Raw genomic sequence first — 115,343 nt, forward strand, 5'->3', positions numbered from 1 at the left:
CGGAACGTGCCGTGCGGCTGCTCGGCGGTGCCCTCGGAGCGGGGGAAGAACTCGTACCACGAGCCGTACAGGGCCCTCTCCCGCTCCACCAGCAACGGCATCGCCTCCGAGGCCGTGACCAGCTCCCGCAGCGGATACCGGCCCAGCAACGCCTCCACCTCCGGCGACAGCGCCGCCGCGAGCCGCCAGGCGGCCGGACGGTCCTCGTCCCGCAGGGCGCGCGCGGCGTCCAGCACGGCCTGCCGCCGGTCCTCGGGCATCCCGGCCGCCGCCCGCTCGTACAGCTCGGCGCCCTCGGCCAGGACCAGGCCCGTGTCGATACCGGCCGGGATCTTGATCCGGGCGGTGTGCCGCCAGGTGGCGAGCGGGTCCGACCAGGCCTCCACCGTGTAGGTCCAGTGGCCCGGTTCGCCGGCGGTGACGGTGGCACCCCAGCGGTCGGTGCCCGGCACGAGTTCCCGCATCGGCGTCCAGGGCCCGGCCCGGCCCGCCGGGTCCCGCAGCACCACGTTCGCCGAGACGGCGTCGTGGCCCTCGCGGAACACGGTGGCCGACACCTCGAACGACTCCCCGGTCACGGCCTTCGCGGGCCTGCGGCCGTGCTGGACCACGGGGCGCACGTCGAGGACGGGGATGCGGCCCAGGGTGGTGGCCGCGGCGGGGGAGGGCCGCTCCCCGGCGGACGCGCCGGCGCCCGCGACGCCGGTGGGCGCCGCGCTCTTCTTGCCCGTCGTCTTCCTTGCTGCTCCCGGGGACTTGCTGGTGGACGGAGGTGCTGACGAGTGGTGCCTGGCGGGCATGACCGCTCCTGTCCGCGTCAACGTGGGTATGGGCGGATGGGTGTGGGGAGGTGGGTCCTGCGGGTGGTGCCGCACGACGCCTGTGGGACGTGTACCGGGTGGAGCCTGCCCACCCTGTTCGGGCGGTCAATCCGGCACTCTGTTAACTACTCACGCGTACGTCCACACACAAGACCGCCCCCCTTTTCTCCGAGTGCCCGGTGACCGGCTCTTGACGCCCCCCGACACCGAGCCGGTACGTCCCCACCGACCGCGCGGTAACCACTACCGTCGAAGGCGACGACGAGACGCACAGCGCCGTGCGTCTCACCCCGCAACGCGCCCGAGGTGAATGTGAAGGCGATCCGTCGGTTCACCGTCCGTCCCGTTCTCCCCGACCCCCTGCGGCCACTGAGTGACCTGGCGCGCAATCTGCGCTGGTCCTGGCACGCGGAAACGCGCGACCTGTTCCAGTCGGTCGACTCCGCGGCGTGGTCCGCCGCCGGAGGCGACCCGGTACGGCTGCTGGGCAGCGTGCGCCCGGCCCGGCTGGCCGAACTGGCCGGTGACCGGCGGTTCCTGCGCCGTCTCACCGCGGTCGCGGACGACCTCGACGACTACCTGACCGGCGACCGCTGGTACCAGGCCCAGTCGGACGGCCTGCCCGCGGCCGTCGCCTACTTCTCCCCGGAGTTCGGCATCACGGCCGCGCTCCCGCAGTACTCCGGCGGCCTCGGCATCCTCGCCGGCGACCATCTCAAGGCGGCCAGCGACCTCGGCGTACCACTGATCGGGGTCGGACTGCTGTACCGGCACGGGTACTTCCGGCAGACCCTCTCCCGGGACGGCTGGCAGCAGGAGCACTATCCGGTCCTCGACCCGAACGAACTGCCCCTCACCCAGCTGGAAGGGCCGGACGGCACCCCGGCGCAGATCTCCCTCGCCCTGCCCGGCGGCACCGCGCTGCACGCCCGCGTCTGGGTCGCGCAGGTCGGCCGGGTGCCGCTGCTGCTGCTCGACTCCGACGTGGAGGAGAACGACCTCGGCGAACGCGGGGTCACCGACCGGCTCTACGGCGGCGGCAGCGAACACCGGCTGCTCCAGGAGATGCTGCTCGGCATAGGAGGTGTGCGGGCCGTACGCATGTACTGCCGGCTGACCGGGCACCCGGAGCCGGAGGTGTTCCACACCAACGAGGGCCACGCTGGCTTCCTCGGACTGGAACGGATCGCCGAACTGTGCGCCGCCGGACTCGACTTCGACGCGGCGCTGGAAGCCGTGCGCGGCGGCACGGTGTTCACCACGCACACCCCGGTCCCGGCCGGCATCGACCGCTTCGACCGGGACCTGCTCGCCCGGCACTTCGGCCCGGACGCCGAACTCCCCGGCATCGACGTCCAGCGGATCCTGGCGCTGGGCATGGAGACCTACCCGGGCGGCGAGCCCAACCTGTTCAACATGGCCGTGATGGGGCTCCGGCTGGCCCAGCGGGCCAACGGGGTCTCGCTGCTGCACGGGCAGGTCAGCCGGAACATGTTCGCCGGACTGTGGCCGGGATTCGACGCCGAGGAGGTGCCGATCACCTCCGTGACCAACGGGGTGCACGCGCCGACCTGGGTGGCCCCCGAGGTGCTGCGGCTGGGCGCCCGGCAGATCGGCGCCCAGCGGACCGAGGACGCGCTGAGCGTCGGCGGCTCCGAACGCTGGGACTCGGTCGCGGACATCCCCGACCAGGAGGTCTGGGAGCTGCGCCGCACCCTGCGCGAGCAGCTGGTGCAGGAGGTACGGGAGCGGCTGCGGGCGTCCTGGCGGCAGCGCGGCGCCGGGAACGCCGAGCTGGGCTGGATCGACGGGGTCCTGGACCCGGACGTCCTCACGATCGGCTTCGCGCGCCGGGTGCCGTCGTACAAGCGGCTGACGCTGATGCTGCGCGACCCCGACCGCCTGGCGGAGCTGCTGCTGCACCCCGAGCGGCCGGTGCAGATCGTGGTCGCGGGCAAGGCGCACCCGGCGGACGACGGCGGCAAGCGCCTGGTGCAGGAGCTGGTGCGGTTCGCGGACGACCCGCGCTTCCGCCACCGTCTCGTCTTCCTCCCCGACTACGGCATGGCGATGGCCCAGAAGCTCTACCCGGGCTGTGACGTCTGGCTGAACAACCCCCTGCGGCCCCTGGAGGCCTGCGGCACCTCCGGCATGAAGGCGGCGCTGAACGGCTGCCTCAACCTCTCCGTGCTGGACGGCTGGTGGGACGAGTGGTTCCAGCCGGACTTCGGCTGGGCCATCCCCACCGCGGACGGCGCCTGCACCGACCCCGACCGCCGTGACGACATCGAGGCGGCGGCCCTGTACGACCTGCTCGAACAGCGGGTCGCGCCGCGCTTCTACGAGCGCGGGCGGGGCGGCCTGCCCGACCGCTGGATCGAGATGGTCCGCCGGACCCTCTCCCGGCTCGGCCCGAAGGTGCTGGCCGGCCGCATGGTCCGCGAGTACGTCGACCGGCTCTACACCCCCGCCGCGCAGTCGCACCGCGCGCTGACCCCGGACACCGCCCGGGATCTCGCCGCGTGGAAGACCCGGGTGCGGGCGGCGTGGCCGGGGGTGACCGTGGATCACGTCGAGACGACCGTGACGACGGCCACCGCGGAGCTGGGCACGGCCGTCGGGCTGCGGGTCCGGGTGCAGCTCGGCGAGCTGGGCCCGGACGACGTGGAGGTGCAGGCGGTGTCCGGCCGGGTGGACGCGGAGGACCGCATCACCGACGCCACGGTCGTCCCGCTGAAGCCGGCCGGCGCCCCCGACCTGGAGGGCCGGCTCCTGTACGAGGGTCCGCTCTCCCTGGACCGCACCGGCCCCTACGGCTACACGGTCCGCATCCTCCCCGCCCACCGCCTCCTCGCCTCCGCCGCGGAACCGGGCCTGGTGGCGGTGCCGTCGCAGGAGGTGGTGGAGGGAGCGGGGGTGCTGCTGCGGTGACCGTCAGTCCTCGGTGCCCCGGCCGGCCAGGTTCCTGAGCACGGTGCCGCACCGGCGGGCGTACGCGTGCTGGAGGCTCCGGGTCGCCGGGCCACCCGCGCGGGCGTACCACTTGGCGGCCCGGCTGAACGCGGCGACGGTGAGCCACACCGTGCCGTCGCCGGTGCGGTCGACCACGAATGCCTCCTCGCCGCACTCGGGGTGGCCTTCGAGGGTGCCGTAGGCCCAGCCGGCCCGGCGGGGTTCCTCGGCCGTCCAGACGATGCGGCAGGGGGCCCGGACGAGGCCGGCCAGGGTGACCGTGACGTCGACGCCGGGGGCCGCGCGGGCGGCCGTGGCGTCGATGCCGACGCCGAGCGCGCGGTGCATCTCCCAGGTCAGGACCGCCTCGGCGGCCCGGTCGAACACCTCCTGGCCCTCGCCGAGCCGGGTGCGGACGAACAGGGGGTGGAAGCCGGGCGGGCAGACGGCCAGGTCGTCGCGCGTCGCGCCGACCGGCTCGTAGGTGAAGGGCGCCGAGGACATGGGTCACAAGGGTAGGGCGGCACCCGGGACGCTCGCGTCCCGGGTGCCGCCCTGGCGTGGCGCGGGGGTGACTAGCTGACGTTCACGCCGGTCCAGGCCGCGGCGACGGCCTTGTACTCGGCGCTGGTGGAGCCGTACAGCGCGGACGCCGCGTTCAGGGTCGCCGTGCGGGCGGCCTTGTAGTTGGTCGTCGACGTCATGTACGTCGTCAGCGCCTTGTACCAGATCTGGAGCGCCTTGGCGCGGCCGATGCCGGTGACCGCGGTGCCGTTGTACGTCGGCGAGTTGTAGCTGACGCCGTTGATCGTCTTCGCGCCGCTGCCCTCGGACAGCAGGTAGAAGAAGTGGTTGGCGACACCGGACGAGTAGTGGACGTCCAGGTTGCCGACGGAGGAGGACCAGTAGTCCGCCGAGCCGCCGTCCTTGCTGGGCTTGTCCATGTAGCGCAGCGGCGAGCCGTCGCCGTTGATGTCGATCTTCTCGCCGATGAGGTAGTCACCGGGGTCGGAGGCGTTGTTCGCGTAGAACTCCACACCCGTGCCGAAGATGTCCGAGGTGGCCTCGTTCAGACCGCCGGACTCACCGGAGTAGTTCAGGCCGGCGGTGTTCGCGGTGACACCGTGGCTCATCTCGTGACCGGCGACGTCCAGCGAGGTCAGCGGGTCGACGTTGCCGGAGCCGTCGCCGTAGGTCATGCAGAAGCAGCTGTCGTCCCAGAACGCGTTGACGTACGCGTTGCCGTAGTGGACGCGGGAGTAGGCGCCGACACCGTTGTTCTTGATGCCGTTGCGGCCGAAGGTGTTCTTGTAGAAGTCCCAGGTCTCCGCCGCACCGTAGGCGGCGTCGGCGGCCGCGGTCTGGTCCGAGGAGGAGCTGGAGGCGGTGCCGGTGCCGAAGATGTTGGTCGAGCTGGCCACCAGGGTGCCCGTGCCGGACGTCTTGCGGGCCAGGTTGTAGGTCTTGTGACCGCCCCGGGCGCCGTCGGTGAGCTGGTACGTCGAGCCCGACTGCGTGCTGTTGAGGCTGACCGTGCCGGAGTACAGCGTCTTGCCGGTCGCGTTCTCGATGCCCTGGTACTCGAAGAGCTTCTTGCCCGTGGCCGCGTCGGTGATGACGTGCAGCTGGTTCGGGGTGCCGTCGTCCTGGAGGCCGCCGACGACCGTCTCGTAGGCGAGGACGGGCTTGCCGGAGCCGGCCCAGATCACCTTGCGGGCGCCGTCCGCGGTGGTCTTGGCGGAGCCGAGGGTTCTGGCGGCGGACACCGCCTGCTTCTCGGCCTTGGCGGCGGTGATCTGCGGCTTGAGCGAAGCCGGCTTGAGGGCCGACTTGTTCGCCTTGGTGACGCCCTCGGTCCTGCCCGACTTGGCGGTGTGGACGATGAGGTCGCCGCCGAGCACCGGGAGGCCCGCGTAGGTGCGCTCGTAGCGGGTGTGGACGGTGCCGTCGGCGTCCTTGACGACGTCCTTGGCGACCAGCTTCTCCTTGGCGCCGAGGCCTATGTGCCGCGCGGTCTCGGCGGCGCCGGCCTGCGCCTTCTGGAGCAGGGAGGTGCGGGCCGCGGTGGACAGCGCGGTCGGGGCGGCTGCCAGGGGCTTGGCGGCGGCGGATCCGGCCGGGGCGGCGCTGGCACCGGTGGTCAGACCGGTGGTGAGGAGGGCTCCGGCGGCGACGGCGGTGGCGATGGCCAGAGTGGTGCGCTTGTGACGCGCGTAGAGGGGGCTCACAGAAGCTCCTTCGTGGGGGAGTCCGGTCAGCGTGGGGTTACTGCCCGGAGAGTGTGGCGTTGTGAAGTTGCTGTGCTACTGCGGCGGGTGGAGAGAGAGTGACATCAGGGCCGCGTACATGTCATGACCCTGAAGTGATGTTGGCCGAAAATCGACTGCCGGGTGAATATTGCAGCGATGTGAAGCGGTGCCGTCCGGGGGCGTCGCGCCCCCGAACGGCCTTGTGCTGCCGGGCTCGTGGGCTGCGATTTACGAGAAGGTCAGCTTCCAGCTGTTGATCGTTCCCGTGTCGTACGTGGCTTGATCCTGTACCCGCAATTTCCACGTGCCGTTGGCCGGTTCCGCCGAGGCGTTGACCGTGTAGGTCTCGGTCACGTTGTCCGCCGAGTCCGAGGAGCTGAAGTTCTTCAGCCGGTAGGCGGTGCCGGACGGGCCGACGAGGTCGATCACCAGGTCACCCCGCCAGGTGTGCGAGATGTCCACGCCCACCTGGAGGTTGCTCGGCGCGTTCCCGGTCCGGCCGGAGACGGTGATGTCCGAGGTGACGGCCGGCCCGTTGTCCGGGACCGCCACCGGGGAGGTGTTCTCGTACGACGTACCGCCGCCGCCCCCGCCGCCGGAGCGTGAGCCGACCGCGACGCCCGCCCAGGCGTCCTGCACCGCCTTGTACTCGGCGCTGGTGGTGCCGTACAGCTCGCCGGCCGCCGCGAGGGTGCCGGTGCGGGCGCCCGCGTAGTTGGTGGTCGAGGTGAACTTCGTGGTCAGCGCCCGGTACCAGATCTGGAGCGCCTTGTCCCGGCCGATGCCGGTGACCGGGAGGCCGTCCGCCGTCGGCGAGTTGTAGCTGACGCCGTTGATGACCTTGGCGCCGCTGCCCTCGCTGAGCAGGTAGAAGAAGTGGTTCGCGGGGCCCGACGAGTAGTGCACGTCGACGCCGCCGATGCCGGAGTACCAGCTGTCCTTGGACGAGCCGTCCTTGCTGGGCTTGTCCATGTAGCGCAGCGGGCTGCCGTTGCCGTTGATGTCGATCTTCTCGCCGATGAGGTAGTCACCGGGGTCGGAGGCGTTGTTCGCGTAGAACTCCACGCCGGTGCCGAAGATGTCCGAGGTGGCCTCGTTCAGACCGCCGGACTCCCCGCTGTAGTTGAGGCCCGCGGTGTTGGAGGTGACGCCGTGGCTCATCTCGTGGCCGGCCACGTCGATCGCCGTCAGCGGCTTGGCGTTGCCGGACCCGTCGCCGTAGGTCATGCAGAAGCAGCCGTCGTCCCAGAACGCGTTGACGTACGAGTTGCCGTAGTGCACCCGCGAGTAGGCGCCGACGCCGTTGTTCTTGATGCCGCTGCGGCCGAAGGTGTTCTTGTAGAAGTCCCAGGTCTCCTGCGCGCCGTAGTGGGCGTCCGCGCCCGCGGTGGCGGCGTTGGAGTTGGTCCCGTTGCCCCAGGTGTCGCTGGTCTGCGAGAACAGGGTACCGGTGCCGGAGGTGCCGTGGTTCAGGTTGTAGGTCTTGTGGCCGCCGCGCGCGCCGTCGGTGAGCGTGTACGTCGAGCCCGACTGGGTCGTGGTCAGCGCGACCTGCCCGCTGTACTGCGTGTTGCCGACGCCGGTCTCGATGCCCTGGTACTCGTACAGCTTCTTGCCGGTGGCGGCGTCGGTGACGACGTGCAGCCGGTTCGGGGTGCCGTCGTCCTGGAGTCCGCCGACGACCGTCTCGTACGCCAGCACGGGCTTGCCGGAGGCCGCCCAGATCACCGTGCGGACGCTGTCCGCGGCCGTCCTCGTCCCGCCGAGCGCCCTGGCCCGCCGCACCGCCTGCCGCTCGGCGGCGGCCTTCGGTACGGCCGGGGTGAGACCGGCGACCTTCAGCGAGGCGCTGCCGGCCCGGATGACCTCCATGGTCTTGCCGGACCGGGCGGACTCCACGACGAGGTCGCCGCCGAGCACGGGCAGGCCCGCGTAGGTGCGCTCGTAGCGGGTGTGGAGCGTGCCGTCGGCGTCCTTGACGACGTCCCGCACTACCAGCTTCTCCTTGCCGCCCAGCCCTATCTGCCGGGCGGTGGCGGCCTTGGAGGTGTCCGCGTGCCGGATCAGCTCGGCGCGCTGGGAGGGGGTGAGCCTGAGGGCCGTGTGCGCGGGGTTCGCCCTGCCGGCCTGCGGCCTCGCCGGAGCGGCGCCGGCCGCGCCCGACTGGACGGCGGCGGCGATCAGGGCGGTGACGCCGACGAGGGCGACGGTGGCGGCGCGGCGGGGCGCCGAGGCGCGCGGTGCTGTGTGGGAGGTGCGTCCGCGAGAGGAATTGCTTCTCAACACTGACTCCTTCTGCATGGCCGCGGGTCGCGCGGCCAGGGGAGACCGGACGCTGCGTTCTGACGTCCGGGCAGAACAGGCGTTACGCGGAACCAGGTGCAGGTGCTGAGCCGGCTCACGCCGGAGCGCAGGAGCTGTGGGGCGGCTGTGAGTCGGTCTGGGAAGAGTGGCAGGAATGCCGCGACATGTCAGGAGCGCGTCACAAAGTTGGCCGGAAACAGTTCGTTGAACGGAGGGTCATGTTCGATATGCGGACCGCGGAGTGGTGGGTCAGCGCCCGGGCGGTGTCCCGTGCCAGGTCCGCCACAGGGCCGCGTACGCCCCGTCCGCCGCCACCAGCTCCTCGTGCGTGCCCAGTTCGCTCAGCCGGCCGTCCTCCATGACCGCCACGCGGTCCGCGTCGTGGGCCGTGTGCAGACGGTGGGCGATGGCGATGACGGTACGGCCCTCAAGGACCGCGGCGAGGGCGCGCTCGGTGTGCCGGGCCGTGGCCGGGTCCAGCAGGGCCGTCGCCTCGTCGAGGATCAGCGTGTGCGGGTCGGCCAGCACCACGCGGGCCAGGGCCAGTTGCTGGGCCTGCGAGCCGTCCGTCGGCCGGCCGCCCGCGCCCAGCCGGGTGCCGAGGCCGTCCGGCAGGCCGCGCACCCAGTCGTCGGCGCCCACCGCCTCCAGCGCCGCCCACAACTCGGTGTCCCCGGCGCGCGGTTCGGCGATCAAGAGGTTGTCCCGGACCGTCCCCAGGAAGACATGGTGTTCCTGTGTGACCAGAACCACCTGCCGGCGCAGCAGTTCCGGCGCCAGTTCGGCCACCGGCACCCCGCCCACCGTCACGCTGCCGGACCCCGGCCGGTCGATGCCCGCGAGCAGCCGGCTGAGCGTCGTCTTCCCGGCGCCGGACGGCCCCACCACCGCGAGCCGTTCCCCGGGCCGTACCGTCAGGTCCACCCCGCGCAGCACCTCGCCCCCGCGCTCGTAGGCGTACCGGACCCCGCGCACGTCGATCCGGTCGTTCGCCGGCACCCCGGCAGTGTCCCCGCCCGGGCCGCGGGGCGCCCGCGCCAGCCCCTCCACGCGCGCGAACGAGGCACCGCTGCTCTGGAGCTGCTCCACCCGCATCAGGACCTGGTCCAGCGGCTCGGTGAACTGCCGCAGATACAGCGCCGCCGCCACCACCTCGCCCACCCCCGCCGCGCCCCGCGCGTGCAGCCACCCGCCGAGCAGCAGCACCCCGGCCACGGGCACGGTGTACGTCACGTCGACCGCCGGGAAGAACACCGAGCGCAGGCGGAGTGTGTACAGGCGGGTACGGCGGGACGCCTCCAGCGCGTCCCGGCTCGCCGCCGTCCGCCGCTCCCGGAGCCGGAACGCCTCCACGGTCCGTGCCCCGGCCGCCGTCGACGCGACGATCTCCGCGACCGCCGAGGTGGCCGCGCCCTCGGCGAGGTAGGCGTCCCTCGCCCGCCGCAGATACCAGCGCAGGGCCAGCCATACCGGGGTCAGGCCCAGCGCCCCGAACACGCCCAGCAGCGGGTTCAGCGCGCACACCGCGCCCAGCACGAACACCGCCTGCACGGAGTTGACCAGCAGGTCCGGGCCGACGTCCCGCAGCGTGGTGCCGACGGTCGCCACGTCCGCGGTGCCCCGCGCGGTCAGGTCGCCGGTGCCGGCCCGCTCCACCACGGACGCGGGCAGCGCCAGCACCCGGTCGACGTACTCCTCGCGCACCCGGGCCAGCGTCCGCTCCCCGACCCGGTGCCCCGCGTACCGCGCCCAGCGCGCCAGCAGCAGCTGCGCCGGCGCGCACAGCACGATCCACAGCGCCAGCCGGTCCACCGCGCCGACGCCGTGCCCGGCGCGCACTCGTCGACGATCCGGCCGACCAGCCAGGGCCCGGCGGCTCCCGCTGCCGCCGCCAGCAGGTTCAGCGCCAGCACGGCGGCGAACGCCCGCCCGTCGGCCCGCACCAGCCGCGCCACGGCCCGGCGCACGGCGGCCGGGTCCGCGACGGGCAGCAGCGTCTCTCCCGCCGTCACCGCGTCACCCCCTCGCGCACCCCGGGCACCGAACCGCCCCCGGTCTCCCTTGTGTTCACGCCGTCCCCGTCGTCCCCGTCGTCCCCGTCGTCCCCGGTGTCCCGGGCGACCAGGGCCCGGTAACCCGGTTCCGCCGCCAGCAGCCGGCGGTGCGGGCCGCTCGCCGCGACCTTGCCGTCGACCAGGAACACGACCGTGTCCGCGTGGTCCAGCACCAGCGGGGAGGTCGTCGTCACCACCGTCGTACGGCCCTCCCGCGCCTCCCGCAGCCGTGCGGCGACCGTCGCCTCGGTGTGCGCGTCCAGCGCCGAGGCCGGCTCCACGGCGAGCAGCACCTCCGGATCGGCCAGCAGCGCCCGCACCAGCCGCAGCCGCTGCCGCTGCCCGCCGGACAGGCTGCGGCCCTGCCCGGAGACCACCGAGTCCAGACCGTCCGGCAGGCCGCGGACGATGTCCTCGGCCGCCGCCGCGTGCACCGCCCGGCGCAGCGCCGCCTCGTCCACCGGGTGCGCGGCGGCCACGACCTCCCGCAGCGGCCCGGCGAACAGGTCCGCCTCGTTGTCCGCGACGAGGATGCGCCGCCGTACGTCCGTCAGCGGGACCGCGTCGAGCCGTACCCCGCCCCAGGTGACGTCGGTCGGCCCGTACCGGCCCAGCCGGTCGGCCACCGCGGCGGCCTCGGCGGGCCGGGCGGCGGCCAGCGCCGTCAGCCGGCCCGGCACCACCCGCACCCCCGACACCGGATCGTGCAGCACGGCCGGACCGGCGGGCGCCGGCAGCGTGCCGGTGTCCGGCTCCGGCGCCAGCCGCAGCAGTCCGACGACCCGGCGCGCGGCCACCACGCCCCGGTTGAGGTCGTAGGCCATCTGCACGAAGAACGCCACCGGGCCGACCAGGACGGCCACATAGCCGTACACCGACACCAACTCACCGACGCTCAGCGTCCCCTGGGCGGTGAGCCGGGCCGCGAACCAGGTCACCACGGCCAGGAACAGGGTGGGCAGGCCGATTCCGAGCGCCTGCACCCAGCCCGCCACCGCGCCGACCCGGTACCCCTGGGCCCGCAGCCGGTCCGAGTCCCGGCGGAACGCGTCCGCGAACAGTCCCTTGCCGCCCAGCCCGTTCAGGACCCGCAGCCCGCCCGCGAGGTCACCGATGCGCGCCGCGAGCACGCCCTGCCGCTCCCGGTACTCGCTCTCCGCGCCCTGGAGCCGCAGCGTCAGCGGCCCGGTGAGCAGCGCGATCACCGGCGCCCCGAGCAGCACCACCGCGGCGATCGGCACGGAGACCGACAGCAGCAGCCCGGCCACCACCGCGTACACCACGATCGCACCGACGCCCGGCCCGACCACGGTCAGCGCCTGCGCGAGGGTCTGCACGTCCGCGACCCCGATGGTGACGACCTCCCCGGCCCCCGCCCGGCGCGGCAGCGCCGCCCCCAGCCGCACCACCTGTCCCACGACCACCTTCACGGTACGGAAGTTGGCGTCCATCCGGAGCCGGGTCAGCGTGCGGTGCCGCAGCGTGCCCACCCAGGCGTTCACCGATCCGGCCACGAACATCACCGCGGTCCAGCCGGCCAGCACCCCGAGCCGCCCCGGCACCAGCCCCTCGTCCACGGCCCGCGCCAGCAGATACGGCTGCGCGGCCAGCAGCACCATCCAGATACTGCCCAGCAGCGCCCCGGCCGCCGACCGGCCCGGCTGACACCGCACCAGCCACCACAGATACCACCAGCCGCCCCGGACGTCGGCCGTGCCCGGATCCTCGTACGCGTCGATCATGCATCCCCCGGTCTCCCCGGCCTGCCTGCGCGCACGGTCCGGACGGCGAACCCGGAACGTACCGGCTCCGGCGAGACCCGTTCCAGCGAATAACGGACGGCGCCCCGCCGGTGTCCGCCCCGCGCCCGCCGGAAACCCGGTGGGCGATGTCGGTGGCGATCCGTAGGCTCGCACGTGATGCCCACGACACCCGCAACCACCGAGGACCGGTCCGCCGTCCGCACCCTCCTGCGCCTGTGGCCGTACGTCCGCCCCGTGCGCGCCCGGCTGTTCACCGCCGCGTTCGTCGCCGTCGTCGCCTCCTGTACGGGGCTGGTGATCCCGCTCGTCCTGAAGTGGCTGGTCGACGGGCCGGTTTCCGGCCGGGACCCGGCGGGTGTCTGGCTCGGCGCGCTGTACCTGCTGCTGCTCGGCACCGCCGAGGCCGTCCTGTTCGGCATCAGACGGTGGCTGGTGGCCCGCCCGCTGTCGCACGTCGAGGCGGAGATGCGCGCGGACCTCTACCGCCGGCTGCAACGCCTGCCCGTCGCCTTCCACGACCGCTGGGCGTCCGGCCAGATGCTCTCCCGGGGCACGACCGACCTGATGCTGGTCCGTCAGTTCCTCGCTTTCCCGCTGACGTTCCTGCTGGTCAACGGCGTGACCATCGCCGTCGGTCTGGTCATCATGCTGATGCAGGACTGGCAGCTGGGCCTGGTCATCCTCGGACCCACCCTCCCCGTGATGTGGACCTGCGCCGTCTTCGAACGGCGGTACGCGCAGGTGGCGCGGCGCGCCCAGGACCAGGTCGGGGACCTGACCACGGTGGTCGAGGAGAGCGTGCTCGGTATCCGCGTCATCAAGGGCTTCGGCCGGCACCGCAGCCAGGCCCGGGCGTTCCGCGTCCTCTCGGGCACCCTGCGCGGCACCGAGCTGCGCAAGGCGCGGCTGCTGGCCATGATCTGGGGTGTCATCGTCACGCTGCCCGAGCTGGCGATCGGGGCGGCGCTGGTGCTGGGGGCCGTGCGGGTCGCGGAGGGCGGGCTCAGCACGGGCACGCTGGTCGCCTTCCTGAGCACCGCACTCGCGCTGCGCTGGCCCGTGGACTCGATCGGGTTCCTGCTGGCGATGAGCCAGGAGGCCGCCTCCGCCACGGAGCGGTACTTCGAGGTGATGGACCAGGCGCCGGAGGACCCCTCCGACGGGGCCGGGGACGCCACCGCGTCCGTCCGCCCCCGGGTCCGCGAGGCGCCGGGCGGGACACGCGCGGCCGTGCGCGGACTGCGGTTCGAGAACGTTTCGTTCCGCTACCCCGACGCGCCCCCCGGCTCCCCGCCCCTCCTCACCCGTGTCGATCTCCACGTGCCGCCCGGCGAGTCCATGGCCCTCGTCGGAGCCACCGGCAGCGGGAAGACCACCCTGACCGCGCTGGTGCCCCGGCTGCACGAGGTCACCTCCGGGCGGATCACCCTCGACGGCGTGGACATCACCGCGATGTCCCGCGAGGAACTGCGCACCAGGGTCGCCGTCGCCTTCGAGGAACCCACCCTGTTCTCCGCCACGGTGGGCGAGAACGTCCTGATGGGGGCCCCGGACGGGGCGGGGGACGCGGACCTCGGCCGGGCGCTCGCCATCGCCCGGGCCGACTTCGCGCACGCGCTCCCGCACGGCACCGCGACCCGCGTCGGCGAGCAGGGACTCAGCCTGTCCGGCGGCCAGCGGCAGCGCCTCGCGCTGGCCCGCGCGGTGGTCGGCCGGCCGGAGTTCCTGGTGCTGGACGACCCGCTGTCCGCCCTGGACGTGCACACGGAGGCCGCCGTGGAGGCCGCGCTGCGGCGGGTCCTCGCCGACACCACCGCCCTGATCGTGGCCCACCGCCCGTCCACCGTGCTGCTCGCCGACCGGGTCGCCCTGCTCTCGGGCGGCCGGATCGCGGCCGTCGGCACCCATCACGAACTGCTGCGCGGCAACGCCGAGTACGCCCGCCTGATGTCCGCGGAACCGGAGGACAAGCGATGACGACGACCGCCTCCGCCCCCGCCACGGGCAGCGACGACCACAGCGCCCCGGACCCCGGCGACCCCTTCGACCAGGACGTCCTGTCCGCCCCGCCCGGCGCGACGGGCGCTCTGCTGCGCTCGCTGCTCGCACCCCTGAAGGGCCGGGCCGTGTTCACCGGGCTCCTGCTGCTGCTCCAGCAGGCGGCGACGCAGGTGGGCCCGCTGCTGGTGGCGTACGCCATCGACACCGCCGTACCCGCGTTCCGGGACGACCGGCACGGCCCGCTGATCGCGGTGGCCGTCGGCGCCGGGCTGAGCGCCCTCGCCTCGGGCGTGTTGCAGTTCGGCTTCATCGAGTACAGCGCGCGGGTCAGCCAGGACGTGCTGCTGGACCTCCGGGGCCGGATCTTCCGGCACGCGCAGGCGCTGAGCCTGGACTTCCACGAGCGGTACACCTCGGGCCGGCTGATCTCCCGTGCCACCACGGACGTCGAGTCGCTGCGCGAACTCCTCAACGACGGCATCCAGGAACTGGTGACCGTCGTGCTGTCCTTCGTGTACATCGCGGCGATGCTGCTCTGGCTGGACCTCGGCCTGGGCGCGGTCGCGGTGGCCTCCTTCCTGCCGCTGTACCTGCTCGTCCGGCTCTACCAGCGGCGGGTGGGCCGGGTGTACCGGGCGCGGTCCACGGCGATCGCCTCGGTGATCGTGCGGTTCGTGGAGACGATGAACGGCATCCGGCCGGTGCGCGCGTTCCGCCGGGAGGCCGCGAACGACGCCGAGTTCGCCGTGCTGAACCGGCGGCACGAGCGGACCAACGGGGACGCGCTGCTGGAGATGGCCCGCTACGTGGTCGGCTCCCGTCTGGTGGCCGGCACCTCGGTCGCGGCGATCGTGCTGTGGGGCGCCTACCGGGTGGCGTCCGGCTCGCTGGACCTGGGGGTGCTGGCGGCGGCGGTGCTGTATCTGCGCCGGCTGTACGACCCGATCGACCGGCTCGGCATGTTCCTGAACTCCTACCAGTCGGCCGCCGCCTCCCTGGAGAAGATCGCCGGGCTGCTGGCGCAGACGCCGTCCGTGCCGGAGCCCGCGGAGCCCCGCGCACTCCCGCCGCTGACGGGCGGCCTCCCGGGCCGCGAGGTCGTCTTCGACGGCGTGCGGTTCGCCTACCGCACCGGCGGCGAGGTGCTGCCCCGTTTCGGCCTGACCCTGCCGGCCGGACAGACCGTCGCGGTCGTCGGCTCGACCGGCGCGGGCAAGTCCACCCTGGCCAAGCTGCTCGCCCGCTTCTACGACCCCTCCGACGGGCGGGTCCTGCTGGACGGGGTGGACCTGCGGGAACTGGCCGCGCCGGAACTGCGGCGCGGGGTGGTCATGGTGACGCAGGAGGCGTTCCTGTTCTCCGGCACGGTCGCCGACAACATCGCGATCGGCCGGCCCGACGCCGGCCGGGACGAGATCGAGCGGGCCGCGAAGGCGATCGGCGCGCACGAGTTCATCAGCGCGCTGCCCGACGGCTACGACACGGACGTCCGCAAGCGCGGCGGACGCATCTCCGCCGGGCAGCGCCAGCTGGTCGCCTTCGCCCGGGCGCTGCTCGCCGACCCGGCGGTGCTCATCCTGGACGAGGCGACCAGCTCGCTCGACATCCCGGGGGAGCGGGCGGTGCAGCGGGCGATGTCGACGGTGCTGCGGGGCCGTACCGCCGTGGTGATCGCGCACCGGCTGTCCACCGTGGAGATCGCGGACCGGGTGCTGGTGATGGAGCACGGCCGGATCGTCGAGGACGGCAGCCCGCAGGACCTCATCGCCGGCACCGGCCGGTTCGCGGACCTGCACAAGGCGTGGCGGGACAGCCTGGCCTAGGGCGTTGCCTTCGGATCGTCTCGCTGACCCGGTGAGGAGGGCGGCGAGGTGGGAGGCCGCCGACCGCAGGCGGGGCGGCCGCCCCGGTGCCGCCCTCCCGTGGCGCGCGACACACCGGAGCCGACCCGTTGACGACCGGGCCGCACGGGTCAGCGGCGCCGCCCGCGTTGCGTCGGGGGTTCGCCGGTCGCCCGTGACCCCTCGTTCGGCAGGGCGGTGTCATCCTTCGGCCCTGGCGCCCAGGGCGTCGTGGTAGAGCCGGAACAGGCGCAGGTCCCCGTGTTCCGCGGCCCCGGCGGGCCCGGCCTCGCGCAGGCGCTGCCAGCACTCGGCGGCGAGGCGGCGGGCGGCCGCACCGGGCCAGGGCCGGGGAAGCAGTTCCGGCGGCAGGAACGGGTCGGGTTCCATGGCCCGGGTGAACTCGGCGGCGAGTTCCACGGCCATGGTCAGCCGCCCCTCGGGTGAGCCGTGCACGGCGTTCTCCCCATCGGCCCCCAGTTCGTCGAGGCACCGTCGCGTGAAGGCGGCGAGCCGTTCGTGGCCGGCGGCGATGTCCTCCAGCGGCCACAGCGCGGCGGCCAGGGCCGGCGGGTCGGTGAGCGTTCCGACACGCAGATCGGTGCTCGTGAGGAAGGTGACGCAGGAGAGCACGCCGAGGTGCCGGGCGTGTGTTTCGACGAGGTCGGTGACGGGGTTGGCGGTGACGTACAGACCGCCCTGGAGCGGTGCGGCGCCGAGATGGAGCAGACTGTCGCGCAGGGCGTCACGGGCGCTTCGGCGGGATTCCGGGATGGCGAACGCGAACAGGTGCCAGGTGCCGTCCCAGGGAGCGAGTCCGGCGTCCTGGCGGTAGGCGTGACGTACGTGGTCCGCGTCCGGCGCCAGGGTTCCGGAACGGTCGCGGACGGCGCGCAACAGGGCCTTGCGGCCGCGGCCGTCCTGGGTGAACCGGCCTTCTTCGACCAGGCGCCGGACGCAGAGCCGCACCTGCTGGTCGCTCATGCCCAAGGTGCCCGCGACGGCGTAGAGCTGCCCGGCGTCGACGGTGCCGTCCTCGCGGACGAGCGCGTGCACCAGCAGGCGGGTGGGAATCTCCGGCCGGGCAGCCGGTGCGCCCTCCCCGCTCATGGGGGTCGTGGGGGCCATCAGGCCGTGCCCCCGTCCATCCGGTCCGCCGCGGTGAGCGGGCGGTGCATGGTGGTCACGGCGCCGAACCCCAGCAGACTGCGCAGCCAGGGCGTCTGCTCGGTGTGTCGGGCGACGAAGCCGTGCCGCTCGTACAGCGCGCGGGCACGGGGGTTGGTGTCGATGACGTCCAGGCGGATGCGCCGGCAGCCGTTCTCGGCTCCTATGGCGGCGATCTCCCTCAGCAGCAGGCCGCCGATGCCGCAGCCCCGGTGGCGCGCGTCGACGGCGATGCCGTCCATGACGAGGTCGCCCTCGCCCGGGGTGCGCTCGAACAGAGCCAGGACCGCCAGGCGGGGCAGCCCCCTCAGGAACCCGTAGGCGGACAGCATGTCGGCCGCGCTGCCGCCGGTCAGCCCGCGGCCACCGACCTGGTAGCCCGCCACCCCGACCACCTCTCCGTCGAGGAGCGCCGTGACGCCCCGGTCGCGGTTCAGGTGCCCGGCGAGGAAAGCCCGCCCGGCGTCCGGCGGGTTGAGCGCCGGGCCGAGTTTGCGGCCGAAGGCCTCCCAGTAGAGCGCGGCCACCTGCCGCTCGCTGCCTTCGGGCACGCCGCGCCGACACACCACCATGGGGCTTCTCCTCCGAAAGGGTTGACTCTTGTGTGATCGAATCTAGTACGTTCGTTCTCGGAACGAGCGTTTTTTATTCGATTGATGGGGGAAGTTCATGCCGGGAGGACGCGAGAGGACCACCGGGCCGCGCCGCAGGCGGTGGGTGCGAAGGGCCGTGTGGTCGGTGGTCGGCGTCCTCGTGGCGGCCGCCGGTCTCGGCGGGGTGGTGGTGTGGCAGAACACGTACGCCCTGCGCGAGGAGCGGGTGGTGCTGCGGCACGACGGGCACCGGCTGGAAGGGGTGCTCGCCCGCCCCGAGACGGGGCACGGGCCGTACGGGCTGGTCGTCTTCGTCCACGGTGACGGGCCGACAGACGCCACGCACGACACGTTCTACCGGCCGTTGTGGGAGTCCTTCGCCCGCGCGGGCTACGCGTCGCTGTCGTTCAGCAAACCGGGCGTGGCGGGCTCCGGGGGCGACTGGCTGGAGCAGAGCATGGCCGATCGCGCGCGGGAGACCCTGGCCGCGGTCGCCTGGGCCCGCGGCCGCACCGACATCGACGGCCGCCGCATCGGGTTGTGGGGGGCGAGCCAGGCGGGATGGGTGCTGCCCAAGGTCGCCGCCGCGGACCGCGGGATCCGGTTCGTCATCGCCGTCGCCCCGGCCGTCAACTGGCTCCGGCAGGGCCGTTACGACCTCCTCACCCAGCTCCGGCGGGACGGCGCCGGCCCCCGGGAGACCGTGCGGGCGCTGCGGCGCAGTGAGACGACCCTCGCCCTGTTGCGCCGGGGCGCGTCGTACGACGAGTACCGCGCCACGCTCGGGCGCGACGCCGACATGACCCGCAGACGGTGGCGGTTCGTGACGCGGAACTACACCGCCGACGCGGTCGCCGATCTGCGCGCCATGCGGGGCACTCCCGTCCTGCTGGTCCTGGCCGGTCACGACGTGCATGTGGACGCCGCCGAGACCGAGACCGTCTACCGCGGCGTCCTGCCCTCCTCCACGCTGGAGGTCGCGCACTATCCCGGCGCCGCGCACTCACTCGTCGACCACGACCTCGAGAGCCGCGAGCCGCTGCTCACGGCCACCGCGATCCTCCTGCCGAGAAGGCTGTACACGGACGGCTTCCTCGCCGACCAGGCCCGTTACGTCAGGCGGTTCGACTCGGGCAGCGGGACGCGATGACCGAGGACTCGGCTCATGACCCGCTCGGAGGCGGGTGCGTCCCCGGCCGGTCCCGGCGTGAGGCGGAAGGCGAGCGGCCGGCACCAGTGGTCGGCGGCGGACAGCACACCCAGCCCCTACGGCACCCCCAGCTCGAAGAGCGCGTACCCCGCGTACGAGCCGGAGGCCAGTGCCGCGATGCCCAGCAGCGTGCACTGCACGGGCAGGCTCAGCCGGCGCATCGCCACCGCGAGCGGCAGGAACAGCGGGAAGCAGGGCAGCAGATAGCGGGAGATGTTGGCGACGATCTGCTGGCTGCCGAGCACCAGGGCCAGCGTCAGGACGGTGTACACGACCAGCACCGGCGGCGGGCGCAGCCGTAGCAGCAGCGGCAGCAGCGCGCAGGCGAGCAGGATCACGCCGACGGAGATGACGTCCGCGAAGGGGTAGGCGAAGAGGTAGGTGAACTTGCCCACGGGCACGGACGTCAGCACGTCCAGGGTCTGCTTGCCGTAGTCGAAGCGGTGCGCCCAGGCGCCCGACTGGAGCTTGAAGTAGCCGCCCAGGTCGCCCATCCGGTTGCCGACCCAGAGCAGATAGCCGAGCAGTCCGAGCGGGGCCAGGGCCGTGGCGAGCAGCGGGCGCAGGGGGCTCTCCTCGCGGCGGCGCAGCGCGAGCAGCGCGGCGACGCCTAGCGCGGCGATCAGCGCGGCGGCCGTGGGCCGGTTGAGGCCGGCCGCGAAGGTGAGCGTCCCGGCGGTGAGCCAGCGGCGGGTGATGGCGGCGTGACAGGCCCACACGGCGAGGGCCACGTAGAGCGAGTCGGAGTAGACCGCCCACTCCACGCCCGAGCCCGGCCACACCGCCCACAGTCCCGCCGCCGCGAACCCGGCCCGCCGGCCGCCGAACCGCTCGGCGACGGCGTACACGCCGAGGGCGGCGGCGAAGGAGGCGGCGATCGAGACCAGCAGCCCGGCACCGTACGAGCCGAGCCCGGTGACCGTCGAGGTCAGCCGGATCAAAGCCGGGTACAACGGGAAGAACGCCGCCGAGTTGCCCTCCAGCGTGATCAGACCGGTGGCCCCCGGGACCGGGACGAGTCTCGGGTCGTAGCCGTGCAGCGCGATCTGCTGGTACCACCAGCCGTCCCAGGTGGCCAGCACGTCCCAGGCGTGCGCGCCGCCGCCGAACCGGGGGTGCCTGGTGCGGTAGTCCCCGGTGGCCGACAGCAGGTACATGAACGAGCAGAAACCGGCCAGCTTCAGCGCGCCGAACACGGCGAGGACCGGTCCGTGACGGCGGCCGGCGGCCCGGAGCCGGGCGCCGGGCGCGGTCCGGGACGCCGGCGCCGCCGTCCCGGCCAGGGTCGCGGTCACCGGGCCACCGGCCCGGGACGGCGGCGGGCCAGGGTCCGCCGCATCCGGACGATCCCCCGCAGATCGGCCAGCGCGGTGGCGAGGAGGTCGACGCTGCTGTCGGGGTCGTCCACCCAGTCCACCGGGACCTCGTGGATCCTCAGGCCCGCCCGCTCCGCGAGCACCAGCAGTTCGGTGTCGAAGAACCACTCCCCGTCCCGCACCAGCGGCAGCAGCCGCTCGGCGGTCTCCCGCCGGACCGCCTTGAACCCGCACTGGGCGTCGGAGAACCCGACGGCGAGTGTGCAGCGCAGCAACGCGTTGTAGCAGCGGGATATGACCTCGCGTTTGGCACCGCGCACCACCTGGGCGCCCGGGGCGAGCCGGGTGCCGATGGCCACGTCGGAGTGGCCCGAGATCAGCGGGGCGACCAGCGGCAGCAGCGCGGCGAGCCCGGTGGACAGGTCCACGTCGAGATACGCCAGCACGGGCGCCCGGGAACCCGACCAGGCCGCCCGCAGCGCCCGGCCGCGGCCCTTCTCCGGCAGCCGCAGCGAGGTCACCTCCGGGAGTTCGCCGGCGAGCAGGGTGGCGATGGCCGGGGTGCGGTCGGTGCTCGCGTTGTCGGCGATGGTGATCCGGAACGCGTAGGGGAAGGTGTCCCGCAGGTGTGTGTGCAGCCGCCGGACGTTCGGCTCCAGGTCCTTCTCCTCGTTGAACACCGGTACGGCCACGTCCAGGACGGGCTCGTCGGGGTCCGTCGGCAGGGGCGCGCGCCGGGGCGCCGGGGACACCGCCGGTGGCCGGCTCGGTCGTATGTGTGTCACGTCATTCCCTGGGGTCAGGTGTGCCGGGCGTGCCGGGGCACGCGGGGGCGGAGGGCGGAGCGGGACTAGCCGGCCGGGCCGGCCGTGGCGGAGGGCCGGTCCGACGGCACGGCGGGTGCGCGCGCCGGTGCCGTGGCCGGCGCCGTGGTGCTGCCGCCGGCCCGGGAGCCGGCCGTGGCCGACGGCGGCCTGGGTGTGGCGGTGGCCGTGCTCCCGTCGGGGTCCGGCCCGGCCGCGGCGGTGGCCGTGGCGGTGGCCGTTGCGGTGGCCGTGGCGGTCGCGGTGCTCGGCGGCGTGGGCGGGACCGTCGCGGGGAACGACGTGGACGGCGGCGCGCCCGGTGACCGTGACGACGACTGCGACGGGGACGACCACGGCGACGGCGACGGTGACGGCGACGTGCTGGGGCCGGGTGCCGGGCTGGTCAGGGGCCGGGGGCGCGGTGCGCTGGGCCGGTCGTCGGTGTGGCCGTGCGGCCACAGCAGCAGCCCCAGGCCGAGGCCGGCCACGGCCAGCGCGGAGCCGGCGGCCCGGCGCGCCGTGCGCGCCCGGTGCCGGGCGCGCACGCCGGCGCGGAGCGCCTCCCGGTGCCGGGCCTCGAACGGCGCCGGCTGCCGGGTCTGGTGCATGAGCTGTGTCAGCTGCCGCTCGAAGTGATCCGCGCGGTCCGTGCCGTCCATGCGGTCCGTCCCGTCCATACCGTCGAAGCCGTCGAAGCCGTCGAAGCCGTCGAAGCCGTCGAAGCCGTCCATGCCCTTCCTGCGGTCCATGGGTCCTCCCTCACCCCACCGGCTCGATGACGTCTGCCAGGAGCCGGCGCAGCCGGGCCACCCCGCGTGCGGCATGGGACCGGGCCGTGCCCACCGGGCAGCCCAGGGCCTCCGCCACCTGCCGGTCGGGCAGGTCCTGGTAGTAGCGCAGCACCACCGCGGCCCGTTGCCGCGGGGTCAGCCGGGCGAGCGCCGCCTCCAGCCGGGAGCGCTCGGCCACGGTCGCCGACACGTCGCCGGCCGCCGCCACCTCGGGCAGCTCCTCCACGGGCCGCTCGCCCCACCAGCGGCGGCGCGCCGACCGGGCCGCGGCCCGCGCCAGCACCTTGCGCACATACGCCTCCGGCGCCTCGTCGGCGACCTTCGGCCAGACGAACCACAACTTGACCAAGGACTCCTGCAACAGGTCCTCGGCGCGGTACCGGTCCCCTCCGGTGAGCAGACGGGCGAGATGGAACAACACCGGCCAGCGGGCCGCCACGAACGCGTCGTACTCACCGGCCCTGGTCTGCTCCATCCCCACGGTCCCCGTTCTCGCCGGCTGTTCACACCAGGAGAAAGGCCCTGGACCCCCGCCCGCGCTGCATCCGGCGAGCGTGATCCGCGTCACGCACAGCCGGGGCACAGGCTCCGGGGAGTCTCTCGCACCGCCGTCCGGGCCGGTTCAGGCGACCCGCAGCAGCAGCACCGCCCGCGCCGGCACGGTGATCTCCGCCCCCGCCGGGTGGACCGTGTCCGGCGCCCCGGCCTGTTCCTCCCGCGAGGTGTCCACCACGACCTCGTACCGCTCGGCCCACGGCGGCCCGGGCAGCACGAAGCCCGTCGGCCGGTCCCCGGCGTGCAGCACCGCGAGGAAGCTGTCGTCCACCACCGGCGCGCCCCGCTCGTCCCGGCCCGGGATGTCCCGCCCGGAGAGGTACATGCCGAGCGTGGCCGCGGGGGCGTACCAGTCGCCCTCGGTCATCTCCGCGCCCCGCGCGGTGAACCAGGCCAGATCGCGCAGCCCGTCCGCGGTCTGGGCCCGGCCGGAGAAGAAGGCGCGCCGGCGCAGCACCGGGTGGCGGTGGCGCAGCGCGATCAGACGGGACGTCAGGTCGTACAGCGCCCGCCAGCCGGGATCCTCCAGCAGCGACCAGTCCAGCCAGCTGATCTCGTTGTCCTGGCAGTAGGCGTTGTTGTTGCCGCGCTGGGTACGGCCCAGCTCGTCACCGGCCACCAGCATGGGCACGCCGGTGGACAGCAGCAGGGTGGTGAGGAGGTTGCGCAGCTGCCGGCGCCGCAGCGCCCGCACCCGCTCGTCGTCCGTCTCGCCCTCGGTCCCGCAGTTCCAGGAGCGGTTGTCGTCCGTGCCGTCCCGGTTGTTCTCCCCGTTGGCCTCGTTGTGCTTGGTCCCGTACGACACCAGGTCGCGCAGGGTGAAGCCGTCGTGCGCGGTGACGAAGTTGACCGAGGCGTACGGGCGCCGGCCGCCCCAGGCGTACAGGTCGCTGGAGCCGGACAGGCGGTAGCCCATCTCGCGCACGTCCGGCAGGGCGTGCCGCCAGAAGTCCCGGACCGCGTTGCGGTAGCGGTCGTTCCACTCGGTCCACAGGGGCGGGAAGGCACCCACCTGGTAGCCGCCGGAGCCGATGTCCCACGGCTCGGCGATCAGCTTCACCCGGCGCAGCACCGGGTCCTGGGCGATGACCGCCAGGAACGGCGAGAGCATGTCGACGTCGTGCATCGAGCGGGCCAGCGCCGCCGCGAGGTCGAAGCGGAAGCCGTCCACGCCCATCTCGGTCACCCAGTAGCGCAGCGAGTCGGTGATCAGGCGCAGCACCTGCGGCTGGACGACGTGCAGGGTGTTGCCGCAGCCGGTGTAGTCGGCGTACCGGCGGGCGTCGTCCTGGAGCCGGTAGTAGCCGCGGTTGTCGATGCCCTTCAGGGACAGCGTCGGCCCCAGCTCGCCCGCCTCCGCCGTGTGGTTGTAGACCACGTCGAGGATGACCTCGATGCCGGCCGCGTGCAGCGCGCGCACCATCCGCTTGAACTCGCCGACCTGCGCTCCCGTCGTACCGGAGGCCGCGTAGGCCGCGTGCGGGGCGAAGTAGCCGATCGAGTTGTAGCCCCAGTAGTTCTTGAGGCCCCGGCGCAGCAGGTGGTCCTCGTGCGCGAACTGGTGGACCGGGAGCAGCTCGACGGCCGTGACGCCGAGGCGCACCAGGTGCTCGACCGCGGCCGGGTGCGCCAGCCCGGCGTACGTGCCGCGCAGTTCCTCGGGGATACCCGGGTGCAACTGGGTGAAACCGCGCACGTGCAGCTCGTAGATGACCGAGTCCGCCCACGGTGTCTTCGGGCGGTGGTCGTCGGACCAGTCGTCGTCGTCGTGGACGACGACGCCCTTCGGGACGTACGGCGCCGAGTCCCGCTCGTCGCGCACGGTGTCCGCGACATGCTGCTCCGGCCAGTCCCGGACGTGCCCGTACACCTGCGGCGGCAGGCCGAACTCGCCGTCCACCGCCCGCGCGTACGGGTCCAGCAGCAGTTTCGCCGGGTTCCAGCGGGCGCCGGTCCACGGGTCCCAGCGGCCGTCCACCCGGTAGCCGTACCGCTGTCCGGGCAGCACGCCGGGCACGAAGCCGTGCCATATCTCGTGCGTCAGCTCGGTCAGCGGGATCCGCGTCTCCCGGCCGCCCTCGTCGAAGAGGCACAACCGCACCGCCTCGGCCCCGGCCGCCCACAGGGCGAAGTTGGTGCCGGCGACCCCGTCCGGACCGACCCGGAACCGGGCCCCCAGCGGCGTCGGCGCACCCGGCCACACGGCCGGGACGGGCGGTACGGCGCGCCGGGCGCCCCTCACCGCCGCCGTCTGCCCGCTCCCGGCCGGCTCCCCGGCGGGTGCCCGCTGCTCGGCTGCGCTCGTCACAGTCGGCCCCTCTTCCCAGTGGCTCCGGCCGGGCTGGGGGCGCCCCCCCTTCTCTCCGGGGAGGCACCCCCACGTGTCGTCCTTCCCTCTGTTCTGCCCAGTGCGTGGCTCGCACTCACGTTTCCCCGGGGCGGCCCCGTCGTTGGGAGTCGTGTGAGGCACGTACAACGACGCGCACGGCGCGTGGGGGCCGCGCTGGCCACCGTACTGACATGGGCGGGGCTGCTGTCGGGCTGCTCCTCGGACGGCTCCGGGCCGCTGGGCATGGGCGGGGGCCCGGGCAGACCCCCGGCCGTCGAGGACGTCATCAAGGTCACCCCCGGCGACGGCGGCAAGGCCGTGCGCCCCGGTGAGCGGCTGCGGGTGCGGGTGCCCGGCGGACGCCTGGAGAAGGTGACGGTGGTCAGGGAGCAGGACGCGCAGAGTTCGCCGGTCCCGGGGCGCGTCAGCGACGACGGGCTGACCTGGCGGCCCGACGAGGACCGGCTGGCGCTCGCCGCCCGGTACACCGTGGACGCGGTCGCGCTGGACTCCCACGGCCGCCGCGCCGCCCGGCACACCACCTTCACCACCTACGTCCCCGACGAGCGGTTCATCGCCTACGTCACCCCCGAGAACCGCGCCACCGTGGGCACCGGCATGATCGTCTCCCTCTCCTTCAGCCGGGACATCGCCGACCGGGCCGCCGTCGAACGCGCCGTCCGCGTCAGCGCCCGGCCCCCGGCCGAGATCCGGCCGCACTGGTTCGGCGGGAACCGCCTGGACTTCCGTCCCGAGCGCTACTGGAAACCCGGCACCGAGGTCACCGTCGACCTGCACCTGCGGGACGTGCAGGGTGCGCCCGGCGTCTACGGGCTCCAGGACCGGACGTTCGCGTTCACCGTCGGCCGCAGCCAGGTCTCCCTGGTCGACGCCGCGAAGCACACCATGGACGTACGGCGCGACGGACAGCTCCTGGCCACCGTCCCCATCACCGCGGGCGCCCCGAAACACCCGACGTACAACGGGAAGATGGTGGTGATGGACATGCTGGAGGTGACCCGCATGAACAGCCGCACGGTCGGCTTCGGCGGCGAGTACGACATCCCGGACGTCCCGCACGCCATGAAGCTCACCGACTCCGGCACCTTCCTGCACGGCAACTACTGGGCCACGGACGCCCCGGGAGAGGCCAACGTCAGCCATGGCTGTGTGGGGCTGGTGGACGTCAAGGGCGGCAGCTCGGACACCCCGGCCGGCTGGTTCTTCGACCGCAGTCTCGTCGGGGACGTCATCGAGGTCGTGCACAGCAAGGACAGGACGGTCGCGCCCGACAACGGCCTCGGCGGGTGGAACATGGGCTGGAAGGAGTGGAAAGCGGGCAGCGCGGTGAAGTAACCGGTGGGGGTCGGGGTTGCGGCGGGGTGCCGGGTGCGAGTTGCGACGGAACGGTGACATCTGCCTGACACCGCGCTGAAAACCAGGCGGTTAATATGCGCGCACCGATGTGGTGGGGAGCGGGCCTGAGCAGGTCCGGCGAGGGGAGAACAAGGTGGACGTGCGGCCTGTGACGGGGGCGTCGGCTCGGGGGCGGCGGGGTCGTGGGGGGCTGGCACTCATAGCCGGCGCCCTGGTGCTGTCGCTCGCCGCGTGCGGCGGAGGAGGGGACTCCGGTTCCGGGAACGGAAAGGGCAAGGACCGGGGCAGCGGACGGGGCGCGCAGTCCACGGCCGCCGTCAGCATCGCCCCCAGGTCCGGTGCCACCGGTGTCGACACCAGCGGCGCGCTGAAGGTCGGCGTCGCCAAGGGCACACTGACCCGGGTCACCGTCAAGGACGCCAAGGGCGGCGAGATAGCCGGGGCCATCACCGGGGGCGGCGCCTCATGGACCCCGTCCACCCATCTGGCCGCGGCCACCAAGTACACCGTGCACGCGGTCGCCAAGGACTCCGAGGGCCGCGAGGCCGCCGAGGACGCCACCTTCACCACCCTCACCCCGAAGAACACCTTCGTCGGCTACTTCACCCCCGAGGACGGCTCCACCGTCGGCGTCGGAATGCCGTTCTCCATACGCTTCACCCGGGGCATCACCCGGCCCGCCGCGGTCGAGAAGGCCGTCCGGATCAGGACCGAGCCGGCCGTCGACGTCGAGGGCCACTGGTTCGGCAACGACCGCCTGGACTTCCGCCCCGAGACGTACTGGAAGAGCGGCACCAAGGTCACCGTCGACCTCGACCTGGACGGCGTCGAGGGCCGCGCCGGTGTCTACGGCAAGCAGCACAGGACCGTGAAGTTCACCATCGGCCGCAACCAGGTCTCCGTCGTGGACGCCAAGAAGCACACGATGCGGGTCACCCAGGACGGCAGGACCCTCAGGACACTCCCCGTCACGACCGGCAAGGCCGGGTACGAGACCTGGAACGGCCGGATGGTGATGAGCGAGAAGCTCTCCGTGACCCGGATGAACGGGGAGACCGTCGGCTACGGCGGCGAGTACGACATCAAGGACGTCCCGCACGCCATCCGCCTCACCACCTCCGGCACCTTCATCCACGGCAACTACTGGGGCGGCGGCGCCTTCGGCCACTACAACGCCAGCCACGGCTGCGTGGGCCTGCGCGACGTGCGCGGCGGCTCCGACGGCTCCGTCCCGGCGGCCTGGTTCTTCAGCCACTCGATGATCGGTGACGTGGTGGTCGTGAAGAACTCCCACGACCGCACGGTGGACCCGGCCAACGGCCTGAACGGCTGGAACATGTCCTGGGCCGACTGGAAGAAGTGAGCCCACCCGCCCCACCGGCCCGGTGCTGTGACCTACGGCACCGGGCCGTCCGGCGTTAGTGGCCGTTAACCTGCCTGCATGACCGTCTCTCTCGAAGTCGCCGAAGGCGTCGGCACGCTGCGTCTGGACCGGCCGCCGATGAACGCGCTGGACATCGCCACCCAGGACCGGCTGAAGGAACTCGCCGAGGAGGCCACGCGCCGCGACGACGTGCGCGCCGTGGTGATCTACGGCGGCGAGCGGGTGTTCGCGGCGGGCGCGGACATCAAGGAGATGCAGAACATGGACCACGCGGGGATGGTCCTGCGGGCCCGCGCCCTCCAGGACTCCTTCACCGCAGTGGCCCGCATCCCCAAGCCCGTCGTCGCCGCCGTCACCGGTTACGCGCTCGGCGGCGGCTGCGAACTGGCGCTGTGCGCCGACTACCGCGTCGCCGCCGACAACGCCAAGCTCGGCCAGCCCGAGATCCTGCTCGGCCTGATCCCGGGCGCGGGCGGCACCCAGCGGCTGGCCCGGCTGGTCGGCCCCTCCCGGGCCAAGGACCTGATCTTCACGGGCCGTCAGGTGCGGGCCGAGGAGGCCCTCGCGATCGGCCTGGTGGACCGGGTCGTGCCGGCCGCCGAGGTGTACGAGCAGGCGCACGCCTGGGCCGCCGGGCTCGCCAAGGGACCGGCGATCGCGCTGCGCGCGGCCAAGGAGTCCGTCGACACCGGCCTGGAGACCGACATCGACACCGGGCTGGCCGTGGAACGGAACTGGTTCGCGGGGCTGTTCGCCACCGAGGACCGCGAGCGCGGCATGCGCAGCTTCGTGGAGGAGGGGCCGGGCAAGGCCAAGTTCCGCTAGGCGTCAGCGGCCCGATCCGCTGCGTAACTCCCGCGGGGGACGGCGCAGTTGACGTACAGTCCGGTTGGGGTCCCTCGATGGGGCGGTTTATGGGAGCCTTAAGGCAACCTTAAGTCTGTCGCGTCGAGGGAGCCCGACGATTGCCCGGTTGCGAGCCGTCGCCGCAGGTCGGACAGGTTGTTCCGGAGGCTGCCGTGCCGAAGGCATATGCCGGTCGCACGGGTTGGAACGGGGGCGTGCGGGGGGCGTATTCCTCCGGAACGGCCCCCAAGGGCACGCCGGACGGCCATCATGGGGGCATGGCGGGGCTGGAGGGCATCGAGCAGCCGCGGGGACAAGGCCGCACAGCCGCGGCACGCTGGTCGCCCGCGGTCGAGGACGAACAGGCGCTCAAGGCGCTCGAACTGTTCGGAAACCCCACGGAGGCGGAAGTGCCGCTGCCGTCCCGCCCCGAATCCGCGGCCACCGCCCGCCGCCTCGCCCAGGTCGTCGTCCTGCGCACCTGGCGGCTCACCCCGAAGCTGGCCGAGGACGCCGTCCTGCTCGTCTCCGAACTCGTCGGCAACGCCGTACGGCACACCGGCGCCCGCGTCTTCGGCCTGCGGATGCGCCGCCGCCCCGGCTGGGTCCGGGTGGAGGTCCGCGATCCCTCGCGCGGGCTGCCCTGTCTGATGCCGGTCCAGGAACTGGACGTCAGCGGACGCGGGCTGTTCCTCGTGGACAAACTCTCCGACCGCTGGGGTGTCGACCTGCTGCCGCGCGGCAAGACGACCTGGTTCGAGATGCGGGTCACCGACCGCTGACACCGCTCCCGGCGCCGCGACCCGAAATCGCCCCCCGATCGGGCTAATCGGCCGTTTTTCCAGCGATCACGCCTTAAATGGTGCGAGTGACCTCCACCAACCGACGCGGAGTGCTGCGCGCGAGCGCGGGGCTCGTCGCCGGCGGCGCGTTCGCCGCCGGTTGCGGCACCGGCCGGACCGCCCCGCCCCCCGCCCCGGCCTCCGCCTCCCCGACGACCGCCGCCCCGGCCGCGCGCCCCGCGACGGCCCCCGCCCCCCGCGCCTACCCCGGCCTGCCCGCCCAGATCACCCACGGCCCGCGCACCCGCCCCCAGGTGGCCCTCACCTTCCACGGCCAGGGCGACCCCGCCCTCGCCCACTCCCTGTTCACCGAGGCCGAGCGGCGCGGCGCCCGGCTCACCGTGCTCGCCGTCGGCACCTGGCTGGACGAGCACCCGGACCTCGCCCACCGCATCCTCGACGGGGGCCACGACCTCGGCAACCACACCCAGCGGCACATCTCCGTCAACGCGATGCCCGAGGCCGACGCCCGCCGGGAGATCACCGACTGCGCCGAACGGCTGCGGCGGCTCACCGGCTCCATCGGCACCTGGTTCCGCCCCTCCCGCGCCCCCACCGCCACCCCGCTCGTCACCCGGCTGGCCCACGCCGCGGGCTACCCGCACGTGCTGTCGTACGACGTCGACTCGCTCGACTACACCCGCCCCGGCGCCGCCGCCGTCACCCGCACCGTCCTCGACACCGTGCGCAACGGCTCGGTGGTGAGCCTGCACCTCGGATATCCGGACACGGTCGCCGCCCTCCCCGACCTCCTGACCGAACTCGGCCGCCGCGGACTGCGCGCGGTCACCACCACGGAGCTGCTGAGCTGATGCGAACCACGAAAGCCGCCCGCCTGCTGGCCGCCGGTGCCGCCGTCACCGCCCTGACCCTGCTCTCCGCGTGCGACGGCGGGACCGGGTCCCACGCGGCCCCCGTCAGCAAGGCCCCGGTCCAGCCGGAGGCGCGCAGGCAGCCCCGGGTGAACGTGCTGCCCGGAATGCCGCCGGTGGAGGACCCGGCCGACCTGTACGCCGCCGACCGGCCCGGCCGGCTCTCACCCGTGGTCCGGGGCTTCCCGTCCCGCGTGTACGTCCCCAACACCAACTCCGACACCGTCAGCGTCATCGACCCCGCGACCTACCGGGTCATCCGCACCATCCCGGTCGGCCGCCAGCCCCAGCACGTCGTACCGTCCTGGGACCTGAAGACCCTCTGGGTCAACAACGACCTCGGCAACAGCCTCACCCCCATCGACCCCAGGACCGGCAAGGCCGGCGAACCGGTCGACGTGCACGACCCTTACAACCTGTACTTCACGCCCGACGGGAAGTACGCCGTGGTCATGGCCTCCATGGACCGCCGGCTGGTCTTCCGCGACGCGCACACCATGAAGGTCGTCAAGTCCGTCCCGGTCAGCTGCCACGGCGTCAACCACGCCGACTTCTCCGCCGACGGCCGCTACTTCATCGTCTCCTGCGAGTTCAGCGGCGAACTGCTGAAGGTCGACACCGCCCGGATGAAGGTCGTGGCCCAGGAGAAACTGCCGTTCCACGGCGCCATGCCGCAGGACGTGAAGATCTCCCCGGACGGCAAGCTGTTCTACATCGCCGACATGATGGCCAACGGCCTGTGGATCCTCGACGGCGACAAGTTCACCCGGCCCCGCTTCCTCGCCACCGGCAAGGGCGCCCACGGCCTCTACATCAGCCGGGACTCGCGGGAGATGTACATCTCCAACCGCGGCGAGGGCACCATCTCGATCTTCGACTTCACCCGCGACCGCCTCACCAAGAAATGGGACCTGCCCGGCGGCGGCAGCCCCGACATGGGCGGCGTCTCCGCCGACGGCAAGGTCCTGTGGCTGTCCGGCCGCTACAACGCCGAGGTCTACGCCATCGACACCCGCACCGGCACCGAACGGGCCCGCATCAAGGTCGGCAGCGGCCCCCACGGCCTCGCCGTCTACCCCCAGCCGGGCCGCTACTCCCTCGGTCACACCGGCATCTTCCGCTGACCCCCGCTCAGCCCTCCGGGGCGAGCAGCAGCGCCTCCGCGCCCACCGGGCGGTAACCGGCCGCCAGGAACGCCCGCAGGCTGCGGGCGTTGCCCGGGGTCACCTGCGCCCACAGCGGCTCCGTGACCAGGTGCCGGGCGGCGGTCACCAGCAGCCGGCCCAGCCCCCGGTGGCGTACGTCCCCGGCCACCTCGACCGACACCTCGAGGCGGCCGGCGACCCCGCGCCCCATGACCAGCACCCCACCCTCGGCGGTCCAGGCGCGCACCCCGTCCCGGCGCCCCCGGGCGTACCGGATCCGGGGATGGCCGGCGTCCCGGATCTCCCGCAGCGCGAGCGGCGCTCCCCCCGGCAGCGGGGAGCCCACCAGCAGCGCGTCGACCGTCTCGGCCCGCCGCCCCGTCCGGTCCATGAGGGCGGCCAGGAAGCGGGGGTGCATCGGCGCCGCCAGGGGATCGCAGTCCAGTGCGCCCAGTGTCCGCGCCACCCACGCCGGGTCCTCGTCCGTGAAGACGACCGCGTGCGCGGTGAACGACAGCACCCCCGCGTCCCGCGGTGACGCCTGCGGCAGGACCGTCGTACCGCCGTCGGGCGGCGGGAAGACACCGGCCGCCGCCGCGCCGAGAACGTCCCGCAAGGTCTCCAAGGCCACCCCTTTCGGTCTCCGCCCACCGTACGACCTGACTCGCGGACGCCGTCGGCGGCGACGGCGCCCGGGTGGGCGCCGCACTCCGCGTTCCGGGGGGCCGTTAATCTGACCAGCGACAGAACGCCGGTACGGCATGTGACACACGAGCAAAAAGGGGCGGATCGGTGGCGGACATCGAGGAAGCACGCAAGCAGTTCCAGCGGATCGACGGGGACGGCGACGGATTCATCACCGCCGCGGAGTTCAAGTCCGCCCTGGCCCAGCAGGGTGACTGGAACGTCACCGAGACGGTGGCGGAGGCCATCATCCGCACCCGTGACCTCAACGGCGACAAGGTGCTGTCGTTCGACGAGTTCTGGGCCTACCTGAGCAAGTGACGCCGGCAGGGGGTGCCCGTCCCACGGGAACCGGGCACCCCGCTTCCGGGATCTGGGCGGGGAAGACCGTCGTACGGCCGTGAGCGTTCACCCGGTCGCCGCGGCGGTGGAATAGCCCGCGGCCCCGCACGGTTGTCGATCGACACAACGCATGCACATGCATCGACTCCCCCGGAAGGGCACGTCATGAAGATCGGCATCATCGGCGCGGGCAACATCGGCGGCAACCTCACCCGGCGGCTCACCGCCCTCGGCCACGACGTCTCCGTGGCCAACTCCCGCGGCCCCGAGACACTCGAGGACCTGGCGCGGGAGACCGGCGCGACCCCGGTCCGGGCCGAGGAGGCCGCCAGGGGCGCTCAGGTGGTCGTCGTCACCGTCCCCCTGAAGGCGGTCCCGGACCTGCCCGCCGGCCTGCTGGACGGCGCGGCCGAGGGCGTCGCGGTCATCGACACCAACAACTACTACCCGCAGCAGCGCGACGGCCGGATCGCCGCCATCGAGGACGAGGGCCTGACCGAGAGCCGCTGGACCGAGCGGCACCTCGGCCACCCGGTGATCAAGGCCTTCAACGGCACCTACGCGCAGGACATCCTGGACCGCGGCCGTCCCGCCGGCGACCCCGAGCGCATGGCACTCCCGGTCGCCGGCGACGACGAGGACGCCAAGCGGACCGTGCGTGACCTGATCGGCGAGCTGGGCTTCGACACGGTCGACGCGGGCGGCATCGACGACTCCTGGCGCCAGCAGCCCGGCACCCCGGTCTACACCCTGCGCGCCGGCACCGAGGCCGTGCTCAAGGCCCTGGCCGAGGCGTCCCCGGAGCGCCCGGCGGACTTCCGGGGCTGACGCCTGCGCACGGTCCCTACGGCGTGGCCCAGGCGCGCAGGTCGCCCTTGTGCGCGAACCGGGCCACGTCCTTGTCGTGCGGCTCGCTGGTGTACTGGTGGAACAGCCAGTCGGCCTTCACGCGGGGCTTGCCGGCCGTGACGTAGTCGGCGATCCAGAGCCCGTCGCCCGCGTACGAGGTGGTGTCGACCGTCAGCCAGAAGTGGCGGTTGCAGTACAGGACGACCCGGTTGTCCGGCCGCAGTTCCTTGAGCCTGCGCAGGAAGCGGTCCTTCTCCGCGTTGCTCGCGTGCGTGCCGTCGCCGGTGGTCTCCCAGTCGACGGCGAGGATGTCGCCGGGCCGGTCGGGGGCGTGCCGGAGGAAGTGGTCGGCCTGGGCGGTGAGGTCGCCGGGCCACAGGAAGTGGTAGAAACCGACGACCAGTCCGGCGTCACGGGCCCGCTTCGTCTGCGCGGCGAGCCGGGGACTGGCGTACGAACGGCCCTCCGTCGCCTTGACGAAGACGAAGGAGAGGCCGTCCGTGGCATAGGAGGAGGACTGGTAGGCGCTGACATCGATGCCATGGAGCATGGGGGAGTTGTGCCCCCTGCGGCCGTGGCCGGAACCTCAGCCCCGGGTCGTCACCGAACTCAGTACGGCCGGCGACTTCGCCGACCAGTCCGAGGTGATCAGACTCGCGTGGTGCTGGGCCAGCAGCGCGAGCCGGGCGGTGACTTCGGCGTCCGTCGGGGTGGTGGAGGAGATGGCGGGGGAGACGTTGTGGGCGTCCGTCGTGATCAGGATGTAGTGGTTCGCGGAGTAGAACGAGGTGTCGTAGCCGTTGTTGACATAGGTGGCCGCGTCACCGTCGAAGAACACGAACCAGGGCCGGATCGAGGCGTCGTAGCGGCTGGTGCGCGGGTCGCCGCCCGCGGCACCGAGCACGGCGGGGAAGGCCTGGGCCGCGGAGATGTTCCCGGCCGCGGACAGGTCGCGCAGGTGGTCGCCGTACTCCTCGTCCGTCCAGTAGGTGTCGAACGGGTTGGACTGCTCCACCGTGCCCGGGATCAGTTCGAAGAGGAACTTGCCCCGGAGGGCGTCACGGGTGGGCCAGGCGTCGGCCTTCGCGGCGGCGTCCAGCGTGCCGTACGTCCCGCCCAGCAGGGTGGCCGGCTTGTACACGCTGCTGCCGAGCTTCTGCGCGACGAGCGTGTCGAACTCGTCCGGCCCGAGGCCCGACTTGTCGTTGAAGCCGGCCTTCATCTCGACCTTGACGACGATCGGCGGGTGGTCGGGGTGCAGCTGGTTCCAGGCGGCCATGTTGTCCAGGCAGCTGCCGAGGTCCTGGTTGCGGCTCTTGCCGTACAGCTCGGCCGGGGTCTTCGCGGCCTCGCAGTTGTTGTCGTCGCCCAGCGGATTGCTGTGGCTGACCCGCCAGCGGTGGCTGATGGTGTCCGCGTACACGTCCAGCTCCAGCAGCGAGGCGCCCGAGTCCAACGCCTGTGCGAAGTACGTGTACTTGGCCTTGTCGTACGCGTTGTGCGTGCCGACGGCCGTCGTCGCGGAGAACGTGGGCGACGCCGCGTGCGCGTTGCCCGGCGCCACCACCAGCGCAGCGACGGCTCCCAGCAGTGCCGCCGCCCGTCTCAGTCTGAGCATGTGTCAATTCCCCTTCGCGGTCGCCGAGTCGGCGGCATCGTAGGGGAATGCGGTTACTTCGGGGTAGCCCTTGGGGGAACAGCCCGGTTCACGCTTGGAGGGCGTCGCGCAGCCGGCATGGCACGGACGCCTGGTTGCCTCTCACCCTGTGGCTGAACGGGGGGCACACGGATGCCAGGGCCGCACAGCGTCAGGAGGTCCTCCGGGTCCGACGTCAGCACCGTGACGGGGGACGGGGAGGCCGTCGCGGTGGCGGCCACGATCGCATCGAGGGCGTACTTGCGGCCGTGCAGTCCTGCTGCGGCGAGGAGTTCGCTGGCGTGGCGGGCGACGGCTTCGGTGGGCGGAGTGCGCGTAGTACGAGTTTCGACAAGCCCTCGCAGTCCAGGACGAGAGTTCCGCTCACGCGGCGTCCGCCGAGTTGGCGTTGTCACCGCGCAGGACGGCCCGCTTCGCCTCGACCGCTGCCTGGTCCACAGGACCGTGTTCGGTTTCCGCGTCCTTGATGAGTTCGCGCAGCCGGTCGCGCTCCAGCTGGCGCTGGATGAGGGCTTCGGCATAGGCGGACATGCCTCGTTCGCCCGTGCGCGCTCTGAGGGCTGCGACGGTGCCTTCGTGGAGCGAGACGGAGACCGGGCGGACGGGCCCTTCGCCGGGAGCCGGGGAGGTAGCCATGCGGCAAGTGCAACAAGACTCTTGTTAGTGGGCGCAAGGCGGGAACACGCCGGTCAGGGCCCGCCCGGTCAGCACTCGATGATGTTCACGGCCAGTCCGCCCCGGGCCGTCTCCTTGTACTTGACGCTCATGTCCGCGCCGGTTTCCTTCATGGTCTTGATGACCTTGTCCAGGGACACCTTGTGGGAGCCGTCGCCGCGCATCGCCATCTTCGCGGCCGTGACCGCCTTCACCGCGGCCATGCCGTTGCGCTCGATGCACGGGATCTGCACCAGGCCGCCGACCGGGTCGCAGGTCAGGCCCAGGTTGTGCTCCATGCCGATCTCGGCCGCGTTCTCGACCTGCTCGGGGGAGCCGCCGAGCACCTCGGCGAGGGCACCGGCCGCCATGGAGCAGGCGGAGCCGACCTCGCCCTGGCAGCCGACCTCGGCGCCGGAGATGGAGGCGTTCTCCTTGAAGAGCATGCCGATCGCGCCGGCCGCCAGCAGGAACCGCACGACTCCGTCCTCGTCGGCCCCGGGGACGAAGTTGATGTAGTAGTGCAGGACCGCGGGGATGATGCCGGCCGCGCCGTTGGTCGGGGCGGTGACGACCCGGCCGCCGGCGGCGTTCTCCTCGTTCACGGCCATCGCGTAGAGCGTGATCCACTCCATGGCGTGCGCCAGCGGGTCGCCCTCGGCGCGCAGCTGCCGGGCCGAGACGGCCGCGCGGCGGCGGACCTTGAGACCGCCGGGCAGGATGCCCTCGCGGGACATGCCGCGCTGCACGCACGCGCGCATCACGCCCCAGATCTCCAGCAGGCCCTCGCGGATCTCCTCCTCGGTGCGCCAGGCCCGCTCGTTCTCCAGCATCAGCGAGGAGATGGACAGGCCCGTCTCGCTCGTGCGGCGCAGCAGCTCGTCACCGGTGCGGAAGGGGTACTTCAGGACCGTGTCGTCCAGCTTGATGCGGTCCGCGCCCACCGCGTCCTCGTCGACCACGAAGCCGCCGCCGACGGAGTAGTACGTCTTGGAGAGCACCTCGGCGCCGTCGGCGTCGTAGGCCCAGATGGTCATGCCGTTGGCGTGGTAGGGCAGCGCCTTGCGGCGGTGCAGGACCAGGTCGTCGTCGAAGGAGAACGGGATCTCGTGCTCGCCGAGGAGGTTCAGCCGTCCCGCCCGTTTGATCGACTCCACCTGCTCGTCGGCCGTCTCCACGTCCACCGTGCGCGGTGAGGCGCCCTCCAGGCCGAGCAGCACCGCCTTCGGGGTGCCGTGGCCGTGCCCGGTCGCGCCGAGCGAGCCGTACAGCTCGCAGCGCAGGGCCGCGACGGAGCCGAGCAGCTCCTCGTTGCGCAGCCGGCGGGCGAACAGGCCGGCCGCGCGCATCGGGCCGACCGTGTGGGAGCTGGACGGGCCGATGCCGATCGAGAACAGGTCGAAGACCGAGATGGCCACGGATGACTCCTCAATGCGGGGGGTGGTGCAAAAGGTGGTACAGGGTGCGGGCACCGCGCACCTCCGGTTCCTCCAGTGTGCGCGGTGCCCGGCGAAAGGTGACTTACTTGTTCAGCCCCGGGTACAGCGGGTGCTTGTCGGCCAGGGCCTTCACCCGGGCCTTGAGCGCCTCGGCGTCGTAGGACGCCTTCAGCGTCTCGGCGATCACGTCCGCGACCTCGGCGAAGTCCTCGGCCGTGAAGCCGCGGGTCGCGAGGGCGGGCGTACCGATCCGCAGGCCGGAGGTGACCATCGGCGGGCGCGGGTCGTCCGGGACGGCGTTGCGGTTGACCGTGATGCCGACCTCGTGGAGCCGGTCCTCGGCCTGCTGCCCGTCCAGCTCCGAGGCACGCAGGTCCACCAGGATCAGGTGCACGTCGGTGCCGCCGGACAGGACGTTCACGCCGGCCTCGCGGGCGTCCGCCGCCGTCAGCCGCTCGGCGAGGATGCGCGCACCCTCCACCGTACGCCGCTGGCGCTCCGCGAACTCCTCCGAGGCGGCGACCTTGAAGGAGACCGCCTTCGCCGCGATCACGTGCTCCAGGGGGCCGCCCTGGAAGCCGGGGAAGACGGAGGAGTTCAGCTTCTTCGCGAAGTCCTTCTTCGCGAGGATGATGCCGCCGCGCGGGCCGCCGAGGGTCTTGTGGGTCGTGGAGGTGACCACGTCCGCGTACGGCACCGGGTTCGGGTGGAGACCGGCGGCGACCAGGCCCGCGAAGTGCGCCATGTCGACCCACAGGTACGCCTCGACCTCGTCGGCGATCCGGCGGAACTCGGCGAAGTCCAGCTGACGCGGGTACGCCGACCAGCCGGCGATGATCACCTTGGGGCGGTGCTCCTTGGCCAGCCGCTCGACCTCGGCCATGTCGACCAGGCCGGTCTCCACGTCCACGTGGTACGCGACCACGTCGAACTGCTTGCCGGAGAAGTTCAGCCGCATCCCGTGGGTCAGGTGGCCGCCGTGCGCCAGGTCCAGGCCGAGGATGGTGTCCCCGGGCCGGGCGAGGGCGAACAGGGCCGCCTGGTTCGCGGAGGCACCGGAGTGGGGCTGCACGTTGGCGTACTCGGCGCCGAACAGCTCCTTGACCCGGTCGATGGCGATCTGCTCGGCGACGTCGACGTGCTCGCAGCCGCCGTAGTAGCGGCGGCCCGGGTAGCCCTCGGCGTACTTGTTGGTCAGGACCGAGCCCTGGGCCTCCATCACCGCGAGCGGCGCGAAGTTCTCGGACGCGATCATCTCCAGCGTGGACTGCTGGCGGTTCAGCTCCGCGTCGACCGCGGCGGCGATCTCCGGGTCCAGCTCGTGGAGGGACGTGTTCAGGACAGTCATGGGGCTACGACTCCTCAGCCGGCGGTGTGGGCGGCGTACTCGTCGGCGGAGAGCAGGTCGGCCGGCTCCCCGGTGACACGTACCTTGAACAGCCAGCCGCCCTCGAAGGGCGCGGAGTTCACCAGCGAGGGGTCGTTGACGACGTCCTCGTTGATCTCGGTGACCTCACCGCTGACCGGCGAGTACAGGTCGGAGACCGACTTCGTCGACTCCAGCTCACCGCAGGTCTCGCCCGCCTCGACGGTGGAGCCGACCTCGGGGAGCTGGGCGTAGACCACATCGCCGAGCGCGTTGGCCGCGAACTCGGTGATGCCGACCGTCGCGACGCCGTCCTCGGCGGTCGACAGCCACTCGTGCTCCTTGCTGAAGCGCAGCTGCTGGGGGTTGCTCATGGCCTGAATTCTCCTGTACGCGCGGGAGTGCTGATGAAGGGGGGACGGCAGGACCTGCTGGTGAGCAGGGGGAATGTGCGCAGGGTCACGTCCGGCGGCGCGGGGCGGACGCCGGGAGCGCCGCAGCGCCCAGTGTCTACTTCTGGCGCTTGTAGAACGGCAGCGCCACGACCTCGTACGGCTCGTGGGTGCCCCGGATGTCCACGCCGACGCCCTCGGTGCCCGGCGCCGCGTACGCCGCGTCGACGTACGCCATGGCGATCGGCTTGCCCAGGGTGGGGGAGGGGGCGCCGGAGGTGACCTCGCCGATCACCTGGCCGCCGGCGACGACGGCGAACCCGGCGCGCGGCACCCGGCGGCCCTCGGCGACCAGGCCGACGAGCACCCGGGGCGCGCTCGCCTCGGCGCGGGAGGCGGCCGCGGCGAGCGCCTCACGCCCGACGAAGTCCCCCTCCTTCTCGAACTTGACCACCCGGCCGAGCCCGGCGTCGAAGGGGGTGAGCGCGGTGGTCAGCTCGTGCCCGTACAGCGGCATGCCCGCCTCCAGGCGCAGGGTGTCCCGGCAGGACAGCCCGCACGGCACCAGGCCGACGCCCTCGCCGGCCTCGGTCAGCGCCTGCCACAGCCGCACGGCGTGCTCCGGTCGAACGAACAGCTCGAAGCCGTCCTCGCCGGTGTAGCCGGTGCGGGCGATCAGCGCCGGGACGCCGGCGACGGTGCCGGGCAGGCCGGCGTAGTACTTCAGCCCGTCCAGGTCGGCGTCGGTGAGCGACTTCAGGATGCCGGGGGACTGCGGGCCCTGCACGGCGAGCAGCGCGTAGGCGTCCCGGTCGTCGCGGACCTCGGCGTCGAAGCCGGCGGCCCGCTCGGTCAGCGCGTCCAGCACCACCTGGGCGTTGGAGGCGTTGGCCACGACCATGTACTCGGTCTCGGCCAGCCGGTAGACGATGAGGTCGTCCAGGATGCCGCCGTCGGCCCGGCAGATCATGGTGTAGCGGGCGCGGCCGACGCCGACGGAGGCGATGTTGCCGACCAGGGCGAAGTTCAGGAGGGCGGCCGCCCCGGCGCCGGTCACGGTGATCTCGCCCATGTGGGAGAGGTCGAACAGGCCGGCCCGGGTGCGCACCGCGAGGTGCTCGTCGCGCTCGGAGCCGTAGCGCAGGGGCATGTCCCAGCCGGCGAAGTCGGTCATGGTCGCGCCGAGCGCGCGATGCACGGCATCCAGCGCGGTGTGGCGGAGTTCGGTGCTGCTCATCGGTCGGTCGTCTCCCAGGGCATACGGACGGGGCGAGGAACGTTCCTCCCCATCTGTCATCGGAACCTGAGAGGTTCGCCGCGACCGCCACGGGGACGATCACGGCTTGCACCTTGGGTGGGACCACTGGACACAGCGGCCCGCTTTTCAGATGTGCCTCGCCCGCGCGGTAACGGGGCCTGAGAGATTCAAGGGAGGGACTTGCTCCTTCGGCGCCCCAGACGGTCCGAAGGGACCTGGGGACTCTCCCGCGCGGATTCAAGCGGCCGGTATGCAGTTGGCGGGCACATCATCGCATGCGAGCCCGGCTTCTGTAACCGACCTGTGGCACGACCCGCACCGAACCACCGGCCCGCGGGCATTACCTTCTCTTTAACTTCAAAGGGCAGGACATGACCGAGCCCACAGGGGAGGACATCACGGTGAACAGGACCACGGCGTACGTCACCGCCGCCGCCACCGGCCTCGCGGTGCCGGAGCAGCGCTCCGCCCCCGCCCCCGCCCCCGCCCCCGCCCGCGAACGCCGCCCCGCGCGCCCGGCCCCGGCCGTCCGTGACCTGCGCGACCGCGCCGGCCGCAGCCCGCGCGCCCTCGTCTTCGGGCCGCGGGACGTGGTGGTGATCACCGGCCTGCCCGGCAGCGGCAAGTCCACGCTGATGCGGCGCGCGGTCGCCGGCCACCGCGTCGACTCCCAGGACGCCCGCGACCGCTTCGCGGCCCGCCTGCCCCGCTGCCTGCCGTACGCGCTCTACCGCCCCCTGGTCCGCCTCGCGCACTACGCGGGACTGCGCCGCGCGCTGCGCACCGGCGACGGCGTCGTCGTCCACGACTGCGGCACCCAGCCCTGGGTGCGCGGCTGGCTCGCCCGCGAGGCCCGCCGCCGCGGCGGCACCCTGCACCTGCTGGTGCTCGACGTCGCCCCCGAGACCGCCCGCGAGGGCCAGCGGGAGCGCGGCCGGGGCGTCTCCCGCTACGCCTTCCGCCGGCACCGCCGTACCGCGGCCCGGCTGCTGCGCGCGGTCGAGCGGGGCGAACCGCCCACGGGCTGCGGCTCGGCGCTGCTGCTGGACCGGCCCGCCGCGGACACCCTGCACCGCGTGGACTTCGCCGCCCCGGACCCCCGCTGACGCGGCGCACGGATCCCCGGCGGACCCGCGATGTCACAGCCACCCGATAGCCTTCGGTCTCACAGCAGTGGTTCCCAGCAGGCGGTAGGCAGATGGACTTCCCGGCGGACCTTCCCGCGGACTTCCCGGCACAGACACACCCCCACCCGCACGGCGGTTGGCCCGGCAACGAGCTGGAGGAGGTGCTCTCGGCCTCCCTCGGCGTCCCCACGGCGGGCGGCCGGATCATCGAGGTCCTCGGCCGCAGCTTCCTGTGGATCCCGCTGCCGGCCGGCGGCGGCCCGGACAGCGGCCCGCTGGACCTGCCCACACTCGACATCGAGGGCCAGGTGTACGTGCCGGTGTTCAGCTCCGAGGAGCAGTTCCGCCAGGCGGCCGGCTCCCACATGCCGTACACCGTCGCCCCCGCCGTGGAGTTCGCCCGGGGCCTGCCGCCGCAGGCGGGCCTGGCCGTGAACCCGGGCGGTGTGGTCGGCATCCCGCTGCCGCCCGAGGCCGTGGCCGAACTGTGCCGGGTGGGCCGCACCCCGCTCGACGGCCCCGGCAGCGGCGGCCGGGTCCGCCTCTTCGAGCCCGACTGGCAGGACGATCCGGTCGACTTCCTCTCCGCCGCCTCCGCCGAGTTCGCGGACACCGGCGTCGTGGTGACCGCCCGCCGCTGCCTGGCCGCCGTCGAGACGGCCGAACCGGTGATGTTCGTCGGCGTGGAACTCTCCCGGTGCGAGGGCGACCTGCGCACCGTGCCCCTGGAGGCCCTGGGCCGGGCCCTGGGCAGGGTCCCGGTGAAGTGGCCGGTCAATCTGGTCCTCATGGACGTCACCGACGACCCGGTGGCCGACTGGCTGAAGACGAACGTCCGCCCCTTCTACCGGTTCGGCCACTAGCGGCCGGGCCGCCGGGGCGCGGAGCCGGGTCCGGCACGCCGGGACGAGGGGCCGGGTCCGGCACGCGGTGGTGGTGCCGGGCGCGGCGCGCCACCGCGCGCCCGCCCCCGCGTACGGCCACGAGGCCCCGGGCCACCGGGCGCTTAAGCTGTCCCCCGATGCGGGGTCACTCCACGAGAAGGGGCGGTAAGACAGGTGAGCGCGAGCCCGAGCGGCAGCGTCGAGCACATGCTGCGCCAGGTCACGCCTGGACGTTACGACGCCTACGAGGCCCTGCTGGGCGCCCTCGCCGCCCCCTCCTCCGGCCAGGTCTGGATGTTCCTGTGGCACGGCCAGGCCGGCTCCCCGGACGCCCAGTACGGCGACATGGAGGTCGACGGCTTCCACTACGCCCCCTGCGTCACCTCCGCCCAGGAACTGTCGGCCAGTGGCTGGAACCGCTCCTACGAGGTGGTGGACGGCCTCGACGTGGCCCGCACCCTCTACCCCGACCACTACGGTCTGTGGCTCAATCCGCACGCCCCGGGCGGCGGCGTCGGCATCCCCTGGCTCGACCTGCGCCGCATGGCCACCGGCCTGGACCGCCAGCCCGCCGGCCCCCTGCGCCTGTCGGAACCCGGCATCGAGATCCCGCAGTTCTACGCCCTGCTCGCGCAGAACGCGCACCGCACCCCCGCGCTGCGCTCGCTGCGCCGGGCCTGGGTGCAGCCCACGCTCGGGGCGCCGTACCTCGCCCTCGGCCTGGACGTGTACGACACGTCCCCGGCGGCGGTCGACTCGGTGCGCGCGATGATGCAGCAGTCGGTCGGCGCGGTCCCGGAGGGGCTGCCGGTCTCGACGGTCGTGATGACCGACGGCTACGACCCGGTGGTCATGTGGATGCGGGCCAACGCGCGTCCCTTCTACGACCGCGAGGCGCACGCCACCGCCCCGCCGCCCCCGCTCCAGGTTCCGCCGGCGACCGGCTACGGCTACCCGCCCGCGCACGGCGGCTACTGACCAACGGGCGACAATGTCAAGGGCTTTGAGCGGGGCCACGGTGTCCGCGTCAGCGGGCTTCTTCTGCGCGCGTAGACATCGCCGGTACGTCCCGTTCCGGGCGAATAGGCCGTTCTGCCCCAACTGGACCTTGTCCGGGAGCCGTTACCCACTGTTCGGATAACGGAATCCCCTGCACTGCATCACGGTTGCGCATACTTTCGCCGCCAACTCTGGCGGGTGATCACAACGACGCTGAAGACTCGCGACTCAGACGTGAGGCCAAGGCCTCACGCTCGATGGCAAGTCGACAAAGCCGCAATCCGCGGCAGGCGCAGGCCGGTCACCACCGGCGAGAGGGGTCGCTCACCGTGACCGCACCGATCGAGACCACCGGAGCGGCAGCCGAGGCACAGCCGGAGGCTGTGCTGGAGGGTGCCGGAAAGGGGCAGATCGAGGGTCGTTCCCTGGGCCAGATCGCCTGGACCCGGTTCAAGAAGGACAAGGTCGCCGTCGCGGGCGGCGTCATCGTGGTCCTGCTGATCCTCGTCGCGATTCTCTCGCGCCCCCTCCAGGCCGTGTTCGGGCTCGACCCCAACGCCTTCCACCAGGACCTGATCACCCCCGACACCTCGCTGCCCAAGGGCAGTTGGGGCGGCATGAGCCTGGATCACCCGCTCGGTGTGGACCCGAAGTTCGGCCGTGACATCGCCACCCGCGTCCTGGAGGGCTCCTGGGTGTCGCTGGTGGTCGCCTTCGGCGCCACCGTCCTGTCGAACGTGATCGGCGCGGTCCTCGGTGTCGTGGCGGGCTACTACGGCGGGCGGGTCGACTCGATCATCAGCCGGCTGATGGACACCTTCCTCGCCTTCCCCCTCCTGCTCTTCGCGATCGCCATCTCCGCCACCCTCCAGGGCGGCGCCTTCGGCCTCAACGGACTGCCGCTCCACCTGAGCGTGCTCATCTTCGTCATCGGCTTCTTCAACTGGCCCTATCTGGGCCGGATCGTGCGCGGCCAGACACTGGCCCTGCGGGAGCGCGAGTTCGTGGACGCCTCCCGCGGCATGGGCGCCAAGGCCCCGTACATCCTGTTCCGCGAGCTGATGCCCAACCTGGTCGGCCCGATCATCGTCTACTCGACGCTGCTGATCCCGACCAACATCCTCTTCGAGGCGTCCCTGAGCTTCCTCGGCGTCGGCATCCAGCCCCCGCAGGCGTCCTGGGGCGGCATGCTCCGTGAGGCGGTCACCTACTACCAGGTCGACCCCCAGTTCATGATCGTCCCCGGACTCGCCATCTTCGTCACCGTCCTCGCGTTCAACCTGCTCGGCGACGGTCTCCGCGATGCTCTCGATCCGCGCAGCCGCTGACGCCTGCCGCGAAGAGCCCGAAAGTTTTGTCAACAATGGAGGGGAAAGCGCCCATCATGCGAAGGTCAGCGCTGGCCGCGATCGCGGCCATCGGCTCCGCCAGCCTGCTTCTTGCGGGTTGCAGCAAGGCCGATGACAACAAGAACGACAACGGCACCAAGTCGGCCGGGGCCAATGCCGCGACCAAGGGCGTCGTCAACGCGTCCGACAAGAAGGGCGGCACGCTCACCTACGAGCTGTCCGACGTGCCGGACTCCTTCGACCCCGGCAACACGTACTACGCGTACATGTACAACCTCAGCCGGCTGTACGCCCGTCCGCTGATGACCTTCCAGCCGGGTGCCGGCCAGAAGGGCAACACGCTCGTCCCGGACCTCGCGGCGAGCAAGGGCGTGCCGAGCGACGGCGGCAAGACCTGGACGTACAAGCTGCGCGCGGGCCTGAAGTACGAGGACGGCTCGCCGATCACCTCGAAGGACGTCAAGTACGCCGTCGAGCGCTCCAACTTCGCGCGTGACGTGCTCTCCCTCGGCCCGAACTACTTCCAGCAGTTCATGGCCGGCGGCGACAAGTACAAGGGCCCGTACAAGGACAAGAGCGCCAAGGGCCTGTCCTCCATCCAGACGCCGGACGACACCACCATCGTCTTCCACCTGAAGCAGGCCTTCCAGGAGTTCGACTACCTGGTCGCCGCCCCGCAGACGGCCCCGGTGCCGCAGGCGAAGGACACGGGCGTCGACTACATCAAGCACATCGTCTCCTCGGGCTCGTACAAGTTCCAGAGCTACCAGGACGGCCGGCAGGCCGTGCTGGTGCGCAACCCGAACTGGGACCCGAAGACGGACCCGCTGCGCAAGCAGCTGCCGGACAAGATCGTCGTCAAGCTGAAGGTCAACGCGGAGACGATCGACCAGGACGTCCTCGCCGGCGACGCGATCGACCTGGCCGGCACCGGTGTCCAGGCCTCCACCCAGGCCAAGGTCCTCACCGACGCCGGCAAGAAGGCCAACACGGACAACACCTACGGTGGCCGTCTCGTGTACCTGGCGATCAACACCAAGGTCGCGCCGTTCGACAAGCCCGAGTGCCGCAAGGCCGTGCAGTACGCGATCGACAAGGTCTCGGTGCAGACCGCCGAGGGCGGCCCGGTCCGCGGCGACGTCGCCTCCACCGTGCTGCCGCCGGACATCCCGGGCTACGAGAAGTCGGACGTCTACGCCAGCAACGGCAACAAGGGTGACGCCGCCAAGGCCAAGCAGCAGCTGAAGGCCTGCGGCAAGTCGTCGATCACGACGAACATCGCCGCGCGTTCCGACCGCCAGCCGGAGATCGACGCCGCCACGGCGATCATCGCCTCGCTGAAGAAGGTCGGCATCAACGCCTCCCTGAAGCAGTACCCGTCGGGCAAGTACTTCACCGACTACGTGGGTGTGCCGAAGTTCTCGGAGAAGCAGAACCTCGGTCTGATCATGATGCAGTGGGGTGCGGACTGGCCCTCCGGCTACGGCTTCCTCCAGCAGATCCTGAACGGCAAGGCGATCAGCCAGTCGGGCAACACGAACCTGTCGCAGTACGACGACAAGTCCGTCAACCAGATGCTGGGCAAGGCGATCGGCACCCAGGACCTCAACAAGCGCAACAGCATCTACACGCAGATCGACAAGAAGACCATGGACGACGCCGTCCTGGTCCCGCTGACCTACTTCAAGGTCCTGCTGGGCCGCCCGCAGAACTACACCAACCTGGTTTCCACGGCGGCCTTCAGCGGTCAGTACGACTACCTCAACATCGGCGTCGCGTCGAAGTAGCAGCCCCGGAAGGCAGGTGAAGGCATTGGTGCCCGCGGGCTTCGCGGCCCGCGGGCACCAGCGCCGGTCCCCGTGATCTCGTACATCCTCCGCCGGACGTTCGCGGCAGTGATCCTGCTGCTGGTCGTCTCCGCGGTCACCTTCGCCATCTTCTTCCTGCTGCCACGGCTCGTCGGCCAGACAGCGGACCAGCTGGCGCAGCAGTACATCGGCAAGAGCCCGTCGCCGGCGGACGTCGCCGCCGTCAAGCACAACCTCGGTCTGGACCAGCCTGTCTACGTCCAGTACTGGCACTTCATCAAGGGGATCGTGGCCGGCGCCACCTACGACCTCGGCCCCACCACGGTGCACTGCGACGCGCCCTGCTTCGGCTACTCCTTCAAGAACCACCAGGCGGTCTGGCCGGAGCTCACCTCACGCCTTCCGATCACCCTCTCGCTGGCCGCGGGTGCCGCCGTACTGTGGCTGGTCTCCGGCGTGGTGGCCGGTGTCGTCTCCGCGCTGAAGCCGCGCTCGGTACTCGACCGGGGCTTCATGGGCATCGCGCTCACCGGCGTCTCGCTGCCCATGTTCTTCACCGGCAACCTGGCGATCCTGCTCTTCGAGTACCAGTGGCCGATCTTCGGCAAGAGCTACGTCCCGTTCACCGACAACCCCTCGCAGTGGGCCAACACCCTCTTCCCCGCGTGGTGTTCGCTCGCCCTGCTGTACTCCGCCATCTACGCGCGGCTCACCCGCTCGGGCATGCTGGAGACGATGAACGAGGACTTCATCCGCACGGCCCGCGCCAAGGGCCTGCGCGAGCGCAACGTCGTCGTCCGGCACGGACTGCGCGCCGCTCTCACCCCGATCATCACGGTCTTCGGCATGGACATCGGTCTGCTGCTCGGCGGCGCCGTGATCACCGAGAGCGTCTTCTCGCTGCCCGGCATCGGCCAGTACGCGGTGCAGGGCATCACCGACAACGACCTGCCCAAGATCCTCGGCGTGACCCTGCTCGCCGCCTTCTTCGTCGTGATCGCAAATCTCCTGGTGGACGTGCTGTACGCCGCCGCCGACCCGCGGGTGAGGCTCTCGTGACCGAACTCTCCAAGACCGGCGCCGCCGTGGGCGAGCCCACGACCGCCGGCAAGGCACCCGAAGCCTTCCTCGAGGTCCGCGACCTCAAGGTGCACTTCCCGACCGACGACGGCCTGGTCAAGTCCGTCGACGGGCTCAGCTTCTCGCTGGAGAAGGGCCGGACCCTCGCCATCGTGGGCGAGTCCGGCTCCGGCAAGTCCGTCACCTCGCTCGCCGTCATGGGCCTGCACCGGCTCGGCGCGCGCGGCAAGAACGTGCAGATGTCCGGCGAGATCTGGCTTGACGGCAAGGAACTGGTCTCCGCCGCCCCGGACGAGGTGCGCAAGCTCCGCGGCCGGGAGATGGCGATGATCTTCCAGGACCCGCTGTCCGCGATGCACCCGTACTACAAGGTCGGCGACCAGATCGTCGAGGCCTACCGGGTGCACCACGACGTCAGCAGGAAGGTCGCCCGCAAACGCGCGATCGAGATGCTCGACCGCGTCGGCATCCCCGAGCCCGCCAAGCGCGTCGACGGCTACCCGCACGAGTTCTCCGGCGGTATGCGCCAGCGCGCCATGATCGCCATGGCGCTGGTGAACAACCCCGAGCTGCTCATCGCGGACGAGCCGACCACCGCCCTCGACGTGACCGTCCAGGCGCAGATCCTCGACCTGATCCGCGACCTCCAGAAGGAGTTCGGCTCCGCGGTCATCATGATCACCCACGACCTGGGTGTGGTCGCCGAGATCGCCGACGACGTCCTCGTGATGTACGGCGGCCGGTGCATCGAGCGCGGTCCCGCCGACGAGGTCTTCGAGCAGCCGCAGCACCCCTACACCTGGGGCCTGCTCGGCTCGATGCCCCGCATCGACCGCGAGACCTCCGAACGGCTCATCCCGGTCAAGGGCCAGCCGCCGAGCCTCATCAACATCCCCTCGGGCTGCGCCTTCCACCCGCGCTGCCCGTACGCGGACATCCCCAAGGGGAACGTCACCCGCACGGTGCGCCCCGAGCTGGCACAGGTGGACGCCGGGCACTGGTCCGCCTGCCACCTGTCGGCCGAGGACCGCCAGCGGATCTGGACCGAAGAGATTGCGCCGAAGCTGTGAGTGAGACCAAGAAGACGGACGAGGCCGAGGCCGTGATCCCGCAGCAGGCGACGGCCCCCGAGGACCGTGACGTGCTGCTCAGGGTCGAGGGGCTGATCAAGCACTTCCCGATCAAGAAGGGCATCCTCCAGCGTCAGGTCGGCGCCGTGAAGGCCGTCGACGGCATCGACTTCGAGGTGCGCAAGGGCGAGACCCTCGGCGTGGTCGGCGAGTCGGGCTGCGGCAAGTCGACCATGGGCCGGGTCATCACCCGGCTCCAGGACCCGACCGGCGGAAAGATCACCTTCGAGGGCCGGGACATCACGCGGCTGGGCACCGGGCAGATGCGCCCGCTGCGCCGCGACATCCAGATGATCTTCCAGGACCCGTACGGCTCCCTGAACCCGCGGCACACCATCGGCTCCATCGTCTCCGCGCCCTTCCGGTTGCAGGGCGTGGAGCCCGAGGGCGGGGTGAAGAAGGAGGTCCAGCGGCTCCTCGAACTGGTCGGTCTCAGCCCCGAGCACTACAACCGCTACCCGCACGAGTTCTCCGGCGGTCAGCGCCAGCGCATCGGCATCGCCCGCGCGCTCGCCCTGAAGCCGAAGCTGGTGGTGGCCGACGAGCCGGTCTCCGCGCTGGACGTGTCGATCCAGGCGCAGGTCGTCAACCTCATGGACGACCTCCAGCAGGAACTCGGCCTCACCTATGTGATCATCGCCCACGACCTCTCCGTGGTCCGGCACGTCTCGGACCGCATCGCGGTGATGTACCTCGGCAAGATCGTCGAACTCGCCGACCGCAACTCGCTGTACGAGGCGCCGATGCACCCGTACACCAAGGCGCTGATGTCGGCGGTGCCGGTCCCGGACCCCAAGCGCCGGGGCCAGAAGACCGAGCGCATCCTGCTCCGCGGTGACGTCCCGTCGCCGATCGCCCCGCCCTCCGGCTGCCGGTTCCACACCCGCTGCTGGAAGGCGACGCAGATCTGCCAGACGACCGAGCCGCAGCTCGTGGAGCTGAGGCCGGGTCAGCGGGTCGCCTGCCACCACCCGGAGAACTTCGCCGACCAGGCACCGCAGGACACGGTCCTGCTGTCGTCGGCGGTGGCCTCCGCCGGTGCGGCGGGCAAGGAGCCGGTGTCCGAGGTGGCTGCCGGGAAGACGGCGGCGCCGGAGACGGCCGAGGCGACGGAGACGGCGGAGACCTCGGCGGCACCGGAAGCGGTGGCCGCGTCCGAGGCGGCCGGAACCGCCGGCGCGCACACCGGACCGGGCGCGAAGACGTCGGCCACGAAGGTGCCGGCGACCGAAGAGGCCGCGGCGGAGAAGGCTTCGTCGGAGGCGCCCGTGGCGGAGAAGGCTCCGGCCGAGGAGCCGGCGGCCGAGGTGCCCCCGGCGGAGGTGCCTACCGTCGGGGAGCCCTCGGCGGAGAAGGCTTCGTCCGGGGAGCCGGTGACTGAGGAGCCCTCGGCGGAGGTGCCTACCGCCGGGGAGCCCTCGGCGGAGAAGCCCGCGGCCACGGAGCCGGTGGCCGAGAAGGCTTCGGCCGAGGAGCCCCCGGCCGAGGTGCCCACCGTCGCGGAACCCACAGCGGAGAAGCCCGCGGCCGCGAAGCCCGTGGCGAAGAAGCCCGCGGCCGCGAAGCCCGTGGCGAAGAAGCCGGCGGCCCCAAAGACCGCGGCGACCAAGCCCGCGGCCGACAAGCCTCTGGCGGACAAGCCCGCAGCCACGGAGCCCGTGGCGAAGAAGCCCGCGGTCGAGAAGCCCCTGGCGGACAAGCCCGCGGCGGACAAGCCCGCGGCCGAGCCCGCGGCGGACAAGCCCGCGGCCGACAAGCCCCTGGCTGAGAAGCCCTCGGCCACGGAGGCCTCGGCCGGCGGTGGTGCCGAAGTCGGTGGGGCCCGTGCCGGTGACGAGGCCGCGGAGGTTTCCGACGAGTAGCACATGACGACTGGGCAAAGTCATGTACATGCCCGAACGGGAGAGCGCAGAGTCGTCCGTGTCAGGCCACTGACCGGCACATGCTCGAAAGGGACGACTCATGGCACTCTCCCGTTCGGCACGTCTGGGGGCCCTCGCCACCGCGGCGGCCTCCTTCCTCGTCATCGCCGCCTCGGCCGCCCCCACCCAGGGCGCCCCCGGCATCGGCGACTCCTACTTCCCCCGGCTCGGCAACGGCGGCTTCGACGCCCGCCACTACGACCTGGACGTCGCCTACACCCCCGGTACCGGCCGCCTCGACGGCCGTACGACCCTCACCGCCCGCGCCACCCGCACCCTCTCCTCCTTCGACCTCGATCTCCAGCAGCTGGAGATCACGCGGATCGAGGTCGACGGCAGACGGGCCGAGTTCACGCGCGACGGCGACGAGGTCACCGTCACCCCGCGGCACAGCCTGCGCGAGGGAAGGGACTTCCGGGTCACCGTCACCTACGGCGGCGTACCGCAGTCCCTCGGCGGGCCCATCGTCTTCGGCTCCCGGTACGGCTGGATGAAGACGGACGACGGCGTCTTCGTCGCCTGTGAGCCCAACGCCGCCTCCACCTGGTTCCCGTCCAGCGACCACCCTTCCGACAAGGCCACCTACGACATCCGGATCAAGGCGCCCGAGGGGCTGACGGCCGTCTCCAACGGCCGGCTGGTGTCGACGTACGTCAGGGGCGGCTCGACGTACACCCACTGGCGCGAGTCGAGGCCCATGGCGACCTACCTCGCCACCGCCACCATCGGGAAGTTCGACGTGCGCACCGGGCGGACCCCCGGCGGCATCCCGGTCTACGTCGCCGTCGACCCCGTGCTGAAGAACGGCAACAGCGTCGACGTGTACGCGGTCACGTCCGCCGTCACCGACTACTGGTCGCAGCTCTTCGGGCCGTACCCCTTCGAGGAGACCGGCGCGATCGTGGACGACATGCCCGAGGCGGGGTTCTCGCTGGAGGTGCAGAGCAAGCCCGCCTACTCGGCGGTGCGCAGCGAGACGACCATCGTGCACGAGTTGGCCCACCAGTGGTTCGGCGACTCGGTGAGCGTGGCACGGTGGAAGGACATCTGGCTCAACGAGGGGTTCGCCACCTACGCCCAGTGGCTGTGGGCGGAGCACCAGGGCACCCGCGCCGCCCACGACTCCTTCCTCGCCGCCTACAACGCCCGCCCCGCCGACTCCGCCTTCTGGCAGATCGAGGTGGCCGACCCGCAGCGGGACACGATGTTCGCCTCCGCCGTCTACCAGCGCGGCGCGATGGCGCTCCAGGCACTGCGCGAGCGGATCGGCGACACCGCCTTCTTCCGGCTGCTGCCCGCCTGGACGGCGCTGCACCGGTACGGCAACGCGGACACCGCCGATTTCGTCCGCCTCGCCGAGCGGATCAGCGGACAGCAGCTGGACGACCTGTTCGACACCTGGCTGTTCACCACAGGGAAACCCGCCCTGTGAGCCTGGCTTTGTAAGGTTCCGTCTCGCCGGCAGGTGAGAATGGCAGGGTGCAGCTCCAGCAACTCTTCAGTCCCTCCGTCCAGCACACGCTCGATGTGATCGGCATCTTCGTGTTCGCGATCTCCGGCGCCCTGCTGGCCGTCCGGAAGAACTTCGACGTCTTCGGCATCGCCGTCCTCGCCGAGGTCACCGCGCTGGGCGGGGGGATGATCCGTGACCTGGTCATCGGGGCCGTGCCCCCGACCGCCTTCACGGACCTCGGGTACTTCCTGACGCCCCTGCTCGCCACGCTCGTCGTCTTCTTCCTGCACCCGCACGTCGAGCGCATCCAGTCCGCGGTGCTCGTCTTCGACGCGGCCGGCCTCGGCCTGTTCTGCGTCAGCGGTACGACGAAGGCGTACAGCTACGGCCTCGGCCTGACCGCGTCGGCCACGCTGGGCCTGGCCACCGCCGTCGGCGGCGGCGTGCTGCGGGACGTGCTGGCCAACGAGGTGCCCTCGCTGCTGCGCTGGGACCGCGACCTGTACGCGGTCCCGGCGATCGTCGGCGCCACCATGGTCGTGCTGTGCATCCGCTACGGCGCCCTCACCCCGTTCACCAGCGGACTCGCGGTCGTCACCGCCTTCGTGCTGCGTCTGCTCGCGATGCGCTTCCACTGGCGAGCGCCGCGTGCGTGGAACCGGCGTTCGACGGTGACCGAGGAGTAGAGCCGGCGAGGGACCCGTCCTGCCCGCCGGCGCGGTTCTGGCCCATCTGGAGGGTCAGCCAGCGGAAGGCCGCGGGGACCTGCGGCCGCCACAGCGCCATCGTGTGGCCGCCCGCGCTGCGCGGCAGGAACACCACGTGCACGGTGGTCGGCGCCTTGGCGGCGGACGCCAGGGCCTCGCCCGCCTGGTAGCCGTCGCCGGACTCGCCGGAGAGGTACAGCGCGACGGGGGGCGGTACGGCCGCCCGCCTGAGCAGCAGGTAGGGGTTGTTCGCGGCGCGCAGGGCGGGGGTCTGGGCGGCGAGGGAACTGCGTTCGCCGATCGGGTCGTTGTAGCCGGACATGCTCACCGCGGCCCGGTACCGGCCGGGGTGGGCCACCGCCAGCTTGACCGCGCAGTGCGCGCCCGCCGAGTACCCGGCCACCGCCCAGCCCCGGGGCGCGGGCTGGGCCCGGAAGTTGTCCGTGACCATCTTCGGCACGTCGACGCTGAGCCAGCTGTCGGCGTTGACCTGGCCCGGGACGTTGGCGCAGCCGGTGTCGACGCCGGCCAGCAGGTTGGTGCGCGGGGCGACGAGGATGAACGGCGCCACCTGGCCGCTCCGCATCAGCGGCAGCAGCTGCTCATGGGTGCGCATCGACCCGAACCAGGCCTTGGCGGACCCGGGGTAGCCCGGCAGCAGTTCGACCACCGGGAACCGTTTGTGGCGGTAGGCGGGATCGTCGTACTGCGGCGGCAGCCAGACGTACACCTCGGCGTTCACACCGGAGACCCGGCCCCGGAGCTGGGTGACCCGTACTCCGCCGGCCGCGCGCATGCCGGGTCCGTCGGCCGCCCGGAAGGTCTGCCTGACCCGGGGCAGGCGTTTCACGGCGATGCCGCCGGTGCCGTCCCGGCCGAGGTCGGCGGCCTCCTGTACGTGGTTGCCGGTGCCGAGCAGGTCCGCCCAGTTGTCGTACAGGTTGTTCTGGTTGTTGACCAGTACGAAGACCAGGGTGACGGCCGTACCCTGGGCGAACAGCAGCATGAGGATCCGGGCCACGGCCCGCAGAGGCCGGGGCCCGCGCATCCGCGACCACAGGACGAGCGGCAGTACGAGGGCGACCACCGACAGCACGAGGGTGGTGTAGAGGAACGGAGTCCCGGTGAGGCTCATGTCCCCATAGAGGGGAATCACCGGCCGGGGGTTGTGGACGTGTCCTGACACTTACCGAGAAATTGCCGGAAGCTCACCCGGAGGCCGGAACTCTTACCCTTGGCCGGGTCGCGCCATCCGCCCGCAACAAAGAAAGCTACCGCTTAGTAGTTTGCTGCTGTACCGTTTCCCCATGCCCGAAGCGACTTCCGCCCCGGCCAGGCGCGCCGTGATCGGCGACAGCGAGTTCGACCGCGACACCGCGGTCGCCCGGCGCGAGCCCGGCGTCTACGACGTCGACCTCTCGGCCGGCTGGACCATCATCAACGCCGTCAACGGCGGCTATCTGCTGGCCGTACTCGGCCGGGCCCTCGCGGACACCCTCCCGCATCCGGACCCGTTCACCATCACCGCGCACTACCTGACCGCCTCGCAGCCCGGTCCGGCGGTCGTCCGCACCGGGACCGTCCGCACCGGCCGCACCCTCTCCACCGGCCAGGCCTCGCTCTTCCAGTACGACGACGAGGGCAACGAGGTCGAACGCATCCGCGTCCTGGCCTCCTACGGCGACCTCGCCACCCTCCCCGACGACGTGCGCACGACGGCCACCCCGCCCGCGATCCCACCGCTGGAGCGGTGTTTCGGCCCGGACGACGCGCCGGCGCCCGTCCCCGGCAGCTCCGCGATCGCCGACCGTCTGATGCTCAAGCTGGACCCCGGCACCCTCGGCTGGGCACTCGGCGCGCCCTCCGGCAGGGGCGAGATGCGCGCCTGGTTCGGCCTCGCCGACGGCCGCGACGCCGACCCGTTGTCGCTGCTCCTCGCGGTGGACGCCCTCCCGCCCACGGCCTTCGAGATCGGCCTGCGGGGCTGGGTCCCCACGGTGGAACTCACCGTCCACGTCCGCCACCGTCCGGCCCCCGGCCCGCTGCGGGTCGCGATCACCACCCGCAATCTGGCCGGCGGCTTCCTGGAGGAGGACGCCGAGGTCTGGGACAGCGAGGACCGTCTGGTCGCCCAGTCCCGTCAGCTGGCCCGCGTCAGGCTCGGCTGAGCGGCGCGGAAGCGGGGTGAGGGGCGGCTCCCGGGCCGCCCCTCACCCGTATGCGGTCAGTCGAGCCAGTGGCCGCGGCCGATGGTGATGAGCCGCAGCTGGCGGGTGGCCAGCTGGGTCACCCGCTCGCGCTCCTCCTCCGGAGCCTCCAGCGCCTCCAGGAACAGGGAGGCGGTGATGAGCATCTGGTCGACGTAGAGGTGCGCGAGCATCAGCAGGTCGTCGTCGCTCCAGCCCGCCGCCTCCGGGTCCCCGGCCAGCTCGGCCTTCACCTCCTCGGCGAACCGCAGCAGCTGGTCCCGGATGGCCTCGCGCACCGGCTGCACGCCGCCGTGCCGTTCCCGGGCGATGAAGCGGACGTGCGCCGGGTACGCCGCGACGTGACGGGCGATCAGCTCGACGGCGCGCGTGATGCGTTCCTCGCTGTCACCCGTCGTCGACACCGTCGTCCGCACCATCGGATGCAGACTTCCCAGCGCCTCGTCGACCAGGGCCACACCGAGGTCGGCGGTCGAGCGGAAGTGCCGGTAGAAGGCGGTCGGCGCGACGCCGACGGCCCGGGTGACCTCGCGCAGGCCCAGGCTGCTCAGGCTCTGCTCCTCCAGCAGCGCGAGCGCCGCGTCGAGGAAGGCCTGCCGGGTCTTCTGCTTCTGGGCCTGCCGGATGCCGAGGGTGTGACTCATGTCATCCAGTTAACAACTGTTCTCCAGAATTGGAAAGCCGTCGGAGGCGCTAGACTCGAAGTCAGTGAACAACTGTTACTACAACTGTTCACCCAAACTTCACACCGGCCGAACACGCCGGCCGCACACGAGGTATTCCTGAGGGGGATCCGATCCCATGCTGTTCCTCGTCGCCGCTCTCATGCTGTTCGGTGTCGTGCTGGGCACCGTGGCCCACGCGCCGCTGACCGTCACCGCCGCCCTGGCCGCCGTCATCGTCGTCTGGCTCGCCGTCTTCGCGCTCCGCGAGCGCCACGGCCGCCGCCGGCCCTCGGCCAACTGACCGGCCGCGGGCACCGGGGCCCCACACGGAACCGGCGGGGCCGCCGGAGCCACGCAGACACCAGGACCACCAGGACCACCAGGACCACCAGGACCATCAGGACCATCAGGAGCTGACACCCATGCACCTCACCGCACCGGCCGTGCCCCGCACCGGCACCCGCCCGCGCATGCGCGACGCCGACGGCATGGCCGTGGCGTCCTTCATCCTCGGCCTCCTCGGCCTGCTCGTCCTCAACCTCTTCCTCGGGCCGGTCGCCGTCGTCCTCGCCGCGGCCGCCCTGTGGCGCGGCACGAGCCGCCCTGGCCGCGCCTGCCTGGGTCTGGCCCTCGGCGTCGCCGACCTCGCCGTCCTGGTGGCGGCCATGGAGATGTCCGGCACGGTGTCCTGGAGCCTGTGAGGCGCCGGACGCCGCCCGGCGCGGCCGGAGCCGGCCGTGGGGGCCACGTAGAATCGGCGTCACCATGGCATACCTCGACCACGCCGCCACGACCCCGATGCTCCCGGAGGCGGCAGAGGCACTGACCGCTCAGCTGAGCATCACCGGCAACGCGTCCGCCCTGCACGCCTCCGGGCGCCGGGCCCGCCGCACGGTCGAGGAATCCCGGGAGGCCCTGGCGGAAGCGCTGGGCGCCCGCCCCAGCGAGGTCGTCCTCACGTCCGGCGGCACCGAGGCCGACAACCTAGCCGTCAAGGGCCTGTACTGGTCGCGCCGCGCCGCCGACCCGGCCCGCACCCGGGTCCTGGCCAGCCCGGTCGAGCACCACGCCGTGCTGGACGCCGTGCACTGGCTCGGCGAGCACGAGGGCGCGACGGTCGAGTACCTTCCCGTCGACTCCCACGGCCGCGTCCACCCCGAGGTCCTGCGCGAGGCCATCGCCCGCAACCCCGACGACGTCGCCCTGGCCACCGTGATGTGGGCCAACAACGAGATCGGCACCCTCATGCCGGTCCGCGAACTCGCGGAGGTCGCCGCCGAGTTCGGCGTTCCGCTGCATGCCGACGCGGTCCAGGCCTTCGGTCAGGTCCCGGTCGGCTTCGAGGCCTCCGGTCTCGCCGCGATGACGGTGTCCGGCCACAAGATCGGCGGCCCGTACGGCATCGGCGCCCTGATCCTCGGCCGCGAGCACACCCCCGTACCCGTCCTGCACGGCGGCGGCCAGGAGCGCCACGTCCGCTCCGGCACGCTCGACGTCCCGGCCGTCGCCTCCTTCGCCGTGGCCGGCCGGCTCGCCGCCGGGCGGCAGGAGCGGTTCGCCCGCGAGATCGGTGCCCTGCGCGACCGGCTGGTCGACGCCGTCCTCACGGCCGTGCCGGACGCGCTCCTCGGCGGCGACCCCGCCCCCGGGGGCCGCCTGCCGGCCAACGCGCACTTCACCTTCCCCGGCTGCGAGGGCGACTCCCTGCTGCTCCTGCTGGACGCCCAGGGCATCGAGTGCTCCACCGGCTCCGCCTGCACCGCCGGCGTCGCCCAGCCCAGTCACGTCCTCCTCGCCACCGGAACCGACCCGGACCTGGCCCGCGGCACCCTGCGCTTCTCCCTCGGCCACACCTCCACCGAGGCCGACGTCGAGGCGGTGGCCAAGGCGATCGGCCCCGCGGTGGAACGGGCCCGCGCGGCGGGGCTCACCTAGCCGCGGAAGCCCACCGGCCGGAAGGCCGGACCGGTCGGGGGCTCACCCGGCCGCCGGGGCTCCCGGGTGTGCGGCGCGGACCAGCCGCAGATAGCGCTCCCAGTCCCAGAACCGGCCCGGGTCCGTGTGGTCGGTGCCCGGCACCTCCGCGTGTCCCACGACGTGCGCACGGTCGGCGGGTATGCCGTAGCGCCGGCATATCGCCGCCGTCAGCCGTGCCGAGGCCGTGTACAGGGCGTCCGTGAAGGACGAGGCGTCCTCTACGAAGCCCTCGTGCTCGATGCCGACGCTGCGCTCGTTGTACTCCCGGTTGCCCGCGTGGAAGGCGACGTCCAGCTCCCGGACCAGTTGGGTGACCCGCCCGTCCCGGCGCACGACGTAGTGCGCCGCCGCTCCGTGCGCCGGGTCCTGGAAGACCTTCACCGCCGACGCGTAGCCGCCCTGGGTGACATGGACGACCACCCGGTCCACCGGATAGTCGTCCGGCCGGTCCGCCCGCCGGTAGTTCGCGGGGGAGGCCGCCACCCAGCGCGCGCCCTGGAAGTCCACCGCGCCCGCCACCCGGGACCGCTCCACCCCGGGCAGCCGCCACCACAGCCGCGCCAGCTCCTCCCGGGCCAGCACGGCCGTGCCCAGAGCCGCGGCGGCCCCGCCGGCCAGCAGGGCCCGCCGCCCCAGCCGCCGGTCCGAGTCGCCCGTCCCCGTCCCCGTCCGCGTCGCCATCGTCACCCCCTCGTCGCCCCTGCCGTCCTCAACGGCTGCCCGGCCCATCCGGTTCCCGCGTCCCCGTACCCTGGAAGGGCTATGACTGACACCCCGCAGCGCACCCGCCCCCTCCGCGTCCTCGCCGCCATGTCCGGCGGGGTCGACTCCGCCGTCGCCGCCGCGCGCGCCGCGGAAGCCGGCCACGACGTCACCGGCGTCCACCTCGCGCTCTCCGCGAACCCGCAGTCCTTCCGTACCGGCGCGCGGGGCTGTTGCACCATCGAGGACTCGCGCGACGCCCGGCGCGCCGCCGACGTCATCGGCATCCCGTTCTACGTCTGGGACCTCGCCGACCGCTTCCGCGAGGACGTCGTCGAGGACTTCGTCGCCGAGTACGAGGCCGGCCGCACCCCCAACCCGTGCCTGCGCTGCAACGAGAAGATCAAGTTCGCCGCGCTCCTGGACAAGGCGCTGGCCCTCGGCTTCGACGCCGTCTGCACCGGCCACTACGCCAAGGTGATCGTGCGCGAGGACGGCTCTCGCGAACTGCACCGCGCCTCCGACATGGCGAAGGACCAGTCGTACGTGCTGGGCGTGCTGGACGAGAAGCAGCTCGCCCACGCGCTGTTCCCGCTCGGCGACACGGTCACCACGAAGGAGGAGATCCGCGCGGAGGCCGAGCGCCGGGGCCTGGCCGTCGCCAAGAAGCCCGACTCGCACGACATCTGCTTCATCGCCGACGGCGACACGCAGGGCTTCCTGGCCGGCCGGCTCGGCAGGGCCGAGGGCGACATCGTGGACGAGTCCGGCACCCGGCTGGGCACGCACGAGGGCGCGTACGGCTTCACCATCGGCCAGCGCAAGGGGCTCAGGATCGGCACCCCGGCCGCCGACGGCAAGCCCCGCTACGTCCTGGACATCTCCCCGGTCACCAACACCGTCACGGTGGGCCCGGCCGAGGCCCTGGACGTCACCGCCCTCACCGCGATCAGGCCCCGCTGGTGCGGCACCGCCCCCACCGCCGCGGGCACCTACACCGCCCAGCTGCGTGCGCACGGCGGCGAGACGCAGGTGACCGCCGAACCGGCCGGCGGCGAGCTGCGGGTCACCTTCGCCGAGCCGGTCCGCGGGGTCGCCCCCGGCCAGGCGATCGTGCTGTACGACGGCACGCGCGTGGTGGGCTCGGCGACGATCGCGGCCACCACGCGCGCGGCGGCGGCGGTCTGAGCCCGCCCACCACGTCCGTTCCCCGGCCGTGCGGGCCGCCCCCGCACGGCCCCGGCACCGGCCGGTCAGGACACCTCGGCGTCGTAGAAGCAGTAGTGGTCCTTGATCTCGGCGACCTCCGGCTTCGGGTCCGGGTACCCCCAGACGAGGTCGGGAGCGTCCGGCAGGGACCAGTACGACGCGGTGCCCTTGAAGGGGCAGACGGTGTGCGTGTCGGAGGGAGCCAGCAGGTCCAGCGCCACGTCCTCGGCGGGGACGTAGTACCGCACCGGACAGCCCGTCTCCCGCAGCTCCAGCGAGCGGTCGGACTCGGCGAGCACCAGGCCGTCGCGCTCCACGCGCACGTGCCGCCCGCTCTTCTCGATCGTGATCGTGTGTCCTCGGGTCATACCGGGTCAGCACCGCGCGGGCCGCGCTTCTTCCCGCCCGGGCCGGTCACCGTACGGTAGGAGCCATGAACATCTGCGTCTTCCTGTCCGCCGCCGACCTCGACGAGCGGTACACCGGCCCCGCGCGCGCGTTCGCCGAACTGATCGGAAGGGCCGGCCACACCCTGGTCTGGGGCGGCTCGGACGTCGGCCTGATGAAGGTGGTCGCCGACGGCGTGCAGGAGGCGGGCGGCAGGCTGCTGGGCGTCTCCGTGGAGTTCCTGGCGAACAAGGCGCGGCCCGGCGCCGACGAGATGGTCATCGCCGCCGACCTCGCCGAGCGCAAGAAACTGCTGCTGGAGAAGGCCGACGCCGTGGTGATCATGGTGGGCGGGACCGGCACGCTCGACGAGGCCACCGAGATCCTGGAACTGAAGAAGCACGGCCGCACCGAGAAGCCGGTCGTGCTGCTGAACACCGCGGGCTTCTACGACGGACTCCAGCAGCAGTTCCTCCGCATGGAGGCCGAGGGCTTCCTGCCCCGCCCGCTGTCCGAGCTGGTCTTCTTCGCCGAGGAGCCCGCCGCGGCGCTCCGGTACCTGGAGTCCGCGACCTGAGCGGCCGCCGCCGTGCCCGGCGCCCGCTGATGCGAGCATGGCGGGCATGGCTACTCATGTGATCACCGGAGCCGGTTCCGGCATCGGCGCGGCCGTGGCCCGCCGGCTGCACGCGCGCGGGGACGACCTCGTGCTGCACGCGCGCGACGCGGGCCGCGCCAGGGAACTGGCCGCCGGGTTCCCCGGCGCCCGCACCCTCGTCGGCGACCTCGCGGACCCCGACCGGCTGTCCTGGGCGTTCTCCCACCAGACACTCCCGGGCAGCGTGGACTCCCTGCTGCACATCGCCGGCGTCGTCGACCTCGGTGACGTCGGCGACCTGACCCCGAAGTCCTGGCACCACCAGCTCAACGTCAACCTGATCGCCCCCGCCGAGCTGACCCGGCACTTCCTGCCGCAGCTGCGGGCGGCCCGCGGCCATGTGATCTTCGTCAACTCCGGCTCCGGCCTCAACGCCCACGCCGGCTGGTCCGCTTACGCCGCCTCCAAGCACGGCCTGAAGGCGCTCGCCGATTCCCTCCGCCAGGAGGAGCACGCGGCCGGTGTCCGGGTCACCTCCGTCTACCCCGGCCGCACCGCCAGCCCCATGCAGGCCAAGGTCCACCAGCAGCAGGGCGAGGAGTACGACCCGGCCCGGTGGATCGACCCCGAGTCGGTCGCCACGACGATCCTGATGGCCCTGGACCTGCCGCGGGACGCGGAGGTCAACGACCTGACGGTACGACCGGGGCGCTGATCCGGGCCGCCGGGTTCCGTAGGCTGCCCCGGTGAGCGAAAACAGCGTGTTCAGGTTCGGTGGCGCCACCGGTGTCGGGTCCCTGCCCGGTGGCGATGCCCGGGAGGCCGCCAGGACCGCCACCGGGTCCTTCGAGGACTTCCCCTTCCTTGCCGAGCTGCCCGCGCGCGGACCCGGCGCCGACATGATCGGCCGTACCGCCGGCATGCTGGTCGAGCTGTACGCGCGCGTGGAGCCCAGCGGCTGGCGGATCGGCGACCGGCCGGGCCGGGACACCCGGCGGGCCCGGTCCTGGCTGGGCGAGGACCTCGACGCCGTCGAGGAGTTCACGCAGGGCTACGAGGGCGATCTGAAGGTGCAGGCCGTCGGGCCCTGGACGCTGGCCGCGGCCCTGGAGCTGAGGAACGGCGAGGCCGCCCTGTCGGACCCCGGTGCGTGCCGGGACCTCGCCGCCTCGCTCGCCGAGGGACTGCGCCTGCACCTGGACGAGGTGCGGCGCCGCGTCCCCGGCGCCCGGATCGTCCTCCAGCTCGACGAGCCCTCCCTGACCGACGTGCTGCGCGGACAGGTGCGGACCGCCAGCGGCTACCGCAGGCACCGCACGGTGGACCGGCAGGTCGTGGAGGCCACGCTCCGGGACGTCGTCGGGGTGAACGGCGGCGGACCCGTAGTCGTGCACTCCTGCGCCCCGGACGTGCCGTTCGCGCTGCTGCGGCGGGCCGGCGCGGCGGCCGTCTCCTTCGATCTCGCGCTCCTCACCGAGCGTGACGACGAGGTGATCGGCGAGGCCGTCGAGAGCGGGACCCGGCTGTTCGCCGGTGTCGTGCCGGGCACGGACGGCCCATTGTCGGACCCTGCCGGTAGCGTCATGGGTGTCAGGACGCTGTGGCGCAGGCTGGGGCTGCATCCGGGGCTGCTCGCGGAGGCGGTCACGGTCACCCCGGCGTGCGGTCTGGCGGGCGCCTCCCCGGGCTACGCACGCCAGGCGCTCGCCCACTGCGCCCAGGCGGCGAGATCCCTCGCGGACAACCCAGAGTAACGGGAGGACAACACGGTGGCCGGCGACAAGCAGGCGGAGACGACGGCGGTGCCCGCCGAGGCCCGCGAGAGGCACGTGCGGCTGGCGGAGCAGATCGAGGAGCACCGCTTCCGGTACTACGTGAAGGACGCTCCCGTCATCAGCGACGCGGAGTTCGACACGCTCCTGAAGACTCTGGAGGCCCTGGAGGAGGAGTATCCGGAGCTGCGCAGCCCGGACTCGCCGACCCAGAAGGTCGCCGGGGCGTACGAGACGGAGTTCACCGCGGTCGAGCACCGCGAGCGGATGCTCTCGCTCGACAACACCTTCAACGACGACGAGCTGGCCGCCTGGGCCGACCGCATCGCCAGGGAACTGGGCGGCCAGGCCTACCACTTCCTGTGCGAACTGAAGGTGGACGGCCTCGCGGTGAACCTCACCTACGAGAACGGCCGGCTCACGCGCGCGGCCACCCGGGGCGACGGCCGCACCGGCGAGGACATCACGCCGAACGTCCGGACGATCGCGGAGATCCCGGACCGCCTCGACGGTGACCGGGTGCCGGACGTGGTGGAGATCCGCGGTGAGGTCTACTTCCCGATGGAGAAGTTCCTCGAACTGAACGAACGCCTCGTCGCGGCCGGCGACAAGCCCTTCGCCAACCCGCGCAACGCCGCCGCCGGTTCGCTGCGCCAGAAGAATCCGCGGGTCACCGCCACCCGCCCGCTGCACATGGTCGTCCACGGCATCGGCGCCCTGGAGGGCTACACCGGCATGACCCGGCTCTCGCAGGCCTACGAGCTGCTGAAGAGCTGGGGTCTGCCCACCTCCCCGCACAACCGGGTCGTCGACGGCCTCGACGGCGTACGGGAGTTCATCGCGTACTACGGCGAGAACCGCCACTCCGTCGCGCACGAGATCGACGGGGTCGTGGTCAAGCTGGACGAGCTGCGCCTCCAGGGGCGGCTCGGCTCCACCGCGCGGGCCCCCCGCTGGGCGATCGCCTACAAGTACGCGCCGGAAGAGGTCAACACCAAGCTCATCGACATCAAGGTGGGCGTCGGACGCACCGGCCGCGTCACGCCGTACGCCCAGGTCGAGCCGGTCACGGTCGCGGGCAGCGAGGTGGAGTTCGCGACCCTGCACAACCAGGAGGTCGTCCGGGCCAAGGGCGTCCGCATCGGCGACACGGTCGTCATCCGCAAGGCCGGTGACGTCATCCCGGAGATCCTCGGCCCGGTGGTCGACCTCCGGGACGGGACCGAGACGGAGTTCGTGATGCCGGGCGAGTGCCCGGAGTGCGGCACGCCGCTGCGGCCCATGAAGGAGGGCGACATCGACCTCCGCTGCCCCAACGCCCGCGCCTGCCCGGCCCAGTTGCGGGGCCGTGTCTCCTATCTCGCCGGCCGTGAGTGCCTGGACATCGAGCACTTCGGCGAGGTGGCCGCCGCCGCGCTCACCCGCCCGCTGGAGCCGGCCGACCCGCCGCTGGTGGACGAGGGCGACCTGTTCGACCTGACGGTCGAGAAGCTGCTGCCCATCAAGGCCCACGTCCTCGATCCCGACAGCGGGCTGCCCAAGCACGACCCGAGAACGGGAGAGGAGAAGGTCGTCACGGTCTTCGCCAACCAGAAGGGCGAGCCGAAGAAGAACACCCTGGCGCTGCTGGCCAACATCGAGGCCGCCAAGTCCCGTCCGCTGGCGCGCTTCCTGAACGGACTGTCCATCCGGCACGTCGGCCCGGTGGCCGCGCAGGCCCTCGCGCGCGAGTTCCGGTCCCTCGAGCGCATCGAGCAGGCGACCGAGGCGGAGCTGGCGGCCACCGACGGCGTCGGCCCGATCATCGCCGCCGCGCTCAAGGAGTGGTTCGCCGAGGACTGGCACCGCGAGATCGTCCGCAAGTGGAAGGCCGCCGGAGTCCCCCTGGAGGATCAGTCGTCCGGCGAGGACGAGGGGCCGCGCCCGCTGGCGGGGCTCACGGTCGTCGTCACCGGCACGCTGGAGAACCACACCCGGGACGGCGCCAAGGAGGCACTCCAGAGCCGGGGTGCGAAAGTGGTCGGTTCGGTATCGAAGAAGACCTCGTTCGTCGTTGTGGGTGACAACCCCGGATCGAAATACGACAAGGCCGTACAGGCGAAGGTTCCGATCCTCAACGAGGACGGTTTCGGCGTCCTTCTGGAGCAGGGGCCCGAAGCGGCGGCCGAAGTCGCGCTTCCGACCGAGGAGTAGCGGTTGAAGGCCACCCGATCGGCGCATACCAGTTGCATACGGGTGGCCCGGGCGCATTCGGGCAACCGTCGAAGACCGCTGCCCGTGGAAGCCTTCCGCGGCCTACTGTTGAGGTGTGCGCCTGCCGTGCCCGGCTGCGGCTGGGGCATCCCCGCGCTCCGAAGAGGCCCGGGGAGGGTTTCTTCGGCGCGGAGCCGCTGATGGTTGTCGGGCATCGGACCGCGTGGCGTGGGCACCGCCGGCTGTGAGAGGGACGGGAATGGAACCGACCGAGAGCGTCGCCCCGGACTCATGGCTGCGCCTGCGCCGCCGCGCGGGCGCGTGGCGGGCAATCCGGTGGAGCGGGCCGGCCGGCGGACGGCCGGGCGGGCAGCCGCGCCCGGCCGGACCGGCCCCCGCCGCCGAGGCGCACGCCCCGCTGTCCCGGGCCATGGAGTCCGCTTCCGGCCTGTCCGGCGCCGACACCGAACGGCACCCGTCCTGGCCGGCGCTGCCCGCGGCCGTCGTCGCCGCCGCCGGCCTCGTCCTGGGCGCCGGCTTCTACCGCGCCTACGCCGGTCACCACGCCCTCTTCCCCTGCGGCACGCTCGGCTGGGCGCTGGCGCTGCTCACCGGCGTCATCGTCGGCCACCTCGTCATGCTGGGCCGCGCCCGCTGGTCGGGCGGCACCGGATCGGGCGCCGCCCTCACCCTCGCCGTCCTGCTGCTGTACGGCTGGGTGCCCGCCGGTCTGGTCAGCCTCACCGTGGTCGTCCTGGTCGGCATCGCCCGCCGGCACCGCTGGCGGCAGGGCGTCCTGCACGGCGCGGTCGACATCCTCGGTATCGGCGCCGGCGCCCTGCTGCTCGGCGCGTTCGGCCGGGTCCCGAGCGTCGAGCAGCCCTGGCGGCCCGGCACCTGGACCCTCGCGACGGCCCCCCAGGTCGTCCTGGTCGCGTGCGCCTATCTCGCCGTCAGCCGCGGCCTGCTGTGGTACCTGCACGCCCCGCGCGGCGGCGGGGTGCCCACCGTCGCCCGCACCGCCCTGGTCAGACACGGTCTGGTCGCCGTCGCCCTGCTCGGCATCGCGCCCCTGCTCTGCGTCGTCGCCGACGCCCAGCCGGTCCTGCTCCCGCTGTTCGCCATCCCCCTCATCGCCCTGGACTCCACGCTGTGGATGGCCCGCGCCCGCGCCGAGGAGCAGCTGCGCGACCCGCTGACCGGGCTGCCCAACCGGCAGTGGCTGCTGGAGCGGATCTGGACCGCCCTCGACGACGCCGAGCGCATCGGCGCCCGCGCCGCCCTCATGCTGATCGACCTCGACCGTTTCCGCTCGGTCAACGACACCCTGGGACATCTCGCCGGGGACCGGCTGCTGCTCCAGATAGCCGACCGGCTGCGCCTCGCCCTCCCGCGCGGCGCCGAGGCCGCCCGCCTCGGCGGTGACGAGTTCGCCGTCTTACTGCCCGTCGCCGACTCCACCACGTCGGCCACGCGCGTCGCCCGCGGCCTCGTCGCCGCCCTCAGCTCCCCGCTCGACCTCGACGGCCTCACCCTCGTCCTGGAGGCCAGCGCGGGTGTCGCCGTCTTCCCCGACCACGCCCTCGACGCCGAAGGACTGCTGCGCCGGGCCGATGTGGCGATGTACCAGGCGAAGCGGGACCGTACGGGCGTCGAGGTGTACGAGTCCAAGCGGGACTCCAACACCCCCGACCGCCTCGGCCTGCTGGGCGACCTGCGCCGCGCCCTGGACGCGCGCGAGGTGCAGCTGCACTACCAGCCCAAGGTCCGCTTCGACGGACAGGTCGCCGGCCTGGAGGCGCTGGTCCGCTGGGTGCATCCCGAGCGCGGCAAGGTCCCGCCGGACGAGTTCATAGCGATAGCCGAGTCCTCCGGCCTGATGCCCCATCTGACGGAGTACGTCCTCGACACCGCTCTCGCGCAGGTCGCCCGGTGGCGTGCGCAGGGGCTGCGGGTCCCGGTCGCCGTCAACGTCTCCCCGCGCGACGTCCACACCCCCGGATTCGCGGGATCGGTCGCCGCGCGACTCGCCCGGCACGGGGTCCCCGCCGGTGCGCTCCAGCTGGAGATCACGGAACACGTCCTGCTGGAGGACCCGCAGCGGGCCGCCGACACCCTCGCCGGCCTCACCGCGCACGGCGTGAAGATGTCCCTCGACGACTTCGGCACCGGCTACTCCTCGCTGGTGCACCTGCGCCGGCTGCCGGTCAGCGAGCTGAAGATCGACCGCTCCTTCGTGGCCCGGCTGGCCGTCGACGCCGAGGACGCGGAGATCGTGCGCTGCACCGTCGACCTCGCCCATTCGCTGGGCCTTCTCGTCGTCGCCGAGGGCGTGGAGGACGACGAGACGTGGGAGCGGCTGCGGGATCTGGGCTGCGACGCGGTGCAGGGATGGCTGGTCGCCGCGGCGATGCCCCCGGACGAGGCCACCGCCTGGCTGCTGGCCCGCGGCACCCGCGGCTGGCAGCGGCCGCGCGCCGCGCTGCCCGCCGCCGAGTAGCCTTCGCCTCCCCGGGAAACGGCCGCACCCGGGAGGGGCGCGGCACCGGTGCGGACGGTGTCACGGCAAACCGTTTCACGGGCACCCGGGCCCGCCCCATAGGATTGGCCCCAAACCACACACTCTCACCCAGAGGATCGCTGCATGCCTGGCATCACGCGCGAGGAGGTCGCCCACCTCGCCCGGCTGGCGCGTCTGGAGCTGAAGCCCGAAGAACTCGACCACTTCGCGGGACAGCTGGACGACATCATCGGCGCGGTCGCCCGCGTCAGCGAGGTCGCCGACCAAGACGTACCGCCGACCTCGCACCCGCTGCCGCTGACGAACGTCATGCGGCCGGACGAGGTCCGTCCCTCGCTCACCCCCGAGCAGGCGCTCTCCGGCGCCCCGGCCCAGGAGCAGCAGCGTTTCAAGGTGCCGCAGATCCTGGGGGAGGACTAAACCGTCATGACGGACAGCAACATCATCAAGCTCACGGCGGCCGAGATCGCCGCGAAGATCGCTTCCGGCGAGCTGACGGCCGTCGAGGTGACCGAGGCCCACCTCGCCCGGATCGACGCGGTGGACGAGAAGGTGCACGCCTTCCTCCACGTCGACCGCGAGGGTGCCCTCGCCCAGGCCCGTGCCGTGGACGACAAGCGCGCCCGCGGCGAGAAGCTCGGCCCGCTGGCCGGCGTACCGCTCGCCCTGAAGGACATCTTCACCACCGAGGGCGTGCCCACGACCGTCGGCTCGAAGATCCTCGAAGGCTGGATCCCGCCGTACGACGCGACGCTCACCAAGCGGCTGAAGGCCGCCGACGTCGTCATCCTCGGCAAGACCAACATGGACGAGTTCGCCATGGGGTCCTCCACGGAGAACAGCGCGTACGGCCCCACCGGCAACCCGTGGGACCTCACCAGGATCCCCGGCGGCTCCGGCGGCGGCTCCAGTGCCGCCCTCGCCGCCTACCAGGCACCCCTGGCCATCGGCACCGACACCGGCGGCTCCATCCGCCAGCCGGCCTCCGTCACCGGCACGGTCGGCGTGAAGCCGACGTACGGCGCGGTCTCCCGGTACGGCATGGTCGCCTTCTCCTCCTCCCTGGACCAGGGCGGCCCCTGCGCCCGTACGGTCCTGGACGCGGCCCTGCTGCACGAGGTGATCGCCGGGCACGACCCGCTCGACTCCACCTCGATCGACGCCCCGGTCCCGCCGGTCGTCGAGGCCGCCCGCAACGGCAGCGTCGCGGGCATGCGGGTCGGTGTGGTCAAGCAGTTCCGCGGCGAGGGCTACCAGGCCGGCGTCATCCAGCGCTTCGACGAGTCGGTCGAGCTGCTCAAGGAGCTGGGCGCCGAGATCGTCGAGCTGGACTGCCCGTCCTTCGACCTCGCCCTGTCGGCGTACTACCTGATCGCGCCCTCCGAGTGCTCCTCCAACCTCGCCCGCTTCGACGGCCTGCGCTACGGCGCCCGGACCGGCGACGACGGCACGCACTCCGCCGAGGAGGTCACCTCCCTCACCCGTGAGGCGGGTTTCGGCCCCGAGGTCAAGCGCCGCATCATGCTCGGCACCTATGCCCTGTCGAGCGGCTACTACGACGCGTACTACGGCTCGGCGCAGAAGGTCCGCACGCTCATCACGCGGGACTTCGAGAAGGCGTTCGAGCAGGTCGACGTGATCGTCTCCCCGACGACCCCGACCACCGCCTTCCCGATCGGCGAGCGCGCCGACGACCCGATGGCGATGTACCTCGCGGACCTGTGCACCATCCCGACCAACCTGGCGGGCAACGCGGCCATGTCCCTGCCGTGCGGTCTCGCCCCGGAGGACAACCTCCCGGTGGGACTCCAGATCATCGCCCCCGCGATGCAGGACGACCGGCTCTACAAGGTCGGCGCCGCCGTCGAGGCGGCCTTCGTGGAAAAGTGGGGGCACCCGCTGCTCGAGGAGGCTCCGTCGCTGTGAGTGCACTGACCAAGGCCAAGGGCTTCAAGAAGTCCAGGTCCGGTACCTACCTGTCCATGGCCGGGACCGCGTTCGGCGCGTTCGGTGTGGCCAAGCGTCTGAAGAAGGCCCGCGCCGAACAGGACACGCTGGTCCTGATCGACGCCACCGTGTCCGCCGTCGCGATCGTCACCGGCCTCGCCATCCTCTACCGCGAGCTGAAGCGGCTGGGCGACGACGACGTCCTGCTGGGCTGAGAGGGAAGTTTTCACCGTGACCACCACGACCGACCTGGTGTCGTACGAGGACGCGCTGGCGTCGTACGACCCCGTCATGGGCCTCGAGGTCCATGTCGAGCTCGGCACCAAGACGAAGATGTTCTGCGGGTGCTCGACCGAGCTGGGCGCCGAGCCCAACTCGCAGACCTGCCCCGTCTGCCTCGGCCTGCCCGGCGCGCTCCCGGTCGTCAACGCGACCGGCGTCGAGTCCGCGATCAGGATCGGTCTCGCGCTGAACTGCGAGATCGCCGAGTGGTGCCGCTTCGCCCGGAAGAACTACTTCTATCCGGACATGCCGAAGAACTTCCAGACCTCCCAGTACGACGAGCCGATCGCCTTCAACGGCTACCTCGACGTGCAGCTGGAGGACGGCGAGACCTTCCGCGTGGAGATCGAGCGCGCCCACATGGAGGAGGACACCGGCAAGTCCACCCACGTGGGCGGCGCGACCGGCCGTATCCACGGCGCCTCGCACTCGCTGCTCGACTACAACCGCGCCGGCATCCCGCTCATCGAGATCGTCACCAAGCCGATCGAGGGCGCGGGCGAGCGCGCCCCCGAGGTGGCGAAGGCGTACGTCCGTGAGCTGCGCGAGGTCATCAGGGCGCTCGGCGTCTCCGAGGCCCGCATGGAGATGGGCCAGATGCGCTGCGACGTGAACCTGTCGCTGCGCCCGCACGGCCGCGAGAAGTTCGGCACGCGCAGCGAGACGAAGAACGTCAACTCGCTGCGGTCCGTCGAGCGCGCGGCCCGCTTCGAGATCCAGCGGCACGCGGCGGTGCTGTCGTCCGGCGGCACGATCGTGCAGGAGACCCGCCACTTCCACGAGGACACCGGGTCCACGACCTCGGGCCGCGTGAAGGAGGAGGCCGAGGACTACCGGTACTTCCCGGAGCCCGACCTCGTCCCGGTGGCGCCCTCGCGCGAGTGGGTCGAGGAGATCCGCGCGGCCCTGCCCGAGCTGCCGCTGGTCCGCCGTACCCGGCTGCTCGCCGAGTGGGGCATCTCCGCCACCGACATGCAGGCGATCCTGAACGCCGGCGCGCTGGACCTGATCGTCGACACGATCGACGCGGGTGCCGACGCGGCCTCCGCCCGCAAGTGGTGGATGGGCGAACTGGCGCGCAGCGCCAACGAGTCCGGCACCGCGCTGGACGAGCTGGCGATCACCCCGCAGCAGGTGGCCCGGGTCACCGAGCTGGTCGCGAAGGGTGACCTGAACGACAAGCTGGCCCGTCAGGTCATCGAGGGCGTCCTCGCGGGCGAGGGCGGTCCGGACGAGGTCGTCGACAAGCGCGGGCTGAAGGTCGTCTCCGACGAGGGCGCGCTGACGACCGCCGTGGAGGAGGCCATCGCCGGCAACCCGGGCGTCGCGGACAAGATCCGCGGCGGCAAGGTGGCCGCGGCCGGCGCCCTGGTCGGCGCGGTCATGAAGGCCACGCGCGGCCAGGCCGACGCGGCCCGGGTCAAGGAGCTGATCCTGGAGAAGCTGGGCGTCGCCGAGGGCTGAGCCCCGTCGTCGCACGGCTGACCGCACGGCCCCGGAGGCATGGCTTCCGGGGCCGTAGCCGTCTTCGCACCCGGGAACGCGACGGTCGCCCGGCTCCGCGTGGGGCCCACGTCCGGCCCCGCGTCCGCTCTCCCGGACGGGAGGCGCTACGCTCGCCCGCCATGAGTGGACGCACCAATTCCGGCCTCGGGCCCGCGATAACCGAGCCGGACGACTTGCGGCGGACCGCGGCGGACGGCGGGCGGGAGACCGCCGACGGCGCGCTGGAGTACGTCGAGGACGCCCGGCGGGCCCGCTGGACGGCCACCGGCGCCGGAGCCCTGCTGACCCTGGCCGGACTGGCCGCCGCGCTCCTGCGGAGCACCGGCACGGCCCCGGCCCTCGTCCCCGCCGCCTACGCCCTCGGCGCCGCGGTGTGCGCCTTCGCCGCGACCCTCGGCGCCCGGGGCCGTACCCGCAGGGCCCTGTGGCTGCTGATCGCCGGGACGATGGTCATGGCGCTCGGGGACCAGTTCGACTGACGGACCGGTGCGCCCGCGCCCGCCCCCGGACGATCATTCTCATCTGCAAGAGCCCCCGACACCGGTCCGTGCCCCCGACACCGGTCCGTGCCCTCGCCGCCCGGGTGCCGCGCCGCCCATGAGAGGCTCTCCGCGGTCCCGACGGAGGAAGTGCGGAAGGAGCAGCGCCGCGATGTACGCGACATCCCTGGGTGACGACGGAGCCGAACTGCGGCCCCTGGAGGTCTGGCACGCCGGGGAACTCCTCGCCCACATCGACCGGGGGCGGGAGTTCATCGGCCGGCACGTCGGCCTGCCGGACGTGGTGTCCGACCTGGACGGGGCCCGGGCGTGGCTGACGTCGTACGCGGACAAGCGCGGCGCGGACGCCGGCAGCGTGCACGGGATCTGGCTGGACGGAACGCTCGTGGGCGGGCTGCTGTTCCGCGTCTGGGACACCCCGAGCGGCGTCTGCGAGGCCGGCTGCTGGCTGGAGCCGGCGGCGGCCGGGCGCGGCCTGGTCACGCGCGGCCTGCGGCTGCTGCTCGACTGGGCCTTCGAGGAGCGCGGCATGCACCGGGTGGAGTGGCACGTGTCCTCCGCCAACGAGCCGAGCATCGGCGTGGCCCGGCGGCTCGGCATGAGCCGTGAGGGCGTGCTCCGCGAGAACTACCCGCACCGGGGTGTGCGCACCAGCACCGAGATCTGGGCGGTGCTGGCACCCGAGTGGCGTGCGGCACGCGCGCGTACCCCGCACAGCGGGCGTTAAGAGACCTCTCAGACAGCGTCCGTACGGTGCCGGGCATGGCAACGAAGACATCGGATGGCGCCGAGGCCGGCCCCGAGGCGCGCACGGACGACGAGACGACCACGGCGGCGGCCGGAACCGCCGGGCAGGCGCCGGCTCCCGGGAACGCGGAGGCCGGGGAGGCGCCGGCTCCCGGGAGGGCGGAGGCAGGAACGCGGGACGCCGAGGAGCGCGACGCGGAGGAGGAGGGTGCGGACGCGGCGCTGTCCGGGGAGGACGGGCACGGGGCGGAGGCCGAGGCCGCCGGTGACCGGGCGCCCTCCGGGGTCGGCCAGGGCGCGGGGGCCGTCGTCTCCGCCGCGCTGGGCCTCGTGTCGCTCAGCGGCGGCTGGATCGGCACCGTCGCCTCCGCCCGCGAGCAGCTCGTCGGCCAGCTGCGGACGTCGTCCACGGCGAGTGTGTCCCGCCAGCTCAAGGAGGTCTACGGCGACGCCTGGCACACCACCGCCCTGTGGGCCGGGCTGTTCGCCCTGGCCGCGCTGTTCACCGGTGTCGTGGTGCTCGCCCGCCCCGCGTTCGGCACCCCAGGCCGCCCGCAGGCCGACTGGATCAGGTCGGTCGCCTGGGCGGGCGTCTCGCTCGGCGTCATCGGGCTGCTCCTGGCCGTCCTGAAGTACTCCGACGCACTGCTCGGCCTGCCCTCGGCCGGCTGAACCCCCGCGGATCCCCGGGGCCTTAGGACGTCCGTGCGCCCGGCACGGACGTCCTAAGGCCCCTTACGTGCGCGTGCGGCCCGCCGGCGGGGCCGAAGATGCGGAACTTCCCCGATGTGGCACGCCCCCTGCGGGGACGAGGGTGGAGTCCGTCGCAGAACGCGACGCACCACACCGCCCGCACCGAAGGATCCGCCATGTACGAGCTGGAACTGCACCGCATCCGGTCCGCCGAACTGCGCCGCGAGGCCCAGCGGGAGCGCCTGGCCCGCGAGGTCGTCCGCGCCCGCCGCGCCGCCCGCCACGGAGCCCCGGCCGCCGAGTCCCATACCGAGCGGCCCCGCCGGACCCGGCTGCCGCGCACCGCGTGACGACGCAGGCGGAGGGCGGCCGCACGGGGGTCGGCCGCCCACGCCCCGCCGGCCCGGGGCGTACGCCGGCCCGGCGCGGCAGCGGACCCCTTCCGGCCACCGGTACGACTCCTCGGGCCACCGGTACGGCTCCTGGGACGGCCGGTACGGCTGCCGCGACCGCTGCCGGGACCACCGGTCCGACTCCCCGGGCTGCCGGTACGCCTCTTTCGGCCACCGGCACGCCGCATCCCTCCGCCGGTACGACCATCGCACCGGGGTTGTGGAAAACCGGTGCCCGGCCGCACCGGCCCCGTGCGATGCTCGGGCCCGTGGAGACCTGGTTCGTCAGTCCCGTGTTCGTCGGCCGCACCGACGAGTTGGGCACGCTGAAAGACGCGCTCGCCCGTGCCGCCGCGGCCGAGCCGCAGGCGCTGCTGCTCGGCGGCGAGGCCGGCGTCGGCAAGACCCGCCTCGTCGAGGAGTTCGCCACGGCCGCCGCCCGCCGCGAAGCCGTCGTAGCCGTCGGCGGTTGCGTGGAGGTCGGCGCCGACGGACTGCCGTTCGCACCCTTCTCCACCGCGCTGCGCGCCCTGAGGGACGCCCTGCCCGAGGAGTTCGCCGCCGCCGCGGCGGGCCAGGAGGAGGAGCTGGCCCGGCTGCTGCCCGACCTCGGCGAGGCCGGTGCCGGCCGCCACGACGAGCAGGGCATGGCCCGCCTGTTCGAGCTGACCGCCCGGCTGCTGGAGCGGGTCGCCGCCGCACACACCGTCGTGCTCGTCCTGGAGGACCTGCACTGGGCCGACGCCTCCACCCGCCACCTCCTCGCCTACCTCTTCCGCACCCTGCGCGCCGGCCGGCTCCTGGTCCTCGCCACCTACCGCTCCGACGACATCCACCGCCGCCACCCGCTGCGCCCCCTGCTCGCCGAACTGGACCGGCTGCGCACCGTCCGCCGCATCGAGCTGGGCCGCTTCACCCGCGACGAGGCCTGCCGTCAGATCGCCGGCATCCTCGCCGCCGAACCCGACCCCGCCCGGGTCGACGAGATCTACGAACGCTCCGACGGCAACGCCTTCTTCATCGAGGAACTCGCCGTCGCAGGCCGTCAGGGCGACTGCGCCGGCCTCACCGACTCCCTGCGCGATCTGCTGCTGGTCCGGGTCGAGGCCCTGCCCGAGAGCGCGCAGCGGGTCACCCGCGTCGTCGCCGAGGGCGGCTCCACGGTGGAGTACCGGCTGATCGCAGCCGTGGTCCAGCTCTCCGAGGACGATCTCATCGAGGCGCTGCGGGCCGCCGTCGGCGCCAACATCCTCACCGTCACCCGGGCCGGCGACGGCTACCGCTTCCGGCACTCCCTGGTCCGCGAGGCCGTCGCCGACGACCTGCTGCCCGGCGAGCGCTCCCGGCTCAACCGCCGTTACGCCGAGGCCCTGGAGGCCGACCCCGGGCTCGTCCCGGCCGACGCCCGGGTGATGCGCCTGGCCAGTTACTGGTACCACGCCCGCGATGCCGCGAAGGCCCTGCCCGCCGTCCTCGCCGCCTCCGTCGTGGCCCGTCGCCGGCACGCCTACACCGAGCAGCTGGGCCTGCTGGAGCGGGCGATGGAGCTGTGGGACGGCGCCCCGCGGGAGGTGCGCTGCGCCCTTCGGCCCGTCGACTGCACGGAGTCGTACCCGCCGTGCGGCTGCGACCCGGCCACCACACCCCTGCGCTACCTCGACCTGATGGCCGAGGCCGCCGTGGCCGGTCGCTTCGGCGGCGAGCGGGAACGCGCCCTGAAGATCACCAAGCGGGCCCTGCGCCTCCTGGACGACGAGCCGGACCCCCTGCGCGCCGCCTGGTTCTGGGTACAGCGCTCCCGGCTCGTGCAGGCCCAGGCCCGCGGCGACGGCCGGCACGAACTGGCCACCGCGCAGGAGCTGGTACGCGGTCTGCCGCCGTCCGAGGTGCACGCCGAGGTGCTGGCGGTCGCCGCCAACTGGTCCATGCAGCACCGGCCCGGCCCCGAGGCGTTCGCCGCCGCCGAGCGGGCCGTGGAGTACGCGCGGATGGTGGGCGCCCGCGAGACCGAACTGCACGCCCGCCTCACCCTGGGCGGCCTGATCGTCGACTCCGGCGACCCCGAGACCGGCCTGGAGCAGATGCGGCAGGTCCTGCGGGAGACCCGGGCGGAGGGCATGCACCCGGTCGCGGGCCGCGCCTACGTCAACCTGCCGTCCGCGTTGCAGAGCATCGGCCGGGACCGGGAGGCCGTACCTCTGCTGCGCGAAGGCGTCGACTTCTGCCGGCGTTACGGGCTGCTGGACTCCGAGGCCTGGGTGTGGGGCAACCTGTCCGACGCGCTGTACTCGCTCGGCCGCTGGACGGAGGCCGCCGAGGCCGCCGCGCACGCGACCCGGGTCGGTCACAGCGCCAAGCCCCGGGGCGCGGGTGCCCTGCGTCTGGCCCACCTCGCCCTGGCCCGCGGCGACCTGGCCGAGACCGCCCGGCAGCACACGGCCGCCCGCACCCGGTACGGCACCCACGACCCGATTCCCCAGCAGTCGCTGCCGCTGGCCCGGATCACCGTCGGTCTCGCCGCCGCGGAGGGCCGTCTCGCCGACGCCCGTGCCGCGCTGCTCCAGGCCCTGGACGCCGGGCTGCCGCCCGGCACCCACCGCTACGGCTGGCCGCTGCTGCTGGCCGCCGCCACCGCCGAGGCCGACGCCCGCTCCCTGCCCGCCGCCCAGCCCGGCCGCGCCGAGTTCCTGGACCGCCTCTCCACGGCCGTGGGCACGCTCACCACCGGCGTCCCCCTCTGGCAGGCCTACGGCCGGTGGACCCGCGCCGAACTGCTGCGCGCGCGGGGCCTGGACACCGCCGGCACCTGGTCGCCGGTCGTCGCCGCCTTCGAGTGCCTGGACCGCCCCTACGACCTCGGCCGGGTCCGCCACCGCCTCGCCGGGGCGCTGCTGGCCGAGGGCGGCGAGGACGAGCGCGACCGCGCGGTGGAGCTGTTGCGGCTGGCCGGGGCGGTCGCCGCCCACCTGGACGCCCGTCCGCTGGCCGACGCCGTCGCCCGGCTCGCCCAGCGCGCCCGCCTCAGCCTGACGCGCGCGCCCCGGCCGGACGCGGTCCCGGCCGACCCGGTGGCGGCGCTCGGGCTCACCAGCCGGGAGCGGGACGTCCTCGGCCTGGTCGCGGCCGGCCGCACCAACCGCCAGATCGCGCAGGAGCTGTTCATCTCCCCGAAGACCGCGAGCGTCCACGTCTCCCACATCCTCGGCAAGCTCGGTGTCTCGGGCCGGGGCGAGGCGGCGGCGGTGGCGCACCGGCTGGGACTGTTCACCGACGAGCCCCTGGCCGCCGAGGCGCGGGGCTGAGACCTGTGCCGGAGAAGACCGGCAGAGAGGGGAGCCGTGTTCGATGCCTTCGACGACCTGTTCGCACCCGGCCGCAAGCACACCCGGGACGAACAGAACCGGCTCGCGCTGACCCGCGAGGAAGCCGGCGACAACGACCCCGGCCGAGGCCCCATAGACCTCACGTCCGGAAAGGCACTCATACGCCTGCCCGAGCCGGGAACGGCGGGGCCGGAGGTGCCCGAATCCGGGCCCGCGGGATCGGAACCGGCGGGGCCGGAACTGCCCGGACCGTAAGCGGCGGGCCTGGAACCGGCCGCACTGGAACCGGCGGGGCCGGGACCGGCTGGCCCGGAATCGGCCGAGCCGTCCGCCTGACCCGCCCGTCGAACTGCGGCCCGGGCGACCCCCGCGCCGCCGAGGGCGGGCACAGCCAAGGACCTGCCGAGCCGTCCGCCACATCTGTGGCTGCGGAGATCGGAAACCTGACGAGCCCTCCGCCCCCAGGATCCCGCTCGCCGAGCCGCAGCCCGGCGACCCGCGACCGGCGATCCATGACCCGCCGCCCGCCGCCCGCCGCCCGCCGCCCGCCGCCCGCCGAGCCGACGGAACCGGAACCGGCCGAGGCGTCCGCCGACCTCTGTCGGTCGAGCCGAGCCGGGAACCCGCCGAGTCGCCCGCCGCCCGCCGCCCACCGAGCCGACGGAACCGGAACCGGAACCGGAATCGGCCGAGCCGTCCGCCGACCTCCGTCGGTCGAGCCGAGCCGGGAACCCGCCGAGCCCTCCGCCCCAGAATCCCGCCGCCAGAACCCCGGCCCGCCGAGCCACAACCCGCCGACCGATCGTCCCCCGCACCTCAGCCCTCGGCCCCCTACTCGCCGATCCCCCCGCCCGCCCGAGCAGCACCGGACGAGCGGTGGCCGGGGTGGTGGGGGCTACCGGACCCGGGCCTCCAGTAGGCGGTCGTCGCCCTTCTTCGGGGTGCCGCGGCCGTCCGTGTTGCTCGTCATCAGCCAGATCCGGTCGCCGCCCGCCGGCGCCACCGTACGAAGGCGGCCGTAGACGCCGGTGAGGAACGCCTGCGGGGCGGCCGACGCCGTCGTGCCGCGCAGCGGGACGCGCCACAGCCGTTCGCCCTTCAGGGCCGCCATCCAGATCACCCCGCCGACGGCGGCGACGCCGCTGGGGGAGGCGTCGTCGGTGTGCCACTGGGCGACCGGGTCGAGGAACCCCGGCTTGGCGGACCTGCCCTCGGCGACGGGCCAGCCGTAGTCGCCGCCGGGCCTGATCGCGTTCAGCTCGTCCCAGGTGTCCTGGCCGAACTCGGAGGCGAACAACCGCTGTTCGCGGTCCCAGGCCAGGCCCTGGACGTTGCGGTGGCCGTAGGAGTACACCACGGAGCCGGGGAACGGGTTGCCGGGCGCCGGTTCGCCGTCCGGGGTCATGCGCAGGATCTTTCCGCCCAGGGACTTCATGTCCTGCGCCAGACCCCGCCGCCCGCTCTCACCGGTGCCCGCGTACAGCATGCCGTCCGGGCCGAAGGCGATCCGGCCGCCGTTGTGGATGAAGCCCTTGGGGATGCCCTTGAACACCGTGTCCGGAGCGCCGAGTTGTTCACCGGCCGGCCTCCGCTCGTCGTAGCGCACGCGGACGACGCGGTTGTCCGAGGCCGAGGTGAAGTACGCGTAGATCATGTGGTCCGCGGCGTAGTCGGGGGAGAGGGCGATGCCCAGCAGGCCGCCCTCACCGGCCGGTGCGACCCCGGAGACCGTGCCCAGTTCCGTCTTCCGGCCCGTCCGCTCGTCGATCCGCAGGATCGTGCCCTCGTCCCGGGAGGAGACCAGCAGATCGCCGCCGGGCAGCGGAGCCAGTCCCCACGGGGTCTTCAGGTGCTCGGCCACCGTGCGCAGCACCTTCACCGAGCCCTTGGCGGGAGGTGCGGGGAAGGCGGCCCGAGGCGAGGAGGCACCGGGCGCCGCGCCCGTCGCCGTACGCCCGTCGCCCAGCGACGGCCCGGCTCCGCCGGCGGAGCAGCCGGCTGCCAGCAGGAGGGAGGCCGCGGCAAGCACGGCCGTCACAGCTCGACGTTCCACGATCATGGTCCCTTCGACACGGCGGTCCGGCGGCACGCTCTCCCCCTCCTGCCCGCCCGCGCCCTCCCGGGTTCCCGCTCCCCGGTGGCCCATGGCGGGCACGTCAGTCCCACGACTCCTGTGCCGGCGGCAGCCGGGACACCTCCGCCAGGTCCTCCCCGGTCAGCCGCAGCCCGCCCGCCGCCGCGTTCTCCGCCGCCCAGCGTGCCCGCTTGGTGCCCGGCAGGGCGATCACATGGCGGCCCTGCGCCAGCACCCAGGCCAGGGCCACCTGGGCCGGGGTGACGTCGTCGCCGTACCGGCGGGCGATCCGGCGCAGGCCCGCGACGATCGGCTGGTTCGCCGCCATCATCTCGGCCGTGAACCGGGGGTGACGGGCCCGTACGTCGTCCGGTTCGAAACCCTGACCCGGCGTGAGCGTGCCGGTCAGGAAGCCGTTGCCGAGCGGCATCGCCGCCAGCAGGCCCACGCCGCGCGCCTCGCACCACGGCAGCAGCGCCTCGAGCGCCTGCGGCGACCACACCGACAGCTCCGCCTGCACCGCGGTCACCGGGAACACCTGCTGCACCCGCCGCAACTGGCGCAGCGTGGTGTCGTACAGCCCGGCACCGGGGCGGCGCCCGCCGCGCACCCCCATCGCGCACAGGCCCAGCGCCCGTACCTTCCCGGCGCGCACCAGGTCCGCCATCGCGCCCCAGGTCTCCTCGACTGGCACCTCGGGGTCGGCGCGGTGCAGCTGGTACAGGTCGATCACGTCCGTCTGCAGCCGCCGCAGCGAGGCGTCGCAGGCCCGCTTCACATAGCCGGGACGGCCGTTGGCCACGATGTGCTGGTCGCCCACCAGCAGGCCCGCCTTGGTGGACACGAACGCGTCCCGGCGCCGCTCCTTGAGCGCCCGGCCCAGCAGCAGCTCGTTGGTGAACGGGCCGTACATGTCCGCGGTGTCCAGGAGGTCGCAGCCCAGGTCGAGCGCCCGGTGCACGGTTCTGAGCGACTCGTCGCCGCGCCGCCGGGATCCGCTGTACGCCCAGCTCATCGGCATGCACCCGAGTCCGACGGCCCCCACCGCGAGTGCCCCCGCGCCGATCGTCCTGCGCTCCACCTGCTCGTGACCCTCCCTCTGCCCGGCCACCAACCTAACCTCTGCACGCGCGCGTGCCTGACATAGCCTCCTGGCATGACTTCAGACGTGTGGCTGCCCCTTCCGCCCGACGGGATCGAGGGGCTTCCCGAGGGGCCCCGGTACCTGTTCTGGGACGGGGGCGAGGACGGTGAGCAGCCGTTTCCCGGCGACCCCGCCCGGTGCGCGGTGTACGTGGTGCCGTACATGAAGCCGTATCCCGTCAGGGTCCGCCCGCTGGCGCAGCTGACCGGCGTCCGGGTCATCCAGACGCTCACCGCCGGCGTCGACGACATCACCGCCCGGCTGGCGGACATCGCGCCCGGCGTCCAGCTGTGCAACGCGCGCGGTGTGCACGAGACGAGCACGGCCGAACTGGCCCTCACCCTGACCCTGGCCGCGCTGCGCGGCATCCCCGGCTTCGTCCGCGCCCAGCGGCGGGAGGTCTGGGAGAGCGGCTTCCACCCCTCGCTCGCCGACAAGAACGTCCTCATCGTCGGCTACGGATCCATCGGCGCCGCCGTCGAGGACCGGCTCGCGCCCTTCGAGGTCGCGCGGGTGGCGCGCGTCGCGCGCTCCCAGCGCACCACGGCGCGCGGTCCCGTGCACCCGATCACCGATCTGCCCTCGCTGCTGCCGGACGCGGATGTCGTGATCCTCTGCACCCCGCTCACGGAGGCCACCCGGGGGCTCGTCAACGCCGGTTTCCTCGCCCGGATGAAGGACGGCGCACTGCTCGTGAACGTCGCGCGCGGACCCGTCGTCGACACGAAGGCGCTGCTCGCCGAGGTGGAGACGGGCCGGATCAGCGCCGCCCTGGACGTGACCGACCCCGAGCCGCTGCCGCCGGGCCACCCGCTGTGGCAGGCGCCGGGCGTGCTGATCAGCCCGCATGTGGGCGGCCCGTCCTCGGCCTTCCTGCCGCGCGCCCGGCGGCTGCTCGCCGACCAGTTGACCCGGTTCGTGAACCACCGGCCGCTGCGGAACGTGATCCTTACGACGGGGGACGGCGGCACGGGATCAACCGGGCGGTAACCCGCTTCCGGCACCCTCCGCAACCTTTCGGACGCGGGCCGTACCGGCATATCCGCTGGTCGTTACGGAGCGTAGAGGAACTATGTCCCTGAGTGACGATCCTGGTGTATCGTCCCGACAGGGGCTGCGCCGCTGACCGTTCGGCGCGGGGGATGGACATTTCAGATTTGTGAGGGGGGCGACGGGCGATGCACGGCCTATGGACCAACGATCCGACGCGGCGGGGCCGTCGACGGCGACCCTGGCGGACGGCCTCGCGCAGGCGCGGCCACCACATCCACCACACGCACCAGCAGCGCCGGCCCGGTGGCCGTCGCAGGCACGCCCGTCCGGCGCACCGGGACCGTCGGGGCCCGGGAGCGACGCTCACCGGGAGGCCCCGGTGAGCGCCCCGCCCTCGGTGACGAGCACCCTCGACGAAGCCGTGCGCGCACCGCACCCGTACCAGCCGCCGCCCTGGCGGCCGGCCCCCGGTGAGAGTGCCCGCCTGGTGGAGCAGCTCGTTCTCGCCCTGGTCTGCGCTGCCTATGCCGTCGGCGCCGCGTCCGGCTGGGGGACGAAGGCGGCCGCGGACGTCATGGGCGACTTCGGGCTCAGCGCGGCGGCCGGCGCCGCCGCCGTCTCCTGCTTCCTCTACGCCCGCAGCCCGCGCGTGCGCTTCCGGTCCGCCTGGCTGCTGTTCGCCCTCTCCGCGACGATGACGGCACTGGGCAACGCCGTCTGGGGGTGGTACGAGGTCGTCCTGGACGTGGACGTGCCCAGCCCCAGCTACGCCGACCTGTTCTTCCTGTGCTTCGCGCCGCCCGCCATCGTGGGTCTGCTGGTCCTCGCCAAGCGGCCGGCCAGCCGGGCGGGCTGGATCTGTCTGGGCCTGGACGCCTGGCTGATCGGCGGCTCCCTGCTCACCCTCTCGTGGAGCCTCGCGCTCGCCCAGACGGCCAGGTTCGACGGGTCGAGCGTGGCCCACGCCGCGCTGTCGCTGGCATACCCGCTGCTGGACATCGCGCTCGTCAGCATGGTCCTCGCGCTGCACTTCCGCCGCGCCCCGGGCAACCGTACGGCGGTGAACACCGCGATCGGCGCGCTCGCGCTGACCGTCATGTGCGACGCGCTGTTCACCTCGCCGCTGCTGCACAGCAGTTACCGTTCCGGACAGCTGCTGGACGCCGGCTGGTTCGCCGGCTCCCTGCTGCTGGCCTACGCACCCTGGGCCACCCCCCGGCGGCCGTCCGGCGCACCGCGGACGCGCGTGCCGGACGGACACACGCGCGTGGTCCACGAGCACGTCCCCGGACAGCGCGGCGCGGCCCACCACCCGGTGTCCCCGCCCGCCCCGGGCGGCGAGCACTGCCGCTATCCGGCCGGCCGGCCGCTCACCGGCTCCCTCGCCGCTCTCACCCCGTACCTCGCCGCCGCCGTCTGCACCCTGGGCATCCTGTACAACGTCCTGAACGGCCGCCGGCCCGACCACGTCGTGCTGATCACCGCGGGCTGCGTGGTGCTGGCGCTCGTCATCCGGCAGGGCATCATGCTGCTGGACAACATCACCCTCACCCAGGAACTGGCGCAGAAGGAGAACCACTTCCGCTCCCTGGTGCAGGGGTCCAGCGACGTCATCATGATCGCCGCACCCAACGGCATCCTCCGGTACGTCTCCCCGGCCGCCGCCGGGGTGTACGGCCGGCCCGCCGAGGACCTGGTCGGCAGCGAGCTGGCGAGCCTGATCCACCCGGAGGACCTGGGCTGCGTGGTGCACGAGGTGCGCCGCTTCCTCGCCGCCAGCCCGGTCGAGGAGCCGACCACGCGCATCGAGTGCCGGTTCCGGTCGGGCGCCGGCGGCTGGCTCAACGTCGAGTCCACCGTCAACCGGCACCACGGCGGACTGATCTTCAACAGCCGGGACGTGACCGAGCGGGTGCGCCTCCAGGCGCAGTTGCAGCACAACGCCGAGCACGACCCGCTGACCGACCTGCCCAACCGCGCGCTGTTCACCAAGCGGGTCCAGCAGGCCCTGTCCGGCCGCCGCGCCACCGACCGGGGCGCCGCCCTGCGCGGTACGGCGGTGCTCTTCATCGACCTGGACGGCTTCAAGGCCGTCAACGACACGATCGGCCACCAGGCCGGGGACGAGCTGCTGGTGCAGGCCGCCCGCCGGCTCCAGGACGCGGTCCGGCAGGGGGACACCGCGTCCCGGCTGGGCGGCGACGAGTTCGCGGCCCTGATCGTCGGGGACGGCACCCGGGACCGGTCGGCCCGGGAACGGAACATCCTGGAACTGGCCGACCGCCTCCGGTTGACCCTCTCCCAGCCGTACGCCATCGGCGGCAACGATGTCCGGGTCAACGCCTCCATCGGTGTCGCCTTCGCCGAGCCGGGCCTCGGCGCGGGCGAGCTGCTGCGCAACGCCGACCTGGCGATGTACCGCGCGAAGTCGGCCGGCAAGGGCCGGGTCGAGCTGTACAGACCGCAGATGCAGCAGGACGTCGTCCGCAAGGCGGAGCTGGCCACCCGGCTGCGCGCCGCGCTGCACGACGGTGAGTTCGCGCTGCTGCACCAGCCGGTGGTCTGCCTCCGGAACGGCAGGATCACGGCGGTCTCCGCGCAGGCGCGCTGGCGCTCCTCGCAGGGGGTGCTGTTCACCCCGGCCGAGTTCCTGCGGGTGGCGGAGGACGGCGACAAGGCGGCCGAGCTGGACCGCTGGGTCCTGCACGAGGCCGTGGAGCGGGCCGCCGAGCGGACCGGCACCGGGGCCGCGGTCCCGGTGGCCGTCCGGATGAGTGCCCGGCGGCTGCTGGACCGCTCGACGCCGCTCGGCTCCGTCGAGGCGCTGCTCACCCGGCACGGGCTGCCGCCCGGGGCGCTGGTCCTGGAGCTGTCCGACACCGACCCGCGGGTCTCCCTGGACGAACTGGAGCGCCGGCTGACCGCGCTCAGCCGGCTGGGGGTGCGGATCGCGCTGGACGGCCTCGGCAGCGGCTACGCGGCCATCACGGCGCTGCGCAGGCTGCCCGTGGACATCCTCAAGCTCGACCGCGGCCTGGTCGAGGGCGTGGTCGAGTCCCCGCGGCTGTACAAGATCACCAGTGGTCTGCTGCGGATCGCCGGGGACCTCGGGCTCCAGTCGGTCGCCGAGGGCGTGGACCTGCCGGAGCAGGTGGTCGCGCTGCGCGCGATGGGCTGCACGCACGGCCAGGGCATGGCGTTCGCCGGCGCGCTGGACGAGTTCCGGCTGCGCCGGGCGCTCGGTTCCGGTCACTATCCGGTGCCGCACGCCCCGGCGGAACCGGCGTTCGCCGGCGGTGTGCGCGAGCCGTCCGGCGCGCCCGGGAGATGAACGGCCCCCGAGGCGGGGTACGGAGAGGTACACAGAGGGTGCGGGCGCTGTCCGCGGAGGCGGCCGCACCCTCTGCTCACATTCTGAGACTCCCGTCCCACCTACTTGACACGTGGTGCGTGCCGGGGGGAGGGTCAGTGCCATGCGCACCCGAATTCTCGTACTTGGACAGCGCGTCGGCTGAGCTGGGACCCACCGGAGGACGATCCGGAATCCCCAGCGACCACACCCGGCGCGCTCCCCTCGCTTGCCTTGCGGCACGAGGGGTTTTTTGTTGCACGAGCACCGTTCGTGCGGCGCCCGAACTCCGTCCGAACCTCGCAAAAACCCTCAGCATCGAGAAGAGAATGCCGATGACCGAGCAGGCCACCGGGGCCCACCATCCGCAGCCGCGGCCCCGTTCCGGAGGACACTCCGCCCCCGTCGAGCACGTCACGGGTGCGCAGTCCCTCATCCGCTCCCTCGAGGAGGTCGGCGCGGACACGGTGTTCGGCATTCCCGGCGGCGCGATCCTCCCCGCGTACGACCCGCTGATGGACTCCACCCGGGTGCGCCACGTGCTGGTCCGGCACGAGCAGGGCGCCGGCCACGCGGCCACCGGCTACGCGCAGGCCACCGGCCGGGTCGGCGTCTGCATGGCGACCTCGGGACCGGGCGCCACCAACCTTGTCACGCCCATCGCCGACGCGCACATGGACTCGGTGCCGCTCGTGGCGATCACCGGCCAGGTCGCCTCCAAGGCGATCGGTACCGACGCCTTCCAGGAGGCGGACATCGTCGGCATCACCATGCCGATCACCAAGCACAACTTCCTCGTCACCAAGGCCGAGGACATCCCGCGGGTCATCGCGCAGGCGTTCCACATCGCCTCCACCGGCCGCCCGGGCCCGGTCCTGGTCGACATCGCCAAGGACGCCCTCCAGGCGAAGACGGTCTTCTCCTGGCCGCCCACCATGGACCTGCCCGGCTACCGCCCGGTGACCAAGCCGCACGCCAAGCAGATCCGCGAGGCGGCCAAGCTGATCACCGCCGCCAGGCGGCCCGTGCTGTACGTCGGCGGCGGTGTCCTCAAGGCCGGGGCCACGGCCGAGCTGAAGGTCCTCGCCGAGCTGACCGGGGCGCCGGTCACCACGACCCTGATGGCGCTCGGCGCGTTCCCCGACAGCCACCCGCTGCACGTGGGCATGCCCGGCATGCACGGCAGCGTCGCCGCGGTCACCGCGCTCCAGAAGGCCGACCTGATCGTGGCCCTCGGCGCCCGCTTCGACGACCGCGTCACCGGCAAGCTGGACAGCTTCGCGCCGTACGCCAAGATCGTCCACGCCGACATCGACCCGGCGGAGATCGGCAAGAACCGCACCGCCGACGTGCCGATCGTCGGTGACGCCCGCGAGGTCATCGCCGACCTGGTCCAGGCGGTGCAGAAGGAGCACAGCGAGGGGCACCAGGGCGACTACACCGCCTGGTGGAGCGACCTGAACCGCTGGCGCGAGACCTACCCGCTCGGCTACGACCAGCCCGAGGACGGCTCGCTCTCCCCGCAGCAGGTGATCGAGCGCATCGGGCAGCTGGCGCCGGAGGGCACGGTCTTCGCCGCGGGCGTCGGCCAGCACCAGATGTGGGCCGCGCACTTCGTCCAGTACGAGCGGCCCGCCACCTGGCTGAACTCCGGCGGCGCCGGCACGATGGGCTACGCGGTCCCGGCCGCCATGGGCGCCAAGGCCGGCGTGCCGGAGCGGACGGTCTGGGCGATCGACGGCGACGGCTGCTTCCAGATGACCAACCAGGAACTGACCACCTGCGCCCTGAACAACATCCCGATCAAGGTCGCCATCATCAACAACGGCGCCCTCGGGATGGTCCGCCAGTGGCAGACCCTCTTCTACAACCAGCGCTACTCCAACACCGTGCTGCACAGCGGCCCCGACGACGTCAACCCGCAGGCCCGGGGCACGCGCGTGCCGGACTTCGTGAAGCTGTCCGAGGCGATGGGCTGCGTGGGCCTGCGCTGCGAGCGCCCCGAGGACCTGGACCGGGTCATCGCGGAGGCGAACGCCATCAACGACCGCCCGGTCGTCGTCGACTTCATCGTCCACGAGGACGCGATGGTCTGGCCGATGGTCGCCGCCGGCACCTCCAACGACGAGATCATGGCCGCCCGGGACGTCCGCCCCGACTTCGGCGACAACGAAGACGACTGAGCGAGAGAGACGTAAGAAGACATGTCCAAGCACACGCTCTCGGTCCTGGTGGAGAACACGCCGGGCATCCTCGCCCGCATCGCCGCCCTGTTCTCCCGCCGCGGCTTCAACATCGACTCGCTCGCGGTCGGTGTCACCGAGCACCCCGACATCTCGCGCATCACCATCGTGGTGGGCGTCGAGGAACTGCCGCTGGAGCAGGTCACCAAGCAGCTCAACAAGCTCGTCAACGTGCTGAAGATCGTCGAGCTGGAGCCCGGTCAGGCCGTCCAGCGCGAACTCGTCCTGGTGAAGGTCCGCGCCGACAACGAGACCCGGTCCCAGATCGTGGAGATCGTCCAGCTGTTCCGCGCCAAGACCGTGGACGTCTCCCCGGAGGCCGTGACGATCGAGGCCACCGGCTCCGGCGAGAAGCTGTCCGCCATGCTCAAGATGCTGGAGCCGTACGGCATCAAGGAGCTGGTCCAGTCCGGCACGATCGCGATCGGCCGCGGCGCCCGTTCGATCACGGACCGCTCGCTGCGCGCGCTCGACCGGACCGCGTAGGGACCCGGACGGGCGGCCGGCGCGCCACGCCGCCGCCCGTATACCGAGACCCCGAAACTTCCGTCCCGCCCACCGTCATACGGTGGGAGCATCACCTGCACACAAGGAGAGAACCCATAGTGGCCGAGCTGTTCTACGACGCTGACGCCGACCTGTCCATCATCCAGGGCCGCAAGGTCGCGGTCATCGGCTACGGCAGCCAGGGTCACGCCCACGCGCTGTCGCTCCGTGACTCCGGTGTCGACGTGCGTGTCGGCCTGCACGAGGGCTCGAAGTCCAAGGCCAAGGCCGAGGAGCAGGGCCTGCGCGTGGTGACCCCGGCCGAGGCCGCCGCCGAGGCCGACGTCATCATGATCCTGGTCCCGGACCCCCTCCAGGCCAAGGTCTACGACGAGTCCATCGCCCCGAACCTGAAGGACGGCGACGCGCTGTTCTTCGGCCACGGTCTGAACATCCGCTACGGCTTCATCAAGCCCCCGGCGGGCGTGGACGTCTGCATGGTCGCCCCGAAGGGCCCGGGCCACCTGGTCCGCCGCCAGTACGAGGAAGGCCGCGGCGTGCCCTGCATCGCCGCCGTCGAGCAGGACGCCTCCGGCAACGCCTTCGCCCTCGCCCTGTCCTACGCCAAGGGCATCGGCGGCACCCGCGCCGGCGTCATCAAGACGACCTTCACCGAGGAGACCGAGACCGACCTGTTCGGTGAGCAGGCCGTGCTGTGCGGTGGCACGGCCGCGCTGGTCAAGGCGGGCTTCGAGACCCTGACCGAGGCCGGCTACCAGCCGGAGATCGCCTACTTCGAGTGCCTGCACGAGCTGAAGCTGATCGTGGACCTCATGTACGAGGGCGGCCTGGAGAAGATGCGCTGGTCCATCTCCGAGACCGCCGAGTGGGGCGACTACGTCACCGGTCCGCGCATCATCACCGACGCCACCAAGGCCGAGATGAAGAGGGTCCTCGCCGAGATCCAGGACGGCTCCTTCGCCCGCGCCTGGATGGACGAGTACCACGGTGGTCTGAAGAAGTACAACGAGTACAAGCAGCAGGACTCCGAGCACCTGCTGGAGACCACCGGCAAGAAGCTGCGCAAGCTGATGAGCTGGGTGGACGAGGAGGCGTAAGCCTCGGGACAGGGGCCGGGGCGGATGCTCCGGCCCCTGTTGTCCACCGCGTCCTGCCACGGACGGGTGATCCTTACGCGGAGGCGCAATGCGGTCTCCGTCACGCCACTACACTTCTGCACAACACGCGTCAGGCCCACAGCGTCGTGCGTCTTCCGCGGCTAGCCCCCCTCCACCGCCTGCGGCCGTCGGGACGGCCGTCCGCATCGCACCTGTGAGGACTCACGTGAGCTCGTACCCCAGTAAAAAAGCCACGGTACTCATCGCTGAGGAGCTGTCGCCTGCCACCGTCGACGCACTCGGTCCGGACTTCGAGATCCGGCACTGCAACGGAGCGGACCGCTCCGAGCTGCTTCCGGCCATCGCCGACGTGGACGCGATCCTCATCCGTTCGGCCACCAAGGTCGACGCCGAGGCCATCGCCGCCGCGAAGAAGCTGAAGGTCGTCGCGCGAGCCGGCGTCGGCCTGGACAACGTCGACGTCTCCGCCGCCACCAAGGCCGGCGTGATGGTCGTCAACGCCCCCACCTCCAACATCGTGACCGCGGCCGAGCTGGCCTGCGGTCTCATCCTCGCGACCGCCCGCAACATCCCGCAGGCCAACACCGCCCTGAAGAACGGCGAGTGGAAGCGCAGCAAGTACACGGGTGTCGAGCTGGCCGAGAAGACGCTGGGTGTCGTGGGCCTGGGCCGCATCGGCGCCCTCGTCGCGCAGCGCATGTCCGCCTTCGGCATGAAGGTCGTCGCCTACGACCCCTACGTGCAGCCCGCGCGGGCCGCGCAGATGGGCGTCAAGGTGCTGTCGCTGGACGAGCTGCTGGAGGTCTCCGACTTCATCACCGTCCACCTGCCCAAGACCCCCGAGACCCTCGGCCTGATCGGCGACGAGGCGCTGCGCAAGGTGAAGCCGAGCGTGCGGGTCGTCAACGCCGCGCGCGGCGGCATCGTCGACGAGGCGGCGCTGTACGCGGCGCTGAAGGAGGGCCGGGTCGCCGGCGCCGGCCTGGACGTGTACGCCAAGGAGCCCTGCACCGACTCGCCGCTGTTCGAGCTGGACCAGGTCGTGTGCACCCCGCACCTCGGCGCCTCCACCGACGAGGCCCAGGAGAAGGCGGGCATCGCGGTCGCCAGGTCGGTGCGGCTCGCGCTCGCCGGTGAGCTGGTGCCGGACGCGGTGAACGTCCAGGGTGGTGTCATCGCCGAGGACGTCAAGCCGGGCCTGCCCCTCGCCGAGCGTCTGGGCCGTATCTTCACCGCGCTGGCCGGCGAGGTCGCCGTCCGTCTCGACGTCGAGGTCTACGGCGAGATCACCCAGCACGACGTGAAGGTGCTGGAACTGTCCGCGCTCAAGGGCGTCTTCGAGGACGTCGTCGACGAGACGGTGTCGTACGTCAACGCGCCGCTGTTCGCGCAGGAGCGCGGTGTCGAGGTGCGCCTGACCACCAGCTCCGAGTCGGCCGACCACCGCAACGTGGTGACGGTGCGCGGCACGCTGGGCACCGGCGAGGAGGTGTCGGTCTCCGGCACGCTGGCCGGCCCGAAGCACGTGCAGAAGATCGTCGCGGTCGGCGAGTACGACGTCGACCTCGCGCTCGCCGACCACATGGTCGTCCTGCGCTACGAGGACCGCCCGGGTGTCGTCGGCACCGTCGGCCGGGTCCTCGGGGAGGCCGGCATCAACATCGCCGGCATGCAGGTCGCCCGTGCCGCGGTGGGCGGCGAGGCACTGGCCGTGCTCACCGTGGACGACACGGTGGCCCCCGGCGTGCTGGCCGAGCTGGCCGCGGAGATCGGGGCGGCCTCGGCCCGGTCCGTGAACCTGGTCTGAGACAGGACGGACGCCGGGCGGGCCGACCTCGGTCGGCCCGCCCGGCGTTCCGCGTATCCGCTACCGGTCGCCGCCGGTCGTCCGCAGGGCCGGTGCGGCGCCGGCCGCCGCGAGCGCCAGCAGCACCGCTCCGGCGACCGCCACGCCGTGCATCCCGCTGGTGAACGCCTCCCGGGCCGTGGCGAGCAGGGACGCGCCGGGCCGGCCGGGCAGCCGGGCGGCCGTGGTGAGGGCCCCGCCCAGGGTCTCGCGGGCCTCGGCCGGGGCCGTGTCCGGCATGGCGTGGCGGTAGACGGCCGTGCCGATGGAGCCCAGGACCGCCATGCCGAGCGCCCCGCCGAACTCGGTGCCGGTCTCCAGCAGGGCGGACGCCGTGCCCGCCTGTTCCGCCGGGACGCCGCTCATGGCCAGGTCGGTCAGCTGGGACAGCACCATGACCACGCCGCAGGCGAGGACGCCGGCCGCGACCAGTACCAGCCACAGGGAGTCGGTGCCGGTGAGGGCGAGCAGGGCGTACCCGGCCGCGCTGACCGCGAAGCCGCCGCTGACGACGTACCCGCGGTGGGCGCCCCGCTGGACGAGCGCGGTGGTGAGGGGCCCGGCGGCCCCGATGAGCACCGACGGGAGCAGGCTCCACAGCGCCGCCGCCAGCGGGCTCTTGCCGAGGACCGACTGGAGGTACTGCGTGGTGAAGATGGCCGAGCCCATCATCGCGAACGCGGACACCAGGGTCAGGACCAGCGACGGGGTGAAACCGCGGCCCCGGAAAAGGGCCGGCGGGACCAGCGGGGAGGCGCCGGTGCGCTGGCGGTGGACGAACAGGGCCCCGAAGAGCAGGCCGACGACGACCGGGACGACGTACCGCGGGTGCCAGCCCTCGGACGGGATCTCCTTGAGGCCGTAGACCACCGGGAGTACGGCGGCCATCGACAGCGGCACGCTCGCCAGGTCGAAGCGGCCGGCCCGGGGATTGCGCGTCTCCGGCAGCAGGGCCGGGCCGAGGACCAGCAGCAGCGCCATCGCGGGCAGGTTGACCAGGAAGACCGAGCCCCACCAGAAGTGCTCGACCAGGATGCCGCTCATCACCGAGCCGAGGGCGACCCCGCCGGTCATCACCCCGGACCACAGGCCGATGGCCTTGGCCCGCTGGGCGGGGTCGGTGAACATCGTGCGCAGCAGGGCCATCGTGGACGGCATGAGGGTCGCGCCGCCGACGCCGAGGAGCGCGCGGGCCGCGATCAGGGTCCCGGCGCTGTTCGCACAGGCCGCGAGCAGGGACGCCGCGCCGAAGGCGGCGGCCCCGGTCAGGAGCAGCTTGCGGCTGCCGAGGCGGTCGCCGAGCGAGCCCATCGTCATCAGCAGGCCGGCCAGGACGAAGCCGTAGATGTCGAAGATCCACAGTTGCTGCGTGCCGGTGGGGTGCAGGTCGGCGCTGATGGCGGGGGCCGCGAAGTAGAGGACCGACACGTCCATCGAGACCAGCAGCAGCGGCAGCATCAGCACTCCGAGCGCGGTCCACTCGCGGCGTCCGGCGCGGACGGGGGCGCGTTCGGCGCCGACGGGGACGGTGGTGCTCGTCGAGTTCGTCATGCCGAGGAATGTACGGCTGTATTAAACGCCTGTCTAGAACAATTGTATAAGTCAGTCGTCTAGGACGGACGTATGGATCGCGTTAGGCTGGCGGACATGGGACACCGTGAGGATCTGCTCGAAGGCGCCAAGCGCTGCCTGCTGGAGAAGGGCTTCGCGCGGACGACGGCGCGCGACATCGTCAGGGAGTCGGGGACGAACCTGGCCTCGATCGGCTACCACTACGGGTCGAAGGACGCGCTGCTGACCCGGGCCTACGTCTCCCTGCTCGAAAGGGTGGGCGAGAGCTTCGGCCCGGGCCTCGGCGGGGAGGTCACCCAGCCCCCGGGATCGCTGGCGCGCTTCCAGGAGATGTGGGCGAGCGTCCTGCGCACCGTCCCCGAGTCACGTGCCATCTGGCTGCTCAGCTTCGAGCTGATGTTCCAGGACGAGCGGGTCGCGGAGGTGCGCAAGCTGCTGGCCGAGGCGCAGGAGGAGGGCCGGACGGGGCTCGCGGCGCTCTTCAGCGGCGTGCCGGAGACGGAGATCGACCAGGAGACCACGGACACCGAGGGCCGCCTCTACCAGACCCTGCTCAACGGCCTCATGGTCCAGTGGCTCTTCGACCCCGGTTCGGCGACCACCGCCGAGCAGCTCACCGAGGGGCTCAGGCGCGTCATGCGGCAGGCCGCGCAGCACTGACCGGCAGTCACAGGCGCGCCCGTTTCAACGTCATGTGCAGCAGCAGCCGGTCCTCCCCGTCGTCCAGGTCGAGCCCGGTCAGCTGCTCGACCCGGGACAGGCGGTAGTACAGCGTCTGGCGGTGGATGCCCAGCTCGGCGGCGGTGCGGCCGGCCTGTCCCGCGCAGTCCAGGTAGACCTCCGCGGTGCGGGCCAGCTCCCGGTGGGCGGGGGAGAGCAGCGGGCCGGCCACGGGGTCGTGCGCGGCCTCCGGGGGCAGCGCGGTCAGCAGCCGGTACGGCCCGATGCGCCCCCACTCCGCGATCGGCGCGAACCGCGGCTCGGCCAGCGCGGCCCGCGCGGCGGCCCGCGCCTCCTGCCAGACCGTGGCCAGCTCGGCGAGACCGGTGCGGGGCTCGCCGATCCCGGCGGCGCACCGCGCCCCGGCGGCGAACCCGGCCACCCGGCCGGCCCCGGCAACCCCGGTCCCGGCAACCCTGGCGGCTCCGGCGGCTCCGGCGGCCCCTGCGGTGCCAACCCCGGTGGTCCCGGAGGCTCCGGCAACCCCGGCGGCCCCGGCAACCCCGGCCCCGGCAACCCCGGCGGTCCCGGCGGATCCCGGGTGCCGTGCCGCCACGGCGGCAGCCGTACGCGCCCCCGCTCCCCGCGCCTTCGCTCCTCCCGCGCCCTCGGCGTCCCTCAGCAGCCTTGCCGCCGCCGTCAGCGCCGGCGTCGGCACAGCCGTCGTCCGCAGCCGCACCAGCACCGCGAGGGTCAGCCCGGTCGGCCCCCAGGGCAGCGTGCACAGGGCGGTGGCGTGCGGGACCGTACGCGGGGCCGGGGCGTCGTCCGGGTCGGCCGAGGGCCAGGGCGCCACACAGACCAGCGTGTGCGGGCCGTCCGCGCGGGGGCCGAGGGCGGTGCGCAGGTCGGCCACCGCCATGTCCCGCTGCCAGCCGCGCTCCGCCGTGAGCACCGCCCGCAGCTCCCGGCTCAGCCCCGCCCCAGCCTCCGCCTCGTCGGCGAGCAGGGCCCCGATCCGGTCCGCCACCCGCAGCGCGGCGGCCAGCTGGGCGTCCGTCGGCCCGGGGTCGCCGTCCAGCAGCCAGACGTAGCCGAGGACGACACCCCGATGGCGTACGGGGAGGCAGATCCGGCCGCGGTACACGCCGGCCTCCGGGGTCGGCGGGATGCGTACCGGACCGGACGCGCGCGTGATGCCGAAGCCCTCGAACCAGGTACGGACCGCCGCCGTGGAGCGCCGGGTCAGGATCGAACGGGTGCGGACCGGGTCCAGCGCGGACGGGTCCAGCTCGTCGTCGCTGTCGTACGCGCCGAACGCGATCAGCTCGAAGTCGCGGTTCTCCAGGGTCGCCGGAACGCCCAGCAGCTCGGAGATCTCGTCCACCAGCTCCTGGTAGTCACCCATGCTCCCGAAGGATGCGGCATCGGCCTTCACCCGGGCATTCTCCCCCATTCCCCCGCCGCCGTCATACACCTGTCTGAGAACCCGGGCACGGATGCGTGACAGCTGTCGATGGCTCAGGATCGGAGAGATCCTTAGGTTTCACGGTGGTTCTCCGTGCCGTACCCGAATCGTCGGGTAGGGCCGTTTCGGTGCTTGTCTGTGGAGGTGCCCCGTGCTGGGTCCCGTGATTCTCGCCGCGTCGCGCAGCGACCGGATGCGTCGTCTGATCTCGGCGGCCCCGGTGACCAAGCAGGTCGTCGACCGGTTCATCCCGGGCGAGACCGTGACCGACATCGTGCCGATCATCGAGGACCTCACGGCCAAGGGCCTGGAGCTGACGATGGACGTCGTCGGCGAGGACATCACCACCCCGGAGCAGGCCGCCGCCGCCCGGGACGCCTACCTGGCACTGATCGGCCACCTCGAGCGGCTGGAGCTGGGCGAGAAGGTCGAGATGTCGGTCAAGCTGTCCATGTTCGGCCAGTCCCTCCCGTCGCCCGCCACCGCCCTCGACCGAGGGCCCTCCGGGCCCGCCCCCGCGTTCCCGGGCGGTCACGAGCTGGCCCTAACCAACGTCCGCCCGGTCGTCGAGGCCGCCGCCGCCATCGGGACGACCGTGACGCTCGACGCCGAGGACCACACCACCCTGGACTCGATGTTCGCCATCCACGAGGAGCTGCGGAAGGACTTCCCGCAGACCGGCTGCGTCATCCAGGCCTACCTCTTCCGCACCGAGGCCGACGCCCGCCGCCTCGCGGAGTCCGGCAGCCGCGTGCGCCTGGTGAAGGGCGCCTACAAGGAGCCCGCCGAGGTCGCCTACCAGCAGAAGCACGAGATCGACAAGGCCTACGTGCGCATCCTCAGGACGCTCATGGAGGGCGAGGGCTACCCGATGATCGGGTCCCACGACCCGCGTCTGATCGCCATCGCCCAGGAGCTGGCCCACAAGGCCGGCCGCAAGCTCGACGAGTACGAGTTCCAGATGCTGTACGGCATCCGGGGCGAGGAGCACCTGCGGCTGGCCGCCGAGGGCCACCGCATGCGCGTCTACACCGCCTACGGCACCGACTGGTACGGCTACTTCATGCGCCGCCTCGCCGAGAAGCCCGCCAACCTGCGTTTCTTCCTGCGCTCGATGGTCAGCAAGGGCTGAGCCCGAACACCCGCTCACGTACAAGGAGTTCCGGATCTCATGGACGCTGTGACCCAGGTCCCCACCCCCGTCAACGAGCCGGTGCACGGCTACGCCCCCGGCTCGCCCGAGCGCGCCCGCCTGGAGGTCAAGCTCAAGGAGCTGGCCGACAACCCGATCGACCTGCCGATGACCATCGGCGGCGAGAAGCGCATGGGCGGCGGCGAGACCATCCAGGTCGTCCAGCCGCACAACCACAAGGCCGTCATCGGCACCCTGCGCAACGCCACCCGGCAGGACGCGCAGGACGCCATCGACGCGGCCCTGGCCGCCGCCCCGGCCTGGCGCGCGATGGCCTTCGACGACCGCGCCGCCATCATCCTGCGCGCCGCCGAGCTGCTGGCCGGCCCCTGGCGCGAGACGATCGCCGCCTCCACCATGCTGGGCCAGTCCAAGACCGCCCAGCAGGCGGAGATCGACAGCCCCTGCGAGCTGGTCGACTTCTGGCGCTTCAACGTGCACTACGCCCGCCAGATCCTCGCCGAGCAGCCCCCGGCGAACTCCCCGGGTGTCTGGAACCGCCTGGACCACCGCCCGCTGGAGGGCTTCGTCTACGCGATCACGCCGTTCAACTTCTCGGCGATCGCGGCGAACCTGCCCACCGCGCCGGCCCTGATGGGCAACGTGGTGCTCTGGAAGCCGTCCCCGACGCAGACCCACGCCGCCGTCCTCCTGATGCAGCTGCTGGAGGAGGCGGGCCTGCCCAAGGGTGTCATCAACCTCGTCACCGGCGACGGCATCGAGGTCTCCAAGGTCGCCCTGGAGCACCGCGACCTCGCCGGCATCCACTTCACCGGTTCGACCAAGACCTTCCAGTACCTGTGGAAGACGGTCGGCAACAACATCGAGAAGTACCGCTCCTACCCGCGTCTGGTCGGCGAGACCGGCGGCAAGGACTTCCTGGTCGCCCACCCGAGCGCCGACCGCGCGATCCTGAAGACCGCCCTGACCCGCGGTGCCTTCGAGTACCAGGGCCAGAAGTGCAGCGCCACCTCCCGCGCCTACATCCCGGCCTCCATCTGGAACTCGGGCTTCAAGGAGGAGTTCGCCGCCGAGGTCGACTACCTGACCATGGGTGACGTCACCGACCTGTCCAACTTCATGGGCGCGGTGATCGACGAGCGGTCCTTCGCCAAGAACAAGGCGGCCATCGACCGCGCCAAGCAGGACCCGTCCTGCACCATCGTGGCCGGCGGCACCTACGACGACTCGGTCGGCTACTTCGTCCGTCCGACCGTCATCGAGTGCACCGACCCGGAGAACGAGGTCTTCACCACCGAGTACTTCGGCCCGATCCTCGCCGTGCACGTCTACGAGGACGACGCGTACGAGGAGATGCTGACCCAGATGGAGTCGGTGTCGGACTACGCCCTCACCGGTTCGGTCATCGCCAACGACCGCGCTGCCGCGGCCCACACGATGGAGAGGCTCCGCTTCGCCGCGGGCAACTTCTACATCAACGACAAGTCGACCGGCGCCGTCGTCGGCCAGCAGCCCTTCGGCGGCGGCCGTGCCTCCGGCACCAACGACAAGGCCGGCGCCCCGCAGAACCTGCTGCGCTGGACCCTGACCCGGGCCATCAAGGAGACCCTGGTCCCGCCGACCGACTACGCCTACCCGCACATGGGCTGACCGCCCCCGCGAACACGGCCCGGGAGGCCCGACATCTGGTCGGGCCTCCCGGGCCGTTCCCATGCCCACGGGGCCGCAGGCCGTCGCCGTACGGGCTGTGCTCCCTCCGCCGGAGTACTCACCGAACGCGTGAACGCCCAGTTCAGGGCGGGGTGAGCCGGTGTGCCGTCTCAGATAGTAGGAAGTCCGAGTAATGGTGCAGACAGACGCGGACGGCTCCCTTAGCGTGGAAGGAGCCGAACGTCTCGCTCCATCCAGCGAATGGCGGTCGTGAGCCGGGCCCCGTGCAGGCAACCCCTGCGGCCATCGTTTCCCGCCCCTTTCCGGGGGTCCCCTCCCACGCCTCCTTTGAGGCAGCGGGAGGAGTCGTGCCCCCACACCGCGGTACTCCGCGTCCGCCGAAGGAGTCGATTGCCATGGCCGAGACGACCGTCCGCCGCGTCCGCCACGTGCCCCGCACGAGCGAGTCCGACCGCAAGAACGCCGCCGCCGCCCTCCAGCGCGCCCTCGACCGCCGGGACAACGGCGGCGCGACCGGCCACTGAGCCGCCACCGGGCCGCACCACCACCAGCCGGGAGCCGCACCCGAGCGGGGTGCGGCGCGGCCTCGTCCGCCGCGCCGCACCTCGAAGTGGGCGGTCCGCCGCCCAGGGCCGGGACTTTCCACCGCAGCCCCATGCCCGTGCCACGTAAGGGTGAACGCCGCCCGGCGGCAGGGCGCCGGCGCACCGGCCACCCGTCCGGCTGTCCGCATGTCGGACAGGGCATGTCATCCACTGGGACGAGGAGTAGGGTGCCCGCATGTCTCGCAGCCTCAATCTCGCAGTGATCCCCGGTGACGGCATCGGCCAGGAGGTCGTGGCCGAGGGTCTGAAGGTCCTCTCCGCCGTCCTGCCGCAGGATGTGAAGCTGGAGACCAAGGAGTACGACTTCGGTGCCCAGCGCTACCACGCCACCGGTGAGACCCTCACCGACGCCGATCTCGACGCGCTGAAGCGGCACGACGCCATCCTGCTCGGCGCCATCGGCGACCCGTCGGTGCCGTCCGGCGTCCTGGAGCGCGGCTTCCTGCTCAAGCTCCGCTTCGCCTTCGACCACCATGTGAACCTGCGCCCGTCGAAGCTGCTCCCCGGCGTCGCCACCCCGCTCGCCGGCCAGCCGGAGATCGACTTCGTCGTCGTGCGCGAGGGCACCGAGGGCCCGTACACCGGCAACGGCGGCACCATCCGCAAGGGCACCCCGCACGAGGTCGCCACCGAGGTGTCCGTCAACACCGCCTACGGCGTCGAGCGCGTCGTCCGCGACGCCTTCGCCCGCGCCCAGGCCCGCCCGCGCAAGAAGCTCACGCTGGTCCACAAGAACAACGTGCTGACCTTCGCCGGACACCTGTGGACGAACGTCTTCACCAAGGTGGCCGAGGAGTTCCCCGAGGTCACCACCGACTACATCCACGTCGACGCGGCCACGATCTACCTGGTCACCGACCCGGGCCGGTTCGACGTCATCGTCACCGACAACCTCTTCGGCGACATCATCACCGACCTCGCCGCGGCCGTCTCCGGCGGTATCGGCGTGGCCGCCTCCGGCAACATCAACCCCGGCCGCGAGTTCCCGTCCATGTTCGAGCCGGTCCACGGCTCGGCCCCGGACATCGCCGGGCAGGGCAAGGCGGACCCCACCGCCACCGTCCTGTCCGTCGCCCTGCTGCTGCGCCACCTCGGCTACGACGCCGAGGCCGACCGCATCGACGCGGCGGTCACCGCCGACCTCACCGAGCGGGGCTCCCTGCCCGCCCGCCGCACCTCGGAGATCGGCGACGCGCTCGCCGTACGCGTAGCCGGCTGACCCGCCGCGCTCCACCCAAGCCGCCGGGTCGCTACCGCACCCGGCGGCTTTTCCTGTGCCTCGCCGGGTGCCACCATCAATCCCTGGACCGCTTCACCCCGATTCCGTCCGCCGCCGCCCCCGCGCGATAATCGAACGCGGAGCCGCGATATGAGGGAATGCTCGGACGTCCTAGCACTGACGACCCGCAGTACAGGCGTGAGCGCGGCCCGTCACTACAACCGGTGAAGGACAACCACTCATGACGACGCCCACGATCGAGCTCAAGCCCTCCGCCAGCCCGCTCGCCGCCGCAGAGCGCGAGGCGATCCTGGCCAACCCCGGGTTCGGCCGCCACTTCACCGACCACATGGTGACGATCCGGTGGACCGAGGGGCGCGGCTGGCACGACGCCCAGCTCGTCCCGTACGGCCCGATCTCCCTGGACCCCTCCACCCATGTCCTGCACTACGGGCAGGAGATCTTCGAGGGCCTGAAGGCCTACCGCCAGCCCGACGGCTCGATCGCGCTCTTCCGGCCCGAGGCCAACGCCCGCCGCTTCCGCAACTCCGCCCGCCGCATGGCCATGGCCGAGCTGCCCGAGGAGCTGTTCATCGCGGCGCTGGACGCGCTGCTCACCCAGGACGCCGGCTGGGTCCCGCCGCACGGCGGCGAGGAGGCGCTGTACCTGCGGCCGTTCATGTTCGCCACGGAGGCCGCGCTCGGCGTCCACCCGGCGAACGAGTACCTGTTCATGCTGATCGCCTCCCCGTCCGGCGCCTACTTCGCCGGCGGCGTGAAGCCGGTCACCATCTGGGTCTCGGAGGACCACGTCCGCGCCGTCCCGGGCGGCACCGGCGACGCCAAGACCGGCGGCAACTACGCCGCGTCCCTGCTGCCGCAGGCCGAGGCGGCCGCGCACGGCTGCGACCAGGTGGTCTACCTGGACGCGGTCACCCGCACCAAGGTCGAGGAGAGCGGCAGCATGAACGTCGCCTTCGTCTACGGCGACCGGATCGTCACCCCGTCCCTCACCGGCTCCATCCTGGAGGGCATCACCCGCGACTCCCTCCTCCAGGTCGCCCGCGACCTCGGCTACACCGCCGAGGAGGGTGTGATCACCCTGGAGCAGTGGCGTGCGGACGCCGCCTCCGGCGCGCTCACCGAGGTCTTCGCCTGCGGCACGGCGGCCGTGGTCACCCCGATCGGCCACGCCAAGACGAAGACGCACCAGTGGACCCACGGCGACGGCACGCCCGGCCCGGTCACCCGGCGGCTGCGCGAGGCCCTGCTCGGCATCCAGCGCGGCCTGACCGAGGACGAGCACGGCTGGATGCACCGCATCGGCTGACACCCGGCGGACACGCTCAGGGCCGCCCCGGACGCATTCGACGTCCGGGGCGGCCCTGCTGTGTATGCGTCATCGCCGCCTGGGGGTTCCGCGTCGCCGAGCAGTCTTTGAGCAGCGTTCGATGTGACATGTGCGGATGCTCGCGGACGACCCTTCTGTTTCCCGGATTCTGTGTTTAGAGTGATGCTCTAATTGAGGGAAGGCGAGGAGGTGTCGCGGCGTGAGACTCACCCCGACGGAACGTGACCGGCTGCTGCTCTTCGGAGCCGCCGAACTGGCCCGGGCCCGCCGGGCGCGCGGCCTCCGGCTGAACGTGCCGGAGGCCACCGCGCTGATCGCGGACACCGTCTGCGAGGCCGCCCGGGACGGCCGGCGGCTCGCCGAGGCCGTCGAGGCGGCCCGGTCGGTGCTCGGCCCCGACGACGTGCTGCCGGGCGTCGCCGACGTCGTCACCGAGGTGATGGTCGAGGCCGTCTTCGACGACGGCTCCCGGCTCGCGGTGGTCTCCGACCCCATCGGCGGCGGCCTGGGCGAGCACGCCCCCGGCGCGCTGCTGCCCGGCCCGGAGCACGCCGACCCCGAGCCGGCCGTCCGGCTCCGCGTCACCAACACCGCCGCCGTGCCGGTCTCCGTCACCTCCCACTTCCACTTCTTCGAGGCCAACCCGCGCCTCGACTTCGACCGCCGCCGGGCCTACGGCATGCGGCTCGCCGTGCCCGCCGGCTCCTCGGTGCGCTTCGGGCCGGGGGAGAGCGAGGAGGTCGGGCTCCTCCCGATCGGCGGCGAGCGGATCGCGATCGGCTTCGCCGGCCTGGTCGACGGGCCGCTGGACGCACCCGGAGCACGGCAGGAGGCCCTGCGCAGGGCCGCCGCCTGCGGATATCTCGGAGCCGGAACACAAGGAGGCGAGCGATGAGCCGCTCGAAGGGACGCGAGGTCAGCCGGTCGGTCCACATCGACCCGCAGGCCTACGCGGCCACCCACGGCCCCCGCGCCGGTGACCGCGTCCGCCTCGGCGACTGCGGGCTCACCATTCGCGTGGAGTCCGACTCCCAGCGGTACGGCGACGAGTTCCTCGCCGGGTTCGGCAAGACCGCCCGCGACGGACTGCACCTGAAGGCCGCCGCCGTCCGCGCGACCTGCGACGTCGTGATCAGCAACGTCGTCGTGATCGACGCGGTGCAGGGCATCCGGAAGGTGTCGATCGGCATCCGCGAGGGGCGGATCTGCGCGATCGGGCGGGCCGGCAACCCGGACACCCTCGACGGCGTGGACGTCGTCGTCGGCACCGGCACCTCGATCGTCTCCGGTGAGGGGCTCATCGCCACCGCCGGGGCCGTCGACACCCACGTCCACCTGCTGTCGCCGCGCATCATGGAGGCATCCCTCGCCTCCGGCGTGACCACGATCATCGGGCAGGAGTTCGGCCCGGTGTGGGGCGTCGGCGTCAACTCGCCCTGGGCGCTGCGCCACGCGTTCAACGCCTTCGACGCCTGGCCGGTCAACATCGGCTTCCTCGGCCGGGGTTCGTCCTCGTCGGACGCGCCGCTGGTCGAGGCGCTCGCCGAGGGCGGTGCCTGCGGCTTCAAGGTGCACGAGGACATGGGCGCCCACACCCGGGCGCTGGACACCGCGCTGCGCGTCGCCGAGGAGCACGACGTCCAGGTGGCCCTGCACAGCGACGGGCTGAACGAGTGCCTGTCGGTGGAGGACACCCTGCGCGTGCTGGAGGGCCGCACGATCCACGCCTTCCACATCGAGGGCTGCGGCGGCGGACACGTCCCCAACGTGCTGAAGATGGCCGGTGTCCCGAACGTCATCGGCTCCTCCACCAACCCCACCCTGCCCTTCGGCCGGGACGCGGTCGCCGAGCACTACGGCATGATCGTCTCCGTCCACGACCTCAAGCCCGACCTGCCCGGTGACGCGGCCATGGCCCGTGACCGGATCCGCGCCGGCACGATGGGCGCCGAGGACGTGCTGCACGACCTGGGCGCGATCGGCATCACCTCCTCCGACGCGCAGGGCATGGGCCGGGCCGGGGAGACGGTCCGCCGCACGTTCGCCATGGCCGGCAAGATGAAGGCCGAGCTGGGCCCGCTGGAGGGCGACGGCGACGGCGACGACAACGCCCGCGTCCTGCGCTACATCGCCAAGCTCACCATCAACCCGGCCATCGCGCACGGACTGTCGCACGAGGTCGGCTCGATCGAGGTCGGCAAGCTCGCCGACCTCGTGCTCTGGCGCCCGGAGTACTTCGGCGCCAAGCCGCAGCTGGTCCTCAAGTCCGGCTTCCCGGCGTACGGCGTGACCGGCGACCCCAACGCGGCCACCGACACCTGCGAACCGCTCGTCCTGGGCCCGCAGTTCGGCGCGTACGGCGCCACGCCCGCGGACATCTCGGTCGCGTTCGTCGCCCGGGCCGCCGCCGAGGGGGGCGAGGACCTCATGCCCACCCGCCGCAGAAGGGTCGCCGTGCGCGGCACCCGCGGCATCGGCCCCGCCGACCTGCGTCTCAACGCCCGAACCGGAGCGGTCGACGTCGACCAGCGCACCGGCCTGGTCACCCTCGACGGTGACCCGCTGCGCTCGGAACCCGCCGACTCCGTCTCCCTGAACCGCCTCTACTTCCTCTAGGACCCCGGGACCTCACATGACCACCCCCGCCGCCGACGGCTTCCGCATGCCCGCCGAGTGGACCCCGCACGAGCGCACCTGGATGGCGTGGCCGGGCCCCAACCCCACCTTCGACGACCCCGAGGACCTCGCGGCCTCCCGGATCGCCTGGGCGTCCGTGGCCCGCGCCGTCCGCCGCTTCGAGCCGGTCACCGTCGTGTGCGGGCCCGGCCGGTCCGCCGAGGCGCGGGCGCTGCTCGGCCCCGGCATCGACACCGTCGAGCGGGACCTGGACGACGCCTGGATGCGGGACATCGGGCCCACCTTCCTCACCGACGACCGGGGCGGACTGGCCGCCGTGGACTGGACGTTCAACGGCTGGGGCGCGCAGGAGTGGGCCCGCTGGGAGCACGACTCCAGGATCGGCGCGTACGTCGCCGGCCTGGCGGGCGCGCGGACGTACGCCTCGAAGCTGGTCAACGAGGGCGGCGCGATCCACGTCGACGGCGAGGGCACCGTGCTGCTCACCGAGACCGTGCAGCTCGGCCCCGAGCGCAACCCGCACTGGTCCCGCCAGGAGGTCGAGGCGGAGATCCACGCCCACCTCGGCACCCGCAAGGCGATCTGGCTGCCGCGCGGCCTGACCGGCGATTACCCTCCCCACGGCTACGGCACCCTCGGCCACGTCGACATCGTCGCCGCCTTCGCCCGTCCCGGGGTCGTGGTCGCCCACCACCAGCCGGACCCGGCCCACCCCGACCACGAGGTCACCCGGGAGGTCATCGGCCTGCTGCGGTCGGCGACCGACGCCCGGGGCCGCCGTCTGGAGGTCGTGGAGGTGCCCGCCCCCACCGTCCTGGAGGCCGACGGCCACTGGGCCGACTACTCCTACATCAACCACTACCTGTGCAACGGCGGCCTGGTGCTGTGCGGTTTCGACGACCCGCGCGACGAGATCGCCGCCGGGATCTTCCGCCGGCTGTTCCCCGAGCGGACGGTGACCCTGGTCGACGCCCGCACGATCTTCGCGGGCGGCGGCGGCATCCACTGCATCACCCAGCAGCAGCCGAGGACCCGGTGACGGCCGGTGTCGGGTAGAACGTACGGGTGAACGTCCAGGTGTGCGCGGCCCGCGGCCGCCGTCCCAGTCCGCCGCCGCACCCGCGGCCGCGGCGGCCCGAACGCCCGTCGCGCCCGTCGCGCGCCACGGGGGCGGTCCCGGCATGAGCACACCCCCGTCCCCCCGCCGCCGCACCCCGGCCCCGCCCCGCGAGGACGTCCTCGCCGCGGCCATGGACATGATCGCCGAGCGCGGTCTGGAGAAGCTCACCATGGCCGCGCTCGGCCGCGAGGTCGGCATGAGCAGCGGGCACCTCCTCTACTACTTCCGCTCCAAGGACGAACTCCTGCTGCGGACCCTGGAGTGGAGCGAGGGCCGGCTCGGCGCCGAGCGCGGCCGGCTGCTCACCCGGTCCGCGCCGGCCCGGGACCGGCTCGCCGCCTACGTCGACCTGTACGTCCCCGACGGCCACCGCGACCCGCACTGGACGCTCTGGCTGGAGGTCTGGAACCGCTCGCAGAACGCGGACGACGACGCCCGCGCCCGGCAGGCCGCCATCGAGGGCGCCTGGCACCGCGACCTGGTCGCCCTGGTCGCCGAGGGCATCTCGCGCGGCGAGTTCCGTCCGGTCGACGCGGACCGCTTCGCGGCCCGGCTGCGGGCGCTGCTCGACGGGTTCTCCATCCACGTGGCGATCGGGCTGCGCGGCACCGACCGGAACCAGGTGCTCGCGCACGTACGGGAGTTCGTCGCCGGCACGCTCCTCGCCGACGGGTCCTGAAGGAATCGTTCCCTTCGCCGCCGGGCAGGTAAGGGCGCATGGGACGACAACACTGGAAGAGGATCTGGGTCGGCTCGGCGGGCAACATGGTCGAGTGGTTCGACTGGTTCGTGTACGCGAGCTTCGCCCCGTACTTCGCGGGCGCCTTCTTCCCCAGCGGCAACCCCACCGCGCAGCTGATGAACACCGCCGGCATCTTCGCCGTCGGGTTCTTCATGCGTCCCGTGGGCGGCTGGCTGCTGGGCAGGGTCGGTGACCGCAAGGGCCGCAAGGCGGCGCTCACCCTGACCGTCACGCTCATGTCGGCCTCGGCCGTCCTGATCGCCGTCGCCCCCACCTACGGGGTCGCCGGCTACGGCGGTGCCCTCGTCCTGCTCGTCGCCCGCCTGCTCCAGGGCCTGTCGGTCGGCGGCGAGTACGCGGCCAGCGCCACCTATCTGACCGAGGCGTCCGACCCGCGCAGGCGCGGCTTCGCCTCCAGCTTCCAGTACGTGTCCATGACCGCCGGCCAGATCGCCGGCCTCGGCCTGCTGATCCTGCTCCAGCGCACCCTGTCCGACGACGCCCTGCACGGCTACGGCTGGCGCATCCCGTTCGCCGTCGGCGCCCTCGGCGCGGCCGTCGTCCTCTACCTGCGCCGCAGCATGCTGGAGACCGAGGTCTACGAGGAGGACACCTCCCGCTCCGGGGAGCGCGGCACCCTGCGGGCCCTGTGGCGGCACCGGCGGGAGGCGTTCCTGGTCGTCGCCCTGACGATGGGCGGCACGGTGGCGTACTACACGTACACCACCTACCTCACCAAGTACCTGTCCAACTCGGCGGGCCTGTCCAAGGAGACCGCGACCCTGGTCTCGTTCACCGCGCTGATCGTGTTCGCCTGCCTCCAGCCGCTCGCCGGCGCCCTGTCCGACCGCGTCGGCCGCCGCCCGCTGCTGATCACCTTCGCGGTGGGCTCCACGGTCCTGACGGTCCCGGTCATGGCGCTGCTCCGGCACGTCCACGGCTACTGGTCCGCCCTCGGCCTCGCCCTGCTCGCGCTGACCGTGGTCACCGGATACACCTCCATCAACGCCTGTGTGAAGGCCGAGCTGTTCCCGACCGGCGTGCGCGCGCTCGGCGTCGCCCTGCCCTACGCCCTCGCCAACGCCCTCTTCGGCGGCACCGCCGAGTACATCGCCCTGTGGTTCAAGAAGGCCGGTGCCGAGTCCGGCTTCTCCTGGTACGTGGCCGGCTGCGCCGCCGTGTCCCTGGTGGTCTACGTCACCATGCGCGAGACGAAGGACCTGGACCTGGCCCGGGTCAGGGCCGCCGAGGACGCCGGGGAGTCCAGCCTGACGCCCGCATCCTGAGACGGCCGGTGAGCCGGGGGCCGCGCTGTGCCAGACTGCCCCCGTGCTCTCGTTCGCCGTGATTATGGGCAGCAGGCGCGCCGGTCCGCAGTGACCACCTCGTACGACCAGGTGCGGGTGGCCACCGTCGTCCTCGACCCGCGCGCATACCTCTCGCACCCGCGAGGGGTTTTTTCGTTTTCCGGCCCACCCACAGCCGGCGGCGGAGCGCGAGGGACCATGGGAGGAACGGTGGAGCCGGTCATTCCGGTAAAGACCGAAGATCCACAACAGGAGCCTTGAGATAATGACCGAGACGGCTACCAGCAGGCTCGACGACTCGTTCCACGTCTTCGACACCACGCTGCGCGACGGCGCGCAGCGCGAGGGAATCAACCTCACCGTCGCGGACAAGCTCGCGATCGCCCGGCACCTGGACGACTTCGGCGTGGGCTTCATCGAGGGCGGCTGGCCCGGCGCGAACCCCCGCGACACCGAGTTCTTCGCCCGGGCCCGGGAGGAGATCGACTTCCGGCACGCCCAGCTGGTCGCCTTCGGCGCCACCCGCCGCGCCGGCGCCACCGCCGCCGAGGACCCCCAGGTCAACGCGTTGCTCGACTCCGGTGCCCCGGTGATCACCCTGGTCGCCAAGTCGCACGACCGGCATGTGGAACTGGCGCTGCGCACGACCCTGGACGAGAACCTGGCGATGGTCCGCGACACGGTGTCGTACCTGCGCGGGCAGGGCCGCCGCGTCTTCGTCGACTGCGAGCACTTCTTCGACGGCTACCGCGCCAACCCCGAGTACGCCAAGGCGGTCGTCCGTACGGCCGCCGAGGCCGGCGCCGACGTCGTCATCCTCTGCGACACCAACGGCGGCATGCTCCCCGCCCAGGTCCACGCGGTCGTCGCCACGGTCCTCGCCGACACCGGCGCCCGGCTCGGCATCCACGCCCAGGACGACACCGGCTGCGCGGTCGCCAACACCCTCGCCGCCGTCGACGCGGGCGTCACCCACGTCCAGTGCACGGCCAACGGCTACGGCGAGCGCGTCGGCAACGCCAACCTGTTCCCGGTCGTCGCGGCCCTGGAACTGAAGTACGGCAAGCAGGTGCTGCCCGACGGCAAGCTCCGTGAGACGACCCGCATCTCCCACGCCATCGCCGAGGTCGTCAACCTCACGCCGTCCACCCACCAGCCCTACGTCGGCGTCTCGGCGTTCGCGCACAAGGCCGGCCTGCACGCCTCCGCCATCAAGGTCGACCCGGACCTGTACCAGCACATCGACCCCGAACAGGTCGGCAACACCATGCGCATGCTGGTCTCCGACATGGCGGGCCGCGCCTCCATCGAGCTCAAGGGCAGGGAACTCGGCATCGACCTGGGCGACGACCGGGAACTGGTCGGCCGGGTGGTCGAGCGCGTCAAGGAGCGCGAACTCAGGGGCTACACCTACGAGGCGGCGGACGCCTCGTTCGAGCTGCTGCTCCGCGCCGAGGTCGAGGGCAGGCCGCTGAAGTACTTCGACGTCGAGTCCTGGCGCGCGATCGTCGAGGACCGGCCCGACGGCACCCACGCCAACGAGGCCACGGTCAAGCTGTGGGCCAAGAGCGAGCGGATCGTCGCCACGGCCGAGGGCAACGGCCCGGTCAACGCCCTCGACCGCGCGCTGCGCGTCGCGCTGGAGCGGATCTATCCCCAGCTCGCCCGGCTGGAGCTGGTCGACTACAAGGTCCGCATCCTGGAGGGCAAGCACGGCACCCAGTCCACCACCCGCGTCCTGATCTCCACGTCCGACGGCTCGGGCGAGTGGTCCACGGTCGGCGTGGCCGAGAACGTCATCGCCGCGTCCTGGCAGGCGCTGGAGGACGCGTACACGTACGGCCTGCTGCGGGCGGCCGTGGAACCGGCGGAGTAGTAACCGCGTCCGCGCCCCGGCCCCGCCGCGACGACCGACCGACGGCCCCCGGGCCCCTTCCGGGACGGGCGCCACGCCCCTTCCGGGCCGGGCGCCACGCCCCTTCCGGGCCGGGCGCCACGCCCCTTCCGGGCCGGGCGCCACGCCCGCCCGCCCCGGGCACCCGCCGCGCCGCTCCGGGCCGGGCGCCACGTCCGCCCGCCCCGGGACCCGCCGCGCCGCTCGGGCCCGGAGCAGCGCCGCCCGCTCCGGGGACCCGGAACCGCCGCGCCCTTCCGGCGTGCCTGCTGCGTCCGCCCGTTCCGGGTCGGAGGAGCTGTCGCGCCCTTTTGGGCGGGGTTGTGTCCGCTTGTTCCGAGGGGCCGGAGCCGTGGTGCCTTTCTGGGGTGGCTGTTGCGTCTGCCCGTTCCGGGCCCGAGGCGCCGCCACGCCCTTTCGGGCGGGGTTGTGTCCGCTTGTTCCGAGGGGCCGGAGCCGTCGTGCCTTTCTGGGGTGGCTGTTGCGTCCGCCCGTGCCGGGTCGGAGGAGCCGCCACGCCCTTTCGGGCGGGGTTGTGTCCGCTTGTTCCGAGGGGCCGGAGCCGTCGTGCCTTTCTGGGGTGGCTGTTGCGTCCGCCCGTGCCGGGTCGGAGGAGCCGTCGCCCCCTTTTGGGCGGGGTTGTGTCCGCTTGTTCCAAGGGGCCGGAGCTGTCGTGCCTCTCTGGGATGTTGCTGCGTCCGCCCGTTCCAGGAGCCGGGAAGCACCGCACGGCTCCGGGCTGGGACTTGCGTCCATCCGCTCCGGGGGCCCGGAGCCCTCCCGCCCTTCCCGGGCTCGGAGCCGCGTCCGCCCGCTCCGAGCCTCCGGAACCGCCATGCCCTCCAGGCACCCGCCCCGGGATCCCGGAACCGCGCGCCCGCTCCAGGGCGGGAGCCGCGTCCGTCCGCTTCGGGGACCCCGGAGACCCTCGCGTCATCCGTGGCCGGGACCGCGCCCGCCCGCACCGGCGAACCCCCGCGCCTCCGGGGCCGGAAACGTGCCCGCTTCGGGGACCCGGAGACCCTCGCGCCCTCCCGTGCCCGGCAAATCCCCGCGCGCCCGGGGCCGGAACCCCGCCCTCCCGCGCCGAAGAGGACTACGGCGCCGCTCCGGCGATCGCTACGGTGCCCGCCAGATGTTGTCGAAGGCGATGTTCTCGATGCGGCGCCGTTCGCGTACGGCCTCCAGTTCCGTCACCGCGTCGCCGACCGCGGCCAGCACGGTGATGACCGCCTCGTCGCCGGGCTCGTCGCCGGCCGGCCGGTCGTCGTGGATGCCCAGGGCCGTGGCGAGGCCGGTGAGGACGGGGTCGCGGGACTCCCAGCGGTCGCTCGCGTGGCGGCGGGCCGAGGTGTCGGCCGGCGCGGCGGTTCCGGCGCGGCGCGGCAGCCAGCGGTTGCCGCTCTTCCCGTCCAGCTGCCCGGCGGCCTGAAGGGTGTCGTGGTAGGCCACGGCCAGGCCCTCTCCCCGCCGCCACAGCCAGTCCGCGACCGTCTCGTGCGGCCCCTCCCGGACGAGTGCCGCCCCCGCCTCGTCCAGCATCCGGTCGCCCGTGGTCAGCACCGGCCCGGGGACGATCTGCTCGCCGTCCAGGGTGAGCGCCCGGACGCCGAGCAGGTCGATCAGCTCGGCCCCGGCGAGCGCCAGCGACAGGTCACCCTGCTCGACCGGGTGCTCGCCGGGGACGTCCAGCGTGACGAGGAAGAGATCCTGCGGTGTGGTCATACCCCCACGATGGTCCGCGGGCGGCCGATTCGCAGCACGGCACACCGTCCGCGTCGGGCAAAGCTCCGCGTCACCGCAGTGTCCACTTCTGGTTCGCGGCCCCGGTGCACGACCAGATCTGGATCCGGGCCCCGTTCGCCGACGAGTTGTCCGTGACGTCGAGGCACTTGCCGGCCGCCGTGTTCACCACTTCGCCCGTGGCCGCGTCGTACGACCACCGCTGGGCGCCGGTCCCGTTGCAGTCGTACAGCTGGATCTTGGCCCCGTCGGCCGTCGAAGCCGACGTCACGTCCAGGCACTTGCCGAGCGCCTGCACCGCCCCGTCGGCCGTCAGCGTCCACTGCTGGGCGGTGGAGCCGTTGCAGTCGTAGAGCTGCACCGCGGTGCCGTTGGCGGCCGAACCGCCCGCCACGTCCAGGCACTTGCCGGCCAGCCCGGTGAAGGCCCCGCTCCGGCTGCCGCCGCCGGACTGGGTGCCGGACCAGGTGAAGGTCGCCGAGGTGCGGCCGGGCAGCGAGTAGGTGGCGTGCTGGGAGCCCCAGTTCAACGTCACCGTCCTGGCCGAAGCGGAACCGTTGTAGGCGATCAGCGCCTTGCTGCCGTCCGGGTTGCGCCAGGCCACGTTGGGCACCGTGGTGGAGGCGGTGGAGGCGATCCGCTGGGCGCCGGGACGGACGAACTTCGTGAGGTGGCCCATGGTGTAGTACTCGACGGTGTAGTCGACGGTCCCGCTCGCGCCGTCCCCGTTGTGCACGGTGATCAGCCCGGTGCAGGTGCCGCAGCCGCCGTTGTGCGGGCCCATGTTCTGGTCCACGGCGAGCGACCACTTGGTCACCGACTTCGCCCAGTTGCGGGTGTAGTCGATGATGTTGGTCATGTCCTCGCGCTGCTGGTCGGCGATCCAGGTGCCGCCGGAGTGCTCGGTGCCGAAGGCGTCCAGCGTGGGGTACTGGTCGTGCACGGCCGTCTGCTTGCCGACGTCGCCGCCGTAGCCGTGCCAGGCGATGCCGCCGAAGTTGGGGTGGTTGCGCACGGCCGGGTCGTTCACGGTCTGGGCGGCGTAGGAGTCGTAGACGTCCCAGTTCCAGTCGTGGGCCAGCACCTTCGTGGTGAGGCCGGCCGCCTGGAGCTTCGGCAGGAGTTCGTTCTTGGTGAAGTAGGCGAGCCCGTCGGCGTTCCAGCTCATCGACGGGTAGCCGGAGCAGCAGGTCGGCTCGTTCTGCGCGGTGACGTACGAGACGTTCACGCCCTGGTCGCGGTAGCCCTGGAGGTACTTCACGAAGTACGAGGCGTACGCCCCGTAGTCCTCGGCCTTGAGCCAGCCGCCGTTGAGCGAGGCGCTGTCCTACATCCAGGCCGGCGCCGTCCACGGCGAGGCCATCACGGTCAGTGACGGGTTCAGCTGGAGCGCCTGCTTGGTCAGCGGGACGACGTCCGCCAGGTCGTGCGCGAGGGTGAACCTGGCCAGCGCCGGGTCGCTCTGGCCGGCGGGCACGTCGTCGTAGGTGTAGCCGTAGCGCGCGAGGTCGGAGGCGCCCATCGGGTTGCGCAGGAACGACAGGCCGATGCCGTCCGTGGGGGAGAACAGCTTGCGCATGGTCGCGTCCCGGGTCGCCTGGGACAGCGCTCCGCTGCTGTTCATCAGCCAGGCCGCGGTGTCCGTGAAGGACGCGCCGCCGCCGGTGAAGGTCTGGTAGCGGGTGTTCTCGTCGACGCTGATGTTCTCGCCGGTGCCGCCCGTCCCGGACTGGAAGGCGAACGGTGTCTGGGGCGCCAGGCCGCGGACGACGTGGCGGCCGCCGGAGTCGTCCGTGGTGGTGAGCCAGGCCGTGACCTGCTCGCCGGCCGCGTGCGCGGGGGGTACGGCCGCGGTGACACCGGCGGCGGAGAGCAGTCCGGCGAGCAGCAGCCGGACGGTGCGGGGGGTTCTCCTCATGGTGCGTCGCCCTTCCTGTCGGGGTCGAAGGAGCTGACGGGTCGTCTTGAAGGAGCTGGCGGGCCGTATCGGACGAGCTGACGGGTCGTCTTGACGGGCCTACCGGCCCCTAGTTAACTCACGGCGTGATCTAAGTCCTGAGTGAAACACGAGAGCCGAGGGAAGGTAAATGCGAAGAACCGCCCTGCTCGCTTCCGCCGCACTTCTTGCCGGTCTGCTGCCCTGGGCGACCGCGCACGCCGCGGACGCACCAGCTCCCGTCCCCGTCGACCGCTTCGAGGGCGAGGTCCCCTTCGCCTCCCAGCCTGCCGAGGGCATCTTCACCTGGGGCGGCGACGCCGACGACCCGCCCGCCCTCCGGCTCACCGACCGCGCCGACGCCCCCGAGGGCGGCAAGGTCCTCACCGGCGACTACGACATCAGCGGCTACGGCGGCTTCACCCACGACTTCGCCGCCGACGCGCCCGCCCACGACTGGTCCGCCCACCGGGGCATCCGCTTGTGGTGGGACGGCCGGAACAACGGCAAGAAGATCGTCTTCGAGATCAAGGACGGCGGCGCCCACGGCGAGGCCTCCGAACTCTGGAACACCTCCTTCACCGACGACTTCAGCGGCTGGAAGCAGATCGAGCTTCCCTTCACCGACTTCGCCTACCGCACCGACTACCAGCCCGTCGGCGGCATCGACCACGTCCTCGGCCTCAAGGAGATGTGGGGCTACTCCGTCACCCTCCCGCCCGGCGCCAAGGGCGACTTCGCCCTGGACGACGTGGAGCTGTACGGCACGGCCGACCCGTCGCTGAACGCCGCCGTCACCACCGACGCACCCCTCTACCCGGTCAGGGAGGGCGGGACGGCCAGGGTGAAGGTGACCGTGGCCACCACCGGCTCCCAGCCCCTCACCGCCCCGGTCACCGTCGCCTACGCCACCGAGGGCGGCACCGCGGAGCCCGGCGGCGACTACACGCCCGTCTCCGGCACCCTGACCTTCCCGGCCGGCACCGCGTCCGGTACCGCGCGGACCGTCGAGGTGCCCACCCGCCGGGACCGGACGGCCGAACCCGCCGAGACCGTCCCCCTGAAGCTCACCGTCACCGGCGCCAAGGCCCCCGCCGAGACCCCGCAGGTCGTCCTCGACGCCCACGGACTGCCCTACCTCGACAAGAGGCTGCCCGTGAAGAAGCGGGTGAAGGACCTGCTGAGCCGGATGTCCCTGGCCGAGAAGGCCGGCCAGATGACCCAGGCCGAGCGCGGCGCGGTGGGCCAGGGGAGCGACATCGCCGCCTACGCCCTCGGCTCCCTGCTCTCCGGCGGCGGCTCCACCCCCACGCCCAACACCCCCGACGCCTGGGCCCGGATGATCGACGGCTTCCAGCTCCGCGCGCAGGCGACCCGCTTCCAGATCCCGCTGATCTACGGCGTCGACGCCGTCCACGGGCACAACAACCTGTCCGGCGCCACGGTCATGCCGCACAACATCGGCATCGGCGCGACCCGTGACCCGCGACTCGCCGAACGGACCGGCTCGGTGACGGCCGCCGAGGTCCGCGCCACCGGCGTCCCCTGGGACTTCGCGCCCTGCCTGTGCGTGAGCCGCGACGAACGCTGGGGGCGCGCCTACGAGTCCTACGGCGAGGACCCGGCGCTCGTCGAGTCCATGGAGAGTGTCATCCAGGGCCTCCAGGGCCGCGCCGACGGACGGGACCTCAAGCGCGACGACAAGGTCCTCGCCACGGCCAAGCACTTCGTGGCCGACGGCGGCACCGCGTACGGCTCCTCGACCACCGGGACGTACACCATCGACCAGGGTGTCACCCACGTCACCCGGAAGCAGCTGGAGGACATCCACCTGGCGCCGTACCGCACGGCCGTCGACCGGGGCGTCGGCACGGTCATGCCGTCGTACTCCTCCCTGGACATCGCCGGTGACGGCAAGGGCGCGGTCAAGATGCACGCCCGCGGCGACATGATCAACGGTGTGCTCAAGGACCGGCTGGGCTTCGACGGCTTCGTCATCAGCGACTGGAACGCCATCGACCAGCTCCCCGGCGACTACGCGTCCCACGTCCGCACGTCCGTCGACGCGGGCCTGGACATGATGATGGTGCCGTACGGCTACAAGGACTTCACCACCACGCTCACCGACGAGGTGCGGGCGGGCCGGATCAGCGCGGCCCGGATCGACGACGCCGTCTCCCGCATCCTCACCCAGAAGTTCCGCCTCGGCCTCTTCGAGCACCCGTACGCCGACACGAGCGGCGCCGCGCGGATCGGCTCGCCCGCACACCGCGAGGTCGCCCGCCGGGCCGCCGCCGAGTCGCAGGTGCTGCTGAAGAACGCCGGCGGCCTGCTGCCGCTGAAGAAGTCGCAGAAGGTGTACGTCGCCGGGTCGAACGCCGACGACATCGGCAACCAGACCGGCGGCTGGACCCTCACCTGGCAGGGCGCCTCCGGGAACACCGTGCCCGGCACGACCATCCTCCAGGGCCTGCGCGCGGCGGGCGGGGACGTCACCTACTCCAAGGACGCCTCAGCCCCGACCGGCGGCTACGACGCCGGTGTGGTCGTCGTCGGCGAGACCCCGTACGCGGAGGGTGTCGGCGACGTCGGCAACGGCCACGACCTGCGGCTGTCCGCCGCCGACCAGGCCGCCGTCGACAAGGTCTGCGCGGCCATGAAGTGCGCGGTGCTCATCGTCTCCGGCCGCCCGCAGCTCCTCGGTGACCGGCTGGACCGGATCGACGCCCTGGTCGCCTCCTGGCTGCCCGGCACCGAGGGCGAGGGCGTCGCCGACGTCCTCTACGGCCGCCGCCCCTTCACCGGGCAGCTCCCCGTCACCTGGCCGAAGTCCGAGGCGCAGCTGCCGATCAACGTCGGTGACGCGTCCTACGACCCGCAGTACCCCTACGGCTGGGGCCTGACCACCCGCACCCCCGTTCCGGAGGGCGGCACGGCCACCCTGCGCGGCCTCGCCACCCGGGCCGCCGCGGCCGAACGCCACGGCGACGACCGGGCCGGCCGCACCCTGGTGGACACGGCACGGCTGCTCGTCCAGCGCAAGGTGGACGGCCATATCACCGAGGCCGTGGCCAAGCCCTTCGCCGACGCCGACCACCTGCTCCTGACCGGCAGGTACGGGAAGGCGGTGGAGAAACTGGCGGAGGCCTACCGCGCCGCCTGAGACCCGAGCGGCAGGAAGGAACGGTGCGGGGAGGCCTCGGGATACTTTCGGGGTACTTTCGGAGTATGAAGGCCGTGCTCCGGACCCGAAGCCTCCCCGCCCTGCTGCTGGCCGTCCTGGCCCTGATGGCGGCGACCACGTTCGCGCCCGGGGCCAGGGCGGACACCGACATCTCCACGATCGCCCGGTCCCTGCGCGAGAGCCCGGTCTACGTCGACCCGGCGGCCAGGGACCAGCTGTCCGCCGCGGACGCCGACACGCTCGCCCGGCGGATCAAGGACGCGGACAAACCCCTGTTCGTCACCGTCCTCCCGGCCGGCTACCGCACCGCGAAACTCTTCCACGACCTGCGCGCCGCCACCGGGATCACCGGCCTCTACGGCATCCGCCTCGGCGACCGCTTCGACGCCCGAGCCGACGCGACCGTCATGTCGGTCACGGCCCAGCACAACCTGGTCGGCAGCGTCCAGGGCGAGGACGCCAAGGCCCAGCTGGCCGACTTCACCGACCGAGCCCTGGCCAACATGGGCGGCCACGCCCCCAGCAGCTGGGGCGGCACGGACGGCGGCGGCGTCTCCGACACGGGACTGATCACCGCCGGTGTGGTCGTGGTCGCCGGCGGCGCGGGCGCCTACGCGCTGGTCCGCCGCAACCGCCGCCGCCGCGAGGAGGAGCAGCGGGCCGCCCTGGACCGGCTCCGGGTCGTCGTGGACGAGGACATCACCGCCTTCGGCGAGGAACTCGACCGCCTGGACTTCCGGCCCTCCGAACCGGGCGCCGACGACGCGATGCGCGGTGACTACGCGAGTGCCCTGGACGCCTACGAGACCGCGAAACAGCGCATGGCCGCGGCCCGCCGCCCGGAGGACGTCCGGACGGTCACCGAGGCCCTGGAGGACGGCCGCTTCTCCCTCGCCCGGCTGGCCGCCCGCCGCGAGGGCCGTGCCCTGCCCGAACGCCGCCCGCCGTGCTTCTTCGACCCCCGCCACGGCCCCTCGGTCACCGACGCCACCTGGACCCCGCCCGGCGGCGCGCCGCGCCAGGTCCCGGTGTGCGCGGCCGACGCCACCCGGCTGGCCGACGGCCTCGACCCCGCGATCCGCGAGGTCGACACCGAGTACGGCCGCCGCCCCTACTGGGACGCGGGCCCGGCCTACGGCCCCTGGGCGGGCGGCTACTTCGGCGGCGGCCTGCTGCCCGGCCTCCTCGTCGGCACCGTGCTGGGCGGCATGATGGCCGGTCCCGCGTACGCCGCCGACTACGGCACCGGGTACGGCGACTTCGGCGGCGGTGGTTTCGACGGTGGCGGCTTCGAGGGCGGCGACGTCTCCGGCACCGACTTCGACCCCGGTGACTTCGGCGGCGGTTTCGGCGACGGCGGCGGAGGCGGGGACTTCGGTGGCGGCGGCGGGGGAGGGGACTTCGGCGGCGGCTTCTAGTGCCGCATCAGGCACCGTTCGCCCTGTCGACGACGGCGCGCAGGTGCCGGTCGTCGGCATGCCGGTCTCGCCGGATGAGGTAGCGGCGGATCATGCTGCCCTAGGTTGGGCGGGCCGGACTCGTCCATGCAGAAGATGACTTCGGGCTCGCCTTCCTCGGGCAGGACCTCCGCGTCGGCGATCGCGTAGTGCTGCTCGGCGCGGGCCTTCTTGGCCGCGTAGTCCGGGTCGCGGGAGGTCTTCCAGGGACTCCAGGCGGAAAAGGGCAGGTCGTGCTCAGTCGGCTTGGATCATATCGCGGACCCGGTCGTCGCTGGTGGACGACCGGAGCCGGCCGGGTGGTCAGTCCAGGGCGGGGCGTGTGCGGCGTGCGGTGTGTGCGGGCCGCCCGACTGCGGCGTACCAGACCAGGGCCGCACATATGAAGGCCGTCGCCGCGGAGACCAGTGA

91 protein-coding genes, 4 pseudogenes and 1 riboswitch (1 of these 96 running past the window's edge) are annotated in these 115,343 nt (G+C 72.6%); of the genes and pseudogenes, 62 read left to right on the forward strand and 33 right to left on the reverse strand.

Features of this window, described 5'->3' with window-relative positions; genetic code table 11:
- On the reverse strand, positions 1-800 hold an 800-nt coding region (locus ABZ117_RS26540), incomplete at its 3' end, for a maltotransferase domain-containing protein (RefSeq protein ID WP_356824306.1).
- Positions 801-1,133: 333 nt separating this feature from the next.
- Here ABZ117_RS26540 and ABZ117_RS26545 point away from each other — a divergent pair.
- Positions 1,134-3,752 carry a glycosyltransferase family 1 protein gene (locus ABZ117_RS26545; RefSeq protein ID WP_356824307.1) on the forward strand — a complete coding sequence of 873 codons (2,619 nt, stop codon included), beginning with the start codon at positions 1,134-1,136 and terminating at the stop codon, positions 3,750-3,752.
- A 3-nt stretch (positions 3,753-3,755) separates the two neighbouring features.
- Here ABZ117_RS26545 and ABZ117_RS26550 read toward each other — a convergent pair whose 3' ends face one another.
- From ABZ117_RS26550 to ABZ117_RS26570, 5 genes and pseudogenes are all read right to left on the reverse strand, one after another.
- Complete coding sequence (locus ABZ117_RS26550; RefSeq protein WP_356824308.1) at positions 3,756-4,277, reverse strand: DUF1990 domain-containing protein; 522 nt, start codon at positions 4,275-4,277, stop codon at positions 3,756-3,758.
- A 71-nt stretch (positions 4,278-4,348) separates the two neighbouring features.
- The gene (locus ABZ117_RS26555) at positions 4,349-6,001 is read right to left on the reverse strand and encodes a M4 family metallopeptidase (protein WP_356824309.1); all 1,653 of its coding nucleotides are present in this window, start codon (positions 5,999-6,001) and stop codon (positions 4,349-4,351) included.
- 249 nt (positions 6,002-6,250) lie between these two features.
- A complete protein-coding gene (locus ABZ117_RS26560) occupies positions 6,251-8,305 on the reverse strand; it encodes a M4 family metallopeptidase (RefSeq protein ID WP_356824310.1) in 2,055 nt (684 codons plus the stop codon).
- 270 nt (positions 8,306-8,575) lie between these two features.
- A pseudogene (locus ABZ117_RS26565) lies at positions 8,576-10,338 on the reverse strand (ABC transporter ATP-binding protein).
- On the reverse strand, positions 10,335-12,122 hold the full coding sequence (locus tag ABZ117_RS26570; RefSeq protein ID WP_356824311.1) for an ABC transporter ATP-binding protein: 1,788 nt from the start codon (positions 12,120-12,122) through the stop codon (positions 10,335-10,337). The pseudogene ABZ117_RS26565 and the gene ABZ117_RS26570 overlap by 4 nt, the downstream one beginning before the upstream one ends.
- Positions 12,123-12,299: 177 nt before the next feature.
- On the opposite strand from ABZ117_RS26570, the gene ABZ117_RS26575 reads away from it, so the two are divergent.
- Both ABZ117_RS26575 and ABZ117_RS26580 read left to right on the forward strand, forming a co-directional pair.
- A complete protein-coding gene (locus tag ABZ117_RS26575) occupies positions 12,300-14,120 on the forward strand; it encodes an ABC transporter ATP-binding protein (RefSeq protein WP_356824312.1) in 1,821 nt (606 codons plus the stop codon).
- Entirely contained in the window at positions 14,117-15,967 is a 1,851-nt protein-coding gene (locus tag ABZ117_RS26580) for an ABC transporter ATP-binding protein (protein ID WP_356824313.1), read from the forward strand. The genes ABZ117_RS26575 and ABZ117_RS26580 overlap by 4 nt, the downstream gene beginning before the upstream one ends.
- Positions 15,968-16,186: 219 nt before the next feature.
- Here the strand turns inward: ABZ117_RS26580 and ABZ117_RS26585 are convergent, their stop codons facing one another.
- Together ABZ117_RS26585 and ABZ117_RS26590 are read right to left on the reverse strand one after the other, a co-directional pair.
- Positions 16,187-17,113 carry a PaaX family transcriptional regulator C-terminal domain-containing protein gene (locus ABZ117_RS26585; RefSeq protein WP_356824314.1) on the reverse strand — a complete coding sequence of 309 codons (927 nt, stop codon included), beginning with the start codon at positions 17,111-17,113 and terminating at the stop codon, positions 16,187-16,189.
- On the reverse strand, positions 17,113-17,724 hold the full coding sequence (locus tag ABZ117_RS26590) for a GNAT family N-acetyltransferase (protein WP_356824315.1): 612 nt from the start codon (positions 17,722-17,724) through the stop codon (positions 17,113-17,115). The genes ABZ117_RS26585 and ABZ117_RS26590 overlap by 1 nt, the downstream gene beginning before the upstream one ends.
- A 145-nt stretch (positions 17,725-17,869) precedes the next feature.
- On the opposite strand from ABZ117_RS26590, the gene ABZ117_RS26595 reads away from it, so the two are divergent.
- Positions 17,870-18,895: a CocE/NonD family hydrolase gene (locus tag ABZ117_RS26595; protein ID WP_356824316.1), complete on the forward strand. Its 1,026-nt coding sequence runs from the start codon at positions 17,870-17,872 to the stop codon at positions 18,893-18,895.
- Between the two features lie 116 nt (positions 18,896-19,011).
- Here the strand turns inward: ABZ117_RS26595 and ABZ117_RS26600 are convergent, their stop codons facing one another.
- From ABZ117_RS26600 to glgX, 5 genes and pseudogenes are all read right to left on the reverse strand, one after another.
- Positions 19,012-20,250, reverse strand: a complete 1,239-nt coding sequence (locus ABZ117_RS26600) for a hypothetical protein (protein WP_356824317.1) — start codon at positions 20,248-20,250, stop codon at positions 19,012-19,014.
- A 26-nt stretch (positions 20,251-20,276) separates the two neighbouring features.
- Positions 20,277-20,996: pseudogene (locus ABZ117_RS26605) on the reverse strand (dolichyl-phosphate beta-glucosyltransferase); the annotation flags it as partial.
- A 125-nt stretch (positions 20,997-21,121) separates the two neighbouring features.
- Positions 21,122-21,826, reverse strand: coding sequence for a hypothetical protein (locus ABZ117_RS26610; protein WP_356824318.1), 705 nt, complete (start codon positions 21,824-21,826; stop codon positions 21,122-21,124).
- Positions 21,827-21,836: 10 nt separating this feature from the next.
- Positions 21,837-22,343: a SigE family RNA polymerase sigma factor gene (locus ABZ117_RS26615; protein WP_356824319.1), complete on the reverse strand. Its 507-nt coding sequence runs from the start codon at positions 22,341-22,343 to the stop codon at positions 21,837-21,839.
- Between the two features lie 147 nt (positions 22,344-22,490).
- Positions 22,491-24,731: a glycogen debranching protein GlgX gene (gene glgX, locus ABZ117_RS26620; protein ID WP_356824320.1), complete on the reverse strand. Its 2,241-nt coding sequence runs from the start codon at positions 24,729-24,731 to the stop codon at positions 22,491-22,493.
- A 153-nt stretch (positions 24,732-24,884) separates the two neighbouring features.
- On the opposite strand from glgX, the gene ABZ117_RS26625 reads away from it, so the two are divergent.
- From ABZ117_RS26625 to ABZ117_RS26650, 6 genes are all read left to right on the forward strand, one after another.
- Positions 24,885-26,108: an Ig-like domain-containing protein gene (locus ABZ117_RS26625; RefSeq protein WP_356824321.1), complete on the forward strand. Its 1,224-nt coding sequence runs from the start codon at positions 24,885-24,887 to the stop codon at positions 26,106-26,108.
- A 160-nt stretch (positions 26,109-26,268) separates the two neighbouring features.
- Positions 26,269-27,492, forward strand: a complete 1,224-nt coding sequence (locus tag ABZ117_RS26630; RefSeq protein WP_356824402.1) for an Ig-like domain-containing protein — start codon at positions 26,269-26,271, stop codon at positions 27,490-27,492.
- Positions 27,493-27,570: 78 nt separating this feature from the next.
- Positions 27,571-28,338: an enoyl-CoA hydratase/isomerase family protein gene (locus tag ABZ117_RS26635; RefSeq protein ID WP_356824322.1), complete on the forward strand. Its 768-nt coding sequence runs from the start codon at positions 27,571-27,573 to the stop codon at positions 28,336-28,338.
- Between the two features lie 194 nt (positions 28,339-28,532).
- A complete protein-coding gene (locus ABZ117_RS26640; protein WP_356824323.1) occupies positions 28,533-29,141 on the forward strand; it encodes an ATP-binding protein in 609 nt (202 codons plus the stop codon).
- A gap of 77 nt (positions 29,142-29,218) precedes the next feature.
- Complete coding sequence (locus tag ABZ117_RS26645) at positions 29,219-30,013, forward strand: polysaccharide deacetylase family protein (RefSeq protein WP_356824324.1); 795 nt, start codon at positions 29,219-29,221, stop codon at positions 30,011-30,013.
- Positions 30,013-31,197 carry a hypothetical protein gene (locus tag ABZ117_RS26650; protein WP_356824325.1) on the forward strand — a complete coding sequence of 395 codons (1,185 nt, stop codon included), beginning with the start codon at positions 30,013-30,015 and terminating at the stop codon, positions 31,195-31,197. Before ABZ117_RS26645 ends, ABZ117_RS26650 begins: the two co-directional genes overlap by 1 nt.
- 7 nt (positions 31,198-31,204) lie before the next feature.
- Here the strand turns inward: ABZ117_RS26650 and ABZ117_RS26655 are convergent, their stop codons facing one another.
- Positions 31,205-31,843, reverse strand: coding sequence for a GNAT family N-acetyltransferase (locus tag ABZ117_RS26655; protein ID WP_356824326.1), 639 nt, complete (start codon positions 31,841-31,843; stop codon positions 31,205-31,207).
- Between the two features lie 167 nt (positions 31,844-32,010).
- Here ABZ117_RS26655 and ABZ117_RS26660 point away from each other — a divergent pair, with 167 nt between their 5' ends.
- A complete protein-coding gene (locus ABZ117_RS26660) occupies positions 32,011-32,223 on the forward strand; it encodes an EF-hand domain-containing protein (protein WP_356824327.1) in 213 nt (70 codons plus the stop codon).
- Between the two features lie 186 nt (positions 32,224-32,409).
- Positions 32,410-33,072 carry an NAD(P)-binding domain-containing protein gene (locus ABZ117_RS26665; protein ID WP_356824328.1) on the forward strand — a complete coding sequence of 221 codons (663 nt, stop codon included), beginning with the start codon at positions 32,410-32,412 and terminating at the stop codon, positions 33,070-33,072.
- Between the two features lie 16 nt (positions 33,073-33,088).
- On the opposite strand, the gene ABZ117_RS26670 is transcribed toward ABZ117_RS26665, so the two are convergent.
- The 7 genes from ABZ117_RS26670 to gcvT form a co-directional block, all read right to left on the reverse strand.
- Positions 33,089-33,643: a glycoside hydrolase family 25 protein gene (locus tag ABZ117_RS26670; RefSeq protein ID WP_356824329.1), complete on the reverse strand. Its 555-nt coding sequence runs from the start codon at positions 33,641-33,643 to the stop codon at positions 33,089-33,091.
- A gap of 36 nt (positions 33,644-33,679) precedes the next feature.
- Complete coding sequence (locus ABZ117_RS26675) at positions 33,680-34,711, reverse strand: phosphatidylinositol-specific phospholipase C domain-containing protein (protein ID WP_356824330.1); 1,032 nt, start codon at positions 34,709-34,711, stop codon at positions 33,680-33,682.
- A 402-nt stretch (positions 34,712-35,113) separates the two neighbouring features.
- Positions 35,114-35,386, reverse strand: coding sequence for a hypothetical protein (locus ABZ117_RS26680; protein ID WP_356824331.1), 273 nt, complete (start codon positions 35,384-35,386; stop codon positions 35,114-35,116).
- Between the two features lie 68 nt (positions 35,387-35,454).
- Positions 35,455-36,822 (reverse strand): L-serine ammonia-lyase, encoded by a 1,368-nt coding sequence (locus tag ABZ117_RS26685; protein ID WP_356824332.1) that lies wholly within the window; start codon positions 36,820-36,822, stop codon positions 35,455-35,457.
- Positions 36,823-36,925: 103 nt separating this feature from the next.
- Positions 36,926-38,191 (reverse strand): serine hydroxymethyltransferase, encoded by a 1,266-nt coding sequence (gene glyA, locus ABZ117_RS26690; protein ID WP_356824333.1) that lies wholly within the window; start codon positions 38,189-38,191, stop codon positions 36,926-36,928.
- Between the two features lie 14 nt (positions 38,192-38,205).
- Complete coding sequence (gene gcvH, locus ABZ117_RS26695) at positions 38,206-38,583, reverse strand: glycine cleavage system protein GcvH (protein ID WP_356824334.1); 378 nt, start codon at positions 38,581-38,583, stop codon at positions 38,206-38,208.
- A 136-nt stretch (positions 38,584-38,719) separates the two neighbouring features.
- Entirely contained in the window at positions 38,720-39,838 is a 1,119-nt protein-coding gene (gcvT, locus tag ABZ117_RS26700) for a glycine cleavage system aminomethyltransferase GcvT (RefSeq protein ID WP_356824335.1), read from the reverse strand.
- A gap of 157 nt (positions 39,839-39,995) precedes the next feature.
- Positions 39,996-40,099: riboswitch (glycine riboswitch) on the reverse strand.
- Positions 40,100-40,260: 161 nt separating this feature from the next.
- Here gcvT and ABZ117_RS26705 point away from each other — a divergent pair.
- The 10 genes from ABZ117_RS26705 to ABZ117_RS26750 all read left to right on the forward strand — a co-directional run bounded on the left by ABZ117_RS26705 (position 40,261) and on the right by ABZ117_RS26750 (position 52,297).
- Positions 40,261-40,965 (forward strand): AAA family ATPase, encoded by a 705-nt coding sequence (locus tag ABZ117_RS26705; protein ID WP_356824403.1) that lies wholly within the window; start codon positions 40,261-40,263, stop codon positions 40,963-40,965.
- A gap of 92 nt (positions 40,966-41,057) precedes the next feature.
- A complete protein-coding gene (locus tag ABZ117_RS26710; RefSeq protein ID WP_356824336.1) occupies positions 41,058-41,849 on the forward strand; it encodes an enhanced serine sensitivity protein SseB in 792 nt (263 codons plus the stop codon).
- 195 nt (positions 41,850-42,044) lie between these two features.
- On the forward strand, positions 42,045-42,848 hold the full coding sequence (locus ABZ117_RS26715; RefSeq protein ID WP_356824337.1) for an enhanced serine sensitivity protein SseB C-terminal domain-containing protein: 804 nt from the start codon (positions 42,045-42,047) through the stop codon (positions 42,846-42,848).
- Positions 42,849-43,198: 350 nt separating this feature from the next.
- Positions 43,199-44,197, forward strand: coding sequence for an ABC transporter permease (locus ABZ117_RS26720; RefSeq protein WP_356824338.1), 999 nt, complete (start codon positions 43,199-43,201; stop codon positions 44,195-44,197).
- Positions 44,198-44,232: 35 nt separating this feature from the next.
- On the forward strand, positions 44,233-46,005 hold the full coding sequence (locus tag ABZ117_RS26725) for an ABC transporter substrate-binding protein (protein WP_356824339.1): 1,773 nt from the start codon (positions 44,233-44,235) through the stop codon (positions 46,003-46,005).
- A gap of 72 nt (positions 46,006-46,077) precedes the next feature.
- Positions 46,078-47,085 carry an ABC transporter permease gene (locus ABZ117_RS26730; RefSeq protein ID WP_356824340.1) on the forward strand — a complete coding sequence of 336 codons (1,008 nt, stop codon included), beginning with the start codon at positions 46,078-46,080 and terminating at the stop codon, positions 47,083-47,085.
- Positions 47,082-48,176, forward strand: a complete 1,095-nt coding sequence (locus ABZ117_RS26735) for an ABC transporter ATP-binding protein (protein ID WP_356824341.1) — start codon at positions 47,082-47,084, stop codon at positions 48,174-48,176. Before ABZ117_RS26730 ends, ABZ117_RS26735 begins: the two co-directional genes overlap by 4 nt.
- A 32-nt stretch (positions 48,177-48,208) precedes the next feature.
- Entirely contained in the window at positions 48,209-50,098 is a 1,890-nt protein-coding gene (locus ABZ117_RS26740) for a dipeptide ABC transporter ATP-binding protein (protein WP_356824404.1), read from the forward strand.
- Between the two features lie 100 nt (positions 50,099-50,198).
- Positions 50,199-51,590 (forward strand): M1 family metallopeptidase, encoded by a 1,392-nt coding sequence (locus tag ABZ117_RS26745; protein ID WP_356824342.1) that lies wholly within the window; start codon positions 50,199-50,201, stop codon positions 51,588-51,590.
- A gap of 47 nt (positions 51,591-51,637) precedes the next feature.
- Positions 51,638-52,297: a trimeric intracellular cation channel family protein gene (locus ABZ117_RS26750; RefSeq protein ID WP_356824343.1), complete on the forward strand. Its 660-nt coding sequence runs from the start codon at positions 51,638-51,640 to the stop codon at positions 52,295-52,297.
- Here ABZ117_RS26750 and ABZ117_RS26755 read toward each other — a convergent pair.
- Positions 52,206-53,453, reverse strand: coding sequence for an alpha/beta hydrolase-fold protein (locus tag ABZ117_RS26755; RefSeq protein ID WP_356824344.1), 1,248 nt, complete (start codon positions 53,451-53,453; stop codon positions 52,206-52,208). The genes ABZ117_RS26750 and ABZ117_RS26755 overlap by 92 nt on opposite strands.
- 172 nt (positions 53,454-53,625) lie before the next feature.
- Here ABZ117_RS26755 and ABZ117_RS26760 point away from each other — a divergent pair, with 172 nt between their 5' ends.
- On the forward strand, positions 53,626-54,486 hold the full coding sequence (locus ABZ117_RS26760) for a thioesterase family protein (protein WP_356824345.1): 861 nt from the start codon (positions 53,626-53,628) through the stop codon (positions 54,484-54,486).
- A gap of 56 nt (positions 54,487-54,542) precedes the next feature.
- On the opposite strand, the gene ABZ117_RS26765 is transcribed toward ABZ117_RS26760, so the two are convergent.
- Positions 54,543-55,169: a TetR family transcriptional regulator gene (locus ABZ117_RS26765; RefSeq protein WP_356824346.1), complete on the reverse strand. Its 627-nt coding sequence runs from the start codon at positions 55,167-55,169 to the stop codon at positions 54,543-54,545.
- 157 nt (positions 55,170-55,326) lie between these two features.
- On the opposite strand from ABZ117_RS26765, the gene ABZ117_RS26770 reads away from it, so the two are divergent.
- The 3 genes from ABZ117_RS26770 (at position 55,327) to ABZ117_RS26780 (ending at position 57,125) form a co-directional block, all read left to right on the forward strand.
- Positions 55,327-55,491, forward strand: a complete 165-nt coding sequence (locus tag ABZ117_RS26770) for a hypothetical protein (RefSeq protein WP_356824347.1) — start codon at positions 55,327-55,329, stop codon at positions 55,489-55,491.
- A 121-nt stretch (positions 55,492-55,612) separates the two neighbouring features.
- Positions 55,613-55,891 (forward strand): DUF4190 domain-containing protein, encoded by a 279-nt coding sequence (locus tag ABZ117_RS26775; protein ID WP_356824348.1) that lies wholly within the window; start codon positions 55,613-55,615, stop codon positions 55,889-55,891.
- A gap of 64 nt (positions 55,892-55,955) precedes the next feature.
- Entirely contained in the window at positions 55,956-57,125 is a 1,170-nt protein-coding gene (locus ABZ117_RS26780) for a cysteine desulfurase family protein (RefSeq protein ID WP_356824349.1), read from the forward strand.
- Positions 57,126-57,167: 42 nt separating this feature from the next.
- Here the strand turns inward: ABZ117_RS26780 and ABZ117_RS26785 are convergent, their stop codons facing one another.
- The gene (locus ABZ117_RS26785; RefSeq protein WP_356824350.1) at positions 57,168-57,848 is read right to left on the reverse strand and encodes an N-acetylmuramoyl-L-alanine amidase; all 681 of its coding nucleotides are present in this window, start codon (positions 57,846-57,848) and stop codon (positions 57,168-57,170) included.
- Between the two features lie 81 nt (positions 57,849-57,929).
- On the opposite strand from ABZ117_RS26785, the gene mnmA reads away from it, so the two are divergent.
- Positions 57,930-59,057, forward strand: coding sequence for a tRNA 2-thiouridine(34) synthase MnmA (mnmA, locus tag ABZ117_RS26790; RefSeq protein WP_356824351.1), 1,128 nt, complete (start codon positions 57,930-57,932; stop codon positions 59,055-59,057).
- A gap of 65 nt (positions 59,058-59,122) precedes the next feature.
- Here the strand turns inward: mnmA and ABZ117_RS26795 are convergent, their stop codons facing one another.
- Positions 59,123-59,446, reverse strand: coding sequence for a DUF427 domain-containing protein (locus ABZ117_RS26795; protein ID WP_356824352.1), 324 nt, complete (start codon positions 59,444-59,446; stop codon positions 59,123-59,125).
- A 65-nt stretch (positions 59,447-59,511) separates the two neighbouring features.
- On the opposite strand from ABZ117_RS26795, the gene ABZ117_RS26800 reads away from it, so the two are divergent.
- The 15 genes from ABZ117_RS26800 to ABZ117_RS26870 all read left to right on the forward strand — a co-directional run bounded on the left by ABZ117_RS26800 (position 59,512) and on the right by ABZ117_RS26870 (position 76,194).
- Entirely contained in the window at positions 59,512-60,042 is a 531-nt protein-coding gene (locus tag ABZ117_RS26800; protein ID WP_356824353.1) for a TIGR00730 family Rossman fold protein, read from the forward strand.
- Between the two features lie 37 nt (positions 60,043-60,079).
- On the forward strand, positions 60,080-60,778 hold the full coding sequence (locus ABZ117_RS26805) for an SDR family oxidoreductase (protein ID WP_356824354.1): 699 nt from the start codon (positions 60,080-60,082) through the stop codon (positions 60,776-60,778).
- 31 nt (positions 60,779-60,809) lie between these two features.
- On the forward strand, positions 60,810-61,817 hold the full coding sequence (locus ABZ117_RS26810; RefSeq protein ID WP_356824355.1) for a methionine synthase: 1,008 nt from the start codon (positions 60,810-60,812) through the stop codon (positions 61,815-61,817).
- A gap of 15 nt (positions 61,818-61,832) precedes the next feature.
- Positions 61,833-64,028 carry an NAD-dependent DNA ligase LigA gene (gene ligA, locus ABZ117_RS26815; protein WP_356824356.1) on the forward strand — a complete coding sequence of 732 codons (2,196 nt, stop codon included), beginning with the start codon at positions 61,833-61,835 and terminating at the stop codon, positions 64,026-64,028.
- A 259-nt stretch (positions 64,029-64,287) separates the two neighbouring features.
- Positions 64,288-66,528 carry a bifunctional diguanylate cyclase/phosphodiesterase gene (locus tag ABZ117_RS26820; protein ID WP_356824357.1) on the forward strand — a complete coding sequence of 747 codons (2,241 nt, stop codon included), beginning with the start codon at positions 64,288-64,290 and terminating at the stop codon, positions 66,526-66,528.
- A gap of 144 nt (positions 66,529-66,672) precedes the next feature.
- Positions 66,673-66,969 carry an Asp-tRNA(Asn)/Glu-tRNA(Gln) amidotransferase subunit GatC gene (gene gatC, locus ABZ117_RS26825; RefSeq protein WP_031117542.1) on the forward strand — a complete coding sequence of 99 codons (297 nt, stop codon included), beginning with the start codon at positions 66,673-66,675 and terminating at the stop codon, positions 66,967-66,969.
- A 6-nt stretch (positions 66,970-66,975) separates the two neighbouring features.
- On the forward strand, positions 66,976-68,475 hold the full coding sequence (gene gatA / locus ABZ117_RS26830) for an Asp-tRNA(Asn)/Glu-tRNA(Gln) amidotransferase subunit GatA (RefSeq protein ID WP_356824358.1): 1,500 nt from the start codon (positions 66,976-66,978) through the stop codon (positions 68,473-68,475).
- Positions 68,472-68,711 carry a hypothetical protein gene (locus ABZ117_RS26835; RefSeq protein WP_356824359.1) on the forward strand — a complete coding sequence of 80 codons (240 nt, stop codon included), beginning with the start codon at positions 68,472-68,474 and terminating at the stop codon, positions 68,709-68,711. The genes gatA and ABZ117_RS26835 overlap by 4 nt, the downstream gene beginning before the upstream one ends.
- A gap of 16 nt (positions 68,712-68,727) precedes the next feature.
- On the forward strand, positions 68,728-70,242 hold the full coding sequence (gatB, locus tag ABZ117_RS26840; RefSeq protein ID WP_356824360.1) for an Asp-tRNA(Asn)/Glu-tRNA(Gln) amidotransferase subunit GatB: 1,515 nt from the start codon (positions 68,728-68,730) through the stop codon (positions 70,240-70,242).
- Between the two features lie 161 nt (positions 70,243-70,403).
- Entirely contained in the window at positions 70,404-70,763 is a 360-nt protein-coding gene (locus ABZ117_RS26845) for a hypothetical protein (RefSeq protein ID WP_356824361.1), read from the forward strand.
- A gap of 172 nt (positions 70,764-70,935) precedes the next feature.
- The gene (locus ABZ117_RS26850; protein ID WP_356824362.1) at positions 70,936-71,511 is read left to right on the forward strand and encodes a GNAT family protein; all 576 of its coding nucleotides are present in this window, start codon (positions 70,936-70,938) and stop codon (positions 71,509-71,511) included.
- Positions 71,512-71,546: 35 nt separating this feature from the next.
- Complete coding sequence (locus tag ABZ117_RS26855) at positions 71,547-72,203, forward strand: hypothetical protein (protein ID WP_356824363.1); 657 nt, start codon at positions 71,547-71,549, stop codon at positions 72,201-72,203.
- A gap of 197 nt (positions 72,204-72,400) precedes the next feature.
- A complete protein-coding gene (locus tag ABZ117_RS26860) occupies positions 72,401-72,574 on the forward strand; it encodes a hypothetical protein (RefSeq protein ID WP_356824364.1) in 174 nt (57 codons plus the stop codon).
- Between the two features lie 299 nt (positions 72,575-72,873).
- Entirely contained in the window at positions 72,874-75,918 is a 3,045-nt protein-coding gene (locus ABZ117_RS26865) for an AAA family ATPase (RefSeq protein WP_356824365.1), read from the forward strand.
- 36 nt (positions 75,919-75,954) lie between these two features.
- Positions 75,955-76,194: a DUF6191 domain-containing protein gene (locus ABZ117_RS26870; protein ID WP_356824366.1), complete on the forward strand. Its 240-nt coding sequence runs from the start codon at positions 75,955-75,957 to the stop codon at positions 76,192-76,194.
- A 640-nt stretch (positions 76,195-76,834) separates the two neighbouring features.
- On the opposite strand, the gene ABZ117_RS26875 is transcribed toward ABZ117_RS26870, so the two are convergent.
- A complete protein-coding gene (locus ABZ117_RS26875) occupies positions 76,835-77,998 on the reverse strand; it encodes a PQQ-dependent sugar dehydrogenase (protein ID WP_356824367.1) in 1,164 nt (387 codons plus the stop codon).
- A gap of 97 nt (positions 77,999-78,095) precedes the next feature.
- Positions 78,096-79,094 carry an aldo/keto reductase gene (locus ABZ117_RS26880; protein WP_356824405.1) on the reverse strand — a complete coding sequence of 333 codons (999 nt, stop codon included), beginning with the start codon at positions 79,092-79,094 and terminating at the stop codon, positions 78,096-78,098.
- 75 nt (positions 79,095-79,169) lie between these two features.
- Between ABZ117_RS26880 and ABZ117_RS26885 the strand changes: the two genes are divergently transcribed.
- The 6 genes from ABZ117_RS26885 to serA all read left to right on the forward strand — a co-directional run bounded on the left by ABZ117_RS26885 (position 79,170) and on the right by serA (position 89,174).
- Positions 79,170-80,147, forward strand: coding sequence for a 2-hydroxyacid dehydrogenase (locus ABZ117_RS26885; protein WP_356824368.1), 978 nt, complete (start codon positions 79,170-79,172; stop codon positions 80,145-80,147).
- A 382-nt stretch (positions 80,148-80,529) separates the two neighbouring features.
- Entirely contained in the window at positions 80,530-83,481 is a 2,952-nt protein-coding gene (locus ABZ117_RS26890) for an EAL domain-containing protein (RefSeq protein WP_356824369.1), read from the forward strand.
- A 353-nt stretch (positions 83,482-83,834) separates the two neighbouring features.
- A complete protein-coding gene (locus ABZ117_RS26895) occupies positions 83,835-85,682 on the forward strand; it encodes an acetolactate synthase large subunit (protein WP_356824370.1) in 1,848 nt (615 codons plus the stop codon).
- A gap of 21 nt (positions 85,683-85,703) precedes the next feature.
- Entirely contained in the window at positions 85,704-86,228 is a 525-nt protein-coding gene (gene ilvN / locus ABZ117_RS26900; protein ID WP_121786755.1) for an acetolactate synthase small subunit, read from the forward strand.
- A gap of 119 nt (positions 86,229-86,347) precedes the next feature.
- The gene (gene ilvC, locus ABZ117_RS26905) at positions 86,348-87,346 is read left to right on the forward strand and encodes a ketol-acid reductoisomerase (protein WP_356824371.1); all 999 of its coding nucleotides are present in this window, start codon (positions 86,348-86,350) and stop codon (positions 87,344-87,346) included.
- A 226-nt stretch (positions 87,347-87,572) separates the two neighbouring features.
- Positions 87,573-89,174 (forward strand): phosphoglycerate dehydrogenase, encoded by a 1,602-nt coding sequence (gene serA, locus ABZ117_RS26910; RefSeq protein ID WP_356824372.1) that lies wholly within the window; start codon positions 87,573-87,575, stop codon positions 89,172-89,174.
- 60 nt (positions 89,175-89,234) lie between these two features.
- On the opposite strand, the gene ABZ117_RS26915 is transcribed toward serA, so the two are convergent.
- Positions 89,235-90,764 carry an MFS transporter gene (locus tag ABZ117_RS26915; RefSeq protein WP_356824373.1) on the reverse strand — a complete coding sequence of 510 codons (1,530 nt, stop codon included), beginning with the start codon at positions 90,762-90,764 and terminating at the stop codon, positions 89,235-89,237.
- A 96-nt stretch (positions 90,765-90,860) separates the two neighbouring features.
- On the opposite strand from ABZ117_RS26915, the gene ABZ117_RS26920 reads away from it, so the two are divergent.
- Positions 90,861-91,445, forward strand: a complete 585-nt coding sequence (locus ABZ117_RS26920) for a TetR/AcrR family transcriptional regulator (protein WP_356824374.1) — start codon at positions 90,861-90,863, stop codon at positions 91,443-91,445.
- Between the two features lie 7 nt (positions 91,446-91,452).
- Here ABZ117_RS26920 and ABZ117_RS26925 read toward each other — a convergent pair whose 3' ends face one another.
- Positions 91,453-92,901: a helix-turn-helix domain-containing protein gene (locus ABZ117_RS26925; protein ID WP_356824375.1), complete on the reverse strand. Its 1,449-nt coding sequence runs from the start codon at positions 92,899-92,901 to the stop codon at positions 91,453-91,455.
- 163 nt (positions 92,902-93,064) lie between these two features.
- Between ABZ117_RS26925 and ABZ117_RS26930 the strand changes: the two genes are divergently transcribed.
- From ABZ117_RS26930 to cimA, 11 genes are all read left to right on the forward strand, one after another.
- Positions 93,065-94,045 (forward strand): proline dehydrogenase family protein, encoded by a 981-nt coding sequence (locus ABZ117_RS26930; protein ID WP_356824376.1) that lies wholly within the window; start codon positions 93,065-93,067, stop codon positions 94,043-94,045.
- Between the two features lie 39 nt (positions 94,046-94,084).
- On the forward strand, positions 94,085-95,716 hold the full coding sequence (pruA, locus tag ABZ117_RS26935) for an L-glutamate gamma-semialdehyde dehydrogenase (RefSeq protein WP_356824377.1): 1,632 nt from the start codon (positions 94,085-94,087) through the stop codon (positions 95,714-95,716).
- Positions 95,717-96,132: 416 nt separating this feature from the next.
- Positions 96,133-96,261: a hypothetical protein gene (locus tag ABZ117_RS26940; RefSeq protein ID WP_121786747.1), complete on the forward strand. Its 129-nt coding sequence runs from the start codon at positions 96,133-96,135 to the stop codon at positions 96,259-96,261.
- 256 nt (positions 96,262-96,517) lie between these two features.
- Complete coding sequence (locus ABZ117_RS26945; protein ID WP_356824378.1) at positions 96,518-97,561, forward strand: 3-isopropylmalate dehydrogenase; 1,044 nt, start codon at positions 96,518-96,520, stop codon at positions 97,559-97,561.
- Positions 97,562-97,802: 241 nt separating this feature from the next.
- Positions 97,803-98,891 carry a branched-chain amino acid aminotransferase gene (locus ABZ117_RS26950; RefSeq protein WP_356824379.1) on the forward strand — a complete coding sequence of 363 codons (1,089 nt, stop codon included), beginning with the start codon at positions 97,803-97,805 and terminating at the stop codon, positions 98,889-98,891.
- A 220-nt stretch (positions 98,892-99,111) separates the two neighbouring features.
- Positions 99,112-99,807, forward strand: a complete 696-nt coding sequence (ureA, locus tag ABZ117_RS26955) for an urease subunit gamma (RefSeq protein ID WP_356824380.1) — start codon at positions 99,112-99,114, stop codon at positions 99,805-99,807.
- The gene (locus tag ABZ117_RS26960; protein ID WP_356824381.1) at positions 99,804-101,528 is read left to right on the forward strand and encodes an urease subunit alpha; all 1,725 of its coding nucleotides are present in this window, start codon (positions 99,804-99,806) and stop codon (positions 101,526-101,528) included. Before ureA ends, ABZ117_RS26960 begins: the two co-directional genes overlap by 4 nt.
- A gap of 16 nt (positions 101,529-101,544) precedes the next feature.
- Positions 101,545-102,588 carry an agmatine deiminase family protein gene (locus ABZ117_RS26965; RefSeq protein WP_356824382.1) on the forward strand — a complete coding sequence of 348 codons (1,044 nt, stop codon included), beginning with the start codon at positions 101,545-101,547 and terminating at the stop codon, positions 102,586-102,588.
- 142 nt (positions 102,589-102,730) lie between these two features.
- Complete coding sequence (locus tag ABZ117_RS26970; protein WP_356824383.1) at positions 102,731-103,348, forward strand: TetR/AcrR family transcriptional regulator; 618 nt, start codon at positions 102,731-102,733, stop codon at positions 103,346-103,348.
- Between the two features lie 38 nt (positions 103,349-103,386).
- Positions 103,387-104,697, forward strand: a complete 1,311-nt coding sequence (locus ABZ117_RS26975; RefSeq protein WP_356824384.1) for an MFS transporter — start codon at positions 103,387-103,389, stop codon at positions 104,695-104,697.
- Between the two features lie 286 nt (positions 104,698-104,983).
- The gene (cimA, locus tag ABZ117_RS26980; RefSeq protein WP_356824385.1) at positions 104,984-106,594 is read left to right on the forward strand and encodes a citramalate synthase; all 1,611 of its coding nucleotides are present in this window, start codon (positions 104,984-104,986) and stop codon (positions 106,592-106,594) included.
- A gap of 1,137 nt (positions 106,595-107,731) precedes the next feature.
- Here cimA and ABZ117_RS26985 read toward each other — a convergent pair.
- Both ABZ117_RS26985 and ABZ117_RS26990 read right to left on the reverse strand, forming a co-directional pair.
- Positions 107,732-108,337, reverse strand: a complete 606-nt coding sequence (locus tag ABZ117_RS26985; protein WP_356824386.1) for a GPP34 family phosphoprotein — start codon at positions 108,335-108,337, stop codon at positions 107,732-107,734.
- 70 nt (positions 108,338-108,407) lie between these two features.
- Positions 108,408-110,273, reverse strand: a pseudogene (locus ABZ117_RS26990) (lectin).
- 169 nt (positions 110,274-110,442) lie between these two features.
- Between ABZ117_RS26990 and ABZ117_RS26995 the strand changes: the two are divergent.
- Complete coding sequence (locus ABZ117_RS26995) at positions 110,443-113,454, forward strand: glycoside hydrolase family 3 N-terminal domain-containing protein (protein WP_356824387.1); 3,012 nt, start codon at positions 110,443-110,445, stop codon at positions 113,452-113,454.
- A gap of 65 nt (positions 113,455-113,519) precedes the next feature.
- Complete coding sequence (locus tag ABZ117_RS27000) at positions 113,520-114,893, forward strand: hypothetical protein (RefSeq protein ID WP_356824388.1); 1,374 nt, start codon at positions 113,520-113,522, stop codon at positions 114,891-114,893.
- A 101-nt stretch (positions 114,894-114,994) separates the two neighbouring features.
- On the opposite strand, the pseudogene ABZ117_RS27005 reads toward ABZ117_RS27000, so the two are convergent.
- Positions 114,995-115,183, reverse strand: a pseudogene (locus ABZ117_RS27005) (IS630 family transposase); the annotation flags it as partial.
- Positions 115,184-115,235: 52 nt separating this feature from the next.
- On the reverse strand, positions 115,236-115,343 hold the end of the coding sequence (locus tag ABZ117_RS27010) for a phosphatase PAP2 family protein (RefSeq protein ID WP_356824389.1). Its footprint extends 705 nt past the window's final position; the window shows 108 of its 813 coding nt (coding positions 706-813); the start codon falls outside the window, past its right edge — the gene reads right to left on this strand; the stop codon is at positions 115,236-115,238.

This window comes from Streptomyces sp. NPDC006309 (genome assembly GCF_040613095.1).
GTDB lineage: Bacteria > Actinomycetota > Actinomycetes > Streptomycetales > Streptomycetaceae > Streptomyces.

Excerpts from the sequence above, each read along its gene's own strand:
- ABZ117_RS26550 (WP_356824308.1), bottom strand. The coding sequence starts at position 4,277 with ATGTCCTCGGCGCCCTTCACCTACGAGCCGGTCGGCGCGACGCGCGAC.
- ABZ117_RS26570 (WP_356824311.1), bottom strand. The coding sequence starts at position 12,122 with ATGATCGACGCGTACGAGGATCCGGGCACGGCCGACGTCCGGGGCGGC.
- ABZ117_RS26575 (WP_356824312.1), top strand. The coding sequence starts at position 12,300 with ATGCCCACGACACCCGCAACCACCGAGGACCGGTCCGCCGTCCGCACC.
- ABZ117_RS26580 (WP_356824313.1), top strand. The coding sequence starts at position 14,117 with ATGACGACGACCGCCTCCGCCCCCGCCACGGGCAGCGACGACCACAGC.
- ABZ117_RS26585 (WP_356824314.1), bottom strand. The coding sequence starts at position 17,113 with ATGGCCCCCACGACCCCCATGAGCGGGGAGGGCGCACCGGCTGCCCGG.
- ABZ117_RS26590 (WP_356824315.1), bottom strand. The coding sequence starts at position 17,724 with ATGGTGGTGTGTCGGCGCGGCGTGCCCGAAGGCAGCGAGCGGCAGGTG.
- ABZ117_RS26610 (WP_356824318.1), bottom strand. The coding sequence starts at position 21,826 with ATGGACCGCAGGAAGGGCATGGACGGCTTCGACGGCTTCGACGGCTTC.
- ABZ117_RS26615 (WP_356824319.1), bottom strand. The coding sequence starts at position 22,343 with ATGGAGCAGACCAGGGCCGGTGAGTACGACGCGTTCGTGGCGGCCCGC.
- ABZ117_RS26635 (WP_356824322.1), top strand. The coding sequence starts at position 27,571 with ATGACCGTCTCTCTCGAAGTCGCCGAAGGCGTCGGCACGCTGCGTCTG.
- ABZ117_RS26645 (WP_356824324.1), top strand. The coding sequence starts at position 29,219 with ATGGTGCGAGTGACCTCCACCAACCGACGCGGAGTGCTGCGCGCGAGC.
- ABZ117_RS26650 (WP_356824325.1), top strand. The coding sequence starts at position 30,013 with ATGCGAACCACGAAAGCCGCCCGCCTGCTGGCCGCCGGTGCCGCCGTC.
- ABZ117_RS26665 (WP_356824328.1), top strand. The coding sequence starts at position 32,410 with ATGAAGATCGGCATCATCGGCGCGGGCAACATCGGCGGCAACCTCACC.
- ABZ117_RS26670 (WP_356824329.1), bottom strand. The coding sequence starts at position 33,643 with ATGCTCCATGGCATCGATGTCAGCGCCTACCAGTCCTCCTCCTATGCC.
- ABZ117_RS26675 (WP_356824330.1), bottom strand. The coding sequence starts at position 34,711 with ATGCTCAGACTGAGACGGGCGGCGGCACTGCTGGGAGCCGTCGCTGCG.
- ABZ117_RS26680 (WP_356824331.1), bottom strand. The coding sequence starts at position 35,386 with ATGGCTACCTCCCCGGCTCCCGGCGAAGGGCCCGTCCGCCCGGTCTCC.
- glyA (WP_356824333.1), bottom strand. The coding sequence starts at position 38,191 with ATGACTGTCCTGAACACGTCCCTCCACGAGCTGGACCCGGAGATCGCC.
- gcvH (WP_356824334.1), bottom strand. The coding sequence starts at position 38,583 with ATGAGCAACCCCCAGCAGCTGCGCTTCAGCAAGGAGCACGAGTGGCTG.
- gcvT (WP_356824335.1), bottom strand. The coding sequence starts at position 39,838 with ATGAGCAGCACCGAACTCCGCCACACCGCGCTGGATGCCGTGCATCGC.
- ABZ117_RS26710 (WP_356824336.1), top strand. The coding sequence starts at position 41,058 with ATGGACTTCCCGGCGGACCTTCCCGCGGACTTCCCGGCACAGACACAC.
- ABZ117_RS26725 (WP_356824339.1), top strand. The coding sequence starts at position 44,233 with ATGGAGGGGAAAGCGCCCATCATGCGAAGGTCAGCGCTGGCCGCGATC.
- ABZ117_RS26745 (WP_356824342.1), top strand. The coding sequence starts at position 50,199 with ATGGCACTCTCCCGTTCGGCACGTCTGGGGGCCCTCGCCACCGCGGCG.
- ABZ117_RS26755 (WP_356824344.1), bottom strand. The coding sequence starts at position 53,453 with ATGAGCCTCACCGGGACTCCGTTCCTCTACACCACCCTCGTGCTGTCG.
- ABZ117_RS26760 (WP_356824345.1), top strand. The coding sequence starts at position 53,626 with ATGCCCGAAGCGACTTCCGCCCCGGCCAGGCGCGCCGTGATCGGCGAC.
- ABZ117_RS26765 (WP_356824346.1), bottom strand. The coding sequence starts at position 55,169 with ATGAGTCACACCCTCGGCATCCGGCAGGCCCAGAAGCAGAAGACCCGG.
- ABZ117_RS26770 (WP_356824347.1), top strand. The coding sequence starts at position 55,327 with ATGCTGTTCCTCGTCGCCGCTCTCATGCTGTTCGGTGTCGTGCTGGGC.
- ABZ117_RS26775 (WP_356824348.1), top strand. The coding sequence starts at position 55,613 with ATGCACCTCACCGCACCGGCCGTGCCCCGCACCGGCACCCGCCCGCGC.
- ABZ117_RS26780 (WP_356824349.1), top strand. The coding sequence starts at position 55,956 with ATGGCATACCTCGACCACGCCGCCACGACCCCGATGCTCCCGGAGGCG.
- ABZ117_RS26785 (WP_356824350.1), bottom strand. The coding sequence starts at position 57,848 with ATGGCGACGCGGACGGGGACGGGGACGGGCGACTCGGACCGGCGGCTG.
- mnmA (WP_356824351.1), top strand. The coding sequence starts at position 57,930 with ATGACTGACACCCCGCAGCGCACCCGCCCCCTCCGCGTCCTCGCCGCC.
- ABZ117_RS26795 (WP_356824352.1), bottom strand. The coding sequence starts at position 59,446 with ATGACCCGAGGACACACGATCACGATCGAGAAGAGCGGGCGGCACGTG.
- ABZ117_RS26800 (WP_356824353.1), top strand. The coding sequence starts at position 59,512 with ATGAACATCTGCGTCTTCCTGTCCGCCGCCGACCTCGACGAGCGGTAC.
- ABZ117_RS26805 (WP_356824354.1), top strand. The coding sequence starts at position 60,080 with ATGGCGGGCATGGCTACTCATGTGATCACCGGAGCCGGTTCCGGCATC.
- ABZ117_RS26820 (WP_356824357.1), top strand. The coding sequence starts at position 64,288 with ATGGAACCGACCGAGAGCGTCGCCCCGGACTCATGGCTGCGCCTGCGC.
- gatC (WP_031117542.1), top strand. The coding sequence starts at position 66,673 with ATGCCTGGCATCACGCGCGAGGAGGTCGCCCACCTCGCCCGGCTGGCG.
- gatA (WP_356824358.1), top strand. The coding sequence starts at position 66,976 with ATGACGGACAGCAACATCATCAAGCTCACGGCGGCCGAGATCGCCGCG.
- ABZ117_RS26845 (WP_356824361.1), top strand. The coding sequence starts at position 70,404 with ATGAGTGGACGCACCAATTCCGGCCTCGGGCCCGCGATAACCGAGCCG.
- ABZ117_RS26850 (WP_356824362.1), top strand. The coding sequence starts at position 70,936 with ATGTACGCGACATCCCTGGGTGACGACGGAGCCGAACTGCGGCCCCTG.
- ABZ117_RS26855 (WP_356824363.1), top strand. The coding sequence starts at position 71,547 with ATGGCAACGAAGACATCGGATGGCGCCGAGGCCGGCCCCGAGGCGCGC.
- ABZ117_RS26860 (WP_356824364.1), top strand. The coding sequence starts at position 72,401 with ATGTACGAGCTGGAACTGCACCGCATCCGGTCCGCCGAACTGCGCCGC.
- ABZ117_RS26865 (WP_356824365.1), top strand. The coding sequence starts at position 72,874 with ATGCTCGGGCCCGTGGAGACCTGGTTCGTCAGTCCCGTGTTCGTCGGC.
- ABZ117_RS26875 (WP_356824367.1), bottom strand. The coding sequence starts at position 77,998 with ATGATCGTGGAACGTCGAGCTGTGACGGCCGTGCTTGCCGCGGCCTCC.
- ABZ117_RS26885 (WP_356824368.1), top strand. The coding sequence starts at position 79,170 with ATGACTTCAGACGTGTGGCTGCCCCTTCCGCCCGACGGGATCGAGGGG.
- ABZ117_RS26895 (WP_356824370.1), top strand. The coding sequence starts at position 83,835 with ATGACCGAGCAGGCCACCGGGGCCCACCATCCGCAGCCGCGGCCCCGT.
- ilvN (WP_121786755.1), top strand. The coding sequence starts at position 85,704 with ATGTCCAAGCACACGCTCTCGGTCCTGGTGGAGAACACGCCGGGCATC.
- ABZ117_RS26915 (WP_356824373.1), bottom strand. The coding sequence starts at position 90,764 with ATGACGAACTCGACGAGCACCACCGTCCCCGTCGGCGCCGAACGCGCC.
- ABZ117_RS26920 (WP_356824374.1), top strand. The coding sequence starts at position 90,861 with ATGGGACACCGTGAGGATCTGCTCGAAGGCGCCAAGCGCTGCCTGCTG.
- ABZ117_RS26925 (WP_356824375.1), bottom strand. The coding sequence starts at position 92,901 with ATGGGGGAGAATGCCCGGGTGAAGGCCGATGCCGCATCCTTCGGGAGC.
- pruA (WP_356824377.1), top strand. The coding sequence starts at position 94,085 with ATGGACGCTGTGACCCAGGTCCCCACCCCCGTCAACGAGCCGGTGCAC.
- ABZ117_RS26940 (WP_121786747.1), top strand. The coding sequence starts at position 96,133 with ATGGCCGAGACGACCGTCCGCCGCGTCCGCCACGTGCCCCGCACGAGC.
- ABZ117_RS26945 (WP_356824378.1), top strand. The coding sequence starts at position 96,518 with ATGTCTCGCAGCCTCAATCTCGCAGTGATCCCCGGTGACGGCATCGGC.
- ABZ117_RS26950 (WP_356824379.1), top strand. The coding sequence starts at position 97,803 with ATGACGACGCCCACGATCGAGCTCAAGCCCTCCGCCAGCCCGCTCGCC.
- ABZ117_RS26960 (WP_356824381.1), top strand. The coding sequence starts at position 99,804 with ATGAGCCGCTCGAAGGGACGCGAGGTCAGCCGGTCGGTCCACATCGAC.
- ABZ117_RS26965 (WP_356824382.1), top strand. The coding sequence starts at position 101,545 with ATGACCACCCCCGCCGCCGACGGCTTCCGCATGCCCGCCGAGTGGACC.
- ABZ117_RS26970 (WP_356824383.1), top strand. The coding sequence starts at position 102,731 with ATGAGCACACCCCCGTCCCCCCGCCGCCGCACCCCGGCCCCGCCCCGC.
- ABZ117_RS26975 (WP_356824384.1), top strand. The coding sequence starts at position 103,387 with ATGGGACGACAACACTGGAAGAGGATCTGGGTCGGCTCGGCGGGCAAC.
- cimA (WP_356824385.1), top strand. The coding sequence starts at position 104,984 with ATGACCGAGACGGCTACCAGCAGGCTCGACGACTCGTTCCACGTCTTC.
- ABZ117_RS26985 (WP_356824386.1), bottom strand. The coding sequence starts at position 108,337 with ATGACCACACCGCAGGATCTCTTCCTCGTCACGCTGGACGTCCCCGGC.
- ABZ117_RS26995 (WP_356824387.1), top strand. The coding sequence starts at position 110,443 with ATGCGAAGAACCGCCCTGCTCGCTTCCGCCGCACTTCTTGCCGGTCTG.
- ABZ117_RS27000 (WP_356824388.1), top strand. The coding sequence starts at position 113,520 with ATGAAGGCCGTGCTCCGGACCCGAAGCCTCCCCGCCCTGCTGCTGGCC.